The organism is Cupriavidus sp. FW305-F7 (genome assembly GCF_058782875.1).
On sequence record NZ_JBYSYC010000004.1, the window covers coordinates 110,648 to 223,545 of the forward strand.

The 112,898-nt window shown below is 67.6% G+C and carries 105 protein-coding genes and 3 pseudogenes (2 of these 108 running past the window's edge); 56 read left to right on the plus strand and 52 right to left on the minus strand.

Translation table 11 applies throughout. The features are described 5' to 3' along the window. The 3 genes and pseudogenes from AC3WL8_RS05335 to AC3WL8_RS05345 form a co-directional block, all read left to right on the plus strand. Positions 1-424: the 3' portion of a helix-turn-helix domain-containing protein gene (locus AC3WL8_RS05335; RefSeq protein WP_492377987.1), read on the plus strand. 269 nt of this gene lie to the left of the window's left edge; the window shows 424 of its 693 coding nt (coding positions 270-693); the start codon falls outside the window, past its left edge; it ends in the stop codon at positions 422-424. Positions 425-641: 217 nt separating this feature from the next. Next, positions 642-746, plus strand: coding sequence for a hypothetical protein (locus AC3WL8_RS05340; RefSeq protein ID WP_455423808.1), 105 nt, complete (start codon positions 642-644; stop codon positions 744-746). Positions 747-766: 20 nt separating this feature from the next. After that, positions 767-1,174, plus strand: a pseudogene (locus AC3WL8_RS05345) (DUF3158 family protein). 779 nt (positions 1,175-1,953) lie between these two features. On the opposite strand, the gene AC3WL8_RS05350 reads toward AC3WL8_RS05345, so the two are convergent. Further along, the gene (locus tag AC3WL8_RS05350) at positions 1,954-2,970 is read right to left on the minus strand and encodes an AraC family transcriptional regulator (protein WP_013952827.1); all 1,017 of its coding nucleotides are present in this window, start codon (positions 2,968-2,970) and stop codon (positions 1,954-1,956) included. Positions 2,971-3,122: 152 nt separating this feature from the next. Between AC3WL8_RS05350 and AC3WL8_RS05355 the strand changes: the two genes are divergently transcribed. From AC3WL8_RS05355 to AC3WL8_RS05380, 6 genes are read left to right on the plus strand one after another with little or no spacing between them, the layout of a single operon-like run. Further along, positions 3,123-4,256 carry an acyl-CoA dehydrogenase family protein gene (locus AC3WL8_RS05355; protein ID WP_010814121.1) on the plus strand — a complete coding sequence of 378 codons (1,134 nt, stop codon included), beginning with the start codon at positions 3,123-3,125 and terminating at the stop codon, positions 4,254-4,256. A 45-nt stretch (positions 4,257-4,301) separates the two neighbouring features. Further along, positions 4,302-5,825, plus strand: coding sequence for a CoA-acylating methylmalonate-semialdehyde dehydrogenase (locus AC3WL8_RS05360; RefSeq protein ID WP_013952826.1), 1,524 nt, complete (start codon positions 4,302-4,304; stop codon positions 5,823-5,825). Positions 5,826-5,862: 37 nt separating this feature from the next. Continuing rightward, the gene (gene mmsB / locus AC3WL8_RS05365) at positions 5,863-6,768 is read left to right on the plus strand and encodes a 3-hydroxyisobutyrate dehydrogenase (protein ID WP_492377988.1); all 906 of its coding nucleotides are present in this window, start codon (positions 5,863-5,865) and stop codon (positions 6,766-6,768) included. Beyond that, positions 6,765-7,535 (plus strand): enoyl-CoA hydratase, encoded by a 771-nt coding sequence (locus AC3WL8_RS05370; protein WP_492377989.1) that lies wholly within the window; start codon positions 6,765-6,767, stop codon positions 7,533-7,535. The genes mmsB and AC3WL8_RS05370 overlap by 4 nt, the downstream gene beginning before the upstream one ends. 9 nt (positions 7,536-7,544) lie before the next feature. Continuing rightward, entirely contained in the window at positions 7,545-8,678 is a 1,134-nt protein-coding gene (locus tag AC3WL8_RS05375) for an enoyl-CoA hydratase/isomerase family protein (protein ID WP_492377990.1), read from the plus strand. 14 nt (positions 8,679-8,692) lie between these two features. Continuing rightward, the gene (locus AC3WL8_RS05380; protein ID WP_013952822.1) at positions 8,693-9,358 is read left to right on the plus strand and encodes a Crp/Fnr family transcriptional regulator; all 666 of its coding nucleotides are present in this window, start codon (positions 8,693-8,695) and stop codon (positions 9,356-9,358) included. Between the two features lie 49 nt (positions 9,359-9,407). Here the strand turns inward: AC3WL8_RS05380 and AC3WL8_RS05385 are convergent, their stop codons facing one another. The 11 genes from AC3WL8_RS05385 to AC3WL8_RS05435 all read right to left on the minus strand — a co-directional run bounded on the left by AC3WL8_RS05385 (position 9,408) and on the right by AC3WL8_RS05435 (position 22,643). Further along, entirely contained in the window at positions 9,408-11,357 is a 1,950-nt protein-coding gene (locus AC3WL8_RS05385) for a putative Ig domain-containing protein (protein ID WP_492377991.1), read from the minus strand. 147 nt (positions 11,358-11,504) lie between these two features. Continuing rightward, complete coding sequence (gene alaC, locus AC3WL8_RS05390; protein WP_013952819.1) at positions 11,505-12,713, minus strand: alanine transaminase; 1,209 nt, start codon at positions 12,711-12,713, stop codon at positions 11,505-11,507. Positions 12,714-12,834: 121 nt separating this feature from the next. Further along, the gene (locus AC3WL8_RS05395; RefSeq protein WP_013952818.1) at positions 12,835-13,227 is read right to left on the minus strand and encodes a hypothetical protein; all 393 of its coding nucleotides are present in this window, start codon (positions 13,225-13,227) and stop codon (positions 12,835-12,837) included. A 78-nt stretch (positions 13,228-13,305) separates the two neighbouring features. Next, on the minus strand, positions 13,306-14,133 hold the full coding sequence (locus tag AC3WL8_RS05400; RefSeq protein ID WP_013952817.1) for a siderophore-interacting protein: 828 nt from the start codon (positions 14,131-14,133) through the stop codon (positions 13,306-13,308). A 78-nt stretch (positions 14,134-14,211) separates the two neighbouring features. Continuing rightward, positions 14,212-14,919, minus strand: coding sequence for a PadR family transcriptional regulator (locus AC3WL8_RS05405; protein ID WP_013952816.1), 708 nt, complete (start codon positions 14,917-14,919; stop codon positions 14,212-14,214). A 91-nt stretch (positions 14,920-15,010) separates the two neighbouring features. After that, the gene (locus tag AC3WL8_RS05410; protein WP_013952815.1) at positions 15,011-16,099 is read right to left on the minus strand and encodes an MBL fold metallo-hydrolase; all 1,089 of its coding nucleotides are present in this window, start codon (positions 16,097-16,099) and stop codon (positions 15,011-15,013) included. 156 nt (positions 16,100-16,255) lie between these two features. After that, complete coding sequence (locus AC3WL8_RS05415; protein WP_013952814.1) at positions 16,256-17,701, minus strand: FAD-binding oxidoreductase; 1,446 nt, start codon at positions 17,699-17,701, stop codon at positions 16,256-16,258. A 25-nt stretch (positions 17,702-17,726) separates the two neighbouring features. Next, positions 17,727-18,536 (minus strand): 4-hydroxy-2-oxoheptanedioate aldolase, encoded by an 810-nt coding sequence (gene hpaI / locus AC3WL8_RS05420; RefSeq protein ID WP_013952813.1) that lies wholly within the window; start codon positions 18,534-18,536, stop codon positions 17,727-17,729. Between the two features lie 37 nt (positions 18,537-18,573). Beyond that, complete coding sequence (locus AC3WL8_RS05425; protein ID WP_013952812.1) at positions 18,574-20,046, minus strand: NAD-dependent succinate-semialdehyde dehydrogenase; 1,473 nt, start codon at positions 20,044-20,046, stop codon at positions 18,574-18,576. Between the two features lie 33 nt (positions 20,047-20,079). Beyond that, entirely contained in the window at positions 20,080-21,603 is a 1,524-nt protein-coding gene (locus AC3WL8_RS05430) for a UxaA family hydrolase (RefSeq protein WP_013952811.1), read from the minus strand. 23 nt (positions 21,604-21,626) lie between these two features. Next, on the minus strand, positions 21,627-22,643 hold the full coding sequence (locus tag AC3WL8_RS05435; RefSeq protein WP_153953906.1) for a tripartite tricarboxylate transporter substrate binding protein: 1,017 nt from the start codon (positions 22,641-22,643) through the stop codon (positions 21,627-21,629). Between the two features lie 144 nt (positions 22,644-22,787). On the opposite strand from AC3WL8_RS05435, the gene AC3WL8_RS05440 reads away from it, so the two are divergent. Next, positions 22,788-23,729 (plus strand): LysR substrate-binding domain-containing protein, encoded by a 942-nt coding sequence (locus tag AC3WL8_RS05440; protein WP_211981267.1) that lies wholly within the window; start codon positions 22,788-22,790, stop codon positions 23,727-23,729. Here AC3WL8_RS05440 and AC3WL8_RS05445 read toward each other — a convergent pair. Then, on the minus strand, positions 23,726-24,481 hold the full coding sequence (locus AC3WL8_RS05445; RefSeq protein WP_492377992.1) for a sulfite exporter TauE/SafE family protein: 756 nt from the start codon (positions 24,479-24,481) through the stop codon (positions 23,726-23,728). The genes AC3WL8_RS05440 and AC3WL8_RS05445 overlap by 4 nt on opposite strands. A 424-nt stretch (positions 24,482-24,905) precedes the next feature. On the opposite strand from AC3WL8_RS05445, the gene AC3WL8_RS05450 reads away from it, so the two are divergent. The 3 genes from AC3WL8_RS05450 to AC3WL8_RS05460 are packed head-to-tail and all read left to right on the plus strand — an operon-like array spanning position 24,906 to position 27,512. Further along, positions 24,906-26,339 carry a cytochrome ubiquinol oxidase subunit I gene (locus AC3WL8_RS05450; RefSeq protein ID WP_211981265.1) on the plus strand — a complete coding sequence of 478 codons (1,434 nt, stop codon included), beginning with the start codon at positions 24,906-24,908 and terminating at the stop codon, positions 26,337-26,339. Positions 26,340-26,343: 4 nt separating this feature from the next. Continuing rightward, positions 26,344-27,351: a cytochrome d ubiquinol oxidase subunit II gene (gene cydB / locus AC3WL8_RS05455; RefSeq protein WP_035816234.1), complete on the plus strand. Its 1,008-nt coding sequence runs from the start codon at positions 26,344-26,346 to the stop codon at positions 27,349-27,351. Next, positions 27,351-27,512 carry a DUF2474 domain-containing protein gene (locus AC3WL8_RS05460; protein WP_211981264.1) on the plus strand — a complete coding sequence of 54 codons (162 nt, stop codon included), beginning with the start codon at positions 27,351-27,353 and terminating at the stop codon, positions 27,510-27,512. The genes cydB and AC3WL8_RS05460 overlap by 1 nt, the downstream gene beginning before the upstream one ends. Before the next feature lie 25 nt (positions 27,513-27,537). On the opposite strand, the gene AC3WL8_RS05465 is transcribed toward AC3WL8_RS05460, so the two are convergent. The 5 genes from AC3WL8_RS05465 to AC3WL8_RS05485 all read right to left on the minus strand — a co-directional run bounded on the left by AC3WL8_RS05465 (position 27,538) and on the right by AC3WL8_RS05485 (position 34,217). Continuing rightward, positions 27,538-28,302, minus strand: a complete 765-nt coding sequence (locus AC3WL8_RS05465; protein WP_211981262.1) for a fumarylacetoacetate hydrolase family protein — start codon at positions 28,300-28,302, stop codon at positions 27,538-27,540. A gap of 92 nt (positions 28,303-28,394) precedes the next feature. Further along, the gene (locus AC3WL8_RS05470; protein WP_211981254.1) at positions 28,395-29,843 is read right to left on the minus strand and encodes an MFS transporter; all 1,449 of its coding nucleotides are present in this window, start codon (positions 29,841-29,843) and stop codon (positions 28,395-28,397) included. A 109-nt stretch (positions 29,844-29,952) separates the two neighbouring features. Beyond that, entirely contained in the window at positions 29,953-31,479 is a 1,527-nt protein-coding gene (locus AC3WL8_RS05475) for an amidase family protein (protein ID WP_211981251.1), read from the minus strand. Positions 31,480-31,572: 93 nt separating this feature from the next. Then, positions 31,573-32,877, minus strand: coding sequence for an MFS transporter (locus tag AC3WL8_RS05480; RefSeq protein WP_211981249.1), 1,305 nt, complete (start codon positions 32,875-32,877; stop codon positions 31,573-31,575). Positions 32,878-32,996: 119 nt separating this feature from the next. Continuing rightward, positions 32,997-34,217, minus strand: a complete 1,221-nt coding sequence (locus AC3WL8_RS05485; protein ID WP_211981247.1) for a pyridoxal-phosphate-dependent aminotransferase family protein — start codon at positions 34,215-34,217, stop codon at positions 32,997-32,999. Between the two features lie 180 nt (positions 34,218-34,397). Here AC3WL8_RS05485 and AC3WL8_RS05490 point away from each other — a divergent pair, with 180 nt between their 5' ends. The 8 genes from AC3WL8_RS05490 (at position 34,398) to AC3WL8_RS05525 (ending at position 43,510) form a co-directional block, all read left to right on the plus strand. Beyond that, positions 34,398-35,117, plus strand: a complete 720-nt coding sequence (locus AC3WL8_RS05490) for a GntR family transcriptional regulator (protein ID WP_153953911.1) — start codon at positions 34,398-34,400, stop codon at positions 35,115-35,117. A gap of 177 nt (positions 35,118-35,294) precedes the next feature. Then, a complete protein-coding gene (locus tag AC3WL8_RS05495; RefSeq protein ID WP_492377993.1) occupies positions 35,295-37,346 on the plus strand; it encodes a hypothetical protein in 2,052 nt (683 codons plus the stop codon). Between the two features lie 83 nt (positions 37,347-37,429). Beyond that, positions 37,430-37,663 carry a hypothetical protein gene (locus AC3WL8_RS05500; RefSeq protein WP_211981243.1) on the plus strand — a complete coding sequence of 78 codons (234 nt, stop codon included), beginning with the start codon at positions 37,430-37,432 and terminating at the stop codon, positions 37,661-37,663. A 50-nt stretch (positions 37,664-37,713) separates the two neighbouring features. Further along, entirely contained in the window at positions 37,714-39,870 is a 2,157-nt protein-coding gene (locus tag AC3WL8_RS05505) for a phosphocholine-specific phospholipase C (protein WP_211981242.1), read from the plus strand. Positions 39,871-40,017: 147 nt separating this feature from the next. Next, positions 40,018-40,905: a LysR substrate-binding domain-containing protein gene (locus tag AC3WL8_RS05510; protein WP_013952795.1), complete on the plus strand. Its 888-nt coding sequence runs from the start codon at positions 40,018-40,020 to the stop codon at positions 40,903-40,905. Positions 40,906-41,029: 124 nt separating this feature from the next. Beyond that, positions 41,030-41,731 carry an HAD family hydrolase gene (locus tag AC3WL8_RS05515; protein WP_211981241.1) on the plus strand — a complete coding sequence of 234 codons (702 nt, stop codon included), beginning with the start codon at positions 41,030-41,032 and terminating at the stop codon, positions 41,729-41,731. A gap of 4 nt (positions 41,732-41,735) precedes the next feature. Beyond that, positions 41,736-42,758, plus strand: coding sequence for a M14 family zinc carboxypeptidase (locus AC3WL8_RS05520; RefSeq protein ID WP_153953916.1), 1,023 nt, complete (start codon positions 41,736-41,738; stop codon positions 42,756-42,758). Beyond that, positions 42,755-43,510: an alpha/beta fold hydrolase gene (locus tag AC3WL8_RS05525; protein WP_153953917.1), complete on the plus strand. Its 756-nt coding sequence runs from the start codon at positions 42,755-42,757 to the stop codon at positions 43,508-43,510. The genes AC3WL8_RS05520 and AC3WL8_RS05525 overlap by 4 nt, the downstream gene beginning before the upstream one ends. On the opposite strand, the gene AC3WL8_RS05530 is transcribed toward AC3WL8_RS05525, so the two are convergent. The 4 genes and pseudogenes from AC3WL8_RS05530 to AC3WL8_RS05545 all read right to left on the minus strand — a co-directional run bounded on the left by AC3WL8_RS05530 (position 43,496) and on the right by AC3WL8_RS05545 (position 46,517). Then, positions 43,496-44,083 carry a TetR/AcrR family transcriptional regulator gene (locus tag AC3WL8_RS05530; protein WP_013952791.1) on the minus strand — a complete coding sequence of 196 codons (588 nt, stop codon included), beginning with the start codon at positions 44,081-44,083 and terminating at the stop codon, positions 43,496-43,498. The two genes, AC3WL8_RS05525 and AC3WL8_RS05530, sit on opposite strands and share 15 nt — an antisense overlap. Positions 44,084-44,455: 372 nt before the next feature. Next, positions 44,456-44,881: pseudogene (locus AC3WL8_RS05535) on the minus strand (copper resistance protein CopQ); the annotation flags it as partial. A 400-nt stretch (positions 44,882-45,281) separates the two neighbouring features. Then, positions 45,282-45,848, minus strand: coding sequence for a TetR/AcrR family transcriptional regulator (locus AC3WL8_RS05540; protein ID WP_211981239.1), 567 nt, complete (start codon positions 45,846-45,848; stop codon positions 45,282-45,284). A 273-nt stretch (positions 45,849-46,121) separates the two neighbouring features. Further along, positions 46,122-46,517 (minus strand): hypothetical protein, encoded by a 396-nt coding sequence (locus AC3WL8_RS05545; protein WP_013952787.1) that lies wholly within the window; start codon positions 46,515-46,517, stop codon positions 46,122-46,124. A gap of 379 nt (positions 46,518-46,896) precedes the next feature. Between AC3WL8_RS05545 and AC3WL8_RS05550 the strand changes: the two genes are divergently transcribed. The 5 genes from AC3WL8_RS05550 (at position 46,897) to AC3WL8_RS05570 (ending at position 49,900) form a co-directional block, all read left to right on the plus strand. Then, on the plus strand, positions 46,897-47,901 hold the full coding sequence (locus AC3WL8_RS05550) for an alpha/beta hydrolase (protein WP_211981238.1): 1,005 nt from the start codon (positions 46,897-46,899) through the stop codon (positions 47,899-47,901). A 183-nt stretch (positions 47,902-48,084) separates the two neighbouring features. Then, positions 48,085-48,369: a hypothetical protein gene (locus tag AC3WL8_RS05555; RefSeq protein WP_026201383.1), complete on the plus strand. Its 285-nt coding sequence runs from the start codon at positions 48,085-48,087 to the stop codon at positions 48,367-48,369. 90 nt (positions 48,370-48,459) lie between these two features. Beyond that, a complete protein-coding gene (locus AC3WL8_RS05560; protein WP_211981236.1) occupies positions 48,460-49,152 on the plus strand; it encodes an alpha/beta hydrolase in 693 nt (230 codons plus the stop codon). Between the two features lie 60 nt (positions 49,153-49,212). Continuing rightward, positions 49,213-49,581 carry a hypothetical protein gene (locus AC3WL8_RS05565; RefSeq protein WP_211981233.1) on the plus strand — a complete coding sequence of 123 codons (369 nt, stop codon included), beginning with the start codon at positions 49,213-49,215 and terminating at the stop codon, positions 49,579-49,581. A gap of 97 nt (positions 49,582-49,678) precedes the next feature. Then, a complete protein-coding gene (locus AC3WL8_RS05570; protein WP_211981231.1) occupies positions 49,679-49,900 on the plus strand; it encodes a hypothetical protein in 222 nt (73 codons plus the stop codon). A gap of 144 nt (positions 49,901-50,044) precedes the next feature. Here the strand turns inward: AC3WL8_RS05570 and AC3WL8_RS05575 are convergent, their stop codons facing one another. Continuing rightward, positions 50,045-50,920, minus strand: coding sequence for a DUF2827 family protein (locus tag AC3WL8_RS05575; protein WP_492378005.1), 876 nt, complete (start codon positions 50,918-50,920; stop codon positions 50,045-50,047). Positions 50,921-51,285: 365 nt separating this feature from the next. Further along, a complete protein-coding gene (locus tag AC3WL8_RS05580; protein ID WP_211981226.1) occupies positions 51,286-52,416 on the minus strand; it encodes an AGE family epimerase/isomerase in 1,131 nt (376 codons plus the stop codon). Between the two features lie 137 nt (positions 52,417-52,553). Here AC3WL8_RS05580 and AC3WL8_RS05585 point away from each other — a divergent pair, with 137 nt between their 5' ends. The 3 genes from AC3WL8_RS05585 (at position 52,554) to AC3WL8_RS05595 (ending at position 53,616) form a co-directional block, all read left to right on the plus strand. Then, positions 52,554-52,802, plus strand: coding sequence for a hypothetical protein (locus tag AC3WL8_RS05585; RefSeq protein ID WP_013952780.1), 249 nt, complete (start codon positions 52,554-52,556; stop codon positions 52,800-52,802). Between the two features lie 239 nt (positions 52,803-53,041). After that, entirely contained in the window at positions 53,042-53,320 is a 279-nt protein-coding gene (locus AC3WL8_RS05590) for a hypothetical protein (protein ID WP_013952779.1), read from the plus strand. Positions 53,321-53,343: 23 nt separating this feature from the next. Beyond that, a complete protein-coding gene (locus tag AC3WL8_RS05595) occupies positions 53,344-53,616 on the plus strand; it encodes a DUF6566 family protein (RefSeq protein ID WP_211981222.1) in 273 nt (90 codons plus the stop codon). Positions 53,617-53,631: 15 nt separating this feature from the next. On the opposite strand, the gene AC3WL8_RS05600 is transcribed toward AC3WL8_RS05595, so the two are convergent. Next, a complete protein-coding gene (locus tag AC3WL8_RS05600; protein WP_153953922.1) occupies positions 53,632-55,266 on the minus strand; it encodes an acyl-CoA synthetase in 1,635 nt (544 codons plus the stop codon). Positions 55,267-55,533: 267 nt separating this feature from the next. Between AC3WL8_RS05600 and AC3WL8_RS05605 the strand changes: the two genes are divergently transcribed. The 5 genes from AC3WL8_RS05605 to AC3WL8_RS05625 all read left to right on the plus strand — a co-directional run bounded on the left by AC3WL8_RS05605 (position 55,534) and on the right by AC3WL8_RS05625 (position 60,036). Next, the gene (locus AC3WL8_RS05605; RefSeq protein ID WP_013952776.1) at positions 55,534-56,238 is read left to right on the plus strand and encodes a Crp/Fnr family transcriptional regulator; all 705 of its coding nucleotides are present in this window, start codon (positions 55,534-55,536) and stop codon (positions 56,236-56,238) included. A 120-nt stretch (positions 56,239-56,358) separates the two neighbouring features. Further along, positions 56,359-57,000, plus strand: a complete 642-nt coding sequence (locus AC3WL8_RS05610; protein WP_211981221.1) for an AraC family transcriptional regulator — start codon at positions 56,359-56,361, stop codon at positions 56,998-57,000. A 100-nt stretch (positions 57,001-57,100) separates the two neighbouring features. Continuing rightward, complete coding sequence (locus AC3WL8_RS05615; RefSeq protein WP_211981220.1) at positions 57,101-57,262, plus strand: hypothetical protein; 162 nt, start codon at positions 57,101-57,103, stop codon at positions 57,260-57,262. 306 nt (positions 57,263-57,568) lie between these two features. Beyond that, the gene (locus AC3WL8_RS05620; RefSeq protein WP_013952773.1) at positions 57,569-58,204 is read left to right on the plus strand and encodes a response regulator; all 636 of its coding nucleotides are present in this window, start codon (positions 57,569-57,571) and stop codon (positions 58,202-58,204) included. Further along, positions 58,204-60,036: an ATP-binding response regulator gene (locus AC3WL8_RS05625; protein ID WP_153953924.1), complete on the plus strand. Its 1,833-nt coding sequence runs from the start codon at positions 58,204-58,206 to the stop codon at positions 60,034-60,036. Before AC3WL8_RS05620 ends, AC3WL8_RS05625 begins: the two co-directional genes overlap by 1 nt. A gap of 33 nt (positions 60,037-60,069) precedes the next feature. Here the strand turns inward: AC3WL8_RS05625 and AC3WL8_RS05630 are convergent, their stop codons facing one another. From AC3WL8_RS05630 to AC3WL8_RS05650, 5 genes are all read right to left on the minus strand, one after another. Further along, positions 60,070-60,237: a hypothetical protein gene (locus AC3WL8_RS05630; protein ID WP_010812488.1), complete on the minus strand. Its 168-nt coding sequence runs from the start codon at positions 60,235-60,237 to the stop codon at positions 60,070-60,072. A 265-nt stretch (positions 60,238-60,502) separates the two neighbouring features. Further along, positions 60,503-60,925: a VOC family protein gene (locus AC3WL8_RS05635; RefSeq protein WP_013952771.1), complete on the minus strand. Its 423-nt coding sequence runs from the start codon at positions 60,923-60,925 to the stop codon at positions 60,503-60,505. A gap of 30 nt (positions 60,926-60,955) precedes the next feature. After that, positions 60,956-62,071 (minus strand): NADH:flavin oxidoreductase/NADH oxidase, encoded by a 1,116-nt coding sequence (locus AC3WL8_RS05640; RefSeq protein ID WP_013952770.1) that lies wholly within the window; start codon positions 62,069-62,071, stop codon positions 60,956-60,958. A gap of 81 nt (positions 62,072-62,152) precedes the next feature. Further along, the gene (locus AC3WL8_RS05645; RefSeq protein ID WP_153953925.1) at positions 62,153-63,499 is read right to left on the minus strand and encodes an MFS transporter; all 1,347 of its coding nucleotides are present in this window, start codon (positions 63,497-63,499) and stop codon (positions 62,153-62,155) included. A 236-nt stretch (positions 63,500-63,735) separates the two neighbouring features. Continuing rightward, positions 63,736-64,503: an SDR family NAD(P)-dependent oxidoreductase gene (locus tag AC3WL8_RS05650; RefSeq protein WP_013952768.1), complete on the minus strand. Its 768-nt coding sequence runs from the start codon at positions 64,501-64,503 to the stop codon at positions 63,736-63,738. Positions 64,504-64,666: 163 nt separating this feature from the next. On the opposite strand from AC3WL8_RS05650, the gene AC3WL8_RS05655 reads away from it, so the two are divergent. Together AC3WL8_RS05655 and AC3WL8_RS05660 are read left to right on the plus strand one after the other, a co-directional pair. Next, positions 64,667-65,260: a TetR/AcrR family transcriptional regulator gene (locus AC3WL8_RS05655; protein ID WP_013952767.1), complete on the plus strand. Its 594-nt coding sequence runs from the start codon at positions 64,667-64,669 to the stop codon at positions 65,258-65,260. Between the two features lie 108 nt (positions 65,261-65,368). Continuing rightward, a complete protein-coding gene (locus tag AC3WL8_RS05660) occupies positions 65,369-66,673 on the plus strand; it encodes an MFS transporter (RefSeq protein WP_013952766.1) in 1,305 nt (434 codons plus the stop codon). Positions 66,674-66,696: 23 nt separating this feature from the next. Here AC3WL8_RS05660 and AC3WL8_RS05665 read toward each other — a convergent pair whose 3' ends face one another. Both AC3WL8_RS05665 and AC3WL8_RS05670 read right to left on the minus strand, forming a co-directional pair. After that, entirely contained in the window at positions 66,697-66,876 is a 180-nt protein-coding gene (locus tag AC3WL8_RS05665; RefSeq protein ID WP_013952765.1) for a hypothetical protein, read from the minus strand. 45 nt (positions 66,877-66,921) lie between these two features. After that, positions 66,922-67,659, minus strand: a complete 738-nt coding sequence (locus tag AC3WL8_RS05670; RefSeq protein WP_041228613.1) for a helix-turn-helix domain-containing protein — start codon at positions 67,657-67,659, stop codon at positions 66,922-66,924. Between the two features lie 186 nt (positions 67,660-67,845). Between AC3WL8_RS05670 and AC3WL8_RS05675 the strand changes: the two genes are divergently transcribed. From AC3WL8_RS05675 to AC3WL8_RS05710, 8 genes are read left to right on the plus strand one after another with little or no spacing between them, the layout of a single operon-like run. After that, complete coding sequence (locus tag AC3WL8_RS05675) at positions 67,846-69,012, plus strand: NAD(P)/FAD-dependent oxidoreductase (protein ID WP_013952763.1); 1,167 nt, start codon at positions 67,846-67,848, stop codon at positions 69,010-69,012. A 51-nt stretch (positions 69,013-69,063) separates the two neighbouring features. After that, the gene (locus AC3WL8_RS05680) at positions 69,064-70,518 is read left to right on the plus strand and encodes a M81 family metallopeptidase (protein ID WP_211981219.1); all 1,455 of its coding nucleotides are present in this window, start codon (positions 69,064-69,066) and stop codon (positions 70,516-70,518) included. 60 nt (positions 70,519-70,578) lie between these two features. Next, positions 70,579-72,162, plus strand: a complete 1,584-nt coding sequence (locus AC3WL8_RS05685) for an ABC transporter substrate-binding protein (protein ID WP_153953927.1) — start codon at positions 70,579-70,581, stop codon at positions 72,160-72,162. A gap of 34 nt (positions 72,163-72,196) precedes the next feature. Continuing rightward, the gene (locus AC3WL8_RS05690; RefSeq protein ID WP_013952760.1) at positions 72,197-73,132 is read left to right on the plus strand and encodes an ABC transporter permease; all 936 of its coding nucleotides are present in this window, start codon (positions 72,197-72,199) and stop codon (positions 73,130-73,132) included. A 26-nt stretch (positions 73,133-73,158) separates the two neighbouring features. Next, a complete protein-coding gene (locus AC3WL8_RS05695; RefSeq protein ID WP_153953928.1) occupies positions 73,159-74,052 on the plus strand; it encodes an ABC transporter permease in 894 nt (297 codons plus the stop codon). Positions 74,053-74,068: 16 nt separating this feature from the next. Continuing rightward, positions 74,069-75,124 carry an ABC transporter ATP-binding protein gene (locus AC3WL8_RS05700; RefSeq protein ID WP_153953929.1) on the plus strand — a complete coding sequence of 352 codons (1,056 nt, stop codon included), beginning with the start codon at positions 74,069-74,071 and terminating at the stop codon, positions 75,122-75,124. Beyond that, on the plus strand, positions 75,121-76,113 hold the full coding sequence (locus tag AC3WL8_RS05705; RefSeq protein WP_013952757.1) for an ABC transporter ATP-binding protein: 993 nt from the start codon (positions 75,121-75,123) through the stop codon (positions 76,111-76,113). Before AC3WL8_RS05700 ends, AC3WL8_RS05705 begins: the two co-directional genes overlap by 4 nt. Before the next feature lie 31 nt (positions 76,114-76,144). Next, the gene (locus AC3WL8_RS05710; RefSeq protein ID WP_013952756.1) at positions 76,145-77,638 is read left to right on the plus strand and encodes an N-acyl-D-amino-acid deacylase family protein; all 1,494 of its coding nucleotides are present in this window, start codon (positions 76,145-76,147) and stop codon (positions 77,636-77,638) included. 13 nt (positions 77,639-77,651) lie between these two features. On the opposite strand, the gene AC3WL8_RS05715 is transcribed toward AC3WL8_RS05710, so the two are convergent. Both AC3WL8_RS05715 and AC3WL8_RS05720 read right to left on the minus strand, forming a co-directional pair. Further along, on the minus strand, positions 77,652-78,290 hold the full coding sequence (locus AC3WL8_RS05715; RefSeq protein ID WP_013952755.1) for a CDP-alcohol phosphatidyltransferase family protein: 639 nt from the start codon (positions 78,288-78,290) through the stop codon (positions 77,652-77,654). Between the two features lie 9 nt (positions 78,291-78,299). Next, entirely contained in the window at positions 78,300-78,590 is a 291-nt protein-coding gene (locus AC3WL8_RS05720) for an antibiotic biosynthesis monooxygenase family protein (RefSeq protein ID WP_041228612.1), read from the minus strand. 146 nt (positions 78,591-78,736) lie between these two features. Here AC3WL8_RS05720 and AC3WL8_RS05725 point away from each other — a divergent pair, with 146 nt between their 5' ends. Continuing rightward, on the plus strand, positions 78,737-80,545 hold the full coding sequence (locus AC3WL8_RS05725) for an ExeM/NucH family extracellular endonuclease (protein ID WP_211981218.1): 1,809 nt from the start codon (positions 78,737-78,739) through the stop codon (positions 80,543-80,545). On the opposite strand, the gene AC3WL8_RS05730 is transcribed toward AC3WL8_RS05725, so the two are convergent. The 8 genes and pseudogenes from AC3WL8_RS05730 to AC3WL8_RS05765 form a co-directional block, all read right to left on the minus strand. Next, complete coding sequence (locus AC3WL8_RS05730) at positions 80,497-80,964, minus strand: DUF2127 domain-containing protein (RefSeq protein ID WP_153953931.1); 468 nt, start codon at positions 80,962-80,964, stop codon at positions 80,497-80,499. The two genes, AC3WL8_RS05725 and AC3WL8_RS05730, sit on opposite strands and share 49 nt — an antisense overlap. A 92-nt stretch (positions 80,965-81,056) precedes the next feature. Further along, complete coding sequence (locus tag AC3WL8_RS05735; RefSeq protein ID WP_013952751.1) at positions 81,057-81,488, minus strand: hypothetical protein; 432 nt, start codon at positions 81,486-81,488, stop codon at positions 81,057-81,059. 26 nt (positions 81,489-81,514) lie between these two features. Next, positions 81,515-81,994, minus strand: coding sequence for a YbhB/YbcL family Raf kinase inhibitor-like protein (locus tag AC3WL8_RS05740; protein ID WP_041228853.1), 480 nt, complete (start codon positions 81,992-81,994; stop codon positions 81,515-81,517). A gap of 96 nt (positions 81,995-82,090) precedes the next feature. Beyond that, positions 82,091-82,666 (minus strand): annotated as a pseudogene (locus AC3WL8_RS05745) (SRPBCC family protein); the annotation flags it as partial. A 65-nt stretch (positions 82,667-82,731) separates the two neighbouring features. After that, the gene (locus AC3WL8_RS05750; protein ID WP_228772381.1) at positions 82,732-84,264 is read right to left on the minus strand and encodes an efflux transporter outer membrane subunit; all 1,533 of its coding nucleotides are present in this window, start codon (positions 84,262-84,264) and stop codon (positions 82,732-82,734) included. A gap of 11 nt (positions 84,265-84,275) precedes the next feature. Then, positions 84,276-87,461: an efflux RND transporter permease subunit gene (locus AC3WL8_RS05755; RefSeq protein ID WP_211981217.1), complete on the minus strand. Its 3,186-nt coding sequence runs from the start codon at positions 87,459-87,461 to the stop codon at positions 84,276-84,278. Positions 87,462-87,579: 118 nt separating this feature from the next. After that, positions 87,580-88,830 (minus strand): efflux RND transporter periplasmic adaptor subunit, encoded by a 1,251-nt coding sequence (locus AC3WL8_RS05760; protein ID WP_153953933.1) that lies wholly within the window; start codon positions 88,828-88,830, stop codon positions 87,580-87,582. A 183-nt stretch (positions 88,831-89,013) separates the two neighbouring features. Then, positions 89,014-89,979 carry an alpha/beta hydrolase gene (locus tag AC3WL8_RS05765; protein WP_013952746.1) on the minus strand — a complete coding sequence of 322 codons (966 nt, stop codon included), beginning with the start codon at positions 89,977-89,979 and terminating at the stop codon, positions 89,014-89,016. Between the two features lie 387 nt (positions 89,980-90,366). On the opposite strand from AC3WL8_RS05765, the gene AC3WL8_RS05770 reads away from it, so the two are divergent. Together AC3WL8_RS05770 and AC3WL8_RS05775 are read left to right on the plus strand one after the other, a co-directional pair. After that, positions 90,367-91,302: a LysR family transcriptional regulator gene (locus AC3WL8_RS05770; RefSeq protein ID WP_041228611.1), complete on the plus strand. Its 936-nt coding sequence runs from the start codon at positions 90,367-90,369 to the stop codon at positions 91,300-91,302. Positions 91,303-91,420: 118 nt separating this feature from the next. Continuing rightward, the gene (locus tag AC3WL8_RS05775) at positions 91,421-92,005 is read left to right on the plus strand and encodes a superoxide dismutase family protein (RefSeq protein WP_492377994.1); all 585 of its coding nucleotides are present in this window, start codon (positions 91,421-91,423) and stop codon (positions 92,003-92,005) included. Between the two features lie 75 nt (positions 92,006-92,080). Here the strand turns inward: AC3WL8_RS05775 and AC3WL8_RS05780 are convergent, their stop codons facing one another. Next, a complete protein-coding gene (locus AC3WL8_RS05780) occupies positions 92,081-93,079 on the minus strand; it encodes an isopenicillin N synthase family dioxygenase (protein ID WP_153953936.1) in 999 nt (332 codons plus the stop codon). 542 nt (positions 93,080-93,621) lie between these two features. Between AC3WL8_RS05780 and AC3WL8_RS05785 the strand changes: the two genes are divergently transcribed. Together AC3WL8_RS05785 and AC3WL8_RS05790 are read left to right on the plus strand one after the other, a co-directional pair. Continuing rightward, complete coding sequence (locus AC3WL8_RS05785; RefSeq protein WP_013952741.1) at positions 93,622-94,662, plus strand: ABC transporter substrate-binding protein; 1,041 nt, start codon at positions 93,622-93,624, stop codon at positions 94,660-94,662. A 175-nt stretch (positions 94,663-94,837) separates the two neighbouring features. After that, positions 94,838-96,415 (plus strand): phospholipase D family protein, encoded by a 1,578-nt coding sequence (locus AC3WL8_RS05790; RefSeq protein ID WP_211981213.1) that lies wholly within the window; start codon positions 94,838-94,840, stop codon positions 96,413-96,415. Positions 96,416-96,440: 25 nt separating this feature from the next. On the opposite strand, the gene AC3WL8_RS05795 is transcribed toward AC3WL8_RS05790, so the two are convergent. Next, positions 96,441-96,704: a hypothetical protein gene (locus tag AC3WL8_RS05795; protein WP_013952739.1), complete on the minus strand. Its 264-nt coding sequence runs from the start codon at positions 96,702-96,704 to the stop codon at positions 96,441-96,443. Between the two features lie 122 nt (positions 96,705-96,826). Continuing rightward, a complete protein-coding gene (locus tag AC3WL8_RS05800; RefSeq protein ID WP_211981212.1) occupies positions 96,827-98,086 on the minus strand; it encodes a M20/M25/M40 family metallo-hydrolase in 1,260 nt (419 codons plus the stop codon). A 185-nt stretch (positions 98,087-98,271) separates the two neighbouring features. On the opposite strand from AC3WL8_RS05800, the gene AC3WL8_RS05805 reads away from it, so the two are divergent. Further along, complete coding sequence (locus AC3WL8_RS05805; protein WP_211981210.1) at positions 98,272-99,354, plus strand: GlxA family transcriptional regulator; 1,083 nt, start codon at positions 98,272-98,274, stop codon at positions 99,352-99,354. Between the two features lie 18 nt (positions 99,355-99,372). On the opposite strand, the gene AC3WL8_RS05810 is transcribed toward AC3WL8_RS05805, so the two are convergent. Both AC3WL8_RS05810 and AC3WL8_RS05815 read right to left on the minus strand, forming a co-directional pair. Beyond that, positions 99,373-100,104: a BON domain-containing protein gene (locus AC3WL8_RS05810; protein WP_013952736.1), complete on the minus strand. Its 732-nt coding sequence runs from the start codon at positions 100,102-100,104 to the stop codon at positions 99,373-99,375. 149 nt (positions 100,105-100,253) lie between these two features. Then, positions 100,254-101,906, minus strand: a complete 1,653-nt coding sequence (locus AC3WL8_RS05815) for an AMP-binding protein (RefSeq protein WP_013952735.1) — start codon at positions 101,904-101,906, stop codon at positions 100,254-100,256. Positions 101,907-102,146: 240 nt separating this feature from the next. On the opposite strand from AC3WL8_RS05815, the gene AC3WL8_RS05820 reads away from it, so the two are divergent. Further along, positions 102,147-102,821 carry an SOS response-associated peptidase gene (locus tag AC3WL8_RS05820; RefSeq protein WP_211981208.1) on the plus strand — a complete coding sequence of 225 codons (675 nt, stop codon included), beginning with the start codon at positions 102,147-102,149 and terminating at the stop codon, positions 102,819-102,821. Between the two features lie 51 nt (positions 102,822-102,872). Here AC3WL8_RS05820 and AC3WL8_RS05825 read toward each other — a convergent pair whose 3' ends face one another. Beyond that, on the minus strand, positions 102,873-105,080 hold the full coding sequence (locus AC3WL8_RS05825; RefSeq protein ID WP_492377995.1) for a TonB-dependent siderophore receptor: 2,208 nt from the start codon (positions 105,078-105,080) through the stop codon (positions 102,873-102,875). Between the two features lie 390 nt (positions 105,081-105,470). Here AC3WL8_RS05825 and AC3WL8_RS05830 point away from each other — a divergent pair, with 390 nt between their 5' ends. Then, positions 105,471-105,599 (plus strand): BrnT family toxin, encoded by a 129-nt coding sequence (locus AC3WL8_RS05830; RefSeq protein WP_319609827.1) that lies wholly within the window; start codon positions 105,471-105,473, stop codon positions 105,597-105,599. Beyond that, positions 105,583-105,933, plus strand: coding sequence for a BrnA antitoxin family protein (locus tag AC3WL8_RS05835; RefSeq protein ID WP_013952732.1), 351 nt, complete (start codon positions 105,583-105,585; stop codon positions 105,931-105,933). The genes AC3WL8_RS05830 and AC3WL8_RS05835 overlap by 17 nt, the downstream gene beginning before the upstream one ends. Positions 105,934-105,990: 57 nt before the next feature. Here AC3WL8_RS05835 and AC3WL8_RS05840 read toward each other — a convergent pair whose 3' ends face one another. From AC3WL8_RS05840 to AC3WL8_RS05850, 3 genes are all read right to left on the minus strand, one after another. Next, positions 105,991-106,539 (minus strand): TetR/AcrR family transcriptional regulator, encoded by a 549-nt coding sequence (locus tag AC3WL8_RS05840; protein ID WP_211981205.1) that lies wholly within the window; start codon positions 106,537-106,539, stop codon positions 105,991-105,993. A 107-nt stretch (positions 106,540-106,646) separates the two neighbouring features. Further along, positions 106,647-108,038, minus strand: a complete 1,392-nt coding sequence (locus tag AC3WL8_RS05845; RefSeq protein WP_211981203.1) for a dihydrolipoyl dehydrogenase — start codon at positions 108,036-108,038, stop codon at positions 106,647-106,649. Between the two features lie 141 nt (positions 108,039-108,179). Beyond that, entirely contained in the window at positions 108,180-108,911 is a 732-nt protein-coding gene (locus AC3WL8_RS05850) for a glutathione peroxidase (RefSeq protein WP_013952729.1), read from the minus strand. 305 nt (positions 108,912-109,216) lie between these two features. Between AC3WL8_RS05850 and AC3WL8_RS05855 the strand changes: the two genes are divergently transcribed. Next, positions 109,217-110,935 carry a dipeptidase gene (locus AC3WL8_RS05855; protein WP_238553128.1) on the plus strand — a complete coding sequence of 573 codons (1,719 nt, stop codon included), beginning with the start codon at positions 109,217-109,219 and terminating at the stop codon, positions 110,933-110,935. Positions 110,936-111,039: 104 nt separating this feature from the next. Here AC3WL8_RS05855 and AC3WL8_RS05860 read toward each other — a convergent pair whose 3' ends face one another. Further along, the gene (locus AC3WL8_RS05860) at positions 111,040-111,519 is read right to left on the minus strand and encodes a nuclear transport factor 2 family protein (protein ID WP_013952727.1); all 480 of its coding nucleotides are present in this window, start codon (positions 111,517-111,519) and stop codon (positions 111,040-111,042) included. A gap of 235 nt (positions 111,520-111,754) precedes the next feature. On the opposite strand from AC3WL8_RS05860, the gene AC3WL8_RS05865 reads away from it, so the two are divergent. Then, complete coding sequence (locus AC3WL8_RS05865; RefSeq protein WP_371827410.1) at positions 111,755-112,531, plus strand: 2OG-Fe(II) oxygenase; 777 nt, start codon at positions 111,755-111,757, stop codon at positions 112,529-112,531. Positions 112,532-112,539: 8 nt separating this feature from the next. Next, positions 112,540-112,898, plus strand: partial view of a bifunctional DNA-binding transcriptional regulator/O6-methylguanine-DNA methyltransferase Ada gene (gene ada / locus AC3WL8_RS05870; protein ID WP_492377996.1) — the 5' portion only. It continues 712 nt past the right edge of the window; only the first 359 of its 1,071 coding nucleotides appear in the window; it begins with the start codon at positions 112,540-112,542; the stop codon falls past the right edge of the window.

Below are 112,898 nucleotides of genomic sequence, written 5' to 3' on the forward strand. Positions count from 1 at the left end.
TGCGCAGGAACAGTTCGACCTCGAGCACGTCACCTTCGCGGCGATTCCGCTGACCACGGGTAAGCAGTTGGCCGAGCTGGCGCAGACCAGCACGATGGACATGTCGGAGCTGGCCTTCGAGATGGGCGGCGAAGCGGATAAACGCTTCGCCGCGCTGATGGAATATTTCCGCGACTACCGGGATGGCCTGGACGCCTACACCGAAGCGCAGAAGCGCGAGGCGTCGGACACGATGCAAGCCAACATCGATGTGCTCAAGACCCTTGGCGTTTCGCTCTGCTATGCCGAGCGCCAAGTGCTGCTGAAGGGGGGCTCGGACCCGGACAGGCCAATGCCAGCTAACGTCCTGTACGTGATCGGATTTCCGCTCGGCAAGGAACCAAAGCTATTCGCCACGCCAGCTTCCGTTGATATCCGTCTGTAGAAGGGCTGAAGGGTCAAGATTCGCGCTTGCAAGCGCCGCTCCAAGCCCAACCATCCGACTCGCCCCAGGCATGGGGCTTGAGGAAGAAGGCAGACGCGCACTGACAAACAGGTCGCCTGGTATTGAGCACGAGAGGTACAGCGTGCACAGCCCATGAACTAGCCGAACACTGCCAGCTATCCCCAGGGGATAGCTGGCACAGCCGGCCTTCCAACGGCTGGAACACGTAGCCTACCTAAAAGGCCTTTTACAACCTTTTAAAGGTAAGGGAGAGTCTGGAGGCCTTGACCAGCCAATGACTTGGCGCTGCGCGCCAGCTTGATCGTCCTGGCACAGCGGCGCGTGCTGCCCCAGGCAAGCGCCTACCCATTTGACCTGCTCGATGTGCAACTGGCCACGAAAACCATTGGCGCAGGGACGACTCTCCTGCGCTGGCGCTATATTGACTGCTCATCCATGGGCGTGGCCTTGTGGGAGTCGCTGCTCGGCCGCCTCGTAATACCGGACTCGCTGATCGACGACGACCTGTATGTGATGTAGCTGTGGCGCATCGCGCTCAACATGCAGATAAGCCTGACCCACAGCATCGCCCGCCACGCCAAGGAATGCACTAGCAACATGGCACGGGCCGAGGCGATTCACCTGTGGCGTATCCTGGGCATCCCCTTGGGGGTAGTCTTACTGCGGTCCCACCGGGTTCCACCCGCCCTCGTGAGGCGAGTTTCTCGCCCCGCAGGCTGCCGCCATTGACGCTACCACTGCGGCAACCGTTTCCCATCGATCATAAGTCGGTATCCATGCCGTCCAGCTTTCTTGCTGCCGGTCTCATCCAAGGCATTCATGCTGTTGTGCATCCGATGAACTGCACATTTGCAAGAAGGCTTCATGCCCAGAGAAACCCACGCTGAAGATCTCGGAGAGGCAGCGCGGCACGTCGCGCAGGCGGCGTGCATCTTGCAGGTCATCATGACAGGTCACGCTGACGCCCACGAACCCGCGCCACGCCGGCTGTATTCGACGGCGGAGCCAAGCTCCCGCATCCCGCGGGATACGCCAGCGCATGTCACCTTCTGCAACGGTGCGCGCCTCGCGGTGCTGTCATGGACATGCGAGGCCAGAAGGCCAGCGGATGTGTGCCCACGGATGTCGACCCCAGCCACGATACGGGTCGAGTGCAACTGCTGGAGCAAACAGCTTTGACGACAGCCAAGGATTGCTACAGCCCACAGGTGGTGCCTTCGTCCAAGGCTGAGGGCTTCATGCTTTAGGCCTGTTGTTTTCTTGCCGGATAAGAAAGCGGCGCCGCGCCGGCGCAAGGCGGTACGGACACGATGCGGTTTGGCACGCGATCAGCGAGTTGCAGCGAAGTAATGAGCTTGGGCCGCACCGCGCTTGGACGTGTGGCGGACTGCGCTCGATCACCAGAGCCTCATCGGCCGAGACCACCCAGCCCCGGCCCGCAGCAGGACCTTCAATCCCTCGAGGCCAAAGCCAGTTTAGCCCCGTCCACTTTGACCGATCGGCCGCGGTCAGGCTTCGTCCGCAAACTTACGGTAAGCGCCGGGGCGCGATCCGGTCCAGCGCCGGAATGCCCGGTGGAACGCGCCCGGCTCGGCAAATCCGAGTTCCGCCGCAATATCCGCCACGGGGCGCCCGGAGTGGCTCAACGCCTCGATGGCAAGGTCGCGCCGCAGCCCGTCCTTCAGGTCCTGGTAGCTCACGCCCTCGTCCATCAAGCGGCGCCGCAGCGATGAGGCCGACAGGTTCAGGCTGACCGCCAGCGCGTCGAAGGTGGGCCACAGCTCGGGCCGCTGGTTGCGCAGCAGCCGGCGCACCCGTGCGCCCACGCTGGCGCGGTCGGAGTACTTGACCACCACGTTGTGCGGCGCATCGCGCAGGAAGGCTTTCAGGCTGCGCTCGTCCTGGCGCACCGGCTGGTCCAGCAGCGCAGCGTCGAACACCAGCGCCGTGGCGGGCTGGTCGAAGGCCAGCTGGCGCGAGTACATCACGCGGTATTCGGCGCTGTACGGCGGCTCGTCGTAGTCGAAGGCCGCCAGCCGCACCGGCACGCGCCGCCGCAGCAGCCAGCTCATCAGGCCATGCAGCATGATCAGCATGGTTTCCTTGGCAAACACGCCGGGCTGCCGCCCCAGGTGCGCGCAGGGCGCGGTCAGCACCAGCGCGGCCTCATCGCCGTGGCGCTCCAGCCGCACGCCGATATCATCCAGCAGCAGCCGGAAGTACCGCGTGATGCGCTCCAGCCCCTGCGCAAGCGTGCGGCTACCGGCCACCGCGTGGCACAGCATGGCAAAGCTGCCGCATTTCATGCTGCGCGAATCCTGCCCGAAGAACTCATCGTCCAGCGCCGCCGCCACGGCCATCCACAGCTCACTGTAGCTGGCGGACGAGACGCGCGCCTGCGGCACCGCCAGTAGCGCCGGCGCAATGCCGGCGCTACGCAGCACCGGATCGGGGTCGATGCCACGCGCGCGCAGCCCCGCGATGGCGTGGTGGACGAAACAGATGGCGACACTGCCTTTTTCCATGGCGCTGGCGGGTGGCAAACGAGTTCAAGAAGATTGGCGGATTTTGGCATAGGAGCCCGCCCCCGGCGTTCCTACACTGCCCGCAGGTCAAACGCCAAGCGCGCATTCTGCCTGACTTGCCGCGCGGCTCAAAACGCCCACCCCTAACTGCCATGCACAGCGACTATACCGAAGAGCAAACCATGATCCGCGACAGCGCGCGCGCCTTTGCCAGCGAACGGCTGGCCGTGGGCGCCGCGCAATGGGACCGCGACGGCCGCCTGCCCGATGAAGTCGTCGCCGAAATGGGCGCGCTGGGGCTATTGGGCATGATCGTGCCCGAGGAATGGGGCGGCACCTATACCGACTACGTCGCCTATGCGCTGGCCATCGAAGAAATCGCCGCCGGCTGCGCCGCCTGCGCCACCATGATGAGCGTGCACAACTCGGTCGGCTGCGGGCCGGTCCTGCACTATGGCACCGATGCGCAGAAAGAACGCTACCTGGCGCGCCTGGCCAGCGGCGAGCTGATCGGCGCGTTCTGCCTGACCGAGCCGCAGGCCGGCTCCGAGGCGCACAACCTGCGCACGCGCGCCCGCTTCACCGACAACGGCTGGGTGCTCAACGGCAGCAAGCAGTTCGTCACCAACGGCCAGCGCGCCGGTGTCGCCGTAGTGTTCGCCTCGACCGAGCCCGAGCGCGGCAAGAAGGGCATCTCGGCCTTCCTGGTCCCCACAAACACCCCCGGCTTCATCGTCCACGCCCCCGAGAAGAAGCTGGGCATCCGAGCCTCGGACACCTGCGCGATCACGCTGGAAGACTGCACCGTACCGCACGACGCACTGCTGGGCGAGCCCGGCGAGGGCCTCCGCATCGCGCTGTCAAACCTGGAAGGCGGGCGCATCGGCATCGCCGCGCAGGCAATCGGCATTGCGCGCTCGGCCTTCGAGGCGGCGTGCCGCTATGCATCGGAACGCATCCAATTCGGCCGCGCCCTGCGCGAACACCCGCCCATCGCCAACATGCTGGCCGACATGGCCACCGAGCTGAACGCCGCGCGCCTGCTGGTGCACCGCGCCGCGCGCATGCGCAGCGAAGGCGTGCCGTGCCTGTCCGAAGCCTCCCAGGCCAAACTGTATGCGTCGGAGCTGGCCGAGCGCGTGTGCTCCAAGGCGCTGCAGATCCACGGCGGCTACGGCTATCTCGAAGACTACCCGGTCGAGCGTCACTACCGCGACGCCCGCATCACCCAGATCTACGAAGGCACCAGCGAGATCCAGCGCATGCTGATCGCGCGCAGCCTGTAGTCCCACCATCCCTTGCCAACAGAACCAGACCTTCCGGAGACAACCATGACTGCCGTGCCCAAGACCGACAATGCCGTGCCGACCGTGCCGCTGCTGATCAATGGCGAATGGGTGGATTCGTCCGCCACCGAGTTCCGCAACGTGGTCAATCCCGCCACGCAGGAGGTGCTCGCACGCGTGCCGCTGGCCACAGCAAGCGAGGTCGCCGCTGCCGTGGGCGCCGCGCACCGCGCCTTTGCCACGTGGCGCCATACGCCCATCGGCGCGCGGCTGCGCGTCATGCTGCGCTTGCAGGCACTGATCCGCGAGCACAGCAAGCGTATCGCCGCCATCCTGACCGCCGAGCAGGGCAAGACCCTGGCCGATGCCGAGGGCGACATCTTCCGCGGGCTGGAGGTGGTGGAACACGCCTGTTCGATCGGCACCCTGCAGCAAGGCGGTTTTGCCGAGAACGTTGCCGCCACCGTCGACACCTACACGCTGCAGCAGCCGATCGGCGTCTGCGCGGGTATCACACCGTTCAACTTCCCGGCGATGATTCCGCTGTGGATGTTCCCGATGGCGATCGTCTGCGGCAATACCTTCGTGCTCAAGCCTTCGGAGCAGGACCCGCTGTCCACCGTGGAGCTGGTCAAGCTGGCGCTGGAAGCCGGCGTGCCGCCGGGCGTGCTGAACGTGGTGCACGGCGCCAAGGACGTGGTCGATGCGCTGTGCACGCACCCGGACATCAAGGCCGTGTCGTTCGTGGGCTCGACCGCCGTTGGCACCCACGTCTACAACCTGGCCGGCGCGCACGGCAAGCGCGTGCAGTCGATGATGGGCGCCAAGAACCATGCTGTCGTGCTGCCTGATGCGCACAAGGAGCAGACGCTGAACGCGCTGGCCGGTGCAGGCTTCGGCGCGGCCGGCCAGCGTTGCATGGCCACCTCGGTGATCGTGCTGGTGGGGGCGGCACGCGACTGGGTGCCCGACCTGGTCGAACGCGCCAAGACCCTGAAAGTCGGCGCCGGCGCCGAGGCTGGCACCGATGTCGGCCCCGTGGTATCGGTGGCGGCAAAAGAACGGATCCTCGGCCTCATCGCCGCCGGCGAGCGCGAAGGCGCGACGCTGGTGCTGGATGGCCGTGGCGTGGAGGTGCCGGGCTATCCGCAGGGCAACTTCATCGGCCCGACCATCTTTACCGATGTCCGGACCGACATGTCGATCTACACCGAAGAGATCTTCGGGCCGGTGCTGGTGGTGGTCGGCGTCGATACGCTTGACGAGGCCATCGCCCTGGTCAACCGCAACCCGTTTGGCAACGGCACCGGCGTGTTCACGCAGAGCGGCGCCGCGGCGCGCAAGTTCCAGAGCGAGATCGACGTGGGCCAGGTCGGCATCAACATCCCCATCCCGGTGCCGGTGCCCTACTTCAGCTTCACCGGATCGCGTGGCTCCAAGCTGGGCGACCTGGGTCCGTATGGCAAGCAGGTGGTGCAGTTCTATACGCAGACCAAGACGGTGACGGCGCGGTGGTTTGATGACGCGACGGTCAACGATGGGGTGAACACCACCATCAGCCTGAAGTAATCGGCCGACATTCAAGAACGACACGGAAGGAGACCCCATGCATATCGCCTTCATCGGCCTGGGCAACATGGGCGCGCCCATGGCGCGCAACCTGCTCAAGGCCGGCCATACGCTGACCGTATTCGACCTCAACGCTGCGGCGGTGGCGTCGCTGTGCGCCGAGGGCGCCGCCACCGCGGATTCCGCCCGCAAGGCGGTGGCCGAAGCGGACTTTGTCATCACCATGCTGCCCGCCGCCGCCCATGTGCGCAGCGCCTACCTGGGCCCGGAAGGCGTGCTGGCGGGCGTGCGCCCGGGCGTGCCGCTGGTGGACTCAAGCACCATCGACCCCGCCACCGTGCGCGAACTGGCCGCTGCCGCCGAGGCGCACGGCAATGCGCTGGCCGATGCACCGGTCTCCGGCGGCACCGTTGGCGCGCAGGCCGGCACGCTGACCTTCATGGTCGGCGCCTCCGAAGCGCTGTTCGCCCAGGTGCGCCCGGTGCTGGCCGGCATGGGGCGCAACCTGGTCCACTGCGGCGGCACCGGCACCGGCCAGGTCGCCAAGATCTGCAACAACCTGATCCTCGGCATCTCCATGATTGGCGTATCCGAGGCGATGGCGCTGGGCGTCAAGCTCGGCATCGACGCCAACGTGCTGGCCGGCATCGTCAATACCTCCACCGGCCGCTGCTGGGCCTCGGATACCTGCAACCCCTGGCCCGGCGTGATCGAGACCGCGCCGGCCGGGCGCGGCTACACCGGCGGCTTTGGCGCCGACCTGATGCTCAAGGACCTGGGCCTGGCCAACGACGCCGCGCGCAGCGTGAAGCAGCCGCTGTTCCTGGGCGCGCTGGCGCAGCAGGTCTACCAGGCCGTGAGCCATGCCGGCGACGGCCAGCTCGACTTCTCCGGCGTGATCCGCCAGTACCTGTCCGCCGCTGACAAGGAATCCAAGCAATGATCGAGTTCGCCCTGCAAGGCCACGTCGCCACGCTGACGTTGAGCCGCCCGCCCGCCAACGCCTTCACTGCAGAAGGCCTGCAGCAGCTGCGCGAGCTGGTGGCAAAGATCGACGCCAACCCCGAAGTGCGCGCCGTGGTGGTCACCGGTGCCGGCGCGAAGTTCTTCAGCGCCGGCGCGGACCTGAACGGCTTTGCCGAGGGCGACCGCGCCCATGCCCGCGTGATGGCGCAGCAGTTCGGCAGCGCCTTCGAGGCACTGCAGAACGCGCGGCCCGTGGTGATCGCCGCGATCAACGGCTATGCCATGGGCGGCGGCCTGGAATGCGCCCTGGCCTGCGATATCCGCATTGCCGAGGAACACGCGCAGATGGCCCTGCCCGAAGCCGCGGTCGGCCTGCTGCCGTGCGGCTGCGGCACGCAGACCCTGCCATGGCTGGTGGGCGAAGGCTGGGCCAAGCGCATGATCCTGACCAACGAGCGCGTGGATGCCGCCACGGCGTTGCGCATTGGCCTGGTGGAGGAAGTCGTGCCGCGCGGCCAGGCCTTCGCCACCGCGCTGGCGATGGCTGAGCGCGCCTGCAACGTCAGTCCCCGGGCCGCCGCGCACAGCAAGCGGCTGGTACATCTGGCGCGCCAGGGCGTGCCGCGCCAGTCCGCGCTGGCACTCGAGCGCGAGCGCTTTGTCGACCTGTTCGACGATGCCGACCAGCGCGAAGGGGTCAACGCCTTCCTCGAGAAACGAACGCCGCAATGGCGCAACGCCTAGGAGTCCGCCATGCGCCTGACTGAAGAGACCAAGGCCGCCAACCTGGATGCCGCCGAGCCGGAGGTGCTGTTCCAGGTCGTCAACGGTGTCGGCGTTGCCACGCTGAACCGGCCGCGCCAGCTCAATGCCCTGTCGTACCCGATGATCGTCGCGCTCGGTGCGCAAATGGAAGCCTGGGCGCAGGATGATGCCGTCCGCGCAGTGGTGCTGCGCGGCGCCGGCCCCAAGGCCTTCTGCGCCGGCGGCGACATCCGCGCGCTGACCGACAGCTACCGCGACGGCACCCCACTGCACCAGCGCTTCTTTATCGACGAATACACGCTCGACTACAGCCTGCACCGCTACCCCAAACCGCTGGTGGCGCTGATGGACGGGATCGTCATGGGCGGCGGCATGGGCCTGGCGCAAGCCGCGCACCTGCGCCTCGTCACCGAACGCTCGCGCGTGGCCATGCCCGAAACCGGCATCGGCCTGGTGCCGGACGTGGGCGCCAGCCATTTCCTGTCGAAGCTGCCGGTGCAGCTGGCCCTGTACCTGGGGCTGACCGGGGTCACCATCGGCGCGGCCGATGCCCTGCTGTGCGGGCTGGCCGACGCCGCGGTCGACAGCGCCACGCTGGCTGGCCTGGAGCAGACCCTCGCCGGCATCGCCTGGGGCGATGACACGCTGTCAGACCTGCGCCATGCGCTGGTGCGCGAGCACGTCGCCAGCGCCGCCGGCGCGCCGCTCCTGCAAGTGCTGCCGGCCTTGCTGCGGCATTTCCCCGCGCATGCAACGCTGCCCGAGATCCTGGCCGGACTGGCCTGCCAGGACGACCCGGCCTACTCCGCCTGGGCCACCCGCACTATCGACGTGCTGCGCACCCGCTCGCCGCTGTCCGCCTGCGCCACGCGCGAGCTGCTGCTGCGCGGCCGCCGCATGGACCTGGCCGACTGCTTCCGCATGGAGCTGGCGGTGGTGGTCAGCACGTTTTCGCAGGGGGATTTCATCGAAGGCGTGCGTGCGCTGATCGTCGACAAGGACAACACGCCGCACTGGCGCATCACCAGCTATGACGCCGTCGATGACGCCGCCGTGCAGGCGCTGTTCCGGCCGTGGTGGGCGCCGGGCGAACAGCCGCTGCCCCTCGCCCTGCCCGCCTGAGCGGATGCGCCATTGTGAGCCTCGACGCGCTGCTGGCGTGCAGCCCCTGGGCGGCAGCACTGACCCCGGAACAACGCCAGCGCGTGCGCGCCGAACTGCGTGAACGTGCCGTGCCGCAAGGCGCCTATGTCAGCCGCAAGGGCGACCTGGCCGACAACTGGCTTGGCATCGCACAGGGCCTGGTCAAGGTGCATTGCGCATCGCCATCGGGCAAGCGCGCCACCCTGACCGGCGTGCCGGCCGGCGGCTGGCTTGGCGAAGGCTCCCTGCTCAAGCGCGAGGCGCTGCGCTATGACGTGGTCGCGCTGCGCGATTCAAGCATCGCCTGCATGCCTGCGGCGACGTTCCGCTGGCTGCAGGAGACCAGCCTGCCCTTCAACCGCTATCTGCTAGACCAGCTCAACGAACGGCTGGGCTTGTTCATCGCCACCGTCGAGCATGAGCGGCTGCACGGCATCGAAGGCCGCGTGGCCCGGGCGCTGGCCACGTTATTCCATCCCGTGTTATGTCCTGGGCTGGGTCCGGCGTTGCATCTGACACAGGAGGAAGTCGGCCTGCTGGCGGGCATCTCGCGCCAGCGGGCCAATGCCGCGCTCAAGGTGCTGGAGCAGCATGGGCTGGTGCGCGTCGACTATGGCGTCGTGCACGTGCTGGAGCTGGAAGGATTGCGGCGGTATTGAGCGCCGGGGCTGTCCGGCATCGCTACGCGCCGCCAACGGGCGAACGTTGCTAGGGCAGATATAGCTCCGTGGCATCGGACTCAACACCGCCATCGGCGCCACCTGTCACCAGCACCCGCCCGTCCGGCAACAGGGCGGCGGCGACCCCGCTGAGCGGAACGGACACGGAGGCTGCTGCGGTCCAGGCATTGGCATCCGGGTGATAGATCTCCGCACTTGCCGGGAGGCTTCCCCCCACTGCCAGCACCCTGCCATCGGCCAGCAGAATCAGGGCAGGCAACAGACGCCGGGCGTTCATGGTGCTGCCGGTCCAGCCTGACGTTGCGGGACCGTACACCCAGGCCTGCGGGGCACCGGCAAAGTCCCCCACGACCAGTACCTTCCCACTGCCCAGCAGGACGGACTGCACGACGTTGTGCGACCCGCCGGGGAACGGCACTGTCACGCTGGCGCCACTGCCGCTCGCGGGGAACAACTCGGCTGACAGGACCGCTCCCGTGCTGTTGAGACCACCGACCACGAGCACGGTGGCGCCATCCGGCAGCAGTGTCGCGGCATGCTGGGTGCGCGGCGTTGTCAGAGTCATACTTGCCACGGTCCAGGCGCCGAGGGCGGGATCGTACAGTTCAGCGGTACTCAGGGGCGCCACCCCTGACTGATTGCCACCGATGACCAGGACTCTTCCATCCGGCAACAGCGTGGCCGTGTGCCTGACGCGAGCCGCTGCCAGGCTGCCGGTCGGGGTCCAGGTTCCGGTAGCCGGATCGAACAGCTCTGCCGAAGCCAGTGGCGTCGAGATACCCGATGCACCGCCAGCAACCAGGACCTTGCCATTCAGCAGGCGCGTGGCGGTGTGCTCATACCGGGGCATGCCAAGGCTTCCGGTCGCAGACCAGGCATTTACGCTGGAGTCATAGAGCGCAGCGCCTGTTGTCACGCCCCCCGCACCAATGCCGCCAGCGGTCAACACCTTGCCGTCGGCGAGCAGGGTTGCCGTGTGGTAGTGCTTCGCTTGCGGCATGGGTGCGGCAGCCACCCAACTGCCACGCGCCGTCACAGATATCCGCACCTGCGCTTGCACACTGCCCGCGCGATTGCTTGCGGTGATGGTGTAGCTGGCCTGCATCTGCACGGACTGTGGCGTACCGGCGATCACGCCGGTCTGTGTGTTCAGGCTCAGCCCGCCCGGTAACGCGGGCGCAACGGAGAAGCTGGCGACAGCGCCGCCGGTGACTTGCGGCGGGTTGGGAACGATGACCTCCCCCACCACGTACAGGGCTGCTGTATTGCCGTACTGGAGGCTGGCGGGCGGCGCGACCGCGGCCTGCACCTCCATGCGGAGTTCCGTCGTGGTACTGCCCGCCGAATTTGTGCCCGTGATGATGTAGAGCGCCTGCGCGGCCGCAGCGGCGGGCGTCCCGCTGATGACACCCGTTTGCGCATCGAAGGCAAGTCCGGCAGGCAGCGCGGGCGCAATGCTGTAGTGCGTGATCGCGCCACCGCTGCTGGTGGGGCCGCTGGCGGCAACAGGATCGCCAACGGTAAAGATGACGGCCAACGCCTGATACGCCAGGCCAGTCGGCGCCACCGTGCCGTCGCGCACCTCGATCTGCACGCGGGCAGTCGCCGAACCTGCGCTGTTCGTGCCGGTCACAACGTGGATCGTGGCAGCCGTGGTGGTTGTCGGCGTCCCGGCGATGACACCCGTGCCCTCATCGAGGCTCAGCCCCGCCGGCAACGGCGGCGCCACCATATACCGGGCGATCGCACCGCCGCTGGCGCTGGGACGATTCGGCACGATCGCCTCGCCTTGCACGTAGCTGGCGGATGGCATGCTGTAGTTGAGGCCTGCTGGCGGCTCGATTGCTGCATCTTCCTCGGCAACGCATCCGGACAGCATGGCTGCCCACAGCAAGGCCAGGACAACGAGGCAAGACTGGAGGAAGTGCCGCCAAGCAGGATACGTGGACGCGTGCGCACGGCTGGCAAGGGAGATCATGACAGAAGGACCCGGAAGTTATAGTTTTCCGGCGACCTTCTTGTCGGGCCGCCGCGATGCGCAAACATTAAAGCATCGCATCGCGGCACACCACATGACCCGTTCGGGGGAAATGAAAGGCCGGAATTAGGCCCCGCTCGCAGCCCCTCAGCCCTTCACGAGCCCGTCGGCCCGGAACATCGCCTTGATGCCCCGCACCGCCTGCCGGATGCGCGATTCGTTTTCGATCAGGGCAAAGCGCACATACTCGTCGCCATAGTCGCCAAAGCCGATGCCCGGCGAGACCGATACCTTGGCCTTGGCCAGCAGCTGCTTGGAGAATTCCAGCGAGCCCAGCGCGCGGTACGGCTCGGGAATCCGCGCCCAGATATACATCGACGCCTTCGGGATCTCCACCGGCCAGCCCGCTTCGATCAGCCCGCGCGCCAGCACGTCGCGGCGCGACTGGTACTGCGCGGCGATCTCGCTGACGCATTGCTGGTCGCCCTCCAGCGCGGCAATGGCCGCGATCTGCAGCGGCGTGAAGGTGCCGTAGTCGTGATAGCTCTTGATGCGCGTCAGCGCCGCCACCAGGTCCGGGTTGCCCACCATGAAGCCCACGCGCCAGCCCGCCATGTTGTAGCTCTTGGACAGCGTGAAGAACTCCACCGCGATGTCCTTGGCGCCCGGCACCTGCATGATCGACGGCGCCTTCCAGCCATCGAAGACGATGTCGGCATAGGCCAGGTCGTGCACCACGAAGATATCGTGCTTGCGTGCCAGCGCAATGACGCGCTCGAAGAAGTCAAGCTCCACGCATTGCGCGGTGGGGTTGGACGGAAAGCCCAGCACGATCATCTTCGGCTTGGGATAGCTGCCGCGGATGGCGCGCTCCAGCTCGGCAAAGAAATCGATGCCCGGCACCAGCGGCACCGAGCGAATATCCGCGCCGGCAATGACCGCGCCGTAGATATGGATGGGGTAGCTGGGATCGGGCACCAGCACCGTGTCGCCGCGGTCCAGCGTGGCCAGCATCAGGTGCGCCAGGCCTTCCTTGGAACCGATGGTGACGATGGCCTCGGTATCCGGGTCGATCTCCACGTCATAGCGTTCGCGGTACCAGTGCGCGATCGCGCGGCGCAGCCGCGGGATGCCCTTGGAGGCCGAGTAGCCGTGCGTATCGGGCCGCTGCGCCGCTTCAGTCAGCTTGGCCACGATATGCGCCGGCGTGGCGCCATCGGGGTTGCCCATGCTCATGTCGATGATGTCCTCGCCACGGCGGCGGGCGGCCATCTTCAGCTCGGCGGTGATATTGAAAACGTACGGGGGAAGGCGATCGATGCGCGCAAAGCGGCGCTTGCCAGAAGCGGCAGTCATGGAGGGAGTCCTTTACGTAAGCGCCCGGAACCGTCCGAGCGACGTCGGCAGCCGTTGTCTCGGCTGCCGGGACTCATGTTAGCGGGGATGCGGCCATTGCACAACCGGCGTGCGCAGATGCCTAGAGCCTGCCCCCCGGCAGACCGGTCGGCCGGTTCGCGGGCAGATGGCGCACGATGCAGTCCAGCGCGGGAGAATCGGAGCGCCCGCCCAGCGCCGCGCTGACCGAATCGCGGTACTGCTGCGCAGAGATGCGCTGGTAGTACAGGCGCGACGTCTGGTCCAGCCAGTAGACGTAGTCGTCGTCGCTGCGGCTGCCGCTGGTGCGCAGCCAGTCGCTGATATTGTTCGTCCCGACGATCATGTTCGGGCACGCGGTCCGCAGCGAATCGAGATAGGCATTGAAGTCGGTCGCCTGGCGATTGCGCACGGCGTCCGGCGCACAGGCGGCCAGGATGGCAACGGATGCCGCGGCGGCGGCGATGATGCGCAACGGCTTGGATGCAGGCAACACGGCAGTCCTCCCGGCGGTGACGTTGCCTGCCATCTTATGGCAACGCCGCGCCCTCGTACACCATATCGCCGCCGTGGCTCAGTCGTCCAGCGTCTCGTGCACCGCCGCGTCGCCGCGCTTCCAGTAGGCCGATGCGCGGATGCGCTTCTTGTCGATGCCGCGCTCGCTGACCAGATACTGGCGCACGGCCTTCATCGCCGCCGCTTCACCAGCGGCCCACGCATAGCCCTCGCCGCGCGGCAGCGTGAGCTTGCGCAGCGCCCCTTCCAGCAGGCTGCCTTCCAGCCCATCGCCACGATTCAGCCAATGCACATCGCATTGCGCGGACGTCGGCAGCGGAATCTGCGCCGCGGCATCGCCTACTTCCACCACCACGATGGCGCGCGTATCGGCCCCGAGCTCTTCCAGGCGCCGGGCGATTGCCGGCAGCGCGGTATCGTCGCCGATCAGCAGGTGCCAGTCGAACGCCGTGGGCACCACGAACGAGCCGCGCGGCCCGCCCATGCCCAGGTACTGGCCCGGCTGCGCCTGGGCAGCCCAGGTCGAGGCGGGACCATCGCCATGCAGCACGAACTCGATATCCAGTTCCTGCTTCGCCGCGTCGTAGCGGCGCGGCGTGTAGTCGCGCGCGGCCGGCCGCGGCTGGCCTTCGGGGAAGGTGATGCCGTCCGGGGTGACCTGCGGCAACACCGGCTTGTCTGCGCCATCAACCGGGAAGAAGACCTTGACGTGGTCGTCGAACGACGCCGAGACAAAGTCCTGCAGATCAGCGCCGCCCAGCGTGACGCGCAGCAGCTGCGGTGACACCTGCGTGGTGCGCACCACCTGCAGCAGGCGCATCTTGAGCGGATGGCGCACGCGCTGCACAGTCAAGTCGCGTGCGGAGGCTTGGTTGTTCTCACTCATATTGGAAATCCTTGGGATTAAACCCGGCGCCTGCCGGGTCAGGTTGCCGATGGCCGCAGCCAGCGTCAGTGCCACGCGTCAGGCCTTGCGGACCGCTTCGATCTCAGCCGCCGCGCGCAGCAGGATTTCTGCGATGCGGCGCTGCTCGTCGGCGCCCGCATCGCTGCGCAGCGCAATGGCTCGCTTGATCGCGGCACGGGCCTGCATCAGCTCGGGCAGCCAGCCGCCCTGCTCCGGCTCAGCCTGCGGCTCGCCGCTCATGGCGCGCCGCATCCACTCCACCTTGCGCGCCACGTGGCGCAGCTTGGCAATCATCACCTCGACCCGCTCGCGGTTGGCCGCCAGGTGGGCCTTGCCGGGCTCGGACAGCTGGTAGCGCTTCTTGTTGCCTTCCGTATCGACGGTGGCGTAGCCGACTTCCTCTAGGTAAGTCAGGGCCGGGTAGACCACGCCGGGACTCGGCTTGTAGAAACCGTTGGTACGGGTCTCGATCGCCTTGATCAGTTCGTAGCCGTGGCTCGGCTTCTCTTCGAGCATGGCGAGCAGCAGCAACTGCAGGTCATCGGCGCTGAACTTGCGGCCCCGGCGCCAGCCTTCGCCGTCGAAGCTGCCGGGACCATCGGCGCCGCCCGGGCCGAAGCCGTCGTCATGGCCGCCGCCCCAGAAGCCGCCGCCGTGGCGGCCCATGGCGTGGTGGGCGAAGTGGCGCTCAAAGTGCGGCACAAGGCGCATCAACAGGTGACGGCCGCGGCCTGAGAAGCCCAAAGGGTGGGAATGATGGCGCATGATTACCTCCGATATGTCGTAAAACATATCTTACGATATATATCGTACGATCGGAAGTCAAGGCGACGCGGCAGTTCCCGCCGCCCCGGGATTACCTCATGCGGTACCAGTGGCAGCCATCGGAACCGGTCTCGCGCACCGCCTCGCCCCGCTCCAGCAGGTAGTTCAGGTGCGCAATGCTTTCGCCGGTAGCCATCCCCAGCAGCCCGCCGCTTCCGGTGATGGGGCGCGAGAACAACTCACCAAACACATCCACCGCCCGCTTCGGCGTCCCCAACGCCCCACGCAACCGGTCCAGCGCCTGCATCTGGCTCGCCCGCAAATAATCGATGCGCGCATGCAGCCCACGGAACGGCTCGTTATGCGCCGGCAGCACCAGCACATCGTCCGGCACGGCGGCGCGTACCTTGTCGAGCGAGGCCAGCCAGTCCTGCATCGGATCGGCATCGGGCTCGGTCGGGAACACCGAGACATTGGAAGAAATGCGCGGCAGCACCTGGTCGCCGGACACCAGCAGCTTCAACGCCGGGCAGTACAGGCAGGCATGTTCGGGCGAGTGGCCGGTGCCGACGATGACCTGCCAGTCGTGCGCGCCGATGCGCACGGTGTCGCCATCGGACAGCCGGTGGAAGCTCTCGGGCAAGGCGTGGACATATTTGCCGAAGCCGCCGAAGCGGGTGCGGTACACCTCGATCGCTTCGTCGTCCCAGCCGGCCTTGCGATAGAAATCGGTCGCGTCATCCGGCGCCGCTCGTCCCGTATCCGCTGCCAGCACGCGGCACATCAGGTATTCCAGCCGCGTCATCCACAGCTGGCAATCGAACTTGCCGGTCAGCCACCCGGCCATGCCGATGTGGTCGGGGTGCATATGGGTCACGAACAGGCGCGTCAGGCCGCCGGCGAGCGGCCCGCTTTCGGCGAACAGCGCGCGCCAGGCCTGGGCGGTTTCCGGCGTCTGCAGCCCGGCGTCGACGGCGGCCCAGCCATTGCCGTCGCGGATGGCCCACAGGTTGATGTGGTTCAGGCCCAGCGGCATCGGCATGCGCAGCCACAGTACACCGGGCGCTACCTCGCAGGCGCGGCCGGGTTCGGGGGCGTCACCGCAGGGGTAGTCGAGTTCGGGCTTTTCGAGGGAGATGGGGGCAGCTGCGAGGGCGATGTCGGGAGAATGGGCGCTCATCGGTATCTGGGCCGGTGGGCCGGCCGTGCTGTGCGCAGTGGCCGGTGCGGCAATGCCCCGGCTCCGCGCGTTCTGGATAGCAGATACCTTAGCCCAGATGGGCGATTCATGCTACGCGCGCCCTGCCCGCGTTCCGTGGTGTGGAATAGCCGTGAGCTATCGGGCCGGCGCCGGCAGCACCTTGCCCGGATTAAGCAGGTTCAACGGATCAAGCGCCTGCTTCACCTGCCACATCAGCTCCAGCTCCACCTGGGACTTGTAGCGCGTCAGGTCATCGCGCTTGGCCACGCCGATGCCATGCTCGGCCGAGATCGAGCCGTTTTCCGCGTGGGCCATGCCGTCGACCAGCGCCGAGACCCGCTCATACCACTGAGCCAGGAACGCTTTGCCTGGCTGATCCCTGGGCCGCAGCGGGTTGAAGTGCACATTGCCGTCGCCCATATGGCCGTAGATCACCATGCGCGCGTCCGGCACCAGTTCCAGCACCTTGACCGAGGCTTCCTCGACAAACGCGGCGATGCGCGACAGCGGCACCGAGACATCGCACTTGATGCTGCCGCCGGTGCGGGTCTGGGCGTCGGAGATCTCTTCGCGGATGCGCCAGAAGGTCTGGGCATCGGACAGGCTGGCGGCCACGGCGGCGTCCTGCACCAGGCCCTGGCTGAAGCCGGATTCGAGGATTTCCATCAGCGTAGCGTTCAGGCTTTCCGCATCGGTGCCGGAGGTGAGCTCGATCAGCACCATCCAGTCGTGCTTGTCCTGCAGCGGGGAAGCCACGTTACCAAGATACTCAAGCACCAGTTCCAGCGCGGGCCGCGAGATCAGCTCGAACGCGGTCACGGCCTGGCCGGACAGGCGCTTGGCTTCGCCCAGCAAGGCCACGGCCGCGGCGGGGTCCTGCACGGCGACAAAGGCCACGGCGCTGCTGCGCGGCTGCGGCATCAGCTTGAGCACGGCGCCGGTGATGATGCCCAGCGTGCCTTCCGCGCCGACGAACAGGTGCTTGAGGTCGTAGCCGGTGTTGTCCTTGCGCAGGCCACGCAGCGACGAGTAGATGCGGCCATCGGGCAGCACTACTTCGATGCCGAGCACCAGGTCGCGCATATTGCCGTAGCGCAGCACCGCGGTGCCGCCGGCATTGGTCGACAGGTTGCCGCCGATTTGGCACGAGCCTTCGGAGCCGATGCGCAGCGGGAACAGGCGCTGCCGGGCCTCGGCGGCGCCGCGTGCCGCGCTCAGTGTGACGCCGGCCTGCACGGTCATGGTGTCGTTGATGGTGTCGATGTCCAGCACCCGGTTCATGCGGCTGAGGTTGACCACCACGGCGGTGCCGCTGTCGTCCGGTACGGCGCCGCCCATCAGCGAGGTATTGCCGCCCTGCGGCACCACCGGCACGCGCTGGGCGTGGCACCACTGCAGCACCTGGCTGACCTCTTCCGTCGATGACGGCAGCACCACTACCTGGGCCTGGCCGCGGTAGATGCCGCGGTAGTCGGTCACATAGGCCTGCGTGTCGGCGTCGCCGCTGCGGCAGGCGTTGGCGCCGACGATGGCATGCATCGCGCGCAAGGTGGTGTCTGGGGTCGGGAGGTCAGCTGGCATGTGTGTAAGGCCTAGGAAATACAGGTCAGTACGCGGCGGAGGGCTTGTCTGCAGCGGGAGCGTCCGCGGGCTGCGCACGGAACGATGCGGCAAGCTTGCGCGCGGCGTTGGCGTACAACATCACGTCCACGCCCGTGGCCACGAAGGTGCAGCCCAGGTCGAAGTAGCGGCGTGCCAGTGCCGGGTCCGACGTTAGCGTGCCGGCGGCCTTGCCGCTGGCGATGATGGTACGCATCGCGCCTTCGATGGCGGCCTGCACCTCCGGGTGTCCGGGGCGGCCGCGGTGGCCCATCGACGCAGCCAGGTCGGCCGGGCCGATAAAGACGCCGTCGATGCCATCCACCGCACAGATTGCTTCCAGGTTCTGCAATGCGGTGACGGTTTCGGCCTGCACCAGCAGGCAGACTTCATCGTCGGCCACATCGAGGTAGTCGGTGCGGGCGCTCCACTGCGAGGCGCGCGCAATCGCGCTGCCCACGCCGCGGATGCCTTGTGGCGGGTAGCGCGTGGCGCTGACCACCATGCGGGCCTGTTCTGCCGTATCCACCATCGGCACCAGCAGGCTGCGCGCGCCGATGTCGAGCAACTGCTTGATCAGCGGCACTTCGCCGGCGACGGCACGCACCACGGGCTGGACCGGGTATGGTGCCACGGCCTGCAGCGCGTGCAGTGTCGAGCGCAGGTCGTTGGGGGCGTGTTCGCCGTCGATCAGCAGCCAGTCAAAGCCTGCGGTGGCCGACACTTCGGCCAGGTACGGCGTTGCCATCGACAGCCACAGGCCGATCTGCGCCTGGCGGGCGGCCAGCGCGGTCTTGAAGGGATTGTTTGCGGGCATGGTGTGTTCCGGTTCGATGATCGCTGGGCCCGGCGCTTCAGCCGAGCTGGCCCTGGCAAAGGTACTTGGTATGCATATAGTCGTCCAGCCCGTGGCGCGAGCCCTCGCGCCCGTAGCCGGATTCCTTGACGCCGCCAAACGGCGCCGCCTCGGCCGCGATCGCGCCCTCGTTGATGCCGACCATGCCGGTTTCCAGCGCCTGCGCCACGCGCCAGATGCGGCGGATGTCGTTGGAGTAGAAGTACGCGGCGAGGCCGAACGGGGTGTCGTTGGCGTCGAGGATCACCTCGGCTTCATCGCGGAAGCGGAAGATTGGCGCGACCGGGCCGAAGGTCTCTTCGCACGACAGCTCCATCGCGGGGGTCGCATCGGCCAGCACCGTTGGTGCGTAGTAGTGCGGGCCATCGGCGGTGCGCACGCGCTTGCCGCCGGTGACCACGCGCGCGCCCCGGGCGACGGCGTCTTCCACATGGCGTGCGATCTTGTCGACGGCGCGGGCATTGATCATGGGACCGATCTGCGCGGCCTCTTCCGTGGCCGGACCGACATGCAGCGCGCCAACGCGCTGTGCCAGGCGCTCGACAAAGGCGTCGTGCACGGCGTCGTGCACATAGACGCGGTTCGGGCACACGCAGGTCTGGCCACCGTTGCGGAACTTGGACGCCATCAGGCCATCGATCGCGGCATCGAGATCGGCGTCCTCAAAGACGATGAAGGGCGCATTGCCGCCCAGCTCCAGCGACAGCTTCTTCAGCGTGGCCGCCGATTCGCGCGCGAGGTGCTTGCCCACGGGCGTGGAGCCGGTAAAGGTGATCTTGCGCACGCGGCTGTCGGCCAGCCAGGCGTCGACCACGCCCGGCGTGTGCTCGCGCGATGCGGTGACGATGTTGAGCACGCCCGCGGGCATGCCGGCCTGCTGCGCCAGCCATACCAGCGCCAGCGCGGTCAGCGGCGTGTCCTCGGCGGGCTTGGCCACCACCGTGCAGCCGGCGGCCAGCGCCGGGGCGATCTTGCGGGCAATCATCGCCAGCGGGAAGTTCCACGGCGTGATCGCCGCGACCACGCCCACCGGTTCCTTCAGCACCAGCAGTTTGCGGCCCGGCACGGCTTCGGCGACGATATCGCCGCAGATGCGGGTGGCCTCTTCGGCAAACCACTCGACATACGACGCGCCGTACTGCACCTCGCCGCGTGCCTCTTTCAGGGGCTTGCCCTGCTCCGTCGAGATGATGCGCGCCAGGTCTTCCTGGTGCGCGAGGATCAGCGCATGCCAGCGCTTGAGCAACTGGGCGCGTTCGCGCGCGGGCCGGCGGCTCCACGCCGGGAAGGCGGCGGCAGCGGCATCGACGGCAAGGCGGGCATCGCCGGCATCGCTGTCTGGCACGTTGGCAAAGGTCTCACCGGTGGCCGGGTCGGCGACCGGCAGGCGGGCGCCAAGGCCGGCATCGCACCACCGGTCGTCAATCAGGTTCTGGCTGCGCAGCAGCGCTTGCTCGGAAAGCGTCAGCATAAGTGTGTGGGAGAGAGATTTGCAGGAGGCCGCTCAGCTGACGATGCCGAGGTGCCAGGGCACGAACTCGTTGTCGCCCAGGCCCAGTGCCTCGCTCTTAGTCGGCTCGCCAGAGGCCGCGCGCAGGATATGTTCGAAAATCCGCTGGCCCATCTGCGGCACGGTCAGCTCGCCGTCGAGCACCAGCCCGCAGTTGATGTCCATGTCTTCCTCCAGGCGGTTATACATCGCCGAGTTGGATGCGAGCTTGATCGTCGGCGCGGGCTTGGAGCCGAACATCGAACCGCGGCCCGTGGTAAAGCAGATCAGGTTGGCGCCGCTGGCGATCTGGCCGGTGACGGCCACCGGGTCATAGCCGGGCGAGTCCATGAACACAAAGCCGGCCTGGTCGATCGGCTCGGCGTATTCGTACACCGCCTGCAGCGGCGTGGTGCCGCCCTTCATGGCCGAGCCCAGCGATTTCTCGAAGATATTGGCCAGGCCGCCCTGCTGGTTGCCGTGGCCGACCACGCCGTTGAACTGGGCGTTGTGGCCGGCGGTGTAGCGCTCCCACCAGGCCAGGCGGTCCAGCAGCTTCTGGCCGACCTCGGGGGTTACCGCGCGGCGCGTCAGCATGAACTCAACGCCATGGATTTCCGGGGTCTCGGACAGGATGGCGGTGCCGCCATGGCGCACCAGGATATCCATCGCCGCGCCCAGCGCCGGGTTGGCGCTGATACCGGAAAAGCCGTCCGAGCCTCCGCATTCCAGCCCGATCTTCAGATGGCTGGCCGATACCGGCTGGCGGACCGCGGCATTGGCCGCGGGCAGCATCGATTCGATCGCGCGAATGCCTGCGGCAATGGTGGCACGCGTGCCGCCGGCATCCTGCATCACCAGCGTGTGCACCGCGGGGCCAGGCTCCAGCCCCTGCGATTCCACCAGTGAGGCCACCTGGTTGCGCTCGCAGCCCAGGCCGACGATCAGCACGCCGGCCAGGTTGGGATGGCGCGCGTAGCCGGCCAGCGTGCGGCGCAACACGTCGAAGTGCTCGCTCGGCGACGACATGCCACAGCCGCTGGTCTGCGCGAAGGCGACCACGCCATCGACATTCGGATACGCTGCCAGCCGCTCCGCTGTGAAATGCGCGGCAATCTGGCGGATCACGGTGGACGAGCAATTGACCGACGACAGGATGCCGATGAAATTGCGCGTGCCCACGCGCCCGTCCGGTCGCACAAAGCCGTTGAAGGTGGCGCGCCGGGCCTCGGGCACATAGTCCACCGGCCGCACGTCCTGGCAGAACGCCGGGTCGCGGTAGAAATCGACCAGGGTCAGGTTGTGCGAATGCACGTGGTCGCCCTGGGCGATATCGCGCGCGGCCACGCCGATGACGGTATCGAACTTGCGCACCGGCGTGCCGGCCGCGATGGCGCAGGCAGCGATCTTGTGGCCGGCCGGCACCTGTGCGCGCACGCGCACGGCGGGGTCGGCCAGCTGCTGGCCAAGGCTGAGGTCGCTGCGGGCGACCAGCACGTTGTCGTTGGCGTGCAGGCGGATGACGGGATTGGGATTCACTTGGACTTGGCCTTTGACGGCAATCAGCCTTGCTGCAGCAGTTCTTTGAGCTTGAGGCGCTGGATCAGCTGGGTTTCCTGGTCATAGACGCTGGCCACGTACTTCTTGTAGTCAGGACCGTCCAGGTACATCACGGGCGCATCCAGGCGCGCCGCCACCTGCTTGAACTCGTTGCTGGCCACCGCGGCGCGGAAGACGTCGCGCAGCTTCTTTTCCACGGCGGGCGGCAGGCCCTTCGGGGCGCCGATGCCGTTGGGCGCTTCCACCACCACGTTGTAGCCCAGCTCCTTGAGCGTCGGCGTGTCCTTGAAGCGGGTCGCGCGCTGTTCGCCCCAGGTGGCCAGCAGGCGCAGCTTGCCGGCTTCCACGTGCGGCGCCCACGAGCTGGAATCGGCCAGCAGGTCCACCTGCCCGGCCAGCACGTCCTGCAGCGCGGCGGCACCGCCCTTGTAGGCGATCGCATTGAACTGGATGCCCGCGGCCAGCGCGAACTGCTCCATGCCGACGTGGGTGGCGCCGCCGATGCCGGCGTGCGCATAGGTGATCTTGCCGGGGCTGGCCTTGGCGGCGGCCACCACGTCCTGCAGCGTCTTGTAGCGCGAATTGGCCGGCACGGCGATGCCGAAGGTCTGGCCCGAGGTGCGCGCCAGGTAGGTCAGCTCGCTGCGCGGATCCAGCTGCAGCATGCCGAGCTGCGCGAAACGCGTCACCGAGATCGGGATCTGGCCGATGGTGTAGCCATCCGGATTGGCGCGCGCCAGGGCCTTGGTGCCGATCATGCCGGAGGCGCCGGCGCGGTTCTCGACCACGATCGACTGCTTGAGAATGCCGCCGGCCACCTGGCACAGCGCGCGCATCGACTGGTCAGCGGTGCCGCCCACCGGCCAGGGACAGATAAAGGTGATGGGACGCTCGGGATACTCGGCGGCCAGCGCCCGTGCAGCAGGCAGCAGCACGCCGGCGGCGCCCGCGGCAGCACCCGCTGCGGCTCCGATGAGCAGGCGGCGGCGCTTGGAATCGATGGTGAAGCCTTGAGTCATTTGCGGGTGTCTCCGATGTTTTCATTATCGGCGGGACCGGCGCAGCCAGTCTCGTCATGCCCGCATTCTGTCGCGCCTCAACATAACAATCCAATCAAAAAATGGCATTGCTTCATAACCTTAAGGTTAGATAGACTGGCGGGCATGGTCCAGATCGATCGCGCGCTGCGCTCCAATATCAAGCTGCGCCACCTGCAATTGCTGGTGGCGCTGGATGAGTTCCGCCACCTCGGCCGCACCGCGGAGTTCCTGTCCGTAAGCCAGCCGGCGGTGTCCAAGGTGCTGACCGAAGTCGAAAGGATGCTGGGTCTGTCGCTGTTCACGCGCTCCACCCGCGGCACCGAGCCCACCCCCGCCGGGGAATCGCTGGTGCGCTTTGCGCGCTCGGTGCTGGCCCAGTACGAGCAGACCCGCGACGAGATCGCCGCGGTGCAGAGCGGCGCTTCCGGCCGCATCCGCGTGGGCTCGATGGGGGCGGCGCTGCCGGTGCTGCTGGCGCAGTCCGTGGGCATGCTCAAGGACCGCCACGCGCGCGCTACCGTGCTGGTGGAGGAAGGCGACCTGACCCACCTCTTGCCCAAGCTGCGCCTGCGCGAGCTGGACCTGATCGTGGGCCGGCTGGAGCCGGGTTATGCGGCGCCGGACCTGTTGACCGAAGCTCTCTATGAAGAACCGATGGTGGTGGTTGTCCGGCGCGGCCACAAGCTGGCGCGCAAGGCCCGCCCCAGTTGGGCCGACCTGGCGGCGATGCCCTGCGTGCTGCCACCGCCGTGGGCCTCGCTGCGCGTGAAGATCGAGCAGGCCTTCTATCGCCACGGCCTGCACCCGCCGCAGGATGTCATCGAGACCTCGTCCTACCTGGCGCAGGCGACCTTTGTCGGCCAGCGCGGCGCAGCCGGCTTCATGGCTGAGTCGGTGGCGCTGTCGTTGCAGGAGGAAGGGCAGTTGCACGTGCTGAAGATGGCCGTGCCGGTCGACCTGCCCCCGGTCGGCATCATCACGCTGCGCGAACGGGCGCCGTCGCTCGGCACCGACCAGCTGGTCGAATGCCTGCGCGAGGCTGCGGCGCAGATCAGGACCGTCTAGCCCGCACGCGCCATCAACACGGGCACCGAGGTGGCCAGCAGCGCTACGCCGGATACAGTCAGCAGCGTCAGCACGACCTTGCGGAAGGTGGCCTCGCTGATGCCCAGGTAAAGCCGCGTGCCCAGCAGCGTGGGGACCAGCATCGCGGGCGCCACCACCAGGAACATCGGCAGCATCTCGCGCGTGACGATGCCCTTGCCCACATAGGCGGCCATGGTCATGGCCAGCGTGGCGAGGTTGAAGTTCTGGATCACCGCGCGCTGCTCGTCCTTGTCGAAGCCGCGCAGCGTGCACCACAGTGTCGGGATCACGCCAGTGAAACCACCGATGCCGCCCATCATGCCGCCGGCCGCACCGGCAACGCCATCGGCCACGCGCCCGCCCACTCCGATATGTGGCAGCTTGCGCACCATTAGCATCACCGGGCACCACAGGGTCAGGAAGCCGCCCAGCACGACCTTGAACCACTGCGCGTCCAGCATCGGCAGGATCGCCACGCCCAGGTGGATGCCGGCCACGCCACCGGCCACGAACGGCCACAGCCGCCGCCACGACAGCCCGCGACGCACCGACGCCGCCGCCAGCAGCTGGCCGGTAAGCGCGCCGAACACGGTCATGGCCGAGGCCAGACGCGGCTCGATCGCCCAGGCCCAGAACGACATCGCCACCATGCCGAAGGCAAAGCCCGACAGCCCCTGGACAAAGCCGGCCACGGCGGCGCCGGCGATCACGATCAGCAAGGTGGAATCCATGGCAGGCGGGGCCGCGTCAGGCAGTGGCGGACGCGAGGTTCAAAGGCTTCTAGGAAGCGCATGACTATGCACTTCTTTGCCCTGCTTGTCAGCCGCTGCCTCTGCTGCGCCGCGCAAAACTGATACGGTATTTTTTCAATGAGGTGATGCTGTTCTGTTCATCCCGGCTCCGTTAGCATGGTCGCCATCAATAAGGGCACCGGGCCGCGTGTAGCGGCGCCGGCGGCACCGGGTGCGGCGATATGTCACCCGTACGACACCGGCAGCAACGGTGCCCTTTGCTGCGCGCGCGGCGTACACTACGCTTTACCGCACGCGCCTACGGCCCGCGCCCCGGCGCGCCCTGCCGACCGGCCCCGGCCTGCCAGACGGCAGTGCCGCGCCCGTCACAGGCGTGCGCCAGGCCAGCGCCACGGAGAACAACATGTTTGGTTTGACCGCGCTAGACCTCGCCCGCACGCAGTTTGCGTTCACGATTTCCTTCCACATCATTTTCCCGGCGATCACCATCGGCCTGGCCGCCTACCTGGCGGTGCTGGAAGGCTGCTGGCTGCGCACGCAGCGCACGCATTACCGCGACCTCTACCACTTCTGGTCCAAGATCTTTGCCGTCAATTTCGGCATGGGGGTGGTGTCCGGGCTGGTGATGGCCTACCAGTTCGGCACCAACTGGAGCTTCTTCTCGGAGTTCGCGGGTAGCATCACCGGGCCATTGCTGACCTATGAGGTGCTGACCGCCTTCTTCCTGGAAGCAGGCTTCCTGGGCGTGATGCTGTTCGGCTGGAACCGCGTCGGGCCGGGGCTGCATTTCTTTGCCACGGTGATGGTGGCGCTCGGCACGCTGATCTCCGCCACCTGGATCCTGGCATCCAACAGCTGGATGCAGACGCCGGCGGGCTTCGAGATCATCAACGGCCGCGTGGTGCCGACCAACTGGTTCGAAGTCATCTTCAACCCGTCGTTCCCCTACCGACTGGTGCATATGAGCGTGGCGGCGTTCCTGGCCACGGCGCTGTTCGTCGGCGCGTCCGCCGCCTGGCACCTGCTGCGCGGGCGCGACAACCCCGCCATCCGCAAGATGCTGTCGATGGCGATGTGGATGCTGCTGATCGTCGCGCCGATCCAGGCCGTGATCGGCGACATGCACGGCCTGAACACGCTCAAGCACCAGCCCGCCAAGATCGCCGCGCTGGAAGGCCACTGGGAGAACAAGGGCAATGAAGGCCTGCCGCTGCTGCTGTTCGGCTGGCCCGACATGGCGCGCGAAGAGACACGCTTCGCGGTCGAGGTGCCGCGCCTGGGCAGCCTGATCCTGACCCATACCTGGGACGGGCAGATCAAGGGCCTGAAGGAGTTCGCGCCGCAGGACCGGCCCAATTCCACCATCCTGTTCTGGTCGTTCCGCGTGATGGTGGGGCTGGGGCTGCTGATGATCCTGCTGGGCGTGTGGAGCCTGCTGCTGCGCCGGGGCGAGCGCATATACCGCTCGCGCGGCTTCCTGCATATGGCGCTGTGGATGGGGCCCACCGGCCTGATCGCCATCCTGGCCGGCTGGTTCACCACCGAAGTCGGGCGTCAGCCGTGGGTGGTCTACGGGCTGCAGCGCACCGCCGACGCGGTGTCGCCGCACGGCGTGCCCGAGCTGGCGGCGACGCTGGCGATCTTCGTGGTGGCGTACTTCTTCGTGTTCGGCGTGGGCATCGCCTACATGATGCGGCTGGTGCGCAAGGGTCCGGCGCTGGAAGAAGCCAAGCCGGAAGGCGGCCCCGGACGCGGGCATACGCCGGCACGGCCATTGTCAGCGGTGGATGACGACGAAGCGCTCGCCCCCGCCACCACTGCACGCACCCGGAGCTGACACCATGGGCATCGACCTCTCGCTTCTCTGGATCGTCATCATCTTCTTCGGCGTGATGATGTACGTGGTGATGGACGGCTTCGACCTGGGCATCGGCATGCTTTACCCGTTCGTGCCGGACCGGCATGACCGCGATGTCATGATGAACACGGTGGCGCCGGTCTGGGACGGCAACGAGACCTGGCTGGTGCTCGGCGGCGCCGGGCTGCTGGCGGCGTTCCCGCTGGCGTATTCGGTGGTGCTGAGCGCGCTCTACCTGCCGCTGATGCTGATGTTGCTGGGCCTGATTTTCCGCGGCGTGGCGTTCGAGTTCCGCTTCAAGGCCAACGACCGCGAGCGCCCGGTGTGGGATGCCGCCTTTATCCTGGGCTCGGCCACGGCCAGTTTCTTCCAGGGCGTGGCGCTGGGCGCCTATATCGACGGCATCAAGCTGGAGGGCCACCGCTTTGCCGGCGGCCCGCTGGACTGGCTCACGCCCTTCCCGCTGTTCTGCGGCGTGGGGCTTATGGTGGCCTACACGGTGCTCGGCAGCACCTGGCTGATCATGAAGACAGAGGGCGAGCTGCAGCAGCGCATGATCAAGCTGACCGGCACGCTGGCGTGGCTGCTGCTGGCGGTGATCGCCGTGATCAGCCTGTGGACGCCGCTGACGCATCCCGAGATTGCCGAGCGCTGGTTCAGCCTGCCCAACCTGTTCTGGTTCTCGCCGGTGCCGATCCTGGTGGCGCTGTGCATGTTCATGCTCATGCGCGCGCTGCGGCACGAGCCGGATATCTCGCCGTTCATGTATGCGCTGGGGCTGGTGTTCCTGGGCTACAGCGGGCTGGCGATCAGTGTCTGGCCCAATATCATCCCGCCGGGCATCTCGATCTGGGATGCCGCCGCACCGCCGCAAAGCCAGGGCTTTGCGCTGGTGGGGGCGCTGTTCATCATTCCCTTCATCCTGATGTACACGGTGTGGGCCTACTACGTGTTCCGCGGCAAGGTGCGCCACGGCGAGGGCTACCACTGATGGATATGGATACACAGCGCCCGAGGACAGGGACGGGCAGCGGCACCTGGCTGCGCCGCATCGGCTGGCTGGTGCTGATCTGGGCCGCCAGCGTGGCGGCACTGGGCGTGGCCGCGTGGGTGCTGCGGATCATCATGCAGGGCGTCGGCTTGCGCAGCTGACGCCCCGTGCCCCGGTCAGTTGGCCTCAGAGCTGGACCGAGGCCTCGCCGATGCCATCGAACTCCGCAGTCACCAGGTCGCCAGCCGATGCATCCAGGATGCCGACCCAGGTGCCGGTGGTGACGACCGTGCCGGCCTCTACGCGTCGCCCGTCGCGCGTGGCGTGGCGCAGCCAGGCGACCAGCCCATAGGCCGGATCGCCCAGCGCGTGGGTGCCGCGGCGCTCGGTCGTTTGCGTGCCGATCCGCACCCGGCAATGCTGTGCCGCCCAGTCCCGCGCCGCATAGTCACGCCATTCGCCAAGCACCAGTGCGCCGTGGGACTGCAGGTCGGCCAGCTTCAGCAGCGCGGGCGCGGCGAGATACTGCCGCCAGCGCGAATCGACGACTTCAATCGACACCGCCATCGCATCGATCAGCCCGGCAGCGCCGGCGTAGTCGAGGGCGGCAGCCTGCGCGGCGTCAACGCCCTGCCCCAGCCGCAACGCAATCTCCGCCTCGATGCCGCGCCATGTGAAAGGCCAGTCGCCGGCATGCGCGGGGCTGGTCCAGACCCCGGCCGGCGGCAGTTGGGCATGCGTCAGCACCGCCTCGCGCGAGGCACCGCCGGATTTCCAGTAGCCGGCGCCTGTCGCTTGCCAGCCTAGCGCGCGGGCCACGGCCGACTGTACGGCGTAGGCCTGTTCCGCATTCTCAAGCGCGGTGGCAAATTGCCCTGCATCGGCGCAACCCTGTTCGCTACGCGCGCTGAGCAGGGCCTGCGCGACCCGATCGATATTGGAAGATGTCATGCCTTGGGTATGTCCTTGAATGAGGGATGAATATTGCCCGGTATCCCGCTCCCGGCAAGCGCGCGCAGCACGCTGCCGGGAGCGGGCCGGTCTCAGGAACCGCTGGCGCTGGGCGCGGTCCCACTGACGGCAGGCCCGTTTTCGTCGTCGGCGGCGGTCTCGCCCATGGCGCGACCGAAGGTTTCCGGCGCGAACTGCACGGCCAGCGCAAACACTGCGTACATCGCCGCGAGCATGCTGAACATGCCGCCAACGCCGTAGGTTTGGAACACGCGCCCGCTGATCAGCGGCGTCAGCGCCCCGGCCAGGGTGCCGAGCGCCAGGATCAGCGAGGTGCCGAATGCGCGCACGTGGGTGGGATACTGCTCCGGCGCGAAGATCCAGATCGACGTGTTCAGCAACACCACGCAGAACGTGAAGGCGGCGCCAAACAGCAGCACCAGGCCCACGTTATACGTCAGGAAGCCGAAGCACAACCCGGCCGCGCAGGCCAGCCCGGCGCCTATCGTCAGCACCCGCTTGCGCGGGAAGTGATAGCCGCAGTACGACGCCGCGAGCGCGCCGAACAGGCTGCCGCTCTGCATCACCATGGTGAAGAGAAAGCTCTTGGAGATGGTGTATCCCTGCGACATCAGGATGGTCGGCATCAGCGTCAGCACCGAGATCTGCGCGCCGTACGTCATGGACACCGCAATCCCCAGCGCGATCGTGCGCCGTCCCAGGCGGCCCTTGAAGATGTCGCTCAGGCGCACCCTGGTGCGCGGCGCCTCGTCCTGGATCGCGGCCTTGATATAGGGCGTCGGCTCGCCGTCGAGCTTGCCCAGGCGGCCGGATGCGAGCACCGACAGCACCAGGTTGGCCTCGTCCACGCGCCCCTTGGACAGCAGGAAGCGCGGCGTCTCCGGAATAAAGCGCCGGTAGAACACGACGAAGAATGCCGGCAGCACCAGGCAGGCAAACAGCCAGCGCCAGCTGTCCGGACCCGGGAACATGGCGAATACAGCCAGGCCGAAGGCCGGCGCCAGCATATTGCCCAGGCCGCCGCTGCCCACGCTGACTAGGCCCACCGCGGTACCGCGGAAGCGCGTCGAGCACAGCTCGGCCAGCATGGTCACGGCGATCGAGATCTCCCCGCCCAGGCCGATGCCGACGATAAAGCGGCCCGCCGCCAGCACGCCATAGTTCGGCGCCAGCGCGCAGATGATGGCGCCCAGCGTGAACAGCAGCAGGTTGGCGCTCAGCATCGTGCGCCTGCCGTAGCGGTCCGCGATATAGCCGGAGCCGATGCGTCCCAGCGCGGCGGCACTGAAGGTCAGCGTATTGAGAAAGCCGATCTCCGCCACCGAGATGCCCCACTGCTCGCGCAGCATGGGGCCGATCAGGCCGACGGCGTTCTGCTCGAAGACATCGAACATCACCCCGAGCATGATCATGAAGATGATCTTCTTGTGCGACGCCGTCACCCCGATGCCATCCATGGCCCGGTCGAGCTCATGCTGCTGTGGGGAATTCGGCGATTGAACTACAGTTTCTGCGCCCATCTTTGTCTCCTCCTCGTTTCGAGGTTGTCGCGGTGTGTCCGCGACCTTGTCGCCGCCGTGTCCGGCTGGCGTTTGTAGAGCAGCGATAAAACTTCGTTCCGGCGCGCGCCTATTCCAGCGCGGGCGTCGAGTGCGGCGGCCGGCGCGCGCGCAAGGCCTGCTCGGCCGCATAGGCCAGCCGTATCAACACGGGTTCGGTGAAGGGCAAGCCAAAGAACTCCAGCCCGACCGGCACGCCCTGGGGGGCATTGCCGTCCGGCGCCGAAAATCCGGCCGGAATCACGATGGCCGGAAATCCGGTGGCCGACGCGAGCACGCCGTTGCGCTCTGCCTGGGTCTCGCCGACCGGCACCACCAGGCGCCGCTGGTGCGGAAATGCCAGCGCGTCAAGCCGATGCCGCGCCATCAGGTCCTGCAGCCGCTGGCGCAATGCCTGCTGGCGCTGCAGGCGTTCGCGGTACTCTCCTTCCCGCTCGCTCAGCGCCGCTGCGGTGGCGAGGGTTCCCGCCACGCTTGGATGGACAGAACCGGCAGCGATGATGTCCTGCATCGATCGCACCGCGACGCCGGGGGGCAGCCCCGCCAGGTAGGCATCGAGATCGCGCTCCATCTCGTAGTGGTGCACAAGCGTGGACGCCAGCAGCTCATCCGGGCTGATGGCGTCGTCAAGGGCGACCAATTCGGCGCCTTGTGCAGCGATGGTGGCCAGCGCTGCCTGCATCACGGCGTTGACGGGACGGTGCACATCCTGGTCGCCGAAGAAATGGCGCAGCACGCCGATGCGCGCGCCCCTGAGTCCGTCGCGGTCAAGGCTGGCGGCATAGCTCGCCGGGATGTGAGGTGCACCCTGGCTGGTGACCGGGTCTGCCGGGTCATAGCCGGCGATGACATCGAGCAGCAGCGCCGTATCGGCAACGGTGCGGGTGATCGGGCCGATGGTGTCCTGCGTCAGCCCGCATGGGACCAGCCCGGCCCGGCTGATCAGGCCCATGGTCGGGCGCAGGCCGACCAGGTTGTTTGCCGAGGCCGGCGAGCGGATGGAATTGACCCCGTCGGTGCCGATGCCAAGCAGGCCGAAGCTGGCTGCGATGCCGGCGCCGGTCCCGCCGCTTGAACCGCCGGGCGTGCGCGTCAGGTCATAGGGATTAAGGGTCTGGCCAGACAAGGTGCTGACCGTCTCGCCGCCGGAGGCAAGCTCGTGCAGGTTGGTCTTGGCCAGCACAATGGCTCCCGCCTCGCGCAGCCGGCGGATCACGAAGGCATCGCCGGTGGACAGGTTGCCGCGCAGGCAGGCGGCGCCGGCGGTGGTTTCCATGCCGCCGCATTCGATGTTGTCCTTGACCAGCACCGGGATGCCATGCAGCGGCGCCAGCACCTGCGACGGGTTGCGCCCGGCCATGGCGTCGATGTGTCCGGCCTCTTCCAGCGCCTGCGGGTTGCGCTGCAGGATGCTGCGCAGGGCGGGACCGTCCTGGTCATAGGCCGAGATGCGCGCCAGGCATGCGCTGGCCAGTTGGCGCGCCGTCAGCCTGCCGTCGCGCATCGCGGCATGCGCGCTGGCGACGGTGGCTTCCACCACGCTGAACGGCGCGTGATGGCCGGGGTCGTCCGGCACCGGTTGGTACGAGTTTGTCATGAGAGCCTTCCATGCGCCGGCAAGGGCGCGAAGTGTTTGCGACGTGATGGGCAGGCGGGGCAGCGGCACGGTGCCGCACCCCGCTTTGTCTCGCTATCGGTTGACCAGGCGGGCAGGTATTGTCCAGATGCAGAACGCACCCAGCATCAGCATCCCGGCAATCATGTAGTAAGCACTGTTGCCGCTCTGGGTCACGTCGCGCAGGTAGCCGATCATGTAGCCGCTGGTAAAGCCGGCAAGGTTGCCGATCGAGTTGCTCATGGCGATGGCCGTGGCCAACGCCGCGCCGCTGAGGAAAGCCGTCGGCAGGGACCAGAACAGCGGCGTGCAGGTCAGGATGCCGGCTGCGGCGATCGACAGGAACACCAGGGACAGCGCGGTGTTGTGCATGACCCAGGGCAACGCCAGGAAGCCGATCGCGCCCATCATGCACGGGATGATCAGGTGCCAGCGCCGCTCGCGGTGCTTGTCGGCGCTGCGCCCGAAGAAGTACATCGCGACAATGGCCGCCATATACGGGATCGCGCTCAGCAGGCCGATATGGAGCGGGTCGCTGACACCGGTCGACCTGATGAACGTGGGCAGCCAGAGCGTGATGCCGTACTGGCCCGTGACATAGCAGAAGCAGATCAGGCTGATCAGCCAGACGCGCGGATCGGTAAACACCTTGCCGACGCGTGCCTGCGGGTCCACCGCCTTGACGTCTTCCGACTTGGCCAGTTCAAGGATCTGCTTCTCCGCGCTGGTCAGCCATTTGGCCTTGGCAATGGAGTTGTCCAGGTAGTAGAAGCAGAAGCACCCCAGCAGCACCGCCGGCACCGCCTCGATGAAGAACATCCATTGCCAGCCGCCCAGGCCAGCCACGCCGGCCATGCTGCCCATCAGGTAGCCGGACAGCGGATTGCCGATGATGCCGGACAGCGGCGAACCCATGCAGTAGATGGCCATGATCTTGGCACGCCGGTGCGACGGGTACCAGCACGACAGGTAGTACACGATGCCTGGCGTGAAGCCGGCTTCGGCCAGCCCCAGCAGGAAGCGCAGCGTGTAGAACTGGGTTGGCGTCTGCACGAACGCAAAGCACGCGGAGAGTAGCCCCCACGTGATCATGATCCGGCCGATCCACACCTTGGCGCCAAACTTGTGCAATGCCAGGTTGCTCGGCACCTCGAACAGGAAGTAGCCGATAAAGAAAATCCCGGCGCCCAGCCCGTAGACGGTCTCGCTGAAGCCCAGTTGCTGCGACATCTGGAGCTTGGCAAAACCTACGTTGACACGATCGAGATAAGCGATCAGGAAGCAGACCATCAGGAATGGCACCAGCCTCCAGCTCACCTTGCGATAGGTCGCATCCTCGAACGTCCTGATCTTTGTTCCCGCCTGCAGGGTTGTATCCACAGCGTCTCCTCTGTTTTTTGTCAGGTACGGCAGTGCTGCGCTGATCCGTTGCGATCAGTCCGGCGGGGGCGTTGTGCACGCGCGGCGCCCGCCCCCGTCTCGGATGGCAGAGGCTCTCGTCAGGCGGCAGCCTTGAGCGACAGCGGCGTGGCGTGCGCGGCGAGATAGTCCATCGCGGCAACGGTGCCGCTGCCCGCGAGCGGCACGCCCGAGATCTTCAGGCCCATCTCGCAGCCGGCCAGCGTGGCCATCAGCGTGAGGTCGTTGCAGTCGCCCAGATGGCCGATGCGGAACATGCGGCCCTTGACCTTGCCCAGGCCGGCGCCGAGCGACATGTTGAAGCGGTCATAGATGTTCCTGCGCACCACGTCCGCGTCTATCCCCTCGGGCATCATCACGCCGGTCAGCACCGGGCTGTAGACGGCGGGGTCCGCGCACTGGATCTCCAGGCCCCAGGCCTTGACCGCGCGGCGGCAGGCTTCGGCCAGGCGCTGGTGGCGGGCGAAGACGTTGTCCAGCCCTTCCTCAAGGATCATGTCGAGGGCTTCGGACAGGCCATAGAGCAGGTTCGTGCTGGGGGTGTAGGGCCAGTAGCCGGTCCGGTTCATCTCGATGATTTCATCCCAGCCCCAGAAGCTGCGCGGCAGCCGGGCCGTGCGGGAGGCTGCGATGGCCTTGGGCGACACCGCATTGAAGCTGATGCCAGGCGGCAGCATCAGGCCCTTCTGCGAGCCGGACACTGTTACGTCCACGCCCCACTCGTCATGCCGGTAATCGGCGGACGCCAGCCCGGAAATGGTGTCGACCAGCAGCAGCGCCGGGTGCCCGGCCGCATCGATGGCGCGGCGCACGGCGGCGATATCCGAGGTCACGCCGGTCGAGGTCTCGTTGTGCACCACGCACACCGCCTTGATCGCATGCGCGCTGTCGGCACGCAGGCGGGCCTCGATCATGTCGGCCTGCACCCCGTGGCGCCAGCCCTCTAGGCCCGGGAGGCCGAGGAATTCGGGCTTGATTCCCAGGTTCTCGGCCATCTTCTTCCACAGCGTGGAGAAGTGGCCGGTTTCGAACATCAGCACCGTGTCGCCGGGGCTCAGCGTGTTCGACAGCGCCGCTTCCCAGGCGCCAGTGCCCGAAGCCGGATAGATCACCACCGGCTGCTCGGTCTTGAAGATCTTCTTGATGCCGTCCAGCACCTTGAGGCCCAGCGCGCCGAATTCCGGGCCGCGATGGTCGATGGTCGGATAGCTGATGGCGCGCAGGATGCGATCGGGAACCGGGCTCGGTCCGGGGATCTGCAGGAAGTGGCGGCCGGCGGGATGGAAGTTGAGATTCAGCATTTGACTCCTCCTGTTGAGTTTTGAATGCAAAATACTTTATCAGAGGAGTGACGGAAAAACAGGGGAGATTGCGCGGAAATCATCTAGCGTTTACCCCGCATAACAAGGGTTTACCTGCGTTTTTGAGTTCCAGTTGAGAGTCTGCTAAAATTGAATTCAATCACGTGATAGGAATTTTGAATGCAAATTTCCGCCACTTCCGGCTCGGATTCGCCGGCCCCGGTACTACCTAGGCTCGAACGGCAACGCTTGCACGACACCGTGGTGGCCCACCTGCGCACGTTCATTGTCGAGGGCACCCTGGAACCGGGCAGGAAGCTCAATGAGCGCGAACTGTGCGAGACCCTGGGCATCTCCCGCACGCCACTGCGCGAGGCCCTGAAGGTGCTGGCGGCAGAGGGGCTGATCGATATCTCGCCCAACCGCGGGGCGACCGTATCGCGCCTGTCCGGCGCGGAGATCCAGGACACGTTTGAGCTGATGAGCGGGCTGGAAGCCTTTTCCGGCGAACTGGCCTGCGAACGCATCACGGCCGTCGAACTGGCCGAGATCAAGGCCCTGCACTATGCGATGCTGGCCTGCCGGGCAAATGACGACCTCCCCGGCTATTACCGCATCAATCACCAGATCCATGACCGCATCAACCTGGCGGCCCGCAATTCGGCGCTGCGCCAGACCTATCTGTCGGTGAACCGGCGGCTGCAGGCGCTGCGCTTCCGCTCCAACTATCAGAAGCCGAAGTGGGACAGCGCCATCCGCGACCACGAAGAGATGCTGCAGGCACTTGAAGCGCGCGATGGCAAGCGCCTTGCCGCCATCCTGCGCCAGCACCTGCTGGACAAGCGCGACGCGGTGCTGCTGATCCAGGCAAGCGATGCCGGCGGCATGCCGCAAGCATAGGACGCTGGCGCCACCCTCACCTCAAGAATCCGAATAGCCCCATCAGCATTCTTTGCCCCGCTGTCACCATGGTGACAACCCCGGTTCTTACTCTGCGAGCGCATTGCGGCAAACGCAATCGGCCACGCGGCACCTGCCGCCGGCACACAACAACGCAGACGAACAGGGGAATCAAAGATGGCAGGGAACCTTGCACCGGGCAGCCTGGCGGGGATGGCGCGCGGCCGTGTGCTGGCCGGCACCGTGATCGCCGCACTGGCAGCAACACTGGCGGGCTGCGGCGGCGGCGATGACGCCGCGCCGGCAGCCGCACCGAACGACACCACCATCAAGACCCCGCCGCCAGCCGGTGCCGGCGGCCCGCGCGTGCTGCTGGTGGGCGTGGACGGTGCCACCTATGCCCAGGTGCAGGGCGCACTCCTGCGGCGTGAGCTGCCCAACCTGGCCCAGCTGAACCTGGTGCCCACCGCTACCGGGGGCATGCCCGGCACCATCACCGCGCAGCCGCCGCTGGACGCGCCCAGCTGGGCCACGGTGCTGACCGGCGCCTGGGCCAACCGCCACGGCATCGAAGACGATACCGGCAGCACCGCACTGCAGGCCCCCACCGTATTCCGCTACCTGCGCGCGGCCGGCAAACCCGGCCTGCAGCAGGGCGCATCCACCAGTTCGGGGGCGCTGCCTGGCCTGCTCAAGGCCGAGCAGGAAGCTGGCATGCTCGATACGCTGGTTGACTGCGCCGGGGTCGACAGCTGCGTCACGCAGAACGCCGTACGGCAAGTGCAGTCCGGCTATGGCGTGGTGTTTGCGCAATACAGCGCGCCGGCACAGGCGGCGGAAGCCGGCGGCTTCGGCAACGGCGCCTATGCCACGGCCCTCGCGGGCATCGACAAGGCGCTGGGCGAACTGCTCGGCGCCGTCGCCGCGCGCCACCAGGGGCAGCCGGCCGAAGACTGGCTGGTGATGGTCACCACCAGCCACGGCCTGGATGCCACCGGCGCCACCACCACGGTGCCGACGGTGGAGAACCGCACCGCCTTCCTCGCCACCAACAAGACGCTCAACGGCGCGCTGGCCAGACCTGGCGCAGCAGCGCCGGACACCCCGGCGGACCTGTCCGCGCTGCCGACCGAAGCCGACATCGTCCCCACCCTGCTGGCCCATGCCGGCGTGGCGCTTGACCCGGCCACCACGCGGCTGGACGGTTCGGCGTTGACCACCGCCACCGCAGGCGTGCGCGCCATCGGCGCCAGCATCAGCCAGTACAACGACGCCATCACGCTGAGCTGGCAGAACCCGACCGAAGCCTTCGGCGTCACCCGCGTGCTGCGCGACGGCGTGCAGATCGCCTCGCTGGGACCGGAGGTGCGGCAGTTCACCGACAAGGCCTTCAACATGGCCACGGGCCTGTACCAGTTCAACTACACGCTGGTGCGCAATGACGTGCCGGTGTCGTACCTGGCGCAGATCCACTACGTCAAGCCGGTCACGCTGGCGCCGACGCTGCTCAATGGCCTGGCCACGTACTTCAGCCTCGACAGCAAGCCGTTCGCCGACGCGAAGAACGCCGCCACGCTCGGCCCGTGGGTGGCAAGCCTTGATGGCGGCACGCTGGCTGCCGACAACTTCAGCGGCCAGTCGCTGCAGCTGGACTCGCGTGTCGACAGCTACAAGCTGGCTTACAACGCTGCCGATATCGCGCAAAGCCCGCAGTTCACCATCGGCTTCTGGTTCCGCACCGACTGCACCCAGGGCAACGGCACCGGCGAGCCCATCCTGTCCAACAAGAACTACATCTCGGGCGCCAACCCCGGCATTGCCGTCGCGCTGTTCGGCAGCTGCGAGATCCGCTTCAACCTTGGCAGCGGCAGCGGCAAGCGCGACGACATCAACGGCATGAAGGTGTCGGCCAACCAGTGGGCCTACCTGGCGCTGTCGGTCGATGCGGCAGCCAAACGCTTCAGCGCTTATGTCATCGATCCGGTGCTGGGCGTGCAGAAGACCGAGAACAAGGCAATCGCCAACACCGACGTGACCAAGCTGGCCGGGCTCGGCACCGGCTGGGGCGTGAACGACGATGCCACGCACAACTACGTGGGCAACAACCCCGGCGCGCTCAAGGGCGTGATGGGCTTCAACGACCTGGCGATGTGGACGCGAGTGCTGTCGCTGGACGAGTTGAAGGCCGTCACCGGCGCACGCCAGCCGCTGTCCACGCTGAATCCATAAATCCGGCCGGAACCCGTTTCGTCATGGAACGGGTTCCTCACCGACCCTTACCCCCGCCCGATCCCCTGCAGGAGATTGACACCATGACTTTCCGACCTTCCACCCTGGCGCGGCCGCACTGGCTCGCCGCCCTGCTGATGTGCGCAGCACTCGCCGCCTGCGGCGGCGACTCCGGCGAAAGCCCCACCGGCTCGCCCAACGCGGCACCAACCACGCCGGGTGCCCCGGGCACCGGCGGCAACCCCGGCCAGGGGAATGGCAGCGACCGGCCGGGCGAGACGCCCGCCGTGAAGCCGCAACTGCGCTGCGCGCCCTGAAGCCGGGCCTGGCCCGTCTCCCCCTCCAGAAACCACCCGGCACAGAATCCATGAACCCGCAAAGCAGACGCAACTTCCTCAAGCTCGCCGGCGGCAGCGCCGCCGCCACCGCCGCGCTGGCGGCCTTCCCGCCGTCCATCCGCCGCGCGCTGGCGATCCCGGCCAACAACGCCACCGGCACCATCCGCGACGTCGAGCACGTGGTCATCCTGATGCAGGAAAACCGCTCGTTCGACAATTACTTCGGCACGCTGCGTGGCGTGCGCGGCTTTGGCGACCGCTTCCCGATCCCGCTGGCGGGCGGCCTGAATGTGTGGCAGCAGACCTATACTAACGGCAGCACCACCCGCACCGTGCTGCCTTACCACCTCGACAGCAGTTCCGGCAATGCGCAGCGCGTCAGCGGCACGCCGCACTCGTACCCGGATGCGCAGAACGCCTGGGACCTGGGCCGCATGAACAAGTGGCCGACCTACAAGCAGACCCAGTCGATGGGCTACTACACCGAAGCCGAACTGGACTTCCAGGTGGCCCTGGCCAATGCCTTCACCCTCTGCGACGCCTATCACTGCAGCTTCCATGGCGGCACCAACTCCAACCGCCTGTTCCACTGGACCGGCACCAATGACCCCAGCGGCGCCAACGGCGGGCCGGTGATCGACAACAGCGGCGACTCGTTCACGGGGTCGGCCCCGCCCTACACCTGGAAGACCTACCCGGAGCGCCTGGAAGCCGCCGGCGTGAGCTGGAAGGTCTACCAGAACATGCCGGACAACTTCACCGACAACCCGCTGGCGGGCTTCAAGCAATACCGCGACGCCAACGCCGCGCGCGGCAACCAGGCCAACGGCAGCCCCTACCCGGCATACACCAGCGCCGACGAAGCCATCAGCCCGCTGCTCAAGGGCGTGGCCAACACCATGCCTGACGGCGGCTTCCTGCAATCGCTGCGCGACGACGTTGCCGCGGGCAAGCTGCCGCAGGTGTCGTGGATCGTGGCGCCGGCGACGTACTCGGAGCACCCCGGGCCTTCCAGCCCGGTGCAGGGCGCCTGGTATACGCAAGAGGTGCTGAATGCCCTGACCGCCAACCCGGCGGTGTGGAGCAAGACCGTGCTGCTGATCAACTTCGACGAGAACGACGGCTACTTTGACCACGTGCCGCCGCCGTGCGCGCCCGCCTACGACGGCGACACGCTGGCCGGCGCCACCACGCTCGACCCACAACAGGTCAGGCCGGAATACCACGTCGACAAGCACCCCTACGGCCCCGGCCCGCGCGTGCCGATGTACGTGGTCTCGCCATGGAGCCGCGGCGGCTGGGTCAACTCGCAGGTGTCCGACCACACCTCGGTGCTGCGCTTCCTGGAAGCCCGCTTTGGCGTGGCCGAGACCAATATCAGCAGCTTCCGCCGCGCGGTGGCGGGCGACCTGACCTCGGCCTTCAACTTCGTCAGCCCAAACACCAACCCGCTGCCCACGCTGCCCAGCCGCGACAAGGCCAGCGCCGATGCCATCCGCACCGCGCAAGGCGTGCTGCCGCAAGTACCGCTGCCATCGGCCAGCAGCCAGCAGATGCCGCAGCAGGAGACCGGCACGCGCCCGTCGCGCGCCCTGCCCTATGAGCTGCACGTGAGCGCCCGAGAAGACGCCCGCGACCAGCGCGCGGTGTGGCTGCTGTTCAGCAACACCGGCACGGCGGCGGCGGTGTTCCACGTCTACGACCGCCTGCACCTGGACCGCGTGCCGCGCCGCTACATGGTCGAACCGGGCAAGGAACTGCATGGCAGCTGGGACGTCTTTGCCAGCGACGACGGCAAGTACGACCTGTGGGTGCTTGGCCCCAACGGCTTCCACCGCGCCTTCCGCGGCAATGCGGGGGCCGTGACCGCGGCGGGTGCCAGCGCCCCGGAGATCCGCGTCTGCTATGACATCGCCAATGCCGCGGTGTACGTGGACATGATCAACACCGGCAGCGCCCCCTGCACCTTCACCGTGCAGCCCAACGCCTACCGCACCGACGGTCCCTGGACCTACGAGGTGCCGGCCGGCATGCAGCTGCAGCAGCACTGGCCCGTGGCCCGCCAGGGCAACTGGTACGACTTCACCGTCACCACCGCGCAAGGCGGCTTCACGCGCCGCTTCGCCGGGCGCATCGAGACCGGCAAGGACAGCGTGTCCGATCCGGCGATGGGCCTCAACGGCTGACGCGCACGTCGCCTGACGGGCAGCGCTACGCCCGCCCCCGGCCGCTCCGGCCGCGGGCGGGCGTCGCCGTTTTGTCATATTGGCCCGCTAGACTGCGCGGTCGTCCGGGCCTGTCCGGGCTGTCCCCCAACTTTCCTGCGGATAACCATGCTTGGCGACCTGCTGATGACCTTTTTCGAAGTGGCGCGCCAGGGCAGCATCACCATGGCGGCGAGGCAGTTGCACATCAGCCAGCCCACCGTCACCGGCCGCATCCGCCAGCTTGAAGAGACCTACGGCGTGGAACTGTTCCACCGCCGCGCCAGCCGCGTCGACCTGAGCGACGTGGGCGTGGCGCTGATGCCGGTGGTCGAGCAATTGATGCAGCAGGAAGGCAATGCCGACTACCTGCTGCGCAACGCCGGCAACCTGCGCTTCGGCAACCTGCGCATCGGCGCCACCGGCCCCTACTACATCCTGCGCGCGGTGGCGGCGTTCCGCCAGCGCTACCCGGCGATCGACGTGAGCCTGGACATCGGCAATTCGCAGCAGATGCTGGAGGCGCTGTTCGAGTACCGCATCGACGCCGCGGTGTCGTCGCACCCGGTGGACGACGACCGGCTTGCCTGCATCCGGCTGGCGTCGGACCCGATGGTGCTGGTGGTCCATCCGGACCATGCGCTGGCGCGGCTGCCGCAGGTCGAGCTGCCGCAACTGCGCGGCTGCCACCTGCTGGTGCGCGAGCACGGCTCGATGACGCGCAAGGCCACCGAGACGGCGCTGGCCGCGTGCGGGCTGGAGCTGCCGCCGCACACCGTGATCGGCAGCCGCGAGGCCATCTACGAGGCCATCCGCCAGGGCCTGGGCGCCAGCGTGGTGCCGCTGGGCGAGGTTCCGCGCGACCCGCTGCTGCGCGTGGTGCCGTTCGCGCAAGGCGCGCCGGTGCTGCATGAATACCTATACTGCCTGCAGAGCCGGCGCGAGACTCGGCTGGTCGGCGCCTTCCTGGACTGCGTGGCGCTGGACGAGCCGACCGCCGCCACCCACGCCGCTTGACACCCGCATGCTTGCCGCGGCAGATAAAGCGCCAATGCCGGTATCGGAAAACTTGGGTCCTTCATCACCGCGCGGTCACCACGCCGCGCCAAGCTTGCCGGTTTCGCCAACTGAGCTATCGCGCATGCCCGCTGCCCCCCGCCTCGCCCTGTTTGACCTCGACCACACCCTGCTGCCGCTGGACAGCGAGTATGAATGGGCTCGCTACCTCGTCGCCGTGGGCGGCGCCGAGGCCGCCGAGATCGATGCGCACAATGCGCGCTGGCTGGCCGCCTACCAGGCCGGGCGCCTGGACTTTGCCGCCCATGCCCGCTTTGCCCTGGGCCTGCTGGCACGCCACCCGCGCCAACGCCTCACGCAATGGCGCGCGGACTTCATGCGTGAGGTGATCATGCCCGCGATCCGGCCCGATGCGCTCGACCTGCTGGCACGCCACCTCACCGCCGGCGACCTGTGCTGCATCGTCACCGCCACCTGCCGCTTTGTCACCGAGCCGATCGCGCGCCAGCTAGGCGTGCCGCACCTGCTGGCGGTAGAAGCCGAACACGACGCGCATGGCGAATTCACCGGCGCGCTGGCGGGCGTACCGGCCTTCGGCCCCGGCAAGGTGCTGCGGGTGCTGGCGTGGCTCGACACGCTGGGCATTACGCACACGGCGCTCGCGCAGGCCACCTTCTACAGCGACTCCCGCAACGACCTGCCGCTGCTCGAAAGCGTTGGCCACCCGGTCGCCGTCAATCCGGATTCAACGCTGCGAGACACGGCCGAGGCACGCGGGTGGCCGGTCTTGCACCTGTTCGGCACGGCCGGCGTGCCCACCGCCTGAGCCCATGCACCCGCACGCCGGCTTCCCCGAGTACGACCAGCTGCTGGCCTTGCTGGATACGGGCAGCCACGTGCTGGATACGCGGGTGGTCTGCGAAACCATGGTGCAGGGCCGTCGCTTCGGCGTCCATGCCGCCACGCTCGGCAGCCGCGATCCGGGCGCGCCCGCGATCGGCATCTTCGGCGGCATCCACGGGCTGGAGCGCATCGGCACGCAACTGGTGCTGGACTACCTGCGCTCGGTGCTGAGCCGGCTGGCGTGGGACGAGTTGCTGCACCGCGAGCTGCAGTCGGTGCGGCTGGTATTCATGCCGATCGTCAACCCCGGTGGCATGTGGGCCGGCACCCGCGCCAACCCAAACGGCGTCGACCTGATGCGCAACGGCCCGCAGGACGCCGATGCGCGCGTGCCCTTCCTGGCCGGCGGCCAGCGCATCGGCGCCTGGCTGCCCTGGTACCGCGGCCCGGCGGGCGCGCCGATGGAAGCGGAAAGCCGCGCGCTGCTGCGCGTGGTGCAGGAAGAACTGCTGCCGCGCCCGCTCAGCTTTGCGGTGGACTGCCATTCAGGCTACGGCTGGCGCGACAGCATCTGGTTTCCGTACGCGGGCACGCGCCGGCCGATGGCGCACCTGCCCGAGATGTACCTGCTCAAGACGCTGTTCGAGCAGGCCCACCCGCACCACGGCTACACCTTCGAGCCGCAAAGCCACCAGTACCTGCTGCACGGCGACCTGTGGGACCATGCCTATGACCTGACGCCGCACGGCAACCTGTTCCTGCCGATGACGCTGGAACTGGGCTCGTGGCTGTGGATCAAGAAAAACCCGCGCCAGCTGTTCTCGCGCGAGGGCATCTTCAACCCGATCAAGGCGCACCGCACCGCACGCGTGCTGCGCCGACATGTGAGCCTGTTCGACTTCCTGGGCCGCGTGGCCTTTGCACCAGATCGCTGGCTGCCGCGCGGCGCGCAGCGCGACGACCTGCTGCTGCAGGCACGCGCACACTGGCAGACGGAGGCGCCGCCATGAGCCGATGGGTATTCTTGCGGGGACTGACGCGGGAATCGCGCCACTGGGGAAGCTTGCCGGCGCGCTGGGAAGCGGCCGGGCTGGGGCGGCCACTGCTGCCCGACCTGCCCGGCAACGGCGCGCTGTCCGCGCAGCCGGCGCCGTGGAGCGTGCCTGAGATGGTCACCGCGGTGCGGCGCCAGTTGTCTGCCGCCGGCGCGCCCGGACCATACCGCGTGCTGGCGATGTCGCTCGGCGCGATGGCCGCGACCGAGTGGGCCAGCGCCTATCCGGACGAAGTCGGCGGCCTGGTGCTGGTCAATACCAGCATGCGGCCGTTCTGCACGCCGGCGCAGCGCCTGCGGCCGCGCAACTGGGGCAAGCTGCTGCGCGTGGCGCAGCGCTGGCAAGACCGCGCATACTGCGAGCGGACTATCCATGCCATCACCTGTGCGCGCACCGATACGCTGGCGCGCGACATCGAGACCTGGCAGGCCATTGCCGCCGACGCACCGGTGAGCCGCCAATCCGCGCTGGCACAGTTGCTGGCCGCAGCCCGCTATCGTGCCCCGGCCAGTGCGCCGCGCTGTCCGGCGCTGCTGCTTGCCTCGGCGGCCGACCGCCTGGTCAACCCGGTGTGCTCGGCGCGCATCGCGCAAGCCTGGGACGCCCAGTTGCTGACACACCACTGGGCCGGGCATGACCTGCCCCACGATGACCCGCAGTGGCTGTGCAATGCCGTCGCCGGCTCGGTGGTGCTAAGCCGCGGCTAAGGCCTGCTCCGCCGGCATGGCACTTGTCAGCAGCGCCGCCGCGGCATCCAGCCGGTCCGGCGTGCCAAACAGCCGTGCACTGGTCAAGCCGTTCTGCAACGCCCCGAACACCACCTGCGCCAGCTGCTGCGGCGGCGCCGGATAGGGCGCCTTGCGCTGCGCGGCGGCGCGCTCGAACAAACGGGCCAGCCATTGCTCATTGAGGCGGATAAAGTCCTGCATCGCGGCGCGCACCGCGTCTGGCAGCATCAGCACGTCGGCCGACAGCATGCCCACCAGGCAAGCCTGGTCGGTGCCGGCACCCGCGAGCAAAGGTGCAAGGTATTGCCGCGCCTGCTCGGCAGGAGGCAGGCCGGCGTCGATCGCATCCAGGCGCGCCCGCCTGCGGGTGCCGTATTCGCGCACCGCTTCCAGCACCAGGTCGTCCTTGGACGGGAAGTAATAATGGATGCTCGAGGTCTTGACCCCGACCAGGTCGGCCAGGTCGCGGTAGCTGAAGCCGTTGAACCCCCTGCGGCGGATCAGCACCAGCGCATGTTCGACCAGTTGCTCGCGTACGGATCGGGTGTTCATGGCATCAACTCCATCGTCTTGCTGCCGCGCCGTTCAGGCCGGCAGCGTTTGTGCGATCAGCGTGATGAGGGACCCGCTTGCGAAGCAAAGCCCTACCCATCCGCCAAGGATCAGCGCAGTGTCACGCCAACGCATGATCAACTCCTGAAGACGGGCCGCACGCTGGCGGCCCGGCGGGTTTCAATGGCCGGCATCACACCGGCCGGCTCTCAGGCGATGGCGCCGTCGGTATAGGGGTCAGCCTTGCCCACGCGCGCACCGTCGGTGTACGGGCGGGTCGAAGCTGCGCGACGGTTGGGCCGACACGCCGCTGCGGTCCAGGCCCGCTACCGTGCGGGCACCGTCGGTGTAGGGATCAGCCTTGCCCACGCGGGCACCATCGGTGTACGGGTCGAAGCTGCGCGACGGTTGGGCCGACACGCCGCTGCGGTCCAGGCCCGCTACCGTGCGGGCACCGTCGGTGTACGGGTCGACGCTGCGCGACGGTTGGGCCGAGACACCGCTGCGATCCAGGCCGGCTACCGTGCGGGCACCGTCGGTGTAGGGATCAGCCTTGCCAACGCGGGCACCATCGGTGTAGGGATCGGCCTTGCCAGCGCGTGCGCCTTCGGTGAACGGATCAAACTTGCCGGTGCGGGCGCCTTCCGTGAAGGTGTCGAACTTGCCGGTGCGGAAGGTGTAGCCGTACTTGTCGCCGGTGAAGGTGCTGTCCTGCACGCTGGCCGCTTGCGCAACACCGCTCGCGAGCGCGGCGGCAAGGGTGGCGGCGGTAATCAGGGTCTTGGTGATCTTGGTCATGATGGGCTCCAGGGTGCGATGTTTCGGGATCGCGTCAATTCGGTATCAGTGGCTGTGGCAGATCGCTCTTTCGATCCCGCATCTACTAGTAGATAGATACTCAGTCTCGAAAAAATGACCGCCTCCGGTCATGCAATGGGACCGCCACGTTTTCGCCTTGTCTTGCTTGTTGCCGGCGGTGCAGCGCTTCCATGAGTCAAATACTATCTACTACTAGGTAGAGAGTCAAGGAAAAACATTTCTATCGGCCCGATAGCCTATGCCTTTCTTGGCTCTATCTCATTGTTTTAAAAGCGCTTACCACCGATCCCACAGCGTCGGCAGGCTGTCAATAAAAAAGCCGCCATGCAGCTTGCGCCACATGACGGCTTCAGACGCGCCACTGATATGCGCGAAAACTTTAGCCGGCGACGGCGGCCATCAGCGTGTCCGCCGCGGCCTCAACCCGGTCAGACGTCCCGAACAGGCGCGCCGCAATCAGCCCGCTCTGCAGCGAGCCAAACACCACCTGCGCCAGCCGCGCCGGCGGCACCGGGAACGGCGTGCTGCGCTGCGGCTGCGCGCGCTCCAGCAGGCCGGCCAGCCATTGTTCGTTCATCAGGAAGAAGCCCTGCAACAGCTTGTGCACGGACTCCGGCAGGCACAGTGTCTCGGTCGACAACATGCCGCACAGGCAGATCTGGTCCGAGCCGCAGCTGGCGCGAAACGGCGCCAGGTAGATGGCCGCCTGCTCGGTAACCGGCAGGCTGGTGTCGATGGAGCGGATGCGCTCGGACAGGCGGGCGCTGTATTCCTTCACCGCCTCCAGGACCAGGTCCTCTTTGGCCGGGAAGTAATAATGGATGCTGGAGGTCTTGACCCCCACCAGTTCCGCCAGGTCGCGGTAGCTGAAGCCGTTGAAGCCGCGGCGGCGGATCAGGACGAGGGTGTGCTCGAGCAGTTGCTCGCGTACTGATTGCGTTTTCATGAAAGCAGTGTATCTACGCGAAGATAGGCGCTCAAGTTGAAATGCCCCGGGGCTGGGGTAATTCCCTAGCCCAGGGGCATCCGCGGCATGTGCTTTAGCCAGGCAGGACCTGCGCGGCGAAGGTGATCATCGAGCCACTCGTCACGCAAAGCACCAGCCATCCGCCAAGCAGCAGGATACTGTCACGCAAACTCATGATGAACTCCATCGGACGGCAGTCAGCGTGACCGCCGCCGTAAAGTTGTTGGCCGCCGACCTTAAGGCCGGCAGCAATCAGGCCAGGGCGCCGTCGGTGTAGGGGTCAGCCTTGCCGACGCGCGCGCCGTCCGTGTACGGGTCGAAGCTGCGGGCCGGCCCGGCCGACACGCCACTACGGTCCAGGCCAGCCACGGTGCGGTAGCCGTCCGTGTAGGGATCGGTCTTGCCGACGCGGGCGCCGTCGGTGTACGGATCAAACTTGCCGACGCGGGCGCCTTCCGTGAACGGGTCGAACTTGCCGGTGCGGGCACCTTCCGTGAAGGTGTCGAACTTGCCGGCGCGGTAGCTATAGCCGTACTTGTCGCCAGCCGAGGTGTTGTCTTGCACGCTGGCGGCTTGCGCCACGCCACCTGCCAGTGCGGCGGCAAGGGTGGCGGCGGCGATCAGGGTCTTGGCGAACTTTGCATTCATGATGGGCTCCTGGGTGCGATGTTTCGGGATCGCGTCAATTCGGTATCAGTGGCTGTGGCAGGGTCACTCTTTCGAGCCGCATCTACCAGTAGATAGATGCCAGGTGCTAAAAAAATGACCGTGCCGGTCTTGCGATGGATCGCCACTTTTCCGCCCGTTCTTGCTTGCTTCCGGCGGTGCAGCGGTGCCATGGACTGAATGCTATCTACTACTAGGTAGATAGTCAAGGCAAAAGTTTTCTATCGGGTCGATAGCCGCCTGCCGACGCTACACGATAGGGACGCAAATCCACTTGAGGCACGCATGCGAATGAACTTTTCTTCACCCGGACACCGATGGCCTGCTAGCCTGAAGGGAACGCCCTCCCCGAAACATCGCCATGCCTGAAGGCCCCCGCCCCGCTCAGCCGGCATCCCGCCACCGCTGGCTCGCCACCGCCGCGGCACTCGCCGTGGCCGCGGGTGTTGCGCGGCATCTACTGTTTCGTGCGGTGGAACGCAAAGCCTTTGTCACGCCGACGGATGAAACAAAGGATGCGGCAGCACCCGACATTTCAGCCCTGACGGTGCGCCATGCCACGTTCGCCAGCGGCAGTCGCATCCTGCACGCCGCCTTCATGCCGGCCGCGGACCCCGAAGCGCCGGCGCTGATGGTGTGCCACGGCGACAATGAGAGCCTGCCCGACTGGGCCCCGGTCCAGGCCATGCTGGCCGGCGCGGGCATCGCCTCCTACGTCTTCGACTACAGCGGCTACGGCCGCAGCAGCGGGCGGCCAAGCGTGCGCCGCCTGCGCGAGGATGCGCTGGCCGCCTACCGGCAATTCCTGGCAACCACGCCGCAGGCAAGACGGCGCGTGGTGCTGGGGCATTCGCTGGGATCGGGCATCCTGCTGGAGGTGGCGCAGCGCTTCGATCCGCAGCCCGATGGCTATGTCATTGCGGCGGGCTTCAGTTCGGCGCGCCTGGCCGCGGTGCAGACCGGGCGCATCCCCGCATGGGCCGCGTGGCTGCTGCCGGATCCGTGGAACAACGCCGCGCGTGCCAGCCGGCTGGAGCGGCCGCTGCTGGTGGTGCACAGCCGAGACGACGCGGTGATCGTCCCACCCCACGCGGAACGCGTGGCCCGTGCGGCCAGGCATCTGCATGCGCTGGTGATGCTGGAAGCCATGCCGCATGACGCAGCCATCCTGCCGGAACATATCGATGCATTCTGGCCGCCGATCCTGCGCTTTGTGCGCGCGCAGGACGGCGATGCCGTGCAGGCACTGTTGGCAGGAAACGACGCGAAATATGAAGGCGATCCACCTGGAAACACGGATCAGGCAGGCACACCGGGCAGTCGCACAGGCACGTTGGCGACAGCAAGCGGCAAGCCCGGGCAGTAGGGTCGCGGGACGGCCGGACCCTGGCCGGACAATCTACCGCAGACGTCCGCCACCGGCAATCATCCTTGTGGGCGAGGCGCCACGGCGAGGTGCCTGAGAGACTTTCTGCCGGATTCTTGTCTATATTGGACCCCATGGCACGAGCATCGCAATTTCGCCATTGACAGCACTGGAGGTACTGCCATGCGTAGGCTTGCAAACCTGTTCAGTCCGCCGACCCCGGAGAAAATCGCCGAGAGGGAACTGCAAGACATGAGGCTGACGCTGTTCCAGGCCGAAAGACGCTTGCTCGAAGCGCAGATGCAGGTGGCCTACTACCGCGACATGGTGGCTTTCCTGGAAGACGTTGCGGCCAAGGGCGTGGAAGACGTGGTCGACAAGCGTCGCGCCACGCCGCCTGCCGTGCCGGAGCTGCCGGCACGCACGCCCGGCCTCACCACGGTCCCGATCGTTCCGTCCGCGGCCTGACGCAGCCGGGGCTGGCCCCGACCTGTGCGATACTCGCGCTGCCTGGCGCCCGTGCGGCGCGCAGGCGCACTATCCACAGGAACCAGCCCCATGAGCGAACTGCTGCCCGCGATCGAATTCGAAACCGCGCCCAATCCCGCCAGCGCCGTCATCTGGATGCATGGGCTGGGCGCCGACGGCAGCGATTTCGCCCCGGTCGTGCCTGAGCTGCGCCTGCCCGCATCGCCCGGCGTGCGCTTTATCTTCCCGCACGCGCCGGCTATCCCCGTGACCTGCAACGGCGGTTATGTCATGCCGGCCTGGTATGACATTTATTCCCTCGATGAAGCCGGCCGACGCGCCGATGAAGCCGGCATCCGTGCCTCATGCGAAGCCATTCGCGCACTGATTGCGCGCGAAAACGCCCGTGGCATCCCCACGCACCGCATCGTGCTGGCAGGCTTCTCGCAAGGTGGCGCGATTGCCTACACGGCCGGACTGAGCCATGCCGAGACCCTGGCCGGCGTCGTCGCGCTGTCCACCTACATCCCTGCGCCGGCAGCGCTGGCGGCCGAGGCCAACGCCGCCAACGCCACCACGCCCGTGTTTGCCGCCCATGGCACGCAGGATGACGTGGTGCCGCTGCAGCTGGGCGTCGCCGCCCGCGATTTCGTGCAGGCGCGGCAGCACCCGGTGACGTGGCACACCTATCCGATGGGCCATTCGGTCTGCCTGGAAGAGATCGCCGCCATCGGCACATGGCTGGCAGCGCGCTTTGCGCAGGCAGCCACCGCGCAGTCCTGATCCGCTCCCTGACAAGATGATTGCCGGCCGCTGCGCCGCGCATCACACCACGCCGCAAGCATGACTCTCGCCCCACTGTCCAGGATCGATTTCAATACCCGCAAGGCACTGCTGTTCGCGCTGGCCGCCGAACGGCTGTCGGCCTACTACGAACACCGCCAATGGATGACCGACGCCCAGGGTGCGACGCTGGCCGGCGAATGGCTGTCGCGCTCGAAACTGCAGTTGCCGCTGTCCGAGCGGCGCCTGTTGTCGGAACTGAGCGACCAGTTCGCACGCCAGCTGGCTGAGACCCTGTCACGCGAGGCCGGCCTGTATGCCGCGCACGAGATGATGGAAGCCCTCGATCCCAACTACCAGTCTGCATTTGCCTACGACATGCTGGAAGAATGCGAGCGGCTGCTGCATGAAAACGGCGTGACGGAATAGCGGGCGGGACGGCGGGCGGCGTTTGCAAAGATTGACAGTTGCATTGCGCGCGGGCGCGTAAACTTCGCGCACTGATGACGCCCCCCTCCCGCCTACCATGGAACGCAAGCACTGCCTGGCCTGGATCGCGCTGAGCATGATCGCAGCAGCCTTGCTGACACTGCTGTGCCTGATCCTGAATGACCACGCCGAGACCCAGGCCGCCAAAAGGGTCGAGCAAATGGCCGTCCGGGTGAAGCCCGCGGGCGCAGGCCTGATCCAGACCCACGCTGCGCAACAGCCGGAGCGGCTGTCGCAGGCCCTGGGCGCGCGGCGCTGAGCCGCATCGGGTGCGCCCCGGCCCGTAACTTCAGAACGACGACCAGTGGTTAAGAAGAACAACAGCACGGGCCGGAGCGCGGGCTTGAGTGTAGGCGCGGTGCCCACCGACGACTGCAAAGAATTGATAAGAGCGCCGTAGCAGCTACGCAACTGCCGGCGCAAGGCCTGCACCGCCACAAACGCCGCGCAGCAGCGCGTCATAGGCCGTCACATTGGCGGTATTGCGGATGCTCACCCCATCCAGCAACGCCTGGCACGCCTGCTCGTATTCCTCCAGCCGCGCATCGTGCTGCCGCACCGCCTCGCGCAGGGCCCTGGCCCCATCCTGGGCATCGAAGGACGCGTACTGGTAGCCAAAGCCTGACAGGAGGTCCGAGTTGTGGACCAGCGGATAGCGGCCATAGGCGGCATCGTAGTAGAGATAGTTAAGCCCGTTTTCCCACTGGTGCGTGACGACGATGTCGGTGAAGCGCGCAAGAAAATACGGCGTGCTGTAGCGCGCCTCGAACGAGGCCTTGCCCGCCTGCACGATATCCAGCCCGAGCGCAAACCGCTCAAAGGCTTCATGCCGCTTCAGGTCGATGGCATTGGTGACAAAGATGTCGCCAATGCCGGACGGATCCTGCCGATAGGCCGCCTCGCATACCAGCATCGGATAGTGCGCGGTCTTCACGACATTGATATTGGGCTCGAAGATCGCAATGCGCTTGTCCTGCGCGCCCGGCGCATAGCCGAAGCGCAGCCCGGACGGCAGTTCTCCGATCAGCTTGTCGATAAAGAATGAATCCCAGATATGCGGCACGATGCGGACCTGGCATCGGTAGACGGTCTCGAAAAAACTGCGGCAAGTGCGCGCATGCTGTGGATTGGTCCAGATTTCATCGATGCGCACGCCGTTGAAGATGCCGGTGCCGTGCTTGCCGGCGACGAGCCGCTCGATCTCCATCACATAGTCGTTGCCGACCCGATAAGCGATCACGCGCGCGCCCTGGGCGCGTGCCCGGATCTCTATTTGAATGTATTAAACGGTAATCAACATGTCCTGCCCAAAGAATTAATACACCGTTTTAGCGCACTCACGGTTGGCATTTCTTCCTGCCGACAAGCGACCGTTTCAAATAAGTCCGAAAACCAAAACAATTCCACTAAGTCCCTGTTGATTATCACCGCAGCCCCGCCACATTCGCGAAATCAGGACCGAGAATCGGAAAACCTGCGCATGAGAACGTTCATGTCTTCCGATAGATGCAGGCAGAGGGAGGCTGCTTGTCGCCTTCCATTGCAGGCATGGCGTGGCCCGGTTGGAAGACGTGTTGGCGAGCGCTGCCCGCGCAGCAGGCAGCGCATGGGGAAAGTGAGCGCAGGAGACCCGCGCAGGGCTGCCTAGACCGCTGGCGTGGCCGGCCACACCGCGCCGGTCAGCGCGGCCAGCGCGCTGTATGACGTGGCCAGGTGATAGGGCGAAGTCGACGGCATCTCCGCGCGCACCACCTCTCCCGAGCGCGCCACGCATTCATGCCAGCCTTTTTCCTGCAGGAAGCGGCTGCGGAACTGCTGCGTCCAGGCTTCCAGCGCCGCCATCGACTCCGGCGCGCCATGCACGGCGAGCGCGCGCGCGTACTCGGTCTGCGCCCAGATGCGCTGGGTATCGTCCAGCATGGAGCCATCGGCGTTCAGTGCCGCGCTGACGCCCTGCGTCGACGGCACCACGCCGTGCCGCTGCGCAAAGGCAAAGGCCTGGCGCAGCGTCTCGGCCAGCGGCAGGTCGCCGAACAATGCCGGCCTGCCGCCCACCAGCGAGAACCACTCGAACTGGTGGCCCGGCTCGATGCGGTTGCCGGCGCTGCCTTGCGGCAGCTCGGCAATGCAGCCGCTGGCCGGATCGACAAAGCGCTCATGCACGGCCATCGCGATCTCGCGCAGGCGTTCGGCATACCACTCGTCCCCGGTCGCATCCAGCGCGGCCAGGTAGGCCTCGGTCAGGTGCATGATGGGGTTCTGCAGCACGCCGGCGCCCTTGGGCCGGAAATGCTCGGTGAGCGCGGCCTGGTACAGGCCCCCGCCGTCCGCGAAGCGGTCCTCGACGATGTCGACGGTTTCATCGAGCACATCGAGCGCGTCAGGGTTGCCGCGTCGCGCGTGGTAAGTGGCGCAGGCAAAGATCACGAAGGCATGGGTGTAGAGGTCGCGCGTGGCATCGAGCGGCGTGCCGCCCGGGTCGACGCTGTAGATCCACGCGCCCCCGCCATTGCCGAAGTAGGCCTGCAGCGAGCCGAAGAGCGTATCCGCATGCGCATGGTTGCCGGCCAGCGAGAACACATAGAGCTGGCGGGCGCACGCCATGGCGCGATAGCGGGCCGGCGGCAGCGGCGCGGCACTAGCGCCGTCGAGTGCCTCGTAGGGCAACAGCAGGTCGGCATTCCAGCCACTGGCGGTCCACAGCGGCAGCACGGTGGCATCGTAATGTGCCGTCAGGGCGGCGACCCGTTGGATGAGCTCAGGCGAGATGGGCATGATCTGGCGACGAAGTACGGGCGCGGCGGAGGCCGCAAAGGCCGTATCTTGCCATGCCGCGGCCGAAAGACAGTCATGGCATTTGCGGCGTCCAGTTGCTAGCATCAATGGCGCCCCCCCGCGAATGGGAGAAACCCATGTCGACTTTGCCCCTCACGCTGACTGACGATCACCGCACATTGGTGCTTCACGTCCTGGAAGATGCACCCGGCCAGTTCACCTGGCGCATCGTCATGGAAGAACGCTGTGGCGCCGCCGACGAGGATTGCACTGTCGCAGCGCCATCCACCTACGGCTCCCGTGCAGAGGCCGAGGCCGCCTGCTGGGCCGCCGGCAACGGCATACTGAACGGTCCGCGCGCCGCAGGCGAACTGCGCGCCACCTGAAGCGTCCGCGGCGTCGCGCAATACTTGCACTACGTGCCCCGTGTCCTAGTCTGGAAGCGTGGCAGTGGCAACGCGGGGTATGCATTTACCCGCGGTTTTCCGTTCCGGCCACGCCCGGGCAACGTATGCTGCCCGGGGCGCTTCCTGCCACCTGCCTGTCATATTCCTGGCCTTAACTGACCTGGTCGCCATGCCGCCCCTAGAAACGGGCACGGTGGACAAGGCCGCAGGAGCATGCAATGGATAAGCCGGTCGTCACGCCCCAGCGCTTCGTTGAACTGATGAACGAGCGCCTCGCCAAGCATCCCCTGTTCCGCGAGGGAATGCGCGTCTATGCCATCCCGCAGCACACCGACCATCCGCGCAGCCTGGTCTGCGTGGGGCCGCGCGGCACCGAATGCGTATGCGCCACCATTGAAAACATCGTGCGGGGTGAATGTGAGGTGTTCCCCGACATCGATCAGGACTGGCACCGCCCGCCCAAGCCCGGCACCCCCGCCGAGATGCGGGCGCGCTGAGTTGCCCCGCGCGCCCGACGCCTATGCCCAGCGGATGGCATGACCAGAACGTGACGTACCGCGGCCACCGCATCCATGTCGCGGCGCTGCGCTATGGCGGCCAGCATGACGGGTGGTGGACGCTGCGCGCGGAGATCTGGCATCACGGCAACAAGCTGGCTCTGCCCTGCCCGGCCGCGCAGACGCGCTTTGGCTGCGCCACCGACGCCACGCGCGCGGGCGTTGCCTGGGGGCGCGAGGCCATCGACACGCACATCGCCGGCCAGCACGATGCCGAAGACGCGGCGCTGCACTAGTGCCGCTGCTGTTCGTCAAACGTCGATCGCCGAATCCGACTTCACCTTGCGGCGCAGTTCGAACTTCTGGATCTTGCCGGTCGAGGTCTTGGGCAGCGGCCCGAAGTAGACCGCCTTGGGCACCTTGAAGCCCGCCAGCAGCGTGCGGCAATGCGCGATCAGTTCTTCCGCGCTGACGCTGGCGCCGTCTTTCAGTTCGACAAACGCGCATGGGGTCTCGCCCCATTTGGCATCGGGCTGCGCCACCACCGCGGCGGCCAGCACCGCGGGATGCCGGTAGAGCGCGTCTTCCACCTCCACGCTGGAGATGTTCTCGCCGCCGGAAATAATGATGTCCTTGCTGCGGTCCTTGATCTTGATATAGCCGTCGGGCATGCACACGCCCAGGTCGCCGGTATGGAACCAGCCGCCGGCAAAGGCCTCGCGCGTGGCCTTCTCGTTCTTGAGGTAGCCCTTCATGCAGATATTGCCGCGGAACATGATCTCGCCGATGGTCTCGCCATCGGCCGGCACCGGCTGCATGGAATCGGGATCGAGCACCGCCACCTGCGACTGCAGGTGATAGCGCACGCCCTGGCGCGCCTTCTTGACCGCGCGGTCCTGCTCGGACAGCGTGCTCCAGTCATCCTGCTCGGCGCAGACCGCGGCCGGGCCGTAGACCTCGGTCAGGCCATAGACATGGGTCAGCTCGAACCCCATCGCCTCCATCTGCGCCAGCACCGCGGCCGGCGGCGGTGCGCCGGCCACCATGCCGCGCACCGGGCCGCGCACGCCCTCGCGCCACGCGGCGGGCGCATTGACCAGCGCGGTATGCACGATCGGCGCGGCGCAGTAGTGCGTCACGCCCTCTGCTCGCATCAGGTCGAACACCAGCCTGGGCTCGAACTTGCGCAGGCACACGTTGACGCCCGCGCGCGCCGCAACGGTCCACGGGAAGCACCAGCCATTGCAGTGGAACATCGGCAGGGTCCACAGGTAGACCGGGTGCTTGGGCAAATCCCACTCAAGGATATTGGACACGGCATTGATGGCCGCGCCGCGGTGGTGGTAGACCACGCCCTTGGGGTCGCCGGTGGTGCCAGAGGTGTAGTTCAGCGCGATGGCCTCCCACTCGTCGGCCGGCATGTGCCACGCGTAGTCCGGGTCGCCCGAGGCGAGGAAGGCTTCGTAATCGGTGTCGCCGAACGGCGCCTCTTGCGGGCCCAGCACGTCATGCACGGCGATGACCTTCAGGCCGGGGATCTCCAGCGCCATCTGGCGCGCGAGGTCGGCAAACTCGGTATCGGCCAGCAGCACGCGGGCCTCGCCATGGCGCAGCATGAAGACCAGGTTGGCGGCGTCGAGGCGGATATTCAGCGCATTGAGCACGGCACCCGCCATCGGCACGCCAAAATGCGCCTCCACCATGGCCGGCGTATTGGGCAGCAGCGCGGCCACGGTATCGCCCTTGCCGATGCCGGCCCGCGCCAGCGCGCTGGCCAGGCGCCGTGCGCGCACATAGGTGTCGCGCCAGTTCTGGCGCAGCGGGCCGTGCACGATGGCCAGGCGCTCGCCGTACACCTCGGCGGCGCGGACCAGGAAGTCGATGGGCGTAAGCGGCACGAAGTTGGCCGCGTTGCGGGCCAGGCCGCTGTCGAAATCGGTGGGCATTGCTTGTGTCTCCGCGTATCTGCGGCGTTGGCGGCGGGGCCGCGCAACAGGCCGCGTGATGCTGTCAATGCGCTGCATGGCTGCAGCGATGTCCGGGGCAAGGTGACCATTGTCCGCGCCATCCGGCGCTGTCACTTTTTCTGGCACAAGGCTATCATCGCACACGCTGGCGCACTGTCGCCCAGACGACAAACCTGCCGCAAACCCGCGCCAGGCAAGGCTTACACGATTCTTACAGGGACCCGGCCCGAGCCGCGCGTCCATGCCATGAGCGAACCTGCAGACCCGATTTCCGCCCCTGCCGCAGTCCTTGCCGGCCATGCCTGGTTCGGCGCACTGGCGCCGGAACACCAGGCGCTGGCCGCGCGCGAAACGCTGCTGCAGTCCTTTGCCGCGGGCGCCTTCATCGCCCGGCGCGGCGAGCCGTCGCGCCACTGGATCGGGGTGGACAGCGGCCTGATCAAGCTGGCGGTGTACACCCCAGACGGGCGAGGCTGCACCTTCTCAGGCGTGCCCGCGGGCGGCTGGTGCGGCGAAGGCAGCGTGATCAAGCGCGAAGACCGCCGCTATGACGTGATCGCGATCCGCGACTCGCAGGTGCTGCTGGTGCCAGAGCCGGTGTTCAACATGCTGCTGGCGCAGAGCCTGCCGTTCGCCAGCTTTGTCGTGCGCCAGCTCAACGAGCGCATGGGCCAGTTCATCGCCACCGTGCAGAACGACCGCCTGCTGGGCGCCGATGCGCGCGTGGCGCAGGCCATCGCGCAGCTGTTCCACCCGGACCTGTATCCGCGCACCAGCCCCGTGCTGGAGCTGTCGCAGGAAGAGATCGGCCTGCTGACCGGGCTGTCGCGCCAACGGGTCAACCAGGCGCTGCGCCGGCTGGCCGATGCCGGTATGGTCCACCTGTCCTACCAGAGCATCCGCGTGACCGACCTGCCCCGGCTGCGCCACTTCGGGCTGTCCGAGCTGTAACGCCGCCGTCACCGGGCGCTTGAACGATCGAACGGACGATGTCCGCGGCCTTGCGCGGCCCGTGGAATCCTGCGACAGTTACCGGCCGCACCCCCGCTCAGCTTCCGGGATGTCTTCCGCATGCCGCTTGTCAGCCGTCACCACGTCCGCTTTGCCCGCCTGCGCTTTCCCTTTGCCGTGCATGTACAAGCCCTGCACGGCACGGCGAGCCTGCGCGACGCCAATGCGCGGCGCGAGGTGCGGCCCGGCGACCCGTTCGTGGTCCACGCCTTTGCCCACTTCGACTGCGACTTGCCCGGCACGTGGCAGCACCCCTGCGCCATCGTCCTGACCGCCGTCCCGGACAGTGAATGCCCCCGCCTGGCCGGCAAGCCCGGCGACAGGCCCTGGTCGCGCCGCTTCGCCGGCCTGGTCTTTTCCCGCCCCGATACCGACTGGAATGTCGAGCGACTGGCCGCGCAATGGCAGGTGCCGGCACGCCAGGTGCGCGCCCGGCTCTTCGCCGAAGGCGAGGCCCTGCACCCGCTGCTGCGCGAGCAACGCGCCGCCCATGCCCTGCACGCGCTGGCCGCCGCCGGCCCGGTGTGCTCGCTGGACGTGCTGGCGGCGCATGCCGGCCTGCGTTCCGGCAGCGCGCTGACGCGCAGCTGGCAGAACTGGTTCGGCATCGATGCGGTGCGCCTGGTGGAAGATTGCCGGCCTGGCAGCCGCATCACAGTGCCTGCCCCCACCTGGCCCGGCCTTGTGCCGACAGCTGCCTGACGCAGCGGCTTCCGCGTCACGCGGCGGGGAATTTGAGCCACCCTGCAGTGGGAATGGTCTTGGCTATGAACTCGACGACGGACGGGCGGACACCTGGAAGGTGAACACCCCGCTCGACGGCCTGCGCTACCGCGCCCCGCCCCCCTACAACAGCGGCGGCAGCCAAACCACCAGCATGTCGATCGGCAGCACGGGCCTGAATGTGGCGATCGGCGTGAATACGGCTCGCCGCTTCTTCAGCATCTCGGTCAACCGTCCGTAACTCCGCTGCCAGTCGTCAATCCGGACAGCCAAGTCCGGACAGCGATTCAAGCCGGTGCCGCCCTGCGGCGCCGGCTTTTTTCATTCCCGCTCCGACCGCAGGCAAAAAAATACCCACCGCCGGGTGGTAGTGGGTAAGGAAAAGCGGTGTGGGCACGTCGCGGAACTGCCCACGCCTCGAATCTTCGCACCGCCACTCCGCGCGGCAAATAATCTTTCCGGACTAGTCGCACGCACGCACTTTGTGCATGGACAAGCGCCCGGGATTCTTGTCCAATGGCTTTCGCCCGCTGCCCGCCCCTCGCCCATGTCCCAGGCCCGACTGCTGCTGATCGACGACCATACCTTGTTCCGCACCGGCCTGCGCCTGGTGCTGGCCGACAGCCCCAGCGTGGCGCATATCATCGAGGCCGGCTCGGTGATGCAGGCGGTGCAGGACCATGGCGGGGCGGCCGTGGACATCCTGCTGCTCGACATCCAGATGCCGGGGCTGAACGGCATCGAAGGCGTCAAGGTGCTACGCCGGCATTTCTCCAGCGCACGCATCCTGATCGTGTCAGGCACATCGGGCCTGGAGATTATCCCGGCCGAGGTGCGGCGCGACATCGCGGGCTTCCTGCCCAAGTCCGCCGATGCCCGCGAGATCGAGGAAGCGATCGCCTGTTGCCTGGCAGGCGGCACGCATTTTTCCGGCGATGCCGATGCCGGCATCCAACCGCCACCGGCGCCCTATGCCGTCAGCGCGCTGACGCCGCGCCAGCTGGAGGTGCTGCACCAGCTCACGCTCGGCCGCTCGAACAAGGTCATTGCCTACCATATGGGCCTGTCCGAAAACACCGTGCGCGTCCATGTCGCGGCCATCCTCAGTCATCTTGGCGTGGTCAGCCGCCTGGAAGCCATCCTTGAAGCCCAACGCCGCGGCCTGGTGCAGGCGGCGCGGTGATGGCGGACCAGGCGGCATCGTCACGCATGCGGCTGCCGTGGCTGCCCCGCTACGACGAGCCGCGGTTGCTGGCCGCGCAGATGACCCTGATCGACCAGAGCTTCAGCAGTGCCATGCTGGGCTGCTCGCTGGCGGCCTTTATCCTGGCGACGGGCCTGACCCTGACCGGCAACCGGCCCGGCGCCCTGCCCTGGGCGTGCGCGATGGCCCTGGCCTGCGCGATTGCGTACTTCGGCCGGCTGCGGCTGCCGGGACGGCTGTCCGAAGCCGGCGCGGGGCGCTATGCGCGCGGCATGACCGCGATGCTGACGCTGATCGGCGCGCTGTGGGGCCTGGTGGCATGGCTATACCTGGACGTGCGCCAGCCAGCGGTGGTGATCTGCGTGTTGTCGCTGATCGCCGGCATGAGCGCGGCGGCACTGGCCGTGTTCTCGGCATGCCTGCCGGTGGCAATCGGTTTCTTCCTGCCTGCGATCGTGCCGGTCTGGATCGCATTCCTTGCCACCGGCGATATCGAGTACCTGCCGATGTTTCTCGGCACGCCGCTGTACCTGTGCGTGCTGCTGGTCTTTGCCCGCAACTACGCGCGCGTGGCGCGGCACGCAATTGCGCTGCGCTTCGAGAACGTGGAGCTGATCTCGCAGTTGCGCGAGCAGACTGCGCGCGCCGAGGCCGCACAGCATGCGGCCGAAGACGCCAGCCGGGCCAAGTCAGTGTTCCTGGCCTCCGCCAGCCATGACCTGCGCCAGCCGCTACATGCAATGGGACTGTTCCTGGTATCGCTCGGGCGCACCGGGCTGGATGAACGCCAGCGCCAGCTGGTGGCGCATATTGAAGCCTCTTCCGGCGCGGCGCGCGAGATGCTGAACTCGCTGCTGGATTTCTCCAAGCTGGAGGCCGGCGTGATCACGCCCCGGGCGCGCGCCTTCCGCCTGCAGCCGCTGCTGCACAAGCTGGAAAACGAGTTCGCGCCACAGGCCGACGCACGCGGGCTGGTGTACCGCACGCGCGATACCACCGCCATGCTCTACGGCGACCCCACGCTGGTCGAACTGGTGCTGCGCAACCTGATCGCCAATGCCATCCGCTATAGCCGGCAAGGCGGCGTGCTGGTGGCCTGCCGCATGCGCCGGCTGCACGCCGTGGTCGAGGTATGGGACACCGGCATCGGCATACCCGCCGCGCAGCACCGTGACATCTTTCGGGAATTCCACCAACTCGGCAATCCGGAGCGCGACCAGCGCAAGGGGCTGGGCCTGGGGCTTGCCATTGTCGACGGCCTGGCGCGCACCATGCGCACGCGCGTGACGCTGGGCTCACGGCCCGGGCGCGGCTCGGTGTTCCGCTTCAACATGCCGCTGGCATGGGGCACGCCGGAAGAAGCGCCACGCCCGCCGGCGCCGCACGGCCTGGACGGGCTGCGCGTGCTGGTGATCGACGACGACGCCGCCATCCGCACCGCCATGTCCGAACTGCTGGCAGCGTGGCAATGCGAGTGCCGCACGGCCGAATCCGAGGAAGAAGCGCTCGCGCTGCTGTCAGCCTTCACCCCGGCGCTGATCCTGGCGGACTACCGCCTGCGCGGCCACCGTACCGGCCAGGAAGCGCTGGACGCGATCCGCCAGCGGCTGGGCCGACACGTGCCAGCGATCATCATCACGGGGGATACGGCGGCAGACCGGCTGCGCACCGCGCACGCATCCGGCACCGCGCTGCTGCACAAACCGGTGGTACCGCAGGAATTGCAGGCAGCGATCGATACGCTGCTGCGCGACCCCGCGGCGCAGGGCGAAGGCAACCCCGACCGTCAGACGGCGGCCGTGGCAAGGTAAGCAGCACCCCCGCTCAGCCGGGGGCCGGTGGCGTCAGCCGCCAGAGTGCAGCGGGGACAGCGAATAGGCGAGCACCAGCCCCGCAACGATCGCCGGGGAACCCAGCCGGATCGCCGTGCTGCGGGACAGCACGCCCAGATACACATACAAACACACCAGCACCATCGCAGTCACATACAGCAGGCTGTCATAGACTTGCATGGATGTCTCCCTTGCCATTGTTCTTATTGCTTTACTTCGGTGGGCTGCCGACGGGGCGTGATGCGGGGTCTTGCGGGAATGCGTGGGGGGGCGCTCCGTCGCCAGCATGCTATGGCTGTCTGTTGAAATGATAGTCACCACTTCGACGGAGCGTGGCAATCATGGAAATCCCTTTGCGGCACTGCACCAGTCATGACGCAGCGCCGCAAAGCAATGTCTTGATACAAGGGATTCGGGCGTGCGCAAGGCGCGCACCGCGCTGGTCTCAATCCGCGGGCAGCATCTCGGGATTCCACGCGATTTCCCACAGATGCCCGTCGGGATCCTGGAAATAGCCGGCGTACCCGCCCCAGAACGTATCCTGCGCCGGCTTGACCACGCTGGCGCCCGCCGCCAGCGCCTGGGCCATCACCGCATCCACTTCCGCCTTGTCGCCGACGTTATGCGCCAGCGAGAAATCCGTCTGCGCGCGCGGCGTCACCGGCAGTCCGGTGTCATGCGCAAGACTGGTGCGCGGCCAGACTGCCAGCTTCAATCCGGCCTGCAAGTCGAAGAAGGCCACGGCGCCGTGCTCGAACTGCTCGCCGACGATGCCTGCGGTGGGCAGGCCCAGGCCGTCGCGATAAAAGCGCACCGCACGCTGCAGGTCATCGACTCCCAGCGTGATCAGCGTAATCCGGGGTTTCATGGCGGGGATCCTCCGGTTTCGACCGGCAGCCTAGCGCTGCCCGAAAGCCGCATCGGCGAACAGGTCCTTCAGTTCGCGCGGCTGCGACCGCCAGTATTGCTTCGGCGCCTGCACGCTTGCGCCGAGCCGCGCGGCCGCATGCCAGGGCCAGCGTGGGTCATACAGCATGGCGCGGGCCAGCGACACCGCGTCGGCTTCATGGTTGGCGATAATGGCCTCGGCCTGCTCCGGCTCCGTGATCAGGCCCACCGCAATCGTCGGCAGGCCGACCTCGGCCTTCACGCGCTGCGCATAGGGCACCTGGTAGCCGGGCCCGAGCTTGATCGCCTGCTGTGGCGACACGCCGCCGGTGGTCACGTGGATCGCCGCGCAGCCGCGTGCATTGAGAGCCTTCGACAACGCCACCGTTCCTTCGATATCCCATCCGCCCGGCACCCAGTCGGTTGCGGAAATACGCATCCACACCGGACGCTCAGCCGGGAACACCTCACGCACCGCGTCGAATACCTCGATCGGGAACCGCATGCGGTTTTCCAGGCTGCCGCCGTATTCATCGTCACGATGGTTGGCCAGCGGCGACAGAAACTGGTGCAGCAGGTAGCCGTGCGCGGCATGGATCTCAATCCCATCCAGCCCCAGCCGCGCCGCACGCCTTGCCGCCGCGACAAAGTCATCGCGCACCTTGTCCATGCCTGCACGATCCAGCGCGACAGGCGCGACTTCTTCCGCGCCATGCGGTACCGCTGAAGGCGCCACCGCATGCCAGCCACCGGGCGCATCCGGCGCGATCTGCTGCCCGCCATCCCACGGCGCCTGGCTCGACGCCTTGCGGCCGGCGTGCCCCAGCTGGATCGCAATGGCGATCGGCGAATGCGCGCGCATCGCCTTGACCACGCGGCCAAGCGCCGCCTCGTTTTCGTCGGAATACAGGCCCAGGTCCTGCGGCGTGATGCGCCCCTCGGGCGAGACTGCCGTGGCTTCCACGATCAGCATGCCGGCGCCGGACAGCGCGAGCGACCCGAGGTGGATCATGTGCCAGTCGCCCGCATTGCCGTCCTGCGCGGAATACTGGCACATCGGGGCGATGATGATGCGGTTGGCGAGGGTGAGATCGCCGATGGCGAGCGGTTCGAACAGAAGGCTCATGCGTGCTGCTCCATGCAGGGATCGGACAGGAAGTATCGATTCTAGGCCGGCGCCGGAATTGCTGCCGGCCCGGCCACGCCGCTACGCCGCCGCCAACGGATCGCGCGCTGCCAGCCGCAGCCAGCTCGCGATCGCGGCCAGCCCGGCGAAGCCCGCGCCCAGCGCCAGGGCCAACCCCGGCCCGTGGTCGCCTGCGATGCCAAAGCACAGCGCCACCAGCGCCGCACCGCTGGCCTGCCCCAGCAGCCGCGCCGTGGCCACCACGCCGCTGGCGCCGCCGCTGCGCTCGCGCGGGGCGCTCGTCATCAACGCCTTGAGGTTGGGCGACTGGAAGAAGCCGAAACCCGCGCCGCAGATGCACATGCGGATGCCGATATCGAGCGCGCTGGGGTCGGCCGGCAGCATGGCCAGCGACAACATGCCGGCGCTGAGCACCGCCAGCCCCACGCCGCCGAGCACGGCCGGCGGATAGCGGTCAGACAGCCGTCCGGCAAGCGGCCCGATCAGCGCCACCACGACGGACCATGGGGTCAGCAGGAAACCGGTCTCGACCTGCCCGCGCCCGAGCACGTGCTGGAAGTAGAACGGCAGCGAGACGAAGGCCAGACCCTGCGCGGCGAAGGAGCACACCGCGGTCAGCGTCGACAGCGCGAACATGGGCCGCCGGAACAGGTCCACCGGCAGCATCGGTGCCGGATGGCCGCGCTCGCGCCACAGCAGCAGGCCGAACGTCACCGCGAAGATGCCCGCCGCGGCCAGCGACAGATGCAGCGGCGCGCGCTGCGCGCCTTCGCCCAGCGCAAGGACCAGCGCGGCAAAGGCAACAACGCTGAGCCCCGCCGCGACGCGGTCGAAGCCGTGCGTGCTGCGCGGCGTCTGCGGCAGCGAACCGCGCCCGATCGCCAGCGCCAGCAGGCCGATCGGCAGGTTAACGGCAAACAGCCACGGCCACGTGCCGAACGAGAGGATCACCGAGGCCACCGTGGGGCCCACCGCGAACGACACGCCTACCACCAGTGCATTGAACCCCAGCCCACGCCCGAGCCGGTGCGTGGGGAAGAGCGCGCTGATCAGCGCCGTGTTGACGCTCATGATGGCCGCCGCGCCAATGCCCTGCAGCACCCGCGCCGCCGCCAGTGTCGGCAGCGACCACGCCAGCGCGCACACCACGGAGGCGGCGGTGAACAGCACCACGCCGCCAAGGTAGATGCGCCGGTGGCCCAGCACGCCGCCCAGCGCGGCGAACGGCAGCAGCGTCGACACCATCGCCAGCTGGTAGGCATTGATCACCCACACCGACGCCGCCGGCGTGGCGCGCAGGTCTGCCGCGATCGACGGCAGCGCCGTGTTGGCGATCGCGGTATCCAGGGTGGCAAGGGCGACGGCGATGAGGATGGCGGCCATGCCGCGGCGCTCGCGCGAAGTCATGGCGGCGTCCGCGGTCGAGGCGGATTGGAGGGGGGCTGTGCTGGTCAATGTCTTTACCGGTTGCCGCCATGCCGGGACTGGTGGTGCAAGGGCTGCACACAAGGCATGGTGATCGTCAGGTCAAGACGATACGGGAAAACCCTTCAACGTGCTGAAGACGCGTTCATATGTGTGTACATTATCGCCCCCTGCCCGGCCAATGACACTGAGCACTGGCCGGTGCCACGCTCCCGGAGTTACTGCACCGACAGCCCGCCATCCACGCCGATGCTCTGCCCGTGGATAAAGCGCCCGGCCGGTGCCGCCAGCAGAACGGCAAGACCCGCGACATCGCTGGCCTCGCCGATGCGCCGCATCGGCACGCCGGCAGCCAGCCGCGCCTCGCGCTCCGGATCGCCCCACAGCGCGTCGCGGGAGAACTCGGTGCGCACCGGGCCGGGATTGATCGCGTTGACGTTGATGCCGGACGGCCCCAGCTCCAGCGCCAGGCTGCGTGCCGCCTGGTCGATGGCGGCCTTGGTCACGCTGTACATCCCCAGGAAGGCAGAGCCACGCTTGGCGGCAATGCTCGACATGAAGATGATGGAGCCGTCGCGGCGATCGATCATCTGCGGCGCCAGGGCGTTCACCAGCACCAGGTTGCCGCGCACATTGCCCGCCATGGCAGCATCGAACACCTCGGGTCCCTGGCTCAGCATCGACCCGGGCTGGCCGCTCGCGGCTGCATTGAGCACCAGTGCATCGACACGCCCATACGCGGCCAGCGCCTGCTCCGCGAAGGCGCGCACGCTGTCAACGTCGGCGATATCGCAGGCGATGCCGGTGGCGCGGATGCCCTCGGCCTCCAGCTGGCTGGCGGCGTCGCGCGCCGCGCCCGCATCGCGCCCGGACACCACCACGGCGGCGCCGGCCGCGCCAAGCGCGCGCGCCATTTCCAGGCCCATGCCGCGGGTGGAGCCGGTGATGACGGCAACGCGGCCGCCAAGGTCGAATAGGTTCTGCATGACTGATCACTCCTGTGAGGATTGGGAGCCGGCGCCTGGACAGCGCATCGGCACAAAAGCGGCGAAAGGGATACTGCAAATAGATGACGCCTGTCATCTATTGAATAAAGTATGATCATCATATAAACTCCGGTCAAGGTAGAAATTCCGAAGAGGTCTTCAGATGGCACGCGCATCACGCGAACAAACCGACAAGAACCGCGAGGCGATCGAACAGGCGTCGTCGCGCCTGTTCCGCGAACGCGGCCTGAATGGCGTCAGCGTGGCCGAGTTGATGGCGGACGCCGGCCTGACCCATGGCGGCTTCTATGGCCACTTCGCCTCCAAGGACGCGCTGGCCGCGCAGGCCTGCAAGCGCGCGTTTGAAGAATCGACCGCCCGCTGGGAACGCCGCCTGGCCCGCGCCGATGGCGACCGCAAGGCCATGCTGGCCAACCTGGTAGAGCCTTACCTGACCGCCGCGCATTGCGCCAACCCGGGCGTGGGCTGTGCCGCCGCGGCGCTGGCCGTGGACGTGGCCCGCGAACCCGCCGACAAGCCCGTGCGCCAGGCCTACGTGGAAGGCTTGCGCCTGATGGTGGACGACATGGCGCAGACCGTTGAATCAGATGACCCGCAGGTGCGCCACGATGAAGCGCTGGTGCGCATGGCGCTGCTGGTCGGCGCCCTCACGCTGGCGCGTGCCACCGACGGCGATCCGCTCTCCGACGAGATGCTAAGCGCCGTGCGGAGCCGCCTGCTGGGCAGCACCGCTTAAACCCCGTTCTCCCGAAGCCTGAAACACCCCCGCCGCCGTCAGACACGGCGGGGATGGCTTCGCTTTGCCCTTTGCCAACGCCTCCCAGACCCTGACAACGAGACCCCCATGTTCGCGCAAGCCCTTTCCAGCCGGCTCGACCGGCGCGGCATCCACTACGCGTGGCTGGTCGCCGCCCTGACCTTCCTGGTAATACTCACCACCTCGGCCGCGCTTGGCCTGCCCGGTGCCTTCCTGAAGCCGCTGACCAGGGAGATGGGCTGGAACACCGACCAGATCTCATCGATCCTGGCCTTCCGCTTTGCGCTGTTCGGGCTGATGGCGCCGTTCTCGGCCCTGCTGATGGATCGCTTCGGCGTGCGCAACGTGGTCTGCGCCGCGCTGGCGCTGATTGCCGGCGGCATGGCGCTGGCCACCGTGTCGACCGAGTTGTGGCAGCTCTTTGTCGCCTGGGGTCTGATGCTGGGCGTTGGCTCCGGGCTGACCGCACTGGTGCTGGCGGCCGTGATCGCCAACCGCTGGTTCAGCGCGCGGCGCGGGCTGGTGATCGGCATCCTGACGGCCGGCGCGGCGACGGGGCAACTGGCCTTCCTGCCGGTGGCAGCCTGGCTGATCGAGCATATGGGCTGGCGCGTGGCCGTGCTGCCGGTGCTGGCTGCCTGCGCGGCGCTGGCGCTGCTGGTATTCGGCCTGATGCGCAACCGGCCCGCCGACGTCGGCCTGGCTGCGTTCGGCGAAGTCCCGGCCCATCCAGCCACGCCGCCCGCCGCGCAACCCGTCACGCCCTTCACGCTGCGCGGGCCTTTCCGGGTGCTGCGCGATGCCGCCCGCACCCAGACCTTCTGGGTACTGGCCGGCACCTTCTTCATCTGCGGGCTGAGCACCAACGGGCTGATCCAAACCCACTTCATTGCACTGTGCGGCGACTTCGGCATGGGCCCGGTGCCGGCCGCCTCGGCGCTGGCGATGATGGGTGCGTTCGATTTCGTCGGCACCATCCTGTCGGGTTGGCTGTCGGACCGCTACGACAGTCGCAAGCTGCTGTTCTGGTACTACGCGCTGCGCGGCCTGTCGCTGTTCTGGCTGCCGCATTCGACTTTCACGCTGTACGGCCTGTCGATCTTTGCGATGTTCTACGGCCTGGACTGGATCGCCACCGTGCCGCCCACGATCAAGCTGGCGGCCACTGCTTTCGGGCGCGAACGCGCGCCGATGGTGTTCGGCTGGATCTTCGCGGCCCACCAGATCGGCGCGGCCGTGGCGGCATTCGGCGCGGGGCTGAGCCGTACGCTGCTGCTGACCTATACGCCGGCGCTGTATGCGGCCGGTGCGGCTTGCATGGTGGCGGCGTTGCTGGCGCTGATGGTCAGCCGGACACGCGCGGCGGCGGCAATCGAGGCAGCGCGGGCGTAGCCTGCGCTGCCCCGGTGCCAGCCTCAGCAGCCCTTCGCGTAAGCTACGAACGAATACAGGCTCGGCGGCCGCTGGTCGCGCGACACGACATTGATGCACAGCGCCGAGGCCGCTACCGGGCCGGGCAGCAACAGGAAGCGGTTTTGCCCGATGTCGCTGCCGCTGGCGACCACCTGCCACTGCCCGTTGGCATTGGCCTCCACGGTGAAGCTGCTGGTCCAAGCGGAAAAGCGCGGGTTCCGGCCCCTTCAGCCTTTGCCCTTGCTCCTGGTCGCGGCGGCTTTCCCCTGCGAGCGCCCGACGGTCCGTTTTGGCACCGCCTCCGGCTTCGCCGCCTGGGCCGACTTCATGAAGTTGCTTTCGCTGGTGGTCACGCCCACGATCCGGGCGAGCTGCCGGCTTACGCTGATGTAGGCGTGGCCCATGCGGGCATCGAAATACAACGCATCGCCGCGCGCCAGGCGCAGCTTCTCGCCGTTGTCGAACTGTATTTCGATCTCGCCGCTGAGCACATAGACAAACTCCTCGCCGGGATGGCGCGAGAAGTCACCGGGGCCCTCGATGCGGCGCGCATGCACGGTGCCGACCACCGGGCTCATCTGCTTGCCGACGGCCTCTGCGCCAAGAAATTCATAGGTCAGCGACGATCCCCGGTAGGTCACGCCCGCGCCGGCCCGGGTCACGACAGGCCCCTGGAACGGTGACGTCTTCGTGCCGGCACCCGCGAACATCGAGCCCATGTCCATCTGCAGCGCCTGGCCCAGCGCAGCAAAATTCTCGTAGCCCAGCGCCAGTTGCCCGCGCTCCGCACGCGAGATGGTGGTGATCGAGACGCCCGACAGTTCGGCGAGGTGCGCCAGCGTCCAGCCGAAGGCCTTGCGCGCCGAGCGCAGGCGCTTGCCAAAGGTTTCGCGGTCGAGCGTGCGCGACTCGTCGTCATCGGTCCCGATGCCGCTGCCGCGCCCCTGGGCGGTGTGTGGTTTCAAGCCTGCATCCTTTTTTCCATTGGACGGAATGCTAACAGAGCAGACCGCGCCAAGGCTCATCCCCTGGCGCCCACCTTAACGCAAGATTTGCGTATTCGCAATTTGCATATACGCAAATTCTTACCTACACTCACTCCCATTCCGAATGCACGAGCGCCTCGCAGGCGCTCTCATGCCACCTGATCCATGCGCCCGACTCACGCTGCCTCACCGATTCCAGCCGACTTTCTCATCATTGGAGGCGGCATTGCCGGTGCTTCCGTCGCGTACTGGCTCGCGCCCCATGGCCGCGTCATCCTGCTCGAACGCGAAGCCCAGCCTGGCTACCACTCGACCGGCCGCTCGGCGGCGTTGTTCATGGAAAGCTACGGCACCACGCAGGTCCGCGCGCTGACGATGGCAAGCCGCGCCTTCCTGCAGGATCCGCCGCCGGGTTTTGCCTCGCACCCGCTGCTCACGCCGCGCGGCGCGCTGATGGTCGCCGGCCCCGGGCAACAGCATTTGCTTGACGCGCACTGGGACGTGGTGCGCGCCGTCGATCCCGACGCCCGCCTGCTGAGTGCCGCGCAAGCGTGCGAGCGCGTACCGGCGCTGCGCGCCGAGCAACTGGCCGGCGGCGTTTATGAGCCCGGCGCCGCAGACATGGATGTAGACGCGATCCACCAGGGCTACCTGCGCGGCATGCGCCAGGCCGGCGGCAAGCTGGTGTGCGATGCCGAAGTCACGGCCATGGCACGCGTGCAGGACCGCTGGCGCGTGGATGCTGGCGGGGCGGTATATGCGGCACCGGTGGTACTCAACGCCGCCGGCGCCTGGGCCGACGTCATCGCACGGCTGGCCGGCGTGCAACCGCTGGGGATTGAACCCCGCCGCCGCTCTGCCTTCGTCTTCGCGCCGCCCGTGGAGATGGACACCAGCGGCTGGCCCATGGTCTTCGGTGCCGACGAGGACTGGTACATCAAGCCCGATGCCGGCATGTTGCTGGGCTCCCCGGCCAATGCCGATCCGGTCGAGCCACAGGACGTCCAGCCCGAGGAAATGGATATCGCGCTCGCCATCGACCGCATCGAGACCGCGACCTCGCTCAGGATCCGCCGCCCTGCGCGCACCTGGGCCGGGCTGCGCTCTTTCGTCGCCGACGGCGACCTGGTGGGCGGGTTCGACGACGCCGTGCCGGGCTTCTTCTGGGTGGCGGGCCAGGGCGGCTACGGCATCCAGACCTCGGCGGCCATGGGCGAGACCTGTGCCGCGCTGGCGCGCGGCCTGCCGGTGCCGGCGCATCCCGCTTCGTTCGGCCTGAGCGCCGAGATGCTCGGGCCGGCGCGCCTGGCCCGCCTGGCCGCTTCGGCCTGAATCGCGTCTTCCCCCAACCGCTAGTCCCCGACTGACCAGGAGCCAACCATCGTGCGTGTCTTCAGTGCCTCCCTCGCTACCGAAACCAACACCTTTGCGCCGATGCCCACCGGCCTGTCGTCCTTCAGGGACCGCGGCTACTTCGCGGCCGGCCAGCATCCTGACCAGATGACGTTTTTCTCAGGCCCGCTGTGGGCAGCACGGATTCGCGGCAAGGAGCGCGGCTGGCAGCTGTGCGAAGGCATGGTGGCCGGCGCGCAGCCCAGCGGCACCACCACCCGCCATGCCTACGAAACCCTGCGCGAGGAACTGTTGACCGACCTGCGCGCGGCGCTGCCGGTGGACATGGTGGTGCTCGGCCTGCACGGCGCGATGGTGGCCGATGGCTATGACGACTGCGAGGGCGACCTGCTGCAGCGTGTGCGCGCCATCGTCGGACCCGAGGTGGTGATCGGCGCTGAGTTGGACCCGCACTGCCACCTGACGCCCGAGATGGTGGCATACGCCGACGTGCTGGTCGCCTTCAAGGAATACCCGCATACCGACGTGCTGGAACGCGCGCTGGAACTGGTCGACCTGTGCGCGGCCACGGTGGAAGGCAAGGTTCGCCCGGTGGCGGCGGTGGTCGATTGCAGGATGATCGTCACGGTCCACACCTCGCGCGAGCCGGCGCGCGGCTTCATCGACCGCATCCAGTCGCTGGAAGGGCGCGACGGCGTGCTGTCGATCTCGGTGGCGCATGGATTTTCATGGGGCGATGTGCCAGGGATGGGCACCAAGGTGCTGGTCTACGCCGATGGCAACCAGGCCAGGGCCGATGCGCTGGCGCGGCAACTGGCCGACGAACTGATCGCCATGCGCGACGGGCTCACGGTGCGCTACCCGGACATCGACACCTCGCTCGACGAGGCGCTGGCCTTCGACGCCGGGCCGGTGGTGCTGGCCGACGGCGCCGACAATCCCGGCGGCGGCGCAGCGAGCGACTCCACCTTTATCCTGCGCCGCATGATCGAGCGCGGCATCGGCAATGCGGCGGTCGGCCCGATGTGGGACCCGATCGCGGTGCGCATCGCCTTCGATGCCGGCGTGGGCGCACGCCTGTCGATGCGCATCGGTGGCAAGATCAGTCCGCTATCCGGCGACCCGCTGGACCTGGACTGCACGGTCAAGGCCCTGCTGCCCGACATGGTGATGACCGGCCTGTCCGACGCGCCGGTGCCGATGGGCGACTGCGCGCTGGTGGAAGCCAACGGCATCGACATCGTGCTGATCACGCTGCGCAACCAGGCCATGGGCACGGACATGTTCACCCAGCTGGGCTGTGACCTGGCGCGCAAGCAGATCATCGTGGTCAAGTCCTCGCAGCACTTCTACGCCTGCTACTCGAAAGTGGCAGGGCACGTGATCTACGCGGGCGCCCCGGGTGCCGTCACGCTTGACCTCACGACCCTGCCCTATCGCAAGATCCAACGGCCCAAGTGGCCGCTGGACAGCACCGCGGCCTGAGCGCCGGCCGCCTGGCTGCGATCACGACAACAACGACAACGACGAAAACGGAGACTGCAGATGACACCAAACCGACCCCTGTCCGCCGCGCTCGCGGCGGGCGCCCTGGTCCTGGCAGGGGGCAGCCTGCCCGTGCTGGCGCAGACCAAGACGCTCAAGGTCGTGGCGCATGCCGACCTGAAGATCCTCGATCCGACCTTCACCACGGCCTACATCACGCGCAACTTCGGCTACATGGTCTACGACACCCTGTTCGCGCAGGACGCCAGGAGCAAGCCCCAACCGCAGATGGTCGAGAAGTACAGCAGCTCGAAGGATGCGCGGCAGTGGAGCTTCACCCTGCGCCCCGGCCTGAAGTTCTCGGACGGCAGCGCGGTTACCTCGGCGGACGCGATCGCCTCGCTGCAGCGCTGGGGCGCGCGCGACAGCCTGGGCCGTGCCATGGGCGAAGCCGGCGCCGAGTGGAAGGCGGTCGACGCGCGCACGTTCACGCTGACGCTCAAGGAGCCCTTTGGCATGGTGCTCGATGCGCTGGCCAAGCCCTCTGGCTTTCCCCCGGTGATCCTGCCGGAGCGCCTAGCCAGGATGCCCGCCACCGCGCCGCTGCCCGAGGTGCTGGGCTCCGGCCCCTTCATCTTCAAGCGCGACGAATGGGTGCCAGGCAACAAGGCGGTCTTCGTGCGCAACCCGCACTACGTGGCACGCAGCGAGCCCGCGAGCGGCCTCGCCGGCAGCAAGCAGCCTCGCGTGGACCGCGTCGAATGGCTCTACCTGCCGGACGCCAACAGCGCCATCGCGGCGCTCAAGCGCGGCGAGGTCGACCTGATCGAGCAGGTACCGCCGGACTACATCACCCCGCTGCGCGGCGACGCCGGCATCAAGCTCGGCTCGGGCGGCGCCTACCAGGGCGTGCTGGTGATGAACCAGCTGCATCCGCCATTCAACAACCCGAAAGTGCGCCAGGCCTTCCTGCAGGCGGTCAGCCAGGAACGCTTCACCGCGGCCATGGGCTACCCGCTCGACATGCGCATCAACTACTGCGCCACCTTCTTCATCTGCGGCGGCCCCAACGATACCGCTGCCGGCGCCGAACCGTACCGCAAGGCCGATCCGGCCCGTGCCAAGCAGTTGCTGGGCGCGGCGGGCTACAAGGGCGAAAAGGTGGTGCTGCTTGTGCCGACCGACATTCCCCAGCTCAACGCTGAAGCCCTGATGGCGGCACAGACCATGCGCAGCATGGGCATGAACGTCGACATGCAGAACATGGACTGGGCCTCCATCGGCGCGCGCCGCGCCAAGCGGGATGCGCCCGAGGCCGGGGGCTGGAATATGTACGTGACCGTCGCGGGCGAGTTCGATGCCGATTCCCCGATCACCAATGCCTACCTCGGCGCCGCATGCGGCACCAGCCTGCCCGGCTGGCCCTGCGACAAGCCGCTCGACGCACTGCGCACGGCCTGGATCCGCGAGACCGTGCCCGCCAAACGCAAGGAACTGCTCGATGCCTTCCAGAAGCGCGCCTATGAGGCGGTGCCCTATGTGAACGCCGGCCAGTACTCGGCGGCCTTCGCGGCGCGTGCCAGCCTCAAGGGCATCGACAGGATGTGGGCCGGCATGCCCACGGTCTGGATGCTCGACAAATAACCACGAAGCACGAACCACCGGGGGAAACACGACAATGGGCTACCTGCTCCGACGCCTGGCCGCGACGCTGCCTGTGATGGCAGTGGTGGCCGTGGTGGTCTTCCTGCTGATCCACTTGTCGCCGGGCGATCCGGCGGCGCTGATCGCAGGCGACCTCGCGACCGTTGACGACATCGCCAGGCTGCGCGGCGTACTGGGGCTGGACCAGCCGTTGTGGCGGCAGTTTTTGCTGTGGCTTGGCCGGCTCGCCACCGGCGACCTCGGCACCTCCATCTTCACCCAGGTGCCGGTGGCCCGGTTGCTGGCACAGAGGCTGGAGCCGACCGTCTCCGTCGCCGCGCTGACCATGCTGCTGACCTTGCTGGTCGCGGTGCCACTGGGAACGCTGGCCGCATACCGCGCCGGCAGCTGGGTCGACCGGCTGGTGATGCTGTTCGCGGTGCTGGCATTCTCGCTGCCGGTGTTCCTGGTGGGCTACCTGCTGGTCTACGCCTTTGCCATCCAGTTGCCTTGGTTCCCGGTACAGGGCTATGCGCGCCTCGCCGACGGCGCTGGCGCATGGCTGCGCAGCCTGGTGCTGCCCTGCGTCAACCTGGCGCTGGTCTATATCGCGCTGGTGACGCGCATGACGCGCGCTACCGTGCTGGAAGTCCTGCACGAGGACTACATCCGCACGGCGCGCGCCAAGGGCCTGGGCGTGCTGCCGGTGCTGGGCCACGCGCTGCGCAACGCGGCGATCCCGATCGCCACCACCGTCGGCATGGGCATCGCGCTGCTGATCGGCGGCGTGGTCGTGACCGAGACCGTGTTTGCGATCCCGGGTGTCGGCCGCCTGGTGGTCGACTCGGTGCAGCGCCACGACTACCCGGTGATCCAGAGCGTGCTGCTGGTCTCCGCCGGGGTCTACGTGCTGATCAACCTGATGATCGACCTCAGCTACCGGCTGTTCGATCCGCGGATCAAGTACTGATGGCTTTCGCCGCGAGACCTGCTGACATGACCACTTCCCTGCCCGCGACCGAACCTGCCGTACCGGCACCCGACGATGCGCCTTTCGTGCTGCCGCGCTGGCACTGGGCGCGCAAGCACCCCACGTTGATCCTGGGCGCGCTGCTGCTGGCGGTGATCGCCGTGCTCTCCCTCGGCGCGCCCTGGATTGCCACCATCGACCCGCAGGACATCGACCCGCTGGCGCGCATGCAGCCGCCATCGGCCGAGCACTGGTTCGGTACCGACGCGCTGGGCCGCGACGTGTTCAGCCGCGCGGTCTGGGGCGGCCGCGTATCCATGATCGTCGGTCTGTCGGTCGGGCTGCTCGCAACCGTGTCCGGCGTGCTGCTGGGCCTGGTCGCAGGCTTCGTGCGCCGGGCGGACTCCCTGGTGATGCGCGTGATGGACGGCCTGATGGCAATCCCGGGCATCCTGCTGGCGATTGCGCTGATGGCCGTTACGCAGGCCAGCCTGAGCGCGGTGATCATCGCCATCGCCATACCCGAGGTGCCGCGCGTGGTGCGGCTGGTGCGCTCGCTGGCGCTGACCCTGCGCGAGCAGCTCTACGTCGAGGCGGCGCATGCGGTCGGCACCCGCCTGCCGGTGATCCTGGTGCGCCACGTGGTGCCTAATATGGTGGCGCCGCTGATCGTTCAGGCTACTTTCGTGGCCGCCACTGCCGTGCTCACGGAAGCCGCGCTGTCTTTCCTCGGCGTCGGCGTGCCCGCCCAGATGCCGAGCTGGGGCAACATGATGGCCGAGGGGCGCAATTTCGTGGCCGTGGCCTTCCACATCATCCTGTACCCGGGCATCCTGCTGGCCGCGACGGTGTTGGCCATCAACCTGCTCGGCGACGGCCTGCGCGACGCGCTGGATCCGCGCCTGGCGCGGCAACTCTGAATCCGGGAGCGCAACCATGACCATCACGATGTCGCGCGCGCTGTCCCACGTTACGCCGGCCACGGGCGAGCCGCTGCTCGAAGTGGAGGATCTCCATACGCATTTCGACACGCTCACCGGGCCGGCCCGCTCGGTCAACGGCGTCTCGTACACCGTGCGCGCCGGCCAGACGCTGGGCGTGGTGGGCGAGTCAGGCTGCGGCAAGAGCGTGACAGCGCTGTCCATCATGCGGCTGCTGCCCACGCCGCCGGCACGCATCCGCGGCGCTGTGCGGCTGCGCGGCACGGACCTGTTGCAGCTCAGCGAACGCGAGATGCGCCGCATCCGCGGCAATCGCGTCTCGATGATCTTCCAGGAGCCGATGACCTCGCTGAACCCGGTGCTGACGATTGGCCGCCAGATTGCCGAAACCGTGCAACTGCACCAGGGCGCGAGCCGCGCCGTCGCGCTCCGGCGCGCAGTGGAAATGCTGCGGCTGGTGCAGATCCCCGAGCCCGAACGCCGCGTCAACGAGTACCCGCACCAGCTTTCGGGCGGCATGCGCCAGCGTGTGATGATCGCGCTGGCGCTGGCCTGCAATCCCGAGGTGCTGATTGCCGACGAACCCACCACGGCGCTCGATGTGACCATCCAGGCGCAGATCCTGGACCTGATCCGCCGCCTGCAGCAGGAACTGGGCATGGGCGTGGTGATGATCACGCACGACCTGGGCGTGGTGGCCGAATGCTGCGACCGCGTGATCGTGATGTACGCCGGGCTCAAGGTCGAGGAAGCCAGCGTCACTGAGCTGTTCGACCGCCCGCTGCACCCCTACACCCGCGCATTGATGGCATCAATGCCATCGATGAACACCCGCAGCCGGCGCCTGGCCGAGATCCCCGGCCTGGTGCCATCGCCACAGGAAGCGCGCCGCGGCTGTGCCTTCGCGGCACGCTGCACGCATGCCAACGCGCGCTGCGCGCGCGAGCTGCCGCAGCTCACACGCCACGGCGGCGACCATGCGGTGGCCTGCTTCGCCGTCGAGGAAGGCCGCATCGAATGCAACCCACAAGCCCAGGAAGCCATCGCATGATCACGACCTCCGCCACGCCAACGCCCCTGCTCAAGGTCGACTGCCTGAAGAAACACTACCTCGCACCGCGGCGCTGGCTGGCACCGGGCAGGCCTCCGATCCAGGCTGTGGACGGCGTGTCCTTCACCGTGGAGCGCGGCGAGACGCTCTCGCTGGTCGGCGAATCCGGCTGCGGCAAGACCACCACTGCCAAGTCGGTGCTGCGCCTGATCGAGCCGACTTCAGGCTCGGTGCAGCTCGACGGCGAGGAACTGCTGGGCCTGCCGGCAAGCGCCATGCGGCAGCGCCGGCGCGACCTGCAGATCATCTTCCAGGACCCCTATGCCTCGCTCAGCCCGCGGCTGACGGCGGGCGAGATCGTGGGCGAGCCGCTGCGCAACTTCGGCCTGCAGTCGCGTGCCGAGCGTAACGAGCGCGTGCAATGGCTGTTCAGCAAGGTCGGCCTGCGGCCCGAAGCCGTGCGCAAGTTCCCGCACGAGTTCTCCGGCGGCCAGCGCCAGCGGCTGGGCATCGCGCGCGCGTTGGCACTGAACCCAAAGCTCATCGTCTGCGACGAGCCGGTATCTGCGCTCGATGTCTCCGTCCAGGCGCAGGTGGTCAACCTGCTGATGGACCTGCAGGCCGAGTTCGGCATCGCCTACCTGTTCGTCGCGCACGACCTGGCCGTGGTACGCCATATCAGCCACCGGGTCGCCGTGATGTACCTCGGCCAGATCGTCGAACTGGCCGACCGCGACACCTTGTTCTCGGCGCCGCGCCACCCCTATACGGAGATCCTGCTGTCCGCCGTGCCGGTGCCCGACCCGCGCAAGCCCGCCCGGCGCCTGCTGCTGCAGGGCGATCCGCCCAGCCCGGCCAATCCGCCGGCGGGCTGCCGCTTCCACACGCGCTGCCCGCATGCGCAAGCCCGCTGCAAGGAGCAGGCCCCCTTGCTGACCGAACGTCCCTCCGCCACCGGCATCCACCTGGTGGCCTGCCATTTCCGCTGACCGATACGCTCCAGTCCAGGAAAGGAATCCCATGTCCGACCCCACCTCTGCACACGCCACGCACTATGACCTGCTGATCGCCGGCGGCACCGTGATCGACGGCAGCAAGGCACCTCGCTTCAGCGCCGATATCGGCGTGCGCGACGGCTGCATCGCGGCGATCGGCGACCTCGGCGGGCACACGGCCGACCGGGTGCTGGATGCAACGGGCCTGATCGTCGCCCCAGGCTTTATCGACGCGCACACGCATGATGACCAGGCGGTGCTGTCGCAACCCAACATGCCGTTCAAGGTCTCGCAGGGCGTCACCACCGTGATCGCCGGCAACTGCGGCATCAGCGCCGCGCCGCTGCGTGCCGACATGGATTTGCCGATGCCGCTGAGCCTGATCGACACACCGGAGCAAGGCCGCTTCACCACCTTCGCCGCCTACCTCGACGCGCTGCGTACCATGCCGAGCTCGGTCAATGTAGCCGCCATGGTCGGGCATTCCACCTTGCGCGCGGTCACCATGGCGGCGCTGGACCGGCCAGCCGATGCCAAAGAGATCGCCGCCATGCAGGCGCTGGTCGAGGAGGCCATGCAAGCCGGCGCGATCGGCCTGTCGACCGGCACCTTCTACCCGCCCGCCGCCATGGCGACGACCGAGGAGATCATTGAAGTCTGCCGGCCGCTCAGTGCCCGCAAGGCACTCTACGTCACGCATATGCGCGACGAGTCCGACCACGTCATGGCCTCGCTCGACGAGACCTTCCGCATCGGCCGCGAGCTCGACGTGCCGGTGGTGGTGTCGCACCACAAGGTGCAGAGGCAGGCCAACTTTGGCATGAGCCAGGTAACCCTGCCCTTTATCCGCGAGGCCATGAAGCACCAGTGCGTGTCGCTCGACTGCTACCCGTACACGGCCGGCTCCACCATGATCCGCACCGACCGCGGCATGCTCGACGGCCGGGTGCTGATCGCCGCCAGCCAGCCGCACCCCGAATGCGCGGGCCGCGACCTCGACGACATCGCCAGGGAATGGGGCGTGCCCAAGGAAGAAGCCGCGCGCCGCCTGCAGCCGGGCACCGCGATCTACTTCCAGATGGACGAGGACGACGTCCAGCGCATCCTTGCCTTCGACGAAACCATGATCGGCTCAGACGGCATCCCCGTCGGCACCAGCCCGCATCCGCGCCTGTGGGGCACCTTCCCGCGCGTACTGGGGCACTACTGCCGCGAGGTCGGCCTGTTCCCGCTGGAGACGGCGGTCTGGAAAATGACCGGGCTGACGGCGCGCAACTTCGGCCTGCACCGGCGCGGTACGCTCTCCGTGGGCCACCATGCCGACATCGTCGTTTTCGATGCGGCCAACGTGCGCGATGCCGCCAGTTACGAGACCCCCACCCGGCCAGCCGAAGGCATCGACACCGTGATCGTCAACGGCGCCATTACCTGGCAGCACGGCGCGCACAGCGGGTCGCGCAACGGGCAGGTCATCACGCGGCCAGCAGGCCCTGAGGCGGGAAACGCGGTGCCTGCCTGAGGCCCCCGGCGGATCAGAACTTGGGAATGCGCAGCGTCTTGCTGACCATCAGCGTGCCCGACAGCGCGAACAGCAGCACCAGCGGATGCAGCACCGTGGGTCCCAGCACCCACGCGCCGCCCGGCAGCTCGCCGCCCAGCTGGCCTTGCCAGGCGCACCATGCCAGCACCGCGGTCAGCAGCACGCTGGTCGGGATCGGCGTGCCTTCGAAGTAGGCCACCTTGCCGCTGTCGCTGCCCTCGGCCAGCGATTCGGCGGTGACGTTGAAGCGCGCCAGCCGGCTCACGCCGCAGCAGACAAAGTAGATCAGCACGGCCAGGTCCCAGCCGCCGCGCATGCCGGCGGCAAAGGCCAGCGTGGCCGGCCCGACGCCGAACGAGATCACGTCGGCCAGCGAATCCAGCTCGCGCCCCAGCGCAGAATGCGCATGGCGCCAGCGCGCGATGCGGCCGTCCAGCACATCGAAGATAAAGGCCAGCGGCGCCAGCGCCGCCGCCGTGAAGAAATGCGACAGCTGCTGGTCGGCCACGTAGAACATGGCGAAGAACACCGACCCCATGCCGCAGGCCGCGTTGCCCAGCGTAAAGACATCGGCCAGCTGCAGCTCGCGCAGCATCGAGAAATGGCGGGGACGTTCCGGCCGGGTGCTCATGGTGCGCGCTTACAGGACCTTGGCCACGTGATGCACGTTCGGCGGCGCGGCAAAGGTTTCGCCCACCAGGGCTCGCCATTGCTGGAACTCGGGCGACTCGCGGAAATGGACCATGTGGTCTTCCACCGTCTCCCATTCCACCACCAGCGTGTAGTGTTCCGGCTGCTCGATCGAGCGGAACAGCTGCACGCCGTGGCAGCCGCGCGAGCGCAGGAACAGCGGCGTGGCCTGGCTCACGCCCTGCTCCAGCTGCTTGTCCATGCCGGGCTTGATGGTGAGTTGTGCGATTTCCTTGATCATGGTGGTTTTACCAATGGAGTAGAAGCCGGCGCACCGGCGGGTGTCTGCTACCTTAGCACGATCGCGGGCCCGCGTGCCTGCTGCAAGCATTCCGTTACACGCGGCGGTTAGCATCGTCCACCCTGCCACTACCTGCCGATAACGCCATGCGATTGTCCCTGCGCAAGCGCCACCTCGCCCGGGCCGTATTGCCCGCCCTCGCCTTGACCTGCATGGCGGGCGCGCATGCTGCATCGCAGCCATGCGGCACGCCTGCGACGCCGATTGCCGAGATCCAGAGTGCTGCCGCGACGTCACCGCTCGCGGGCAGCGTGGTGGAGGTAGAGGCCGTCGTCACCGCGGACTTCAGCGGCGATGGCGGCCTGCGCGGTTTCTTCCTGCAGACCGCGGACGCGCAACGCCTGCACCGGCCCGGCGTGTCGGAAGGCCTGTTCGTCTATGCGCCACGCACCACGGCACGCGCCGGCGACATGGTGCGCGTGTCCGGAAGGGTCGAAGAGAAATTCGGGCAGACGCAGCTGGTGCTGTCCGGCCCGCAGGCGGTGTGCGCGCGCGGCATGGCGGTGACGCCGCAGACGGTGACCTTGCCGGTCGCCGGCGAATCCGGTCTTGCCGCGCGTGAAGGCATGCTGGTGCGCCTGCCGCAGACGCTGACGGTTGCCGACACCCATGAACTTGGTCGCTATGGCACCTTGGCGCTGAGCGACGGCCGGCCCATCGCACCGACGCAACAGGCACTGCCGGGCACGGCCGCCAGGCAAGCCGCCGCCGCCAACGCCCGCAACCGGCTGTTGCTTGACGATGGCTCGACGCGCCAGTATCCCGCCGCGGTGCCCTACCCGCCACCGCGCCTGGCCGCGGACCATCCGGTGCGTGCCGGGGACACGGTCAGCGGCGTCCAGGGGGTGCTGGAAAAACGCCACGGGCAGTGGCGCGTGCAGCCGGTGCCCGGTGCGAGCGCGCCGGTGTTCCAGGCCACCAACCCGCGCCGCGGCGCGCCGTCAAGACATCCGGCCACCACGCTGCGCGTGGCCGCCTTCAATCTGCAGAACTACTTCAACGGTGACGGCCAGGGCGGCGGCTTCGATGCCCCCGGCAACCGCGGCGCGCAGGGCGCCGAGGCGCTGGCGCGCCAGCAAGCCAAGCTGCTCGCCGCGCTGAGGGGGCTGGATGCGGACGTGATCGGCGTGATGGAGGCAGAAAACGACGGCTACGGCCAGTACAGCGCAATCCGCCAACTGGCCACGCGGCTCGGGCCGGACTGGCGCGTGCTCGACGCCGGCACGCCGGCGCTTGGCAGCGATGCCATTGCGGTCGGCCTGCTGTACAACGCCCGCACCGCCGTGCCCGCCGGGCGTGCGGCCACCACCTGGCTGGGCGAGCGCAGCCGCCAGCCGCTGGCCGGCACCTTCCGCGCGACAGCTGGCGGCGCGCCGGTCACGGTCGTGGTCAATCATTTCAAATCCAAGACGTGCACCGAAGCCACCGGCACGCAGGCCGACCAGGGCGATGGCCAGGGTTGCTGGAATCCCGCGCGCGTGCAGGCCGCCCACGCGCTGGCCGAATGGCTGGGCGCGACGCCGACGGGCGTGCCCGGCGCGGGCGTGCTGGTGATCGGCGACCTGAACAGCTATGCGATGGAAGACCCCGTGCGCGTGCTGGCGCGCCACGGCTACGCCGACATGGTTGCGGAATTCGCCGGCAAGCCGGCCTACAGCTACGTCTACAATGGCCAGGCCGGCTATCTCGATCATGTGCTTGCCGATGCCGTCGCGGCCCGGCATGTCATCGCCGTGCATGCCTGGCATATCAATGCCGACGAGCCCCCGGCCTTCTCCTACGCCCCGGCGCCGGGTGCGCCTGCGGTGCCGGGCCACTACGCGCCCGACCCCTACCGTTCGTCAGATCACGACCCCTTGGTGGTCGACTTCGCCAGCAGCCCCCGCGCCAGGTAAAGCACCACCAGCAGGTTGGCTGCCGCCAGCGTGCCATGCAGCCAGCTGGGGTGGACCAGGGCCTCGTACAGTTCCAGCGGAATGTAGATGCCGCCAGACCACACCCCGATCCAGTTGCCCCATGCAAGCCCGCGCCAGAGCCCGTACGCTTCGGCAAAGCGCATCAGCGCATAGACCGCGGCAGAGCCGCCGATGGCCCACAGGCGCGCGTTGTCGGGATGCGCAAGCAAGGACAGGAAGATGGTGGGATAGCGGCTGGCCGGGTTGACGTGAATGCGCTGGATGATGGCTTCCGCCAGCGCCTGGGCGTCGCGGTGCAGCAGTGCAGCCAGGCCCAGGCCGGCCACGATCACCAGCAAGCCCTTGGCGGCTTCAAACAATGCGATGCCCCTCAGGCCCAGTGCGCCCTGCTTTGCCATGCGGTGTCCCCGGTCGATGCAAGAATTGCAAAGCCGGTATTGTGCAACACTGGCAGGCAATGCCGCAGCCTGCATGGCGCCGGTGCGCGCTTTCAGCGTCCGTATTCGCGCTCGCGCATCGGCCCGTCGGCATCGATGCCGCCGCTGGCGGCAATGGGGCCGTCCACGGTCAGCGGGCCGGCCACGCTCAGATCGCCCCTGACCACCATGTCGCCATGCACCGTCACCGGGCCGTTGAAGACCTTGAGATAGCCGCCGCCGTACGGCAGCCCGCGCGCGCTGGCGGGTCCGGTGAAGTACGCCGCGGTGAGCGGACCGCTGGCATAGACGTGTCCGGCGACAACCAGCTTGCCGTGCACGGTCAGCGGCCCCTGCACCTGCGCCGAACCGCCGATGGTGATCGGGCCGGATTCATGTGGCTGGGCGCGAAGCGGGCCGGCCACGGCCAGCAGTGCCAGCGCCACGACAGCCGCCAGCCGCCACCACGGCCCACGGGCATCGAGGCGAAGCATTCGGTGCGACATGATGTAGCCTCCGGCCGCACCGCGTCCTAGCGCTGCAGCTTCTGGTAAGTGCCGATCAACTCTGCGGTGGCCAGGATATGGCCCCGCATCGCCCGCTCCAGCGCCGCCTTGTCAGGCATCCCCAGGTCCGGCAACGCCGCGTTCAGCGCATAGAGCTTGAAGAAGTAGCGGTGCCGGCCGATCGGCGGGCATGGGCCGCCATAGCCGGCGCGGTGCCAGTCGTTCAGCCCGTCGCGCGTGCCGGCGGGCAGCCCGGCCTTGCCGATGTCCCCCGGCAGCGCCTCGGCATGGGCCGGCAGGTTGTAGAGCAGCCAGTGGACCCATGTCATTTTCGGCGCGGCGGGATCGGGGGCATCGGGATCGTCGACGATCAGCGCCAGGCTGGCCGTGCCGGGCGGCAGGCCGGTCCAGGCAAGCGGCGGGGAAATATCGGCGCCTTCGCAGGTGTGCTCTGCGGGGATCTCGCCACCCGGGGCGAATGCGGTCGATTGCAGCTGGAACGGCATACGGGCCTCGCTGGACGCATTGAGGGATGGCTCCAACTTAGGCCGGATCGGTGCCTCGCGCAAGGCGATGGCAGCAGCGGGCGCCTCCAGCAGCGCCTTGAGCCGGCGCACGGCTACGGTGGACTCGGCCTGGACGCGCTCGCGCAACATCAGGCGGTTGATCAGCGCAAAGAGCAGCGTAGGCGACCGGTAGCGGAATTCCCGCTCGATGCGCGTGCGTTCGGCCGATGGGGTCAGCGACGGCGTCATGGCGGGCGTAAGCCGGTAGGTGATGGTGCCGACCCTGCGCCCGTCGGCCACGCCCTCGATCGACCACGTGCGCGGCCGCTGGCTTTCGATAACGGTCCAGACCACCGCGCCACCGCGCTGCGCGACCATGAAGGTCTCGGTCACGCGCTCGCCCTGCCCCAGCGGATGGTCGGTCGCTCCCGCCACCCCAAGCGAGGCCGGATGCCATTCCGGCCAGTGCCGCGGCGTCGACACGTAGTCGAACACCTGGGCCGCCGGGCGGGCAATCACCACCTCGTCATGGATGGCGGTGCGGTCGGACCAGGGCAGCGGCGCCAGCAGCATGCCCACGGTGATCGCGGCGAAGATCAGTCCCCAGAACGGTTTCCTGTGTCGAACAAGCATGGCGGCGGGACAGGACGCATCCGGGGCGCACCCGTGCATCCCGTACGCATGGCGCGATGCTTCCAGTGTAGTGACTGGGAAGCATCGCGCCAGTCCCGCGCGGCTTAGCGGGCCTGTGAGGCCGGCGCGCCCTCGGCCGCCGGCGCCGGCACGGCCGCCACCGTCTCCGGCAGCGGGCCCCAGCCGCCGCCCAGCCGGCGGATCAGCGACACCGTTGCGGCAGCGCGCAGGCCGGCCACCTGGTTGGCCTCGCGCTGCGACTGCAGCACGGTGCGGTCGGCATCGATCACCGTCAGGTAATCGACCGCGCCGGCGTCATAGCGGCTGCGCGAGATCCGCGCTGCGCGCCGGGCGCCGCCAAGTGCGCCGTCCAGCGCGCCGGCCTGCTGGCTGAGCCAGCGCACGTCCGCCAGGCTGTCTTCCACCTCGCGGAACGCCACCAGCACGGTCTGCCGGTAGCCGGCCACGGTTTCCTCATGCGCGGCACGGGCACCGGCGAGGTTGGCGCTGTTGCGGCCGCCATCGAACACGGTCTGTGCGATGGTGGAGCCGATCAGCGGCCCCAGCATCCAGGTGCGCGACGACCACTTGAACAGGTTCGACAGGTCCGCCGATTCAAAGCCGAACAGCCCGGTCAGCGTGATGCGCGGGAAGAACGCCGCCTTGGCAACGCCGATGCGCGCGTTGGCCGCGGCCATCTGGCGTTCCGCCGCGGCGATGTCGGGGCGCCGCTCCAGCAGTTCGGACGGCAGCCCGGCGGGAACCGCGATCGGCGCGGCGTCGAACGGGCGCGCCGGCAGCGAGAATGCCGCCGGCGGCACGCCGGTCAGCACCGCCAGCGCATGCTCCTGGTTGGCGCGGCGGCGCTCGATGCCGGCCAGGTCCGCGCGCGCGGTGCCGAGTTCAGCTTCGGCACGGGCGGGATCGAGGTCGGTGGTTTCACCGGCGTCATAGCGCTTCTTCAGCAGCGACAGCGCATCCTCGCGCAGCCTGATGGTGGCGTTGAGCAGGTCGCGCTCGCTGTCCAGCGTGCGCAGCGCAAAGTACGCCTGCGCCACGTCGGCCTGCAGCGCCAGCTGCACCGACCGATACAGGTCCTCCGCGGCCTCGCCTTCGGCGCGGGCGGCATTGACGCTGGACGCGACACGGCCGAACAGGTCAAGCTCATAGCTGGCGAAGGCGCGTGCCTTCAGCACCGTCTGCGGCGAGACCCGCGTGCCGTCGGGCAGACCCTGCGAGGCCGCCGACGGCTGGCTGCGCGTCGGGTCCAGCCCGACGCTCAGTTGCGGGTAGAGGTCCGCCTCAGTGGCACCCGTGAAGGCGCGTGCCTGCTTCAGGCGGGCAGCGGCAATCGCCAGATCCTGGTTGGAGCTGCCAGCCGCGTCGATCAGGCGGTCCAGTTCGGCATCGCCGAAGATCTTCCACCATTCGCCGCGATGCTGGCCTTCGGCCGGCGTCGCGGTCTTCCATTGCGCGCCTTCGGCCTGGGCGGCCTCGGCCTCCTTGAAGGCCGGCACGGTGGCCGTTTCGGGCACTTTGTAAGTCGGGGCCAGCGAGCAACCCGCAAGGACTAGCGCTGCCGCCAGTGTCGCCAGCTTAGGCAGCCAATTTGTTGTCGAAAATGCAGGGGCATTCATGTTGATCACCATTATTCAGCCGATGCAGTCAGTTGCGCGCTTTGCTCTTGCGTAGCCGCGCGGCGCTGGCCGCGCGTGGCCAGCAGGCGCAGCGCCACATAGAACACCGGCGTCAGGAACAGCCCGAAGAAGGTCACGCCGAGCATGCCCGCGAACACTGCCACGCCCATGGCATGGCGCATCTCGGAGCCGGCGCCGGTGGAGATCACCAGCGGCACCACCCCCATGATGAAAGCGAACGAGGTCATCAGGATCGGGCGCAGGCGCAGGCGGCTGGCTTCGATCGCGGCCTGCACCACGGTGCGGCCGTGATGCTCCAGCTCGCGCGCAAACTCCACGATCAGAATCGCGTTCTTCGCTGACAAGCCGACCAGCACGATGAAGCCGATCTGCGTGAAGATGTTGTTGTCCCCACGCGTGAGCCACACCCCGGTCATCGCCGCCAGCAGGCTCATCGGCACGATCAGGATCACCGCCAGCGGCAGCGTCAGGCTTTCATACTGGGCAGCCAGCACCAGGAACACCAGCAGCACGCACAGCGGGAAGATCCACACCCCCGCATTGCCGGCCAGGATGTCCTGGTAGGTCAGCTCGGTCCATTCGAACTTCATGCCCTTGGGCAGCGTCTCGGCGGCAATGCGCTCGGCCGCGGCCTGGGCCTGGCCCGACGAGAACCCGGGCGCGGGCCCGCCGTTCATGTCGGCGGCGGTAAAGCCGTTGTAGCGCACCACGCTGTCCGGACCAAAGCCTTGCTTGACCTGCACCAGCGACGACAGCGGCACCATGTCGCCGGCGGCGTTGCGCGTCTTCAGCTGCAGGATGTCCTCGGCATGGGCGCGGAACGGCGCGTCTGCCTGCACCTTGACCTGGTAGGTCCGGCCGAACTTGTTGAAGTCGTTGACATAGGCCGAGCCCAGGTAGGTCTGCAGCGTGTCGAACACCTCGGTCACCGGCACGCCCAGCTGCTTGGCCTTGACGCGGTCCAGCTTGACGTCGAGCTGCGGCACGTTGACCTGGTAGTTGCTGAAGATGCCGCTCAGCTCGGGCGTGGCGCGCGCCTTGTTGGCAAACGCGTTGGTGGCCTCGAACAGCGCGTCATAGCCCAGCGCGGCACGGTCCTCGATCATCAGCTTGAAGCCGCCGATGGTGCCCAGGCCCTGCACGGGCGGCGGCGGGAACACCGCGATAAAGGCATCCTGGACGGCCGCGTACTTCTGGTTCAGGTCGGCCGCAATCGCCGCGCCGGACAGTTCCTTGGTCTTGCGCTCCTCGAACGGCTTGAGCGTGGCGAACACGATGCCGGCACTCGGGCTGTTGGTGAAGCCGTTGATCGACAGGCCCGGGAAGGCCACCGCCGATTCCACGCCCGGATGCTTGAGCGCGATGTCGCTCATCTTGCGGATCACGTCCTCGGTGCGGTCCAGCGTGGCGCCGTCCGGCAGCTTGGCAAAGCCCACCAGGTACTGCTTGTCCTGCGCCGGCACAAAGCCCTTGGGCACCAGCTGGAACACGCCCCAGGTCAGCACCAGCATCACCGCGTAGACCCCGAATACCGAGCCCTTGCGGCGGATCACGCCCTTCACGCCACGGCCATAGCTTTCAGCGCTGCGGCCGAAGAAGCGGTTGAAGCGCTTGAAGAAGCCGCCGAACACGCGGTCCATCCAGCGCGACAGCCAGTCCTTGGGCGCGTCATGGCCCTTGAGCAGCAGTGCCGACAGCGCCGGCGACAGCGTCAGCGAGTTGAACGCCGAGATGATGGTCGAGATCGAGATGGTCAGCGCGAACTGCTTGTAGAACTGGCCGGTCAGGCCCGTCATGAAGGCCAACGGCACGAACACGGCGATCAGCGTCAGCGCGATGGCGATGATGGGGCCGCTGACTTCGCGCATGGCCTTGTAGGTGGCCTCCTTCGGCGTCAGCCCCTCTTCGATATTGCGCTCGACGTTTTCCACCACCACGATCGCGTCATCGACGACGATACCAATCGCCAGCACCAGCCCGAACAGCGACAGCGCGTTGATCGAAAAGCCGAACGCATGCATCAGCCCGAAGGTACCTACGATCGACACCGGCACCGCCAGCAGCGGGATGATCGACGCGCGCCAGGTCTGCAGGAACAGGATCACCACCAGCACCACCAGCGCGATGGCCTCGAACAGCGTATGCGTCACTGCCTCGATCGAGTGGCGCACGAACTGCGTGGGGTCGTAGACGATGCTGTAGTCGATGCCGTCCGGGAAGTTCTGCTTCAGCTCCTCCATGGTCTTGCGCACGTCATCGGAGATCTGGATGGCGTTGGAGCCCGGCGCCTGGAAGATGGGGATGGCCACCGCCGGCTTGTTGTCCAGCAGCGAGCGCAGCGCGTATTCCGACGCGCCCAGCTCGATGCGGGCAACGTCCTTCAGGTAGGTGACGGCACCGTCGGCGGAAGTGCGCACGACGATGTCGCCGAACTCCTCCACCGTGCTCAGGCGGCCCTGCGCATTGACCGACAGCTGCAGGTCCGCGCCCGGCAGCGCCGGCGACTGGCCGATCACGCCGGCCGCCACCTGCACGTTCTGCTCGCGGATGGCCTTGACCACGTCGCTGGTGGCAAGCTGGCGCTCGGCCATCTTCTCGGGGTTCAGCCACACGCGCATGGCGTAGTCGCCTGAGCCGAACAGCTGCACCTGGCCCACGCCCTGCAGGCGCGCCAGCCGGTCCTTGACGTTGATCACCGCGTAATTGCGCAGGTAGGTCATGTCATAGCGGTCGTTGGGCGAGACCAGGTGGACCACCATGGTCAGGTCCGGCGAGCTCTTGACCGTGGTGATGCCCAGCCGGCGCACGTCTTCCGGCAGGCGCGGCTCGGCCTGCGAGACGCGGTTCTGCACCAGCTGCTGGGCCTTGTCCGGATCGGTGCCCAGCTTGAAGGTCACGGTCAGCGTGAGCAGGCCGTCGCTGTTGGACTGCGAAGACATGTACAGCATGTCCTCGACGCCGTTGATCTGCTCTTCCAGCGGCGAAGCCACCGTCTCGGCAATCACCTTGGGGTTGGCGCCCGGAAACTGCGCACGCACCACCACCGACGGCGGCACCACTTCCGGGTACTCCGAGATCGGTAACTTGAACATCGATATGGCGCCAATCAGGAAGATCAGCACCGACAGCACCCCCGCGAAGATGGGGCGGTCGATAAAGAATTTAGAGAGATTCATCTTGGTCTCTGCCTGCGTTGGCGTAGCGGCTCCCCTGGCGGCCCGCCGAAGCGGGCGCCATCCACATCACGGGGAGCGCTGGAGTTGTCTGGCTGTGCTGGTTGCTCGGGTCCGGGGATCAGATCACGGGCTTGCCGTCGTCGCCTTCGGCACTGGCCTTGCCGCTGGCGGCCTGCTTGCGGTCGGGCGTGGTGCCGCGCGGTTCCAGTTCGCTGCGGAAGGCCATGGCCACCGGCTTGGGCTGGACCGTGTCGCCCGGGCGCACGCGCTGCAGGCCATTGACGACGATGGTCTCGCCCGGCTTCAGGCCCTTGCGCACCACGCGCAGGCCGTCATGGTTGGGCCCCAGTTCCACTTCGCGGTAGACCAGCTTGTTGGTCTTGTCGACCACCAGCACGAACTTCTTGCCCTGGTCGGTGCCGACGGCGCGGTCATTGACCAGCACCGCCGCATGCGGCGCGCCGCCGCCCAGCTTGACCTTGGCGTACAGGCCCGGCAGCAGGCGTCCGTCTTCGTTCTGGAACACCGCGCGTACGCGGATGGTGCCGCTGCGCGGGTCCAGGCGGTTGTCGACCGACTGGATCTTGCCCTCATGCGGATTGCCGTCCTCGTTGGCCAGGCCCAGGTAGACCGGCAGGTTGGGCTGGCCACCGCCGGCACCCGGCGCGGTGTAGCGCAGGTAGCTCTGCTCGTCGATCTCGAAGCTGGCATAGACCGGCGACACCGATACCACCGTGGTCAGCGCCGGCGAGGCCGCGCCCGGTGCCACCAGGTTGCCGACGGTGATCTCGGCGCGCGACACGCGCCCGGCCACCGGCGCGGTGATGCGAGTGTAGGCCAGGTTCAGGCGTGCGGTTTCCAGCTGCGCCTGCGCGGCGCGCACGTTGGCACCGGTTTCGCGGGCCGCGTTGATGCGCTCGTCGAACTCGCGCTTCGAGATGGCGTTGTCATCCAGCAGCCGCTGGGCGCGCGTCTGTTCGCTCTGCGCGTGGGCGGCGCGCACCTGCGCCGCGGCCAGCGCGGCGTCGGCACGGGCGACTTCCGCGGCATAAGGACGCGGGTCAATGGTGAAGAGCGGATCACCCTTCTTCACCAGCGCGCCTTCGCGGAAGTGCACGGCGTCAATGGTGCCGCCGACGCGCGGACGGATCTCTACGCGCTCCACGGCCTCGATCCGTCCGGAGAACTCGTCCCACTCGGTGATGGTCTGGCCGACCACAGCGGCCACTTCAATCGCCGGCGCGGGCGGCGGGGTGTTGGCATGAGCTTCACCGCTATGCCACGGGCGCAGGATCGAGCCGGCCACGCCGGCGCCCAGCACCAAGACGATGGCGAGGGCAATCAGGGTACGTCGTTTCTGCTGCTGCATTTCTCAAACTCCTGGATCGGGTTTTCTTCAACCGGAAAAGCAAATGGCCGAACGCCGCCTGCCGGTCCGCGTGGGCTGACCGGAACCATGGCCAAACTGATGGTCGGACTTAGGACCGCTTGCGTATTGCGGCGGTCCTGGCTCTGGCCGAAACAGAGCCGGCTGGCGGTTGTCTGGAGCGGCTCAGCCGGCGGGCTTGGCTCCAGGCCGGCTGGCGTTGGCGTCAGCGCGGCGTTCAGTCAGGGATGAGGTATCGTCGGCCGCGGCCAGACATCGCCGCAGGAACCGCGCACCTTCGTCGACCCATGCCTGACAGCTGTCATGGGCCTCTTCCACGCCGTCGCCGCAGGCGCCGGGCATGATCATGGCCTGGGCCGGCACACCGGCCTTGGCCAGGCGCCCGGCGAAGGCTTCGCCCTCGGCACGCAGCGCGTCGTATTCAGCCACCTGGACCAGCGTGGGCGGCAGCCCGGCCAGGCGCGAGGCCAGCGCCGGGGCGGCATACGGATGCACCGTATCCGCCGGCGTCGGCAGGTAGTCGCGATAGTTGTCGGCCAAGCGCCGCAGGGTGTCCATCGGCACCTGCCCGCCGTCGAACCCCGCGCAAGAGGCATGCTGCAGGCACGGGTCCGTCACCGGGCGGATCAGCCATTGCCCGCGCGGTTGCGCGGTGCCGCGGTCGCGCAGCATCTGCGCCAGCGCGATCGCCAGGTTGCCCCCGGCCTCCTCGCCCACCAGCGCAAAGCGGGTCTTGTCCAGCTTCAGGCGCCGGGCATTGCGCAGCACCCACTGCACCGTGCTGTGCGCGTCCTCCGGCGCCGCCGGGAACGGATGGTCCGGCGCCAGCGAATACGCCGGCGTTACCACCACCGCCGGCACCGTGGTGGCCAGGTCCTGCACCAGCTTGCATGCGTGTTCCAGGCCGCCTTCGACAAAGCCGCCGGCATGCAGGTACACCAGCCAGGGCAGCAGGGGCGCGCCCTCGGCACCCGGCGCCGGATAGCCCGCCGGGTAGCACACCCGCACCAGGATCTCGCGCCCGTCGCTGGTCACCGTATGCTCGGCCACGCGCGCCTGCCCCTGCCCGGCTGCCGTGGGGGCAGTGGCGGCGCTGGCTGCATCAGGGCGTTGGCCTGGCTTCTGGGACATGGCATTGGCGCACGAAAGAAACAATGCGCTTGAGTGTTGCGATGCAACGGATTATGGTGATTGACGAGGATGGGATAAAGCGAGAGATCGCCAATGCACTGTTCCGGGATTGGAATAATCTCAAACCGCCTCGTCATGCCACTGAAACGGCATATCCCCACGCATGACAAGGTCTTGGATTTTGTGATTCACTGCGGCTCTCGGCACGCGTGGCGGTCTGCCAGGCCGGTGCGCGCCCGATCAGAATCCATGCCGGAACCCGCGCCCAGCCAGCGCGCAGTCCCAGTACCAGCCAGCCCGCAGACTCCCCACAACAACAACCAGCATGGCCACGTGCGTCACGAGCGCGCGCGGCACGCCGTTCGGATCTATCGTCGGAACCTCATCATGGACCGTCTCGTATCAATGCAGGCATTCACCCGGGTCGTGGACGTCGGCAGCTTTGCGCGCGCCGCGGAATCGATGGACTTGCCCAAGGCCACGCTGACCCGCCTGATCCAGAACCTGGAAACCCACCTGGGCGTCAAGCTGCTGCACCGGACCACGCGCCGCATCAGCGTGACCAACGACGGCGCGGCCTATTACGAACGGTGCGTGCGCATCCTGGCCGATGTCGAGGAGGCCGAGCAGTCGCTGACGCGGCAGAATAACTCGCCGCGCGGCACGCTGTCGGTGGACACCACCGCGGGGCTGGCGCAGCTGGTGCTGGTGCCCCACCTGCATGAATTCTTCCAGGCCTACCCGGACCTGAAGCTGAACCTGACCATCAACGGCAAGCCGATCGACCTGCTGCAGGAAGGCGTGGACGTGGTGCTGCGCGTGGGCACGCCGGTCGAGGAATCCATGGTGGCCCGCCGCATCGGCCATGTGCAACTGGCGTTCTACGCCTCGCCGATCTACCTGAACCGCTTCGGCACCCCACACGACCTGGCCGAGCTGGCCCAGCACAAGGCGGTCAATTTCCTGTCCAACCGCACCGGCCGTGAGATGCCGTGGCCCATGGCGCGCGGCATGGAGCGCAGCGAGGTGTTGCTGCCATCGGCCATTTCCACCAACGATGCCGATGTCTACATGGGCTGCGCGCTGGAAGGCCACGGCGTGGCACGGGTCTCGCGCGCCATGGCCGAGCCCTATGTGGCCAGCGGCCGGCTGGTGGAGATCATGACCGACTGGCAGACCGAAGAACTGCCGATCTCGGCGATGTATCCGCAGAACCGGCACCTGTCGGCCAAGGTGCGGGTGTTCGTCAACTGGGCAGCGGACCTGTTCTCGCGCCACCCGCACTTTGGTGCGGCACAGCAGCGGCTGGCGGTCGCGGCCTGATGGCGTGATAGGCTAGTGGCCGCAGTCTAGTGCGGTATGTAGGACAAAACCGGAAATCGGCCTGGCGCCGGCCAGCCTATACTGTTTTTTCCGAAATCACGACAAGAAGAGGAGTCCGATGAAACAAGTGCTTACCCCCCTGGCGGCCTGCATTGCAGCGACCATTGCACTGGCCGGCTGCGCCGGCTCCGGCAAGACCTCCTCGTCTGCAGCCAGCGCGTCCGGCGCCAGCACCAGCACCAGCGCCAGCGCCAGCGCTAGGGCGACGGCCACGCTCCAGCCCAAGAGCGGCACCAATACCGCCGGCACCGTGAACTTCCAGCAGCAGCCGGGCGGCGTGATGATGACCGCGGCGATCACCGGCCTGCCGCCCAGCTCGGTGCACGGCTTCCACGTCCATGAGAAGGGCGACTGCTCGGCGCCTGACGCGATGAGCGCGGGCGGCCACTTCAACCCGACCGGCAAGCCCCACGGCCAGATGACCATGCCCGACCACCACGCCGGCGACATGAACAACGTCACCGCGGACGCCAACGGCAACGTGCGCGTCAGCATGCTGCTGCCGGACCTGACCGTTGGCACGGGCGCCAACGGCGTGATCGGCCGCGCGGTGGTGGTACACAAGGACCCGGACGACTACAAGACGCAGCCGACCGGGAATGCGGGCGGGCGGATTGCTTGCGGCGTGGTGGCGGCTTCGTGATCGCGTCACAAACGGCCGGCGGGCTTTGACAAGCCCGCCGGTGTTCTCCCTCGGCAGCGACAATCACTCGCTGCCTCAATACCCCTTGAAATTCGCATTCACCCGCTGCCGCAGGTAATCCCCCGCGCTGATCGGCGGATACTTGCCGCCGGGCCCTTCGATCATCGCACTGCGGTTGGCCTGGCAGAAGAACGCCATGCTGTAGCGCGGACCCATGTATTCATCCGGCGCGGGATTGCGCACGCGGTGGAAGTTCGACGGCAGCCGGTCGTCGCTCCAGCGCATCAGCATGTCGCCGATATTGCAGGTGATGACTTCCTCGTCCGGCTCGATCGGGGTCCATGCCTGCGCCTCCATCTCCTTGCCGGGGCAGACCTGCAGGCCGCCCTGGCCGGGGCGCTGGAACAGCAGCGTCAGGCAATCGAAATCCGTATGCGCGCCGGCGCGCCAGAGGTCCAGCTTGTCGCGCAGTTCGGGCGGGATCGCGTAGTAGTGCAGCAGCCGTAGCGTGCTCTGGTAGTCCGGCGCCCGCGGATCGTGCGCCTGCGTGAAGAAGTCGCTGGCAAAGCCGAGCTTGCCGGCAAAGCACGACAGCACCTTCATGCCCACCTCCCAGCATTGCGCCTCGAAGGCAAGCATGGTGGCGCGGAAGCCTTCCAGTTCGTCATCGCCGGGCCACAGCCCGGCCATATGCGGGCGCGTGATCTGGTAGGACTCCTTCTGGTCCGGGGTGCCGGTCGAGGGGCGCACCTGCGCGCGGCTTTCCCAGCCGGCGTTGTTGGCCTTCTGCAGCGGGTATTGCGCCTTGACGGCGTCGGGCAGCGCGAAGAAGTGCTCGGTCATGGCGAAGGCTTCGCGCACCCTGGCCAGGTCGATGCCGTGGTTGGCGATCTGGAAGAAGCCGACGTCGACCGATGCCTTCCACAGTTCATCGGCGATTTGCGCCTTGCGCCGCGCGTAGTCGGACAGGTCGATGCGGCGGATCTCGCGCTGGCGGGTTTCCGAACCGAACGCGCCCATGCGCGATTCGCGGTGGAGTTCGGCCAGGGCGTAGGCGGTGTCTGGTTGGCTCATGGTGTTCCTTGTGCAATGCGGGTCAGGGATTGGCCCCTCGCCGGCACAGGCAGACCACCCATGGCAACGCACGCCGGGACAACGCGCTCCTGAGGTCGCCTGTGCCAGCCTGCGCGATGGCGAGGGGCACGGACTTCAAGAGCAATTCCCGGCCATCCGGCGTGCGTCTGCGACGCGCCGCGGGGATGGTGAACGCTTCTACTCTTGCCTGAGGTTATGCAGGTTCCGGGCCAGGGGTTTTGCACCGGGATCGCAGCATTGCGCCGGGGATTGCGCTGTGATGGCGCATGCCGGGCAACGGCTTGGTGCATGGCGCCGCGCAGCGCCCGGCACGGATCCTGCTGAAACCGCAACGGAGTAGAAGCGTTCAGCGGCACGCCGCCCGGAAATTGCTCCCGATGATGTGCACGGTCCCCGCGCATGCCCTGGCCGCATGCCGGCGCGGCGTGGTGCCGGCGTCTCGGGAGGCCACGCTCTCCTTCTGCACCCGCGCCAGCCGCCCGCGCACGCATCGTCCAGTGACATTCGTTCCGGAGAAAGACATGCGTCGCCGTTCCTTCCTGCGCGCCACTGGCGCCACCGCCCTGCTTGCCGCCGCCCCGTTCGCGGTGCCCCATGTCCGCGCGGCGGGCTCGCTGCAGAAGTTCAAGTTCAATCTCGGCTGGAAGGTGGAAGCCTCGGGCGCGGGGTTCCTGCTGGCGCACCAGCGCGGCTACTACAAGGACGCCGGGCTCGACGTCACCATCGATACTGGCAACGGCTCGGCTTCGGCCATCAGCCTGGTCGCGGGCGGCGCCTATGACTGCGCCTCGGCCGACCTGGCGGCGATGATCGAATTCAACACCACCAACCCGTCCGCCGCGCTCAAGGCGGTGGCCATCCAGTACGACCTGAATCCGAACGCGATCCTGGTGCGCAAGGGCAGCGGCATCGTCAGGCCCGCGGACCTGGCCGGCAAGTCCATCCTGGGCCAGCCGTTCAATGCCTCGCGCAAGCTGTTCCCTGTCTTCGCCAGGGCGCAGGGCTTCGACCCCGGCGGCGTGAAGTGGGAGAGCGTCACGCCCGATATCGGCGACACGCGCTTCGTCAAGGGCGACTTCGATGCCGCCGCCTATTTTTTCTTCACCGGCCTGCTGAACCTGAAGGCGCGCGGCATGGGGCCAGAGAAGATCACGGTGTTCCGCTTCTCGGACTATGGCATGAAGTCCTACGGCAACGGGCTGGTGGCCAACCGCAAGAGCATGACATCCGATCCGGAGGTGATGAAGGCCTTCGTCAAGGCCTCGACCCGCGGCTGGCTCGACGCCATTGCCGATCCCGCCGCGGGCGGTGCCGCGGTCAAGGCGCGTGAGCCGCTGGCCGACCAGGCGCTGGAGACGGAGCGCCTGCGCCTGATCGTCGACGGCACCATGAAGACGCCCGACACCCGGCGCGACGGCTGGGGCGCGGCCACGCCGGCACGGCTGCAGGCAACGCTGGATGAAACCGTCGGCGCCTTCGGCATCAAGGCGCCGCTGACGGTGGCGGACATCTGGACTGACCAGTTCCTGCCCGCGCCGTCGGACCGCCGCCTCAAGGCGTAAGGAGAGCACGCCCGTGTCTATCCCGTCCCTGGCCTGAGCGATGCGCCGGAGCCCGGTGGCGCCCCGCCACTTCACGCTCCCGGTGCGTAATTAAGCCCGCCGCCCGCGCGGCATGGCAACATGACGGAATTGCCGTAACGATCAGGACCCCGCGAGGGGTCCGCAAGGACCCGTCATGCCATCGCCGACAGACGCCGCGTTCGCCCCCCACCGCCGCCTGCGCGCCAATTCGCTGCTGCTGTGCTGCGCTGCCCTGCTCGGCGGCTGCGCCTTGCCGCCGCTGGATCACCGCACTGAATCCTCTGCGCTTACGCCTGCCGAATCCCAGGCCACGCCGCTGGGCCAGGCGGTGGCCGGCGAAGTGACGCGCCATCCGGGCCTGAGCGGCATCCATCCGCTCGAGAATGCCTACGCCGCCTTTGCGGCGCGCGTGCATCTGGCACGCACCGCGCAGCGCACGCTCGACGTGCAGTACTACATCTGGCGCGACGACCTGACCGGCACCCTGTTGCTGGAAACGTTGCATGAAGCCGCCGACCGCGGCGTGCGCGTGCGCCTGCTGCTGGACGACAACGGCATCGCCGGCCTGGACGAATTGCTGGCGGCCATGGACGCGCATCCGCAGGTCGAGGTGCGGATCTTCAACCCGTTCGTGATCCGCCACCCCAAGACGCTCAATTTCCTGACGGATTTCCGGCGCCTGAACCGGCGCATGCACAACAAGTCCTTCACCGCCGATGGCGTCGCCACCATCATCGGCGGGCGCAATGTCGGCGACGAATACTTCGGCGCCACCAATGGCGTGCTGTTTGCCGACCTCGACGTGATCGCCGTGGGCCCCGCCGCCGGCGACGTGGCGCACGATTTCGACCGCTACTGGTCCAGTGCGTCGGCCTACCCGGTGGACCGGCTGGTGCCGCCCGTCAGCGTGGAACGGCTGCAGGCGCTGGCCAGCAATGCCCGCGCCGTCGAGCAGAATCCGGCTGCCACCGCCTACCTCGCCGCAGTGCGCGACCTGCCCGACGTGCAGCGGATGCTGAACGGCACGCTGCAGTTCCAGTGGGCAACAACGCGCATGGTCAGCGACAACCCCGCCAAGGCGCTCGGCGAGGCGTCGCGCGACACCATGGTGGCGCACCAGCTGCGTGAAATCCTGGGCGACCCGCAGCGCGAGCTTGACCTGGTCTCGCCCTACTTCGTGCCATCGACGGGCGGCACGTCCTATTTCGCCGATATGGCAAAGCGCGGCGTGGCGGTGCGCGTGCTGACCAATGCGCTGGAAGCCACCGACGTGGCCGCCGTGCATTCGGGCTATGCCAAGCGGCGCAAGGCGCTGCTGGAAGCCGGCGTGGACCTGTATGAGCTGCGGCGCTCGGCCGCGCCCGGCAAGAAGGAAGAGCGCGCCGGCCCCTTCGGCAGCTCGGGCTCCAGCCTGCACGCCAAGACCTTTGCCGTCGACGGCACCCGGGTCTTCGTGGGCTCGTTCAATTTCGACCCGCGCTCGGCCACCATCAACACCGAACTGGGCTTCGTCATCGACAGCCCGGAGCTGGCTGGCCGGATCGAATCCACCTTTGCCAGCGTGGTGCCGAGCGCGGCCTACCAGGTCAGGCTAGATGAAACCGGCAAGCTGTACTGGCTGGAACGGCGCGACGATGAAGTCATCCGCCACGACACCGAGCCGAACACCAGCTGGTGGCGCCGGCTAAGCATCTGGTTCATGTCGATTCTGCCGATCGAGTCGATGCTGTAGAACGGGTACCCGGGAGCGCGGCCCGTCAGATCTGGTCGAGCAGGCTGCGCACCACATCGGCCAGCCGGCCGGCGCGCTGGCGCCCCTTGGTGTCCAGCGCCATGCCGCTGCCGCCGGCAAGCGCCTTAAGGCCAAACAAGGCATCGCCAACGTCACGCCAGGCTGGATAATCGGCATGGATTTTTTCCAGCGCGGCGGCGCCGGCGGCCACCTGCGCGGGTTCGGGCGTGCGGCCGGCGGCCAGGTCTTCCAGTGCCGTGGCCGCGTCCAGCAAGCCTTTGCGGTTCATCTCCGTCTCCCCCTGCAATCTCTCTTTTGTCATGGCCGCCGCATGCGGGCAGCCATGACACTGTAGCAGGCTTGCCGGGAGAGGCAACCAGGCGCTGGCAGCGCAGGCCTGGCGGCACCGCCTCAGTTGCGCCCGATATCCTGCAGGATGCGGGTCATCAGGTACAGGCGCGGCACGATCGAGTCCAGTTCGATGTACTCGTCGCGGGCGTGATAGCCGAAGCCGGCCAGCCCAAAGCTTTCCACCACCGCGGGCTTGCCCGAGCGCGCGGCATAGCTGGCGTCAGTGGCGCCGCCGGTGCCTTCGGCCAGGGCCAGCGTGCGGCCGTCCAGCTCGGCGTAGATCTCTTGCGCGCGCTTGGCCAGCGCGCGGCCGCGCGCGTCGGCCACGAACGGCGGGCGGCCCTCTTCCATCGTCACCGTGGTCTGCGTCTCCGGCACCAGCTGGCTGGACTTGGCCTTTTCCTGCAGCGCCACCTTCAGCTTCTCGGCAGCGCCGGCCGCGGTGGTGCGCACATCGCCGTAGGCGACAGCGCTTTCCGGGATCTGGTTGCGCACCGTGCCGGCCTGCGCCTGGGTCCAATTCAGCTGCGAGCCCGGCACCTGGCTGGCGGTGTCGCGCGTCTGCTGCAGCTGGTGGGCGAGTTCGATCAGCGCATTGCGGCCGCGCTCCGGCGCGGCGCCGGCGTGGGATGCGCGGCCCTTGACCTGCATGGTGGCAGTGGCGGTGCCAGAGGCACCCAGCAGCAGCGACTCGGCCTTGACCACATCCTTGGCCGCGGTGGGCTCGCACGACAGCACTACGTCGTGCTGCGCGGCCAGCGCGTCAATGGCTTCGCCGGAGCCGACCGAGCCGACCTCTTCGTCAGGGTTGAACAGCACCGTGATCTGCGCGTAGTCGCGCCAGCCCTGGTTCTTCAGGATCTCCAGCGAATGCAGGATCACGGCGATGCCGCCCTTGTCGTCGGCAATGCCCGGCCCGTAGAGCCGGTTGCCTTCCTCGCGGATGGGCTGCGTGGCCAGCGTGTTTTCCGGGTACACCGTGTCCATGTGGGCGATCAGCATGATGCGGCGCTTGCCGGTACCGGTGAAGGTGGCCTTGACCATGGTGCCCGGGCCCTTGGTGACCGGCATGCGTTCAACCTTCGCGCCCAGCGCCTTCAGGCGCTTCTCGGTATAGCCGGCCATCTGCGCCAGCCCCTTCGCGTTGGCGCTGCCGGATTCGATCGTCACCATCTCCTTGAGCGACTGCACCAGCGCGGGCTGGGCCGACTGCGCGGCGGACAGCAGCGCGGCGTCGGGCTGGGCGGCACTGGCCAGGGTGCCGGCCCCGGCAAGCGTCAGGGCGGCGGCAACGGCAACGTGGCGAACGGAAAACGGCATGGAATCTCCTCGGATTGGTCTTGTTGGTGCCATGCCCCGGCGCACGGGCAGCGCCACGGCACAACTGCACGATGCTAGCCCTTGCCAGAACCTTAGGGGAGGATCAATATCGCCAATCCGGATGCCGATCCCGCCACGGCATCCTGCCAACTCCTCGCGCCATGCACCCGACCACGCCCCCAGGCATGCCAGCCGCCATCGAGCAGCCGTCACAGAACATCCCGCTGCATGTCCGCCTGCTATGGCTGCCGCAAGCCATGCCGGGCAGCCTGTTCACCACGCTCGACGTGCTCCGCACCGTGGCCGGCGTCGCCAGCCTGCAGCGGCCCGACGCCGCGCCCACGCTGAGCTGGCAGCTGTGCGGCAGCAACGGGCGCACGCTGGCGGCGGACCTGCCGGGGCTGGTGTCCTCCACCCGGCGCGCACGGGCCGCGGACCGCCGCACGCTGCTGGTGATCCCGGCCCTGCTGGCCAGCAATGCGCTGCAGCTGGGCGAGATCGTGCAGCGCGATGCCGCGGCGCTGCGCCTGGTGGAACGCCATGCGCAGGCCGGCGGCTGGATCGCGGCGTGTTCGTCGGGGATGGTCTTTCCGCTGCAGCTGGGGCTGCTCGACGGCGCCAGGACCGGCGCGCCGTGGATGTACCAGAGCTGGATGATGCGCCAGTATCCGCATTGCGACCTGGGCAGCGACCAAGCCATGAGCGTGCACCAGCGTGTGTTCTCGTGCGTGGCGCCGGCGCTGCAGGTGGAATTCATGCTGCGCGTGCTGGGCCACCTGCACGACCCGGACCTGGCACAGGCGGCGTCGCGGCTGATGCTGTTCCAGCCCGAGCGCCAGCGCAGCGTGCCGGCGCTGGTGTCGCAACGCTGGCTCAGCCGCACCGCCGACAGCCCGGTGTATCGCGCCATCCAATGGCTGCAGAAACATGTGTCCGAGCCCTACAAGCTGGCCGCGGTGGCCCAGGCGGCCGCGGTCAGCGAACGCACGCTGCTGCGGCATTTCCGTCAGGTCACCGGGCTGAGCCCTCTGGACTACCTGCACACCCTGCGCGTGGAACGCGCGCGCATGCTGCTGGAAGTCACGCTGCACGGCACGCAGGGCATTGCCGAAGCCTGTGGCTACAGCGACGCCGCTGCGTTCCGGCGGCTGTTCCAGCGCACCACGGGCATGTCAATGTCAGACTATCGCGCCCGCTTTGCGCTGCGGGCGCGGCGGCGCTACTGGCGCATGGAAGATGCGGCGGTACGGCGCGGCACCGGGGAGTGACCGCGCCCAGGGCAGCGCTCAGGTGCGCAAGGCGATGTGGTTGACCACGTTCTCCACGCCCTGCACGTACCATGCGTCGCGCTCGGCCTGGCGCCGCGTGTCCTCGCTGGTGACGCAGCCTTCCAGCGTCACCACGCGGTTCTCGGTATGCACGCTGACCTGGCCGGCATCGACGAAGGGATCGGTCTCCAGCACCAGCATCAGTGCCTCGGTGATTTCATCGTCGCGGTCGGCTTCGGCGGGCGCCACCACCAGTTCATTGACCACGCAGCGGCAGCCGCGCGACCACCAGGCCAGCACCCCTGCCAGGCGCATGTGCGACAGGCTGATCACCTGCCCCCACAGCGTTACCACGCCGTCGTGCACTTCCACTTCAATCCAGCCGCTGCGTTCGCCCACGGCTTCGCGCATGGCCTCGGGCTTGCCCTTGACGCGCGCGCAGATCTTGCAATTGCGGAAATCGATGGCATTGAGCAGGCGCTCGCACACCGCGTCGCGCAGTTCGCCGTCGCCGACCTGCATGCCGCCGTCGGCCACGCGCAGGTGATCAATCACGCTGGTTACGCCGTCCACGCGCCGCACCGTCGCCGCGGCCCGGGTCTTGTCGACGATATCGGCCACCTCGCCTTCCAGGATCAGCGCGCCGTCGGAAAGCCGCAACTGGATGGTAGGATGGAGGACATGACCCTGATAAGGCACATGCGCCAAGGCTGCGCGCGCCTGCGTCAGCACCGCTTCGCTACTCTGCATTTTGTTCGCCTCGCCCGATTGGTCTGGAGATGGAAGACGCGCGCCCCTGCCTGCAGGCGCGCCTGGCGCGGCGCCGCAGGCTCCTTCACCCCCGGGGCCCTGGCAACCGCTTCCTCATTATAGGAAGCGGTCCGGGAACGGCTCGGCTCTCAGGCAGCGGCTGCCTCGCGCGCACGGGCCACTTCCTGGTTGCGCAGGATAAAGCGCTGGACCTTGCCGCTGGGGGTCTTGGGCAGTTCGGCGACGAACTCGATCTCGCGCGGGTAGGCATGGGCGGCCAGGCGCTTGCGCACGTGCTGGCGCAGCGCCTCGGCCAGTTCCGGCGCGGCGCGATATTGCGGGTCCAGCACGACAAAGGCCTTGATCAGCTCGGTGCGCTCCGGATCGGGCTTGCCGATCACCGCGGCCTCGACCACGGCCGGGTGTTCGATCAGCGCGCTTTCCACGTCGAACGGGCCCACGCGGTAGCCCGAGGTGGTGATGACGTCGTCGGCCCGGCCGATGAAGCTGATGCTGCCGTCGTCGTTCAGCTCGGCGGAATCGCCGGTCAGGTAGTAGCCGCCGGCAAACCCGCTGGTGGACGTGCCGTGATAGCCGCCGAACCAGCACATCGGCGAGCGCTTCAGGTCCAGCGCCAGCGTGCCCGGCTGGCCCGGCGGCAGTTCACGCTGTTCATCGTCCACCACCACCACGCGGTGCCCAGGGCTGGCAAAGCCGGCCGCGCCCATGCGCACCGGATGCGCCAGCGCATGGTGGTTGCACAGCACCATGCCCAGCTCGGTCTGGCCGTAGTGGTCGTGGATGGTCACGCCCAGTTCGCTGGCGAACCAGCGGATCACTTCCGGGTTGAGCGGCTCGCCCGCGCTGCTGACGGCGCGCAGCCGCCCGCGCAGCGGGCCTGACACGGCCTCGCCCGCGGCGATCAGCAGCCGGTATGCCGTGGGCGAGCCGGCCAGGTTGGTGATGCCGTACTTGCGGATCACACGGCATGTGCTCTCCACGGTGAACGGGCCATCATAAAAGGTGGTGGGATGGCCCAGCGCCAGCGGGCCCGTGACCGCGTAATACAGGCCGTAGGCCCAGCCCGGATCGGCCAGGTTCCAGAAAGCATCTTCCGCGCGCAGGTCGACCGCGTCGCGCATATAGCCGGCAAACGCGGCGATGGCCTTGAGCGGCACCAGCAGCGGCTTGGCCGGGCCGGTGGTGCCGGAGGTGAACATCATCAGGAAGGGGTCGTCGCCCCGGCGCGGCACCGGCTCGAACGACGCCGGCTGGCGTTCCAGCTCGGCCCAGAAGCTGAAGTCGCCGCGCACCAGGCCGCGGCCCTTGTCGCCGGCCACGGTGACGATGGCGGGACAGCCATCCACGTCATCCAGCTTGGGGCGGTTGGCGCCATCGGTGACCACTATCTTCGCGCCGGACGCATTGAGCCGGTGCTCGATGGCCTTGGGGCCGAAGGCCGTGAACAGCGGCTGGTACACCGCGCCGGCGCGCCAGGTGCCGAGAATCGTCACCAGCAGTTCCGCATTGCGCGGCAGCAGGCCCGCCACGCGGTCGCCCGGCTGCACGCCCTGCGCCTTCAGGAAACCGGCAAACTGCGCGGACAGTGCCTGCAGCTCGGTAAAGGTCCAGCTGCGCGAATTGCCGTCGCGCCCTTCCCAGAACAGCGCGATACGGCCGGGCAGCGCGTGCCGGTCGCAGCATTCGACGCAGGCGTTCATTGCCTCGAGGCTGCCGTGCAGCTGCCGTGCCACGGCGTCGTCATAGGAAAATCCGTCGAAGGCTTGGGCGTAGTCGCGCATGGTGTCTCCTGTATTCCGGCTTGTGCCTTTTGGTAGGTGGCCAGTGCGCGCGGCATGGCGGCGCGCAGCGGCTGCCGCAAGAGTGTGCGCGAGCGCCAGGGGAGCAGGCAATAGCCGATTCCGCCAGCGCCGCTGACGGTTTTTGCCATTCCTGCCGTGAGCCCTGAGGCACCCCGAGCCACCCTTGACGCGGCACCGCCCGGCGCCGACGATACGGGCATCACCGCCAGGAGACAGCGCATGTGCACCAACTACGCCCCGGTCCAGCGTCGGATCCTGCGCGAAATCTTCGGCGTGGAACCGCCGCCGGGGATGTACAAGGCTGAAACCTATCCGGACTACGCGGCGCCGATCGTGCGCGCCGCCGACGATGGCGCGCGCAGTGGCGCACTGGCCTCGTTCGGCATGGTGCCGCGCCCGCGCATCCCGCCCGGCGCACGGCGCTTTGACACCACCAATGCCCGCAGCGAGACCGTGGGCGAGCGCCCCGCCTTTGCGCGCTACTGGCGCCAGGGCCAGTTGTGTCTGGTGCCGGCCACGGCGTTCTATGAGTTTGCGTATCCCGAAGATGCAGTGCCCGGCGGCACGTCCGGCAAGCCGGTGCGCTGGCGCGTCTGGCTACCCGGCGAGCAGGCCTTCGGCATCGCGGGCCTGTGGCGCAGCTGGCCGGACCAGTCGCTGTCCTTCACCATGCTGACCATCAACTCGGCCCAGCACCCGGTGATGCAGCGCTTCCACAAGCCGGGCGATGAAAAACGGTCAGTGGTCATCGTGCCGCGTGAACAGTGGGACGACTGGCTCGCCTGCCGCGATCCCGAGGTCGCGCGCACCTTCCTGACCCTCTTGCCCGCGGACGCCATGCGGGCCGAACCGGCGCCCAAAGTGCAGGGAGCGCCAATCCCCGACTCGGCGTAAGCGCGCCGCTTTCGCCGCCATGGCCGCGGGCTCGCTCCCACGCAAGGCGGCTCAGAAGCGGTAGGTAACGCTGCCCACCACCGTGCGGCGCGCGCCGAAGTAGCAGTCACCGCGCGCCAGGCAGGTGGTCAGGAATTGCTTGTCGAACAGGTTGTTGGCATTCAACGAGACGCGCAGCGGGCCGTGGTCATAGGCGATCATCGCGTCGTAGAGCGTGACGCCGCCCACCCGGTTCTGGTCGGCACCGTCATAGCTGGGACCGACATAGCGCACCCCGCCGCCGGCGACAAAGCCCGGCACGCCAAACAGCCTGAAGCGATAGTTGGCCCACAGCGACGCCATGTTCGACGGCGTGCTCGGCAGCTTCTTGCCCACCTCGGCCGGCGTGCCGTCGATCACGCGCGCATCCAGGTAGGTATAGGTTGCGATCAGGTCCAGTCGGCTGGACAGCGAGGCCAGTGCCTCCACCTCGATGCCGCGTGTACGCGCCTCGCCCACCTGGACCGAATCGGGAATGCCGTTGACCACGCCGGCGGTCTTGCGGTTTTTCTCGCGCATATCGAATGCGGCGATGGTCAACGTGGCGTTCTTGCCCGGCGGCTGGTACTTGATCCCCGCCTCCCACTGCGAACCGCGCAGCGGCTTGAAGGCCTGGTTGGCCTTGTTGAAGCCGGCCAGCCTCTGGAACGACTCGGAATAGCTGACGTACGGGTTGAGGCCGATGTCCGAGCGGTACATCAGGCCGCCACGCTTGGTCAGCTCGCTGTCGTCGCGGCTGGCCGAAGGCGTGTTGTCCTGCGCGGCGCGCGACCAGTCATAGCGCAGCCCCAGCATCAGCAGCCACTTGTTCCACGACAGCTGGTCCTGCACGTACAAGCCGGTCTGCGCATGCGTGGCGGGGTTCAGGTCGCGCGTGCCCGGCAGGGTGAAATTGCCGTAGACCGGGTTGAACACATTAAGCGGCGCGGCCGTGCCCCCCACCCCGGCGCGCCCCGTGATCTCGGCGTGCTGGTAGTCGACGCCGGTCAGCAGTGTGTGCTGGACCGGGCCGGTGCGGAAGTTGGTCTGCGCCTGGGTATCGACCGCGAACGAGTTCAGCGTGGGCTGGTTCAGGTAAACCGTGCGGCGCATCAGCGTATCGCTGCCCGCCACCCAGCCGTGGCCGGCGCCATTGAAGCCGGTCGCGTAGATGCTGCGGTAGTCCACCGTGCTGTGCGAATAGCGCAGGTTCTGCCGCACCGTCACGGTGTCGTTGAACTTGTGTTGGAACTCATAGCCCACCGACGCCTGCTCGGCGTTGTAGCGGTCGAAGCCGAGCTCGCTGATAAACAGGTGATCGGGGATCTGGCCGGCCGGGTTGGCCTGCAGCGTGCCGCGCCAGGGGAAGAAGCCGACCGAGGTCCCGCTTTCATCGCGCTGGAAGTTGGCCAGCAGCGTGAGCGAGGTGTCCTGGCTCGGGCGCCACGTCAGCGAAGGCGCGATCAGGTAGCGGTTGTCCTTGACGTAGTCAACCTGCGTGTCGCTGTCGCGCGCCAGCGCCACCAGCCGGTACAGCCACTTGCCGTCCGCATCGAGCGGGCCGGTCAGGTCGGCCTGCACCTGCTTGCGGTTGTAGTTGCCGAACTGCACGCCGATCTCGCGCGCCGCTTCAGGCTGCGGGCGCTTGCTGACCAGGTTCAGGATGCCGCCGACCGCGCCCTGCCCGAACAGCATCGACGACGGCCCGCGCAGCACGTCGATGCGCTCCAGCGCGTACACATCGGGCCGCACGTTGTTGTAGAAGCCGACCTGGTTCAGCAGGCCGTCGCGATACTGCGTGAAATCCGTGCCGCGGAACTTGCCCCAGTCGCCACGCGCATCGTTGCCGTACGGGCCGGCATAGACCCCGGCGCTGTAGCCGATGGCCTGCTGCACGCTCTGCGCGCCCTGTGCCTCCATCCGGTCGCGCGTGATGACGGTGATCGACTGGGGCGTCTCCATCACCGGCGTGTCGGTCTTGGTGGCGGTGGCGCTGCGTTTTGCCACGAAGCCATGGACCGGGCCGGTGGCGGTTTCGTCGTCACTGCTGGCGCGGACCGTGACGGCCGGCAGTTCAGCCGCCGCGCTGGCCGTTGCCGGCGCAGGCACTTCGCCGGCTTGGGCAAACACGCCGCCCGCCTGCAGGCTCAGCACAAGGGTGGTCAGCGAAAGGCCGCGCGGGGTGACAAGCACGGGGCAGGCAAAGCGCGGCTTTGCCCGCTTGGTGGGGTGGAGATACATCACTCAGGGATCGGAAGGTAGCTACCCCGCAGGCGCGGCGTGGCAAGTGGAAAATCCTGATTACGAATACGACTAATTCTCAATTACAACAGATTGTAGCCTGAATGTGTCAGAAGAGAGACATTTTCTATGGCCCCCTGGACTGCCTGCTGCAGAGTGATCAGTTTTCCGCTTTACTACGATGCCAGGATTAACGCTGTAGCATAAAAATGTCGCACCACCCTATTTCTTGCTGCTACAGTAAATCCGAATGGAAATCGAGTTTGACTTGGCAAAGGACGCTATCAACCAACGTCAACACGGGTTGTCACTGGCCGCCGCGGGGTTGATGGACTTGGTAGCGCCCTGCTGGAGATCGATGACCGCAAGCCATATGGCGAAACCCGCTACATCGCATATGGGCCGATTGGCCGGCGCCTGTATTGCCCGGTATTCACCATACGCGGCAACACGCTACGGGTAATCAGCCTGCGTAAAGCCAACTCCCGAGAGGTGCGAGACTATGAACAGGAAACCTGACCTCACCATGCCGACGCCCGCGGAGGATGCCGCCATTGCGCGCGGCATTGCCGGAGACCCCGATGCGGTGTCGTTGCCGACCGAGCAAATCAAGCGGATGCGCTCGGCGCGCAAGGTACCCGAGCAGGTAGTGGGAAAAGAAAAAGCCGATGCGCTGGTGAAACGCCGTGGCAGGCCGGCCAAGCCGGCTGGCGAGCGCAAGGTCAACCAGACCTTGCGGATCGATCCCGATGTACTGGACGCCTACAAGGCCACCGGCAGCGGATGGCAAACGCTGATGAACGACGCACTGCGCGATTACGCCAAATCGCACCGGATACTGCCGCGGCGCTAAGCCAGACGAAGGAAGCGTCGGGCAGTCCTCAGCCTCAGTGAGCAGCCCCCAAGCCAATCAGCCGGCCTGCAGCCGGCCCAGCAACCGCCGCCCCGCCTCGACCACCGCCGCATCCGGCTGCATCTGGTAGCGCACGATCATGCCTTCGATGCACAGCATGGCTTCCTCGGCCACCGCTTGCGACTGGTCCAGGCCCAGGCGCGTGGCGATGTCGGCGACGAACGCCTCCAGCTCGGCCTTGTGGGCCGCCGCCTGCTCCGCCGCGCGCGCGTCGCCGCCCGCCTCGGCCACCACGTTGATAAAGGCGCAGCCACGGAAGTCGCGGCTGAACCAGTCCGCCAGCGCGTCAGCAATCACGTCCAGGTGCGGGCGCGCGGCAAGCCGGACTTCCACGTCCTGCCGGAACCAGGTCATCCACTCATCATGGCGGCGCGCCAGGAACGCCGAGATCAGCTCGTTCTTGGAGGCGAAATGGCGGTAGAGCGACATCTTGGCGACGCCGGATTCGGCAATGATCTTGTCGATGCCGGTGGCGCGGTAGCCCTCCTGGTAGAACAGGCGGGCAGCGGTGTCGAGGATGCGGTCGCGGGCGGAAGGCGTGGCCATGTTGGCTGCGGAGTCGGTAATGGGAGCGGCCGGACAGCACCCTGCGCCGCCCGGCCTCTATAGGTCGATACTATGACAGACAGACCTGTCTAGCAAACCTGGCCCGCTCAGACCTGCAGCTTTGCCTCCGCATCACGCAGCGCCGTACGCAGGCCCTCTTCCACCACCGGGTGGTAGAACGGCATGCCCAGCATCTGCCCGATCGTCAGGCCCTGCTGGTAGGACCACGCCAGCAGGTGGGCGATGTTCTCGGCACGCGGGCCGGTCCATTCCGCGCCCAGGAAGCGGCCCGAGGCCTTGTCGGCATAGACGTGCATCAGGCCGCGGTTCTTCAGCATCACGCGGCTGCGGCCCTGGTCCTCGAAGCTGACCTCGCCGGTCACGAACGTGCCTTCGGCCAGGTCGGCGTAACGCTGGCCGACCATCGCGATCTGCGGGTCCGTGAACACCACCGCGATCGGCGCGCGGCGGGCCAGCGGCTTCACCTGCGGGTAGCTGGCGGCGTTCTCGCCCGCGGCCTTGCCCTCGTCGGCGGCCTCGTGCAGCAGCGGCAGGATGTTGTTGGCGTCGCCGGCGATGAACACCGGCGCATTGCCGCACTGGAGCGTGCGCGCATCGAACAGCGGCACGCCGCGCGCATCCAGCGCCAGGCCGGCATGCTCCAGGCCCAGGCCGCGAACATTGGGCACGCGGCCGGTGGCGACCAGCGCATAGTCGAAGCGCTCAGTCACGCTGCGGCCTTCGCGGTCCAGGTAGGTCACCACCACCTGGTCGCCGTCGCGGGCCATGTCGGTCACCTTGGCGTCCGGATCGAGATAGAACTCGCCGTTGAAGGTCTTCGCCGCGTAGGCGCGGATCACGGGATCCGTCAGCGGGCCGAGCGAGCCGCTGACGCCGAACACGCGCACCCGCACGCCGAGGCGCGACAAGGCCTGGCCCAGTTCCAGCCCGATCACGCCGGGGCCGAACACCACCACGCTGGCGGGCAGGTCTTCCCAGGCGAACACATCGTCATTGACGATCAGGCGGTCGCCGAACGCCTGGAACGGCGCCGGCAGCATCGGCGTGGAGCCGGTGGCGATGACCACGCGGCTGGCACGCACAATGGTGTGCCCATCCACTTCCAGCGTGGTGTTGTCGATAAAGCGGGCATAGCCGCGGATGCGGTCGGCTTCGGGGATGCTCTCCACGCCGCGCACCACAAAGCCGACAAAGCGGTCGCGCTCGCTGCGCACGCGGGCCATCACCTCGCGGCCGTCGATGCGGACCTGCCCATCCACGTGCACGCCGAACGGCGCGGTGTGGCGCAGTTCGTGCGCGGCCTCGGCGGCAGCGATCAACAGCTTGGAGGGCATGCAGCCCACCCGCGCGCAGGTGGTGCCGTACGGGCCGCCCTCGATGATCACGGCGCGCTTGCCCGCGGCAATCGCGGCACGGTAGGCGGCAAGGCCGGCGGTGCCTGCGCCGATCACGGCGACGTCGGTCTGGATGGTGGTCATGGCGGTCGTTTCCTTTGTCTTGATGGCGTCAAACTGGTGTCAATCAGCGGGCTGGATGGGGCCGCCATGCCGCCGGGCAAGGCGACCCCATCGGGTCCGGCGACTGCCGGTCCCCGGATGGGGGATGGAAGGGGAATCGGCTTACTTGCCCAGGTACTGCTGCAGCGCCTCGGCGCCGCCGATGAGCTTGCCGTTGATAAAGACCTGCGGTGCGGTCATCTCGCCCGACACGGCGCCCAGCACCTTGCCGCGCACCTTGTTGTCCAGCGGCACGTCGATGTAGTCGAAGCCGTTGTCGTCCAGCAGTTGCTTGGCCTTGGCGCAGAACGAGCAGCCGACCTTGGAGAACACCACCACCTGGTCCGGCTTGCGCGCATTCGGCGCGATGTGGGCCAGCATGGTGTCGGCGTCGGAGACCTTGAACGGGTCGCCCGGCTCTTCCGGCTCGATGAACATCTTCTGCACCACGCCGTCCTTGACCAGCATCGCATAGCGCCAGCTGCGCTTGCCGAAGCCCAGGTCGGCCTTGTCCACCAGCATGCCCATGCCTTCGGTGAATTCACCGTTGCCGTCGGGGATCATGGTGATGTTCTCGGACTCCTGGTCCTTGGCCCACTCGTTCATCACGAAGGTGTCGTTGACGGACACGCACAGGATGTCGTCCACGCCGTGCTTCGCGAACACCGGCGCCAGCTCGTTATAGCGCGGCAGGTGGGTCGACGAGCAAGTCGGCGTGAAGGCGCCCGGCAGCGAGAACACGACCACGGTCTTGCCGTTGAACAGCTCGCCGGTGGTGACGGTCTTCCACTCGTTGTCTTCACGCATGCGGAAAGCGACATTGGGAACGCGTTGGCCTTCACGGGATTGCAGCATCAGTTCACTCCTTGGTCTGGATCGGGTTGGTTTCGGCTGCGGGTTGCAGCGAAGGCCCCATTCTGTCGACCGGGATGTGATTTGTACAATTCATCGTTTTAACTACGACGATTGCCTTACGCTATTGATCCGGCATAGCCACTCCCTATTGCGCCGGCAATGGCACCTCATCCGCGCGCACGCAAGAGCATATTTTTTCGGCAAATACCGGCGAGTGCCCTATCATGCGGCATCCACTCAGACTCCCCTTTTTGTCCGCAATGACCCGACCTTGCCGCCTGCCGTCTCTCTGCCGATGGGCCCCGATGCTCGCGCTGTCACTGATGCTGGCGCACCCCGCGCAGGCGCAAACCCTGAAGAAACCGGCCCTGGATGCGCTGGTCTCCGGCACCCGAACGGCAGCCCACGCCGACCTGCAGGCATTCATGGCCGCCGCGGCCAAAGCCGAGCCTTCGGTGGCGCCGGCCGTGGCGGCGTGGCAAGCCCGGTCGCCGCTGGCCGGCGACAACCTGGCCAATATCGGCCGCCTGCTGGGCGTCTACAACCGCGTCCACAACGAGGCCGGGGTGATCGACACCATCGGCAGGATGGTGGCGCTGCGTACCGTGCGCGACGAGAAGGTCCCGCAGCACGAGAACCCCGCCATCATCGAGTTCGGCAAGATGATCGAGGCCATGGCGCGTGACTTCGGGCTGGCCTACCGCAATGTCGACAACCGGGTCTTCGAGGTCACGCTGCCCGGCGGCGCCAAGGATACCTTCGGCATCCTGACCCACGCCGACGTGGTGCCTGCGGTGGCCGAGGAATGGGTGCTGGAGGACGGCACCAAACTGGATCCGTTCCGCATGACGCGCGTGGGCGACACGCTGTACGGGCGCGGCACCATCGACGACAAGGGCTCGATCGCCGCGGTCATGTATGCCATGAAGACCGTCAAGGAAAGCGGCGTGCCGCTGGAGCGCACCATCCGCCTGATGATCGAGACCACCGAGGAAACCGGCGGCGACGGCATGAAGTACTACCGCCAGCACACCACCCTGCCCGAGTACAACGTCGTGCTCGACAGCAAATACCCCGCGGTGGTGGCGGAGAAAGGCGCGGGCACACTGACCGTGTCCTTCGGCATCAAGGCAGCGGACGGCAAGAGCGCGCAGGGCAAGCCCGACTACAAGGGACCGGCCATCGTTGCCATGCGCGGCGCGGCCTCGGCCAACGCCATCCCCGAGACCGCCACCGCGCGCATTGCCGGCGGCGATGCTGCCGCCGTGGCTGCCACGCTGGAACAGGCGCGCGCTGAATTCCTGCACCGCCACACCCCGCGCGGCAAGTTCTCCATCGAAGTGAAGCGCGCCGGCAACGACGTGGAAGTCAAGGTCACCGGCGTCTCGGCGCACGGATCGCGCCCGGAGGAAGGGGTCAACCCGCTGCCGCGGCTGGCGCTGTTCCTGCAGGCCAGCGGCGTGCAATTTGCCGAGAACCATTACCTGAACGCGGTCCGCTACCTGAACGACCTGTACGGGCTGGACTACCTCGGCACCAGGATGGAGGTGGCCTACCGCGACCCGTTCATGGGCCCGCTGACCATGTCGCCCACGCTGGTGCGCGAGCGCGGCGAATACGTCGACGTGGTCACCAACGTGCGCATGCCGCGCGGCCGCACCCCGGATGAGCTGGGCGGCAAGATCACCAAGCGTATTTTCGGCTGGGCCGCCACCCATGGCCCGGTCGAGATCAAGTACGACCAGGGCAACTGGATGGCGCGTGATCCCAAGGGCGCGTGGCTGTCCACGCTGCTGAACATCTTTGGCGATACCACCGGGCTGGAAGCCAAGCCGGTTTCCACCGCCGGCAGCACCACCGCCAAGCTGATGCCCAATGCCATCAACTTCGGGCCGGCCATGCCGGGCAAGAAGTACACCGCGCACAATGCGCGCGAGTACAAGGAAGTTGCCGACCTGAACCTGGATATGCAGATGTTCACTGAGATGCTGGTGCGGATCGGGAACCTGGACAAGATGCAGTAAGGCTGTTCTACCAAGTCCGATTGTTCGCCCCCCTCTCCCACGCGCGGGAGAGGGAGCTGGCTTGCGGTGTTCAGCGAATATCGCCGTACTGATACCCAACAGCCTTACAACCCCAGTTCACTCAACCCCGCATGTTCATCCGGCCGCCGGCCCAGTGGCCAGTGGAACTTGCGGTCCGCCGCCTTCATCGGCGCATCGTTGATGCAGGCATAGCGCCTGCGCATCAGCCCCGCCTCATCGAACTCCCAGTTCTCATTGCCGTATGACCGGTACCAGTTGCCGGAATCGTCGTGCCATTCGTAGGCAAAGCGCACGGCGATGCGGTTGCCGTCGTGCGCCCACAGCTCCTTGATCAGCCGGTAATCCAGCTCCTTCTGCCACTTGCGCTGCAGGAAGGCGACGATGTCGGCGCGGCCGTTGACGAATTCCGCACGGTTGCGCCAGGCGCTGTCGACCGTATAGGCCAGCGCCACGCGCTCGGGGTCACGGCTGTTCCAGCCGTCCTCGGCTGCACGGACCTTGGCAATGGCGGATTCACGGGTGAATGGGGGCAACGGCGGACGGATTTCGGCTTGTGCGGACATGCGGAGACTCCTTTGCTGAAACAGGGTGGATCAGGTGGGAAGAACAGCCTGCTCGTTATGATACAGACCTGTATCATTATTGATAGACAGATCTGTCTTGTCAAGGCAGGCTGTCGGGCAGAATTCAAAAGCAAGACCCGGAGTGCGAGGCGCACGCGGGCGGCCTAAAGTTGGCACCATGCAAGCGAGAGACAGGGGACCCGCGGTGAGCATCAGCCAGATACAACGCCCCGAAATGGCCGTGGCAGGGCCGCGCAGGCCAATACCGCCGGCGCGCGGCACGGCGCGGGGGCGTGGGCACGGAGCCGATATCGCCACCCGCGTCGATGGCACCGACTGGGCGGCCATTGCACGCGAACTCGACGACTACGGCTGCGCCGCGATCCGCGGCCTGCTGTCGGCAGCCGAATGCGACGCGCTTGCCGACGGCTATGCGCAGGACGCGCTGTACCGCTCTCGCATCGAGATGCGCCGGCACGGTTTTGGCCAGGGCGAGTACAAGTACTTCCGCTACCCCCTGCCCGACACCGTGGCCGCATTGCGCACGGCGCTGTATCCGCGCCTGGTGCCGGTGGCCAACCGCTGGAACGCCGCCATGGGCATCGATGTGCGTTATCCCGCCGCGCACGCCGACTATCTTGCCCGCTGCCACGACGCCGGCCAGTTGCGCCCGACGCCATTGCTGCTGCGCTACGGCCCGGGCGACTACAACTGCCTGCACCAGGACCTGTATGGCGAGCACGTATTCCCGCTGCAGGTCGCCATCCTGCTGTCCGAGCCGGGCCGCGACTTTACCGGCGGAGAGTTCGTGATGACCGAGCAGCGGCCGCGCATGCAGTCGCGGGCCGAGGTGGTGACGCTGCACCAGGGCGACGCGGTGGTATTCGCCGTCAGCCAGCGCCCGGTGCAGGGCAGCCGCGGCAGCTACCGCGTGAACCTGCGGCACGGCGTCAGCCGGCTGCACGCGGGCCAGCGCTACACGCTGGGCATCATCTTCCACGACGCCACGTGAGGTATTCCATGACCCGTTCCACACAGCAACCGGAAGCCAGCACCATCGAACGCGACCCGCGCTGGGCCCGCGTGCTGGCGCGCGATCCGGGCGCCGACGGTGCCTTTGTCTATGCGGTCAAGACCACCGGCGTGTACTGCCTGCCGAGCAGCCCGTCGCGCCTGCCGCATCCGGCCAATGTCGAGTTCTTCGACAACGCCGCCGCCGCCGAAGCCGCCGGTTACCGGCCCAGCCGCCGTGCCGCCGCGCCTGCGCTGGCGGCCCAGCATGCAGCCATCGTGGCCGACGCCTGCCGCCGCATCAAGGCCGCCGACACCCTGCCCACGCTGCCCGAACTGGCCAGTGCGGCGGGCGTCAGCCCCTATCA

Coding starts and splice junctions, on each gene's coding strand:
- AC3WL8_RS05555 (WP_026201383.1), top strand. CDS start 48,085: ATGCGTAGGCTTGCAAACCTGTTCAGTCCGCCGACCCCGGAGAAAATC.
- AC3WL8_RS05815 (WP_013952735.1), bottom strand. CDS start 101,906: ATGCGCGACTACGCCCAAGCCTTCGACGGATTTTCCTATGACGACGCC.
- AC3WL8_RS05510 (WP_013952795.1), top strand. CDS start 40,018: ATGCTTGGCGACCTGCTGATGACCTTTTTCGAAGTGGCGCGCCAGGGC.
- AC3WL8_RS05540 (WP_211981239.1), bottom strand. CDS start 45,848: ATGAAAACGCAATCAGTACGCGAGCAACTGCTCGAGCACACCCTCGTC.
- AC3WL8_RS05715 (WP_013952755.1), bottom strand. CDS start 78,290: ATGAGCACCCGGCCGGAACGTCCCCGCCATTTCTCGATGCTGCGCGAG.
- AC3WL8_RS05595 (WP_211981222.1), top strand. CDS start 53,344: ATGCCCAGCGGATGGCATGACCAGAACGTGACGTACCGCGGCCACCGC.
- AC3WL8_RS05695 (WP_153953928.1), top strand. CDS start 73,159: ATGACCACTTCCCTGCCCGCGACCGAACCTGCCGTACCGGCACCCGAC.
- AC3WL8_RS05840 (WP_211981205.1), bottom strand. CDS start 106,539: ATGGCCACGCCTTCCGCCCGCGACCGCATCCTCGACACCGCTGCCCGC.
- AC3WL8_RS05690 (WP_013952760.1), top strand. CDS start 72,197: ATGGGCTACCTGCTCCGACGCCTGGCCGCGACGCTGCCTGTGATGGCA.
- AC3WL8_RS05625 (WP_153953924.1), top strand. CDS start 58,204: ATGGCGGACCAGGCGGCATCGTCACGCATGCGGCTGCCGTGGCTGCCC.
- AC3WL8_RS05685 (WP_153953927.1), top strand. CDS start 70,579: ATGACACCAAACCGACCCCTGTCCGCCGCGCTCGCGGCGGGCGCCCTG.
- AC3WL8_RS05400 (WP_013952817.1), bottom strand. CDS start 14,133: ATGAGTGAGAACAACCAAGCCTCCGCACGCGACTTGACTGTGCAGCGC.
- AC3WL8_RS05475 (WP_211981251.1), bottom strand. CDS start 31,479: ATGACAAACTCGTACCAACCGGTGCCGGACGACCCCGGCCATCACGCG.
- hpaI (WP_013952813.1), bottom strand. CDS start 18,536: ATGCCCGCAAACAATCCCTTCAAGACCGCGCTGGCCGCCCGCCAGGCG.
- AC3WL8_RS05820 (WP_211981208.1), top strand. CDS start 102,147: ATGTGCACCAACTACGCCCCGGTCCAGCGTCGGATCCTGCGCGAAATC.
- AC3WL8_RS05355 (WP_010814121.1), top strand. CDS start 3,123: ATGCACAGCGACTATACCGAAGAGCAAACCATGATCCGCGACAGCGCG.
- AC3WL8_RS05795 (WP_013952739.1), bottom strand. CDS start 96,704: ATGAACCGCAAAGGCTTGCTGGACGCGGCCACGGCACTGGAAGACCTG.
- AC3WL8_RS05565 (WP_211981233.1), top strand. CDS start 49,213: ATGACTCTCGCCCCACTGTCCAGGATCGATTTCAATACCCGCAAGGCA.
- AC3WL8_RS05515 (WP_211981241.1), top strand. CDS start 41,030: ATGCCCGCTGCCCCCCGCCTCGCCCTGTTTGACCTCGACCACACCCTG.
- AC3WL8_RS05845 (WP_211981203.1), bottom strand. CDS start 108,038: ATGACCACCATCCAGACCGACGTCGCCGTGATCGGCGCAGGCACCGCC.
- AC3WL8_RS05425 (WP_013952812.1), bottom strand. CDS start 20,046: ATGCTGACGCTTTCCGAGCAAGCGCTGCTGCGCAGCCAGAACCTGATT.
- AC3WL8_RS05545 (WP_013952787.1), bottom strand. CDS start 46,517: ATGAATGCAAAGTTCGCCAAGACCCTGATCGCCGCCGCCACCCTTGCC.
- AC3WL8_RS05860 (WP_013952727.1), bottom strand. CDS start 111,519: ATGTCCGCACAAGCCGAAATCCGTCCGCCGTTGCCCCCATTCACCCGT.
- AC3WL8_RS05495 (WP_492377993.1), top strand. CDS start 35,295: ATGGCAGGGAACCTTGCACCGGGCAGCCTGGCGGGGATGGCGCGCGGC.
- AC3WL8_RS05645 (WP_153953925.1), bottom strand. CDS start 63,499: ATGACTTCGCGCGAGCGCCGCGGCATGGCCGCCATCCTCATCGCCGTC.
- AC3WL8_RS05405 (WP_013952816.1), bottom strand. CDS start 14,919: ATGCGCCATCATTCCCACCCTTTGGGCTTCTCAGGCCGCGGCCGTCAC.
- AC3WL8_RS05530 (WP_013952791.1), bottom strand. CDS start 44,083: ATGAACACCCGATCCGTACGCGAGCAACTGGTCGAACATGCGCTGGTG.
- AC3WL8_RS05725 (WP_211981218.1), top strand. CDS start 78,737: ATGCGATTGTCCCTGCGCAAGCGCCACCTCGCCCGGGCCGTATTGCCC.
- AC3WL8_RS05710 (WP_013952756.1), top strand. CDS start 76,145: ATGTCCGACCCCACCTCTGCACACGCCACGCACTATGACCTGCTGATC.
- AC3WL8_RS05505 (WP_211981242.1), top strand. CDS start 37,714: ATGAACCCGCAAAGCAGACGCAACTTCCTCAAGCTCGCCGGCGGCAGC.
- AC3WL8_RS05765 (WP_013952746.1), bottom strand. CDS start 89,979: ATGTCCCAGAAGCCAGGCCAACGCCCTGATGCAGCCAGCGCCGCCACT.
- AC3WL8_RS05370 (WP_492377989.1), top strand. CDS start 6,765: ATGATCGAGTTCGCCCTGCAAGGCCACGTCGCCACGCTGACGTTGAGC.
- AC3WL8_RS05590 (WP_013952779.1), top strand. CDS start 53,042: ATGGATAAGCCGGTCGTCACGCCCCAGCGCTTCGTTGAACTGATGAAC.
- AC3WL8_RS05640 (WP_013952770.1), bottom strand. CDS start 62,071: ATGAGCCTTCTGTTCGAACCGCTCGCCATCGGCGATCTCACCCTCGCC.
- AC3WL8_RS05675 (WP_013952763.1), top strand. CDS start 67,846: ATGCGCCCGACTCACGCTGCCTCACCGATTCCAGCCGACTTTCTCATC.
- AC3WL8_RS05490 (WP_153953911.1), top strand. CDS start 34,398: ATGCAAATTTCCGCCACTTCCGGCTCGGATTCGCCGGCCCCGGTACTA.
- AC3WL8_RS05605 (WP_013952776.1), top strand. CDS start 55,534: ATGAGCGAACCTGCAGACCCGATTTCCGCCCCTGCCGCAGTCCTTGCC.
- AC3WL8_RS05350 (WP_013952827.1), bottom strand. CDS start 2,970: ATGGAAAAAGGCAGTGTCGCCATCTGTTTCGTCCACCACGCCATCGCG.
- AC3WL8_RS05435 (WP_153953906.1), bottom strand. CDS start 22,643: ATGACTCAAGGCTTCACCATCGATTCCAAGCGCCGCCGCCTGCTCATC.
- AC3WL8_RS05655 (WP_013952767.1), top strand. CDS start 64,667: ATGGCACGCGCATCACGCGAACAAACCGACAAGAACCGCGAGGCGATC.
- AC3WL8_RS05750 (WP_228772381.1), bottom strand. CDS start 84,264: ATGAATGCCCCTGCATTTTCGACAACAAATTGGCTGCCTAAGCTGGCG.
- AC3WL8_RS05360 (WP_013952826.1), top strand. CDS start 4,302: ATGACTGCCGTGCCCAAGACCGACAATGCCGTGCCGACCGTGCCGCTG.
- AC3WL8_RS05735 (WP_013952751.1), bottom strand. CDS start 81,488: ATGTCGCACCGAATGCTTCGCCTCGATGCCCGTGGGCCGTGGTGGCGG.
- AC3WL8_RS05760 (WP_153953933.1), bottom strand. CDS start 88,830: ATGCAGCAGCAGAAACGACGTACCCTGATTGCCCTCGCCATCGTCTTG.
- AC3WL8_RS05730 (WP_153953931.1), bottom strand. CDS start 80,964: ATGGCAAAGCAGGGCGCACTGGGCCTGAGGGGCATCGCATTGTTTGAA.
- mmsB (WP_492377988.1), top strand. CDS start 5,863: ATGCATATCGCCTTCATCGGCCTGGGCAACATGGGCGCGCCCATGGCG.
- AC3WL8_RS05460 (WP_211981264.1), top strand. CDS start 27,351: ATGGATATGGATACACAGCGCCCGAGGACAGGGACGGGCAGCGGCACC.
- cydB (WP_035816234.1), top strand. CDS start 26,344: ATGGGCATCGACCTCTCGCTTCTCTGGATCGTCATCATCTTCTTCGGC.
- AC3WL8_RS05780 (WP_153953936.1), bottom strand. CDS start 93,079: ATGAGCCAACCAGACACCGCCTACGCCCTGGCCGAACTCCACCGCGAA.
- AC3WL8_RS05485 (WP_211981247.1), bottom strand. CDS start 34,217: ATGCTGAATCTCAACTTCCATCCCGCCGGCCGCCACTTCCTGCAGATC.
- AC3WL8_RS05550 (WP_211981238.1), top strand. CDS start 46,897: ATGCCTGAAGGCCCCCGCCCCGCTCAGCCGGCATCCCGCCACCGCTGG.
- AC3WL8_RS05385 (WP_492377991.1), bottom strand. CDS start 11,357: ATGATCTCCCTTGCCAGCCGTGCGCACGCGTCCACGTATCCTGCTTGG.
- alaC (WP_013952819.1), bottom strand. CDS start 12,713: ATGACTGCCGCTTCTGGCAAGCGCCGCTTTGCGCGCATCGATCGCCTT.
- AC3WL8_RS05635 (WP_013952771.1), bottom strand. CDS start 60,925: ATGAAACCCCGGATTACGCTGATCACGCTGGGAGTCGATGACCTGCAG.
- AC3WL8_RS05775 (WP_492377994.1), top strand. CDS start 91,421: ATGAAACAAGTGCTTACCCCCCTGGCGGCCTGCATTGCAGCGACCATT.
- AC3WL8_RS05500 (WP_211981243.1), top strand. CDS start 37,430: ATGACTTTCCGACCTTCCACCCTGGCGCGGCCGCACTGGCTCGCCGCC.
- AC3WL8_RS05610 (WP_211981221.1), top strand. CDS start 56,359: ATGCCGCTTGTCAGCCGTCACCACGTCCGCTTTGCCCGCCTGCGCTTT.
- AC3WL8_RS05720 (WP_041228612.1), bottom strand. CDS start 78,590: ATGATCAAGGAAATCGCACAACTCACCATCAAGCCCGGCATGGACAAG.
- AC3WL8_RS05810 (WP_013952736.1), bottom strand. CDS start 100,104: ATGCAGAGTAGCGAAGCGGTGCTGACGCAGGCGCGCGCAGCCTTGGCG.
- AC3WL8_RS05580 (WP_211981226.1), bottom strand. CDS start 52,416: ATGCCCATCTCGCCTGAGCTCATCCAACGGGTCGCCGCCCTGACGGCA.
- AC3WL8_RS05705 (WP_013952757.1), top strand. CDS start 75,121: ATGATCACGACCTCCGCCACGCCAACGCCCCTGCTCAAGGTCGACTGC.
- AC3WL8_RS05620 (WP_013952773.1), top strand. CDS start 57,569: ATGTCCCAGGCCCGACTGCTGCTGATCGACGACCATACCTTGTTCCGC.
- AC3WL8_RS05850 (WP_013952729.1), bottom strand. CDS start 108,911: ATGCTGCAATCCCGTGAAGGCCAACGCGTTCCCAATGTCGCTTTCCGC.
- AC3WL8_RS05520 (WP_153953916.1), top strand. CDS start 41,736: ATGCACCCGCACGCCGGCTTCCCCGAGTACGACCAGCTGCTGGCCTTG.
- AC3WL8_RS05525 (WP_153953917.1), top strand. CDS start 42,755: ATGAGCCGATGGGTATTCTTGCGGGGACTGACGCGGGAATCGCGCCAC.
- AC3WL8_RS05450 (WP_211981265.1), top strand. CDS start 24,906: ATGTTTGGTTTGACCGCGCTAGACCTCGCCCGCACGCAGTTTGCGTTC.
- AC3WL8_RS05560 (WP_211981236.1), top strand. CDS start 48,460: ATGAGCGAACTGCTGCCCGCGATCGAATTCGAAACCGCGCCCAATCCC.
- AC3WL8_RS05660 (WP_013952766.1), top strand. CDS start 65,369: ATGTTCGCGCAAGCCCTTTCCAGCCGGCTCGACCGGCGCGGCATCCAC.
- AC3WL8_RS05585 (WP_013952780.1), top strand. CDS start 52,554: ATGTCGACTTTGCCCCTCACGCTGACTGACGATCACCGCACATTGGTG.
- AC3WL8_RS05790 (WP_211981213.1), top strand. CDS start 94,838: ATGCCATCGCCGACAGACGCCGCGTTCGCCCCCCACCGCCGCCTGCGC.
- AC3WL8_RS05470 (WP_211981254.1), bottom strand. CDS start 29,843: ATGGGCGCAGAAACTGTAGTTCAATCGCCGAATTCCCCACAGCAGCAT.
- AC3WL8_RS05465 (WP_211981262.1), bottom strand. CDS start 28,302: ATGACATCTTCCAATATCGATCGGGTCGCGCAGGCCCTGCTCAGCGCG.
- AC3WL8_RS05410 (WP_013952815.1), bottom strand. CDS start 16,099: ATGAGCGCCCATTCTCCCGACATCGCCCTCGCAGCTGCCCCCATCTCC.
- AC3WL8_RS05375 (WP_492377990.1), top strand. CDS start 7,545: ATGCGCCTGACTGAAGAGACCAAGGCCGCCAACCTGGATGCCGCCGAG.
- AC3WL8_RS05570 (WP_211981231.1), top strand. CDS start 49,679: ATGGAACGCAAGCACTGCCTGGCCTGGATCGCGCTGAGCATGATCGCA.
- AC3WL8_RS05740 (WP_041228853.1), bottom strand. CDS start 81,994: ATGCCGTTCCAGCTGCAATCGACCGCATTCGCCCCGGGTGGCGAGATC.
- AC3WL8_RS05445 (WP_492377992.1), bottom strand. CDS start 24,481: ATGGATTCCACCTTGCTGATCGTGATCGCCGGCGCCGCCGTGGCCGGC.
- AC3WL8_RS05805 (WP_211981210.1), top strand. CDS start 98,272: ATGCCAGCCGCCATCGAGCAGCCGTCACAGAACATCCCGCTGCATGTC.
- AC3WL8_RS05770 (WP_041228611.1), top strand. CDS start 90,367: ATGGACCGTCTCGTATCAATGCAGGCATTCACCCGGGTCGTGGACGTC.
- AC3WL8_RS05630 (WP_010812488.1), bottom strand. CDS start 60,237: ATGCAAGTCTATGACAGCCTGCTGTATGTGACTGCGATGGTGCTGGTG.
- AC3WL8_RS05440 (WP_211981267.1), top strand. CDS start 22,788: ATGGTCCAGATCGATCGCGCGCTGCGCTCCAATATCAAGCTGCGCCAC.
- AC3WL8_RS05785 (WP_013952741.1), top strand. CDS start 93,622: ATGCGTCGCCGTTCCTTCCTGCGCGCCACTGGCGCCACCGCCCTGCTT.
- AC3WL8_RS05835 (WP_013952732.1), top strand. CDS start 105,583: ATGAACAGGAAACCTGACCTCACCATGCCGACGCCCGCGGAGGATGCC.
- AC3WL8_RS05865 (WP_371827410.1), top strand. CDS start 111,755: ATGGCCGTGGCAGGGCCGCGCAGGCCAATACCGCCGGCGCGCGGCACG.
- AC3WL8_RS05755 (WP_211981217.1), bottom strand. CDS start 87,461: ATGAATCTCTCTAAATTCTTTATCGACCGCCCCATCTTCGCGGGGGTG.
- AC3WL8_RS05650 (WP_013952768.1), bottom strand. CDS start 64,503: ATGCAGAACCTATTCGACCTTGGCGGCCGCGTTGCCGTCATCACCGGC.
- AC3WL8_RS05825 (WP_492377995.1), bottom strand. CDS start 105,080: ATGTATCTCCACCCCACCAAGCGGGCAAAGCCGCGCTTTGCCTGCCCC.
- AC3WL8_RS05800 (WP_211981212.1), bottom strand. CDS start 98,086: ATGCCGTTTTCCGTTCGCCACGTTGCCGTTGCCGCCGCCCTGACGCTT.
- AC3WL8_RS05415 (WP_013952814.1), bottom strand. CDS start 17,701: ATGCCAGCTGACCTCCCGACCCCAGACACCACCTTGCGCGCGATGCAT.
- AC3WL8_RS05700 (WP_153953929.1), top strand. CDS start 74,069: ATGACCATCACGATGTCGCGCGCGCTGTCCCACGTTACGCCGGCCACG.
- AC3WL8_RS05600 (WP_153953922.1), bottom strand. CDS start 55,266: ATGCCCACCGATTTCGACAGCGGCCTGGCCCGCAACGCGGCCAACTTC.
- AC3WL8_RS05855 (WP_238553128.1), top strand. CDS start 109,217: ATGCTCGCGCTGTCACTGATGCTGGCGCACCCCGCGCAGGCGCAAACC.